The sequence below is a fragment of the Gardnerella sp. KA01001 genome, from assembly GCF_049244025.1.
Classification (GTDB): Bacteria; Actinomycetota; Actinomycetes; order Actinomycetales; family Bifidobacteriaceae; genus Bifidobacterium; species Bifidobacterium swidsinskii.
Genome location: NZ_CP058366.1, coordinates 115343 through 230685, shown reverse-complemented (window position 1 = coordinate 230685; position 115343 = coordinate 115343). Strand labels below are relative to the sequence as shown.

The following is a 115343-nucleotide window of genomic DNA, read 5'->3' as shown; positions in this document are numbered from 1 at the left end:
ATCATGTAGCATTTGAAAGAAGGATTGATAGTAGATAGATTCAAAGCTACACTCGGATCTTCAACGCTGTTTGCAATGTTTACTATCATCGCTTCTTCAAGCCAGCGTATTGGATCCCTATACTCTTTAATGCGCGCGTTGGAATCTACGTGAGATAGCATGTAACGTTTGTCATGTTTGGAAAGCTCTGCTGGAATTCTATCGAAAAAATTAGTTACGTAACTAGGGTTTTCTTCTTCCTGGTCTTGCATATCTTGCTTATAAAGATTGATTATTTGTTGTTTAGCAAAGTCAACCTTCGCAAAATCTTTTGTATCAACATATGCTTGAACAGCTTGTGGCATTCCTCCAACCAACATGTACTCTCTAAAAGACTTCATTATGCTCTGGTGCATACTGCCCATAGGTTTAAGTGATTCAAAGTGATCTTTAATAGTAGGGAAAATCATGTTGTTATTGTTCGCTAATAAATACTCTTCATAGTCAAGTGGAAGTACTTCTAGCGTGTACTCTTCTGAGGGTATGAGAATATCCTTGCTTTTCTTTGTAATAGAAGCAAGTGAGCCTGTTTCAATGTAATCATAGCGAGCGTCTTCAAGCAGAGTTTTTATTGCTTGCCGAGCTTGCGGAAATAGTTGTATTTCGTCAAGTATTATAAGAGATTCTCGCTTATAAAGTCTGGTATTATAAGCTAACTGTATTGTGTTAAATAGAGTATCTAAATCTCTTAGACTGTTTATAAAAAGTTGCTTAATGTCTTCTTCGGTTTGATCGAAACGAATAAGAATATAAGACTTATACTCTTCTTTGCCAAGTTTTTCAGCTAATGTTGTTTTGCCAACTCGTCTTGCTCCTTTAAGAAAAAGCGCATAATTTGGCGCATATTCATGCTTCCATTTCAGCATTTCTTTGTATATTTTTCTATCAAACATGCGATTTTTGTGCTCTTTCTTTTATTACAAATTTGTGCTTGATTTGTTCAAGTGTTGCCGAGTGCGGTTTTCCTTGTAATTTCAACGGTTTTATAAAGATTTTCCCAAATGCGACATATTTTGTCAAGCAGATTTTCCCAAATGCGCCATGTTTTTAGGGGTCGATTTTCCCAAATGCGCCATGTTTTGAACACGCTATTTTCGCATTTGCGCCAATTTGTGTAGCGCATTTAATCTTTGACTTGCTGAATATTATGCATATTGCTAGAAAACTATGCAGTTATTCAATAGCAGCTTGCAAAGTTTCTGCGGTGGTTAGCCAAGAGATTTCGTCTGTTCCGTTTGCAAAAGACGCAGGATATTCAGGATTATTAGCTCCCGAAAGTGAATTCATTAAAGCAGCGCCCTTTTCTGCTCCGGCAGTCAAAAACCAAGTGCAGTGACTGTGAGCTAATACAGGAACAGTAAGAGTTAAGCGCATAGGCGGCAACTTAGGGGAGTGATTTACTCCAACAACAATGCGATCGCGATTATTAACCTGCGGTAATCCTGGGAAAAGTGAAGCCATATGCGCATCCGGCCCCATACCGAGAATTGCTAAATCAAACACTGGCTCTTTGCCAAGTATGCTCACAATTTCTTCCTCATAGTCGCGCGCTGCAGCATCTAAAATAGCGTCATTTTCAGCGTCGCTGGCTGCTGCAATTTCCTCCGCATTACGCTCATCTGCAGGCATTTCGTGAATATGAGATTCTGCCAAAGCTTTGTTAGAAGTAAGTAAGTTAAGAAACATTTCGCGAGCCTTGCGTGCATTGCGATCCTCGCTATCATAAGCTACGAAACGCTCATCTGCCCACCAAATATGCACTAAATTCCAATTAATTGCTGGTAAAAGTGGATTGCTAGCAAGCATTTGGAACATGCGTATTGAATCTGTGCCACCAGTAAGAAGTAAATGGAATGGTTTATTGAGATTTTGCACATCATTCTGTGATTCCATAATAAGAGTCACCAAGCGTTGGGCTGCAACAGCTGCAAGCACATCGCGATTATCGTATCCGTAAATACTTGCGTTATGCGCAAAAGTAACTTCATTATTTGTCATAGTTGTTCCTTTTATGCCATTGAAAATGTTTCACGAATTGTTTCACGTAATGATTCACGCATTTTCTGCAGGATTATCTCGCACCAACTGCGCGTAAATTTCGTCAGGATCAATGCGTCGCAATTCTTCGCTTAAGCAATCATCCAGAGTGCGAATAGGAAGCGCAATAGGTTGTGCAGCCTGTCCAGGCAGACTAATCAAAGCTTGATCTCCGCCAGCAGGGCGAGTGAGTGACAATGTGCCATCCTCGCGTTCTAAAGTTACGGAAGTAATAGCTTGAGCTTCAGGATTTTCAACTATTTCTACAGGAACATGCAAGCTACTCTTAAGCCAAGCTGCCAGTAAGTGCAAAGATACGTAATGAGTAGGACCCACAATCTTCGCGCTAAGAATAGGCAAATGTGGAGGTTGATCGAGCATAGAAGCAAGTAACGCGCGCCAAGGAGTTAAACGCGTCCAAGACAAATCTGCATCTTGCGGAGACCAGTTTTTGCGCAAGTTTTGCACAGTTTTAAGAGTATCGTCTGCTCGCTGTGCGTCAGTAATTCTGCTACTTGCCATAGCTCCAAGCAAATCGTGAGCAGGATCTTCAGGAGCGTTTGTTGGCCACCATGCAACAATCGGCGCATCTGGCACGAGTAGTGGAATAACAAGCGTATCCGGATGACGAACTAAACCGTTGTGCGGATACAAAATAATAATTTCACCAGCTCCAGCATCTGCGCCAAAACGCACTTGAGCATCAAGATTTGGCACAACTTCACCGCGCTCAGCAGCGTGTTCGCTAGACCAATCTCGAACCATTGCAATAACTCGGCAAGGATGCTCGCGACTAGCTGCGTTTGCTGCATCAAGTGCATGCTCTAATTCTTTAAGAGTTGTATCAATAAGCAAAGTGAGCACTCGACCAGTAGCGGATTCGCCGCGCTCTTCGTGCAATTCGTCGATTTTTGCTGCAATTTTGCTTGTATTGGTATCAGGAAGGTTGATAATCATGGCAATCTCCAATGGCGATTATCTCGAGCAAGCATAGCATCAGCTTCTGCTGGACCCCACGTTCCAGCGCGATACGGTTGCGGTTGTGTGCCAAGCGAACTCCAGAATTCCTCAATAGGGTCAAGAATTTTCCAACTTAAATCTACTTCTTGCGTAGTTGGGAATAGCGGTGGTTCGCCAAGAAGTACGTCAAGAATTAATCGCTCGTAAGCTTCAGGGGAACTTTCAGTAAAAGAGCGTCCGTAACTAAAGTCCATAGAAACGTCTCGAACTTCCATAGCTGTGCCGCCAGGAACTTTTGCGCCGAAACGCATAGTAACGCCCTCATCCGGCTGAACTCGAATCACAATAGCGTTACTGCCAAGTTCGCGCACAGCAGTAGACTCAAACGGCAAATGCGGAGCGCGCTTAAAAATAACAGCAATTTCCGTAACGCGCTTGCCTAAACGTTTTCCGGTTCGCAAGTAGAACGGAACTCCAGCCCAACGGCGAGTATCAACGTCAAGTCGCACTGCAGCGTACGTTTCAGTAGTGCTTTGAGGATCAATGCCTTGTTCTTCCAAGTATCCAACAGCTTTGTAAGAGCCCTGCCATCCTGCTGCATACTGTCCTCGAGCAGTGTTGGCAGCCAAGTCTTGAGGTAGTCGGATTGCAGATAATACTTTTGTTTTTTCAGCAGTCAAATCGCTAGCGCGGAAGCTTACAGGCTCTTCCATAGCAGTAAGAGCCATAAGTTGAAGCAAATGGTTCTGAATCACGTCACGAGCAGCACCGATTCCGTCGTAGTATCCGGCTCTTCCGCCAATGCCAATATCTTCAGCCATCGTAATTTGCACGTGATCGACGTAATTTGCGTTCCAGATCGGCTCGTACATTGCGTTAGCAAAGCGGAAAGCCAGCAAGTTTTGCACAGTTTCCTTGCCTAAATAATGGTCAATTCGGAATACAGAATTAGGATCAAAAACTTCAGAAACGACGCGATCCAATTCTCGTGCGCTTGCTAAATCGTGGCCAAAAGGTTTTTCAATAATTACGCGTCGCCAAGCATGCTCAGAAGAGTGCGAAAGACCTGATGCTGCAAGCTGTTGGGCAACAACTGGGAAGCTGGAAGGCGGAATAGACATGTAAAAAGCGTGATTTCCGCGAGTACCTCTGTCTCGATCAAGTTCGTTCACTGTTTTGCTTAAACGCTCAAACGCGGACGCATCGTCAAAGGTGCCGCGTACGAAACGTATGCCTTTAGCGAGATTAATCCAAGTTGACTCACGAAATGGCGTTCTGCAATGCTGCTCAATATTTTCGCGCACAAAGTTTACGAAATGTTCATCCGTCCAATCGCGTCTCGCAAAACCAGTTAAACCAAATCCTGGAGGCAAAAGCCCGCGATTAGCTAAATCATATACTGCTGGCATAAGTTTTTTGCGTGCTAAATCGCCAGTAATGCCAAAAATTACTAGGCTGCACGGACCCGCAATGCGAGCTAAACGCAAATCACGCGGATCGCGCAAAGGATTCGTCCAAGTAGATACGCTTTCCCCAGCGTCTTGCGAATCACGTAGTGTCCTCAACTCAGTCATAGATACTATCGTAATATTTCGTAGCTATTTTCACCACGCAAAACGCAATTTATTATGCTTAATAACAGTATTAAAAAGTTTTAGCGCGTTATAACTCTAATTTTCAGCCGCCGCATACAGCTAAACGAATCATCTTCGCGTATTGTGGACCGCCGATTGGAGTTAAGTGAACTCCATCGTCAGTCAAATATTCCGAGTGACCATTACTCAAACCATGCCAGTCTATAATGCCAACATTATGATGAGTTGCTGCGAACTTGCGTAAGCTATCGTTCGTTGCATCCTGCCAAGGTTGCGGAACTCGTGTGGTAACGAAATAAACAGGTCTACCTTTTGCGACATCAACCATGTGTTGAAGCACGCTATCGTCATGAGGAGGACCGTTGGTTCCAAGAGCGAAAATCACCACATCTCCAGCGTGTTTTACCGAAATATCTTTCTCGTATTCATCAGCTCCGTGGAAAATTTGTCTACTCACTTTTCCATCTATATAAGCGTTAGGCATAACTTGCATCAAATATGGTTTAGCGCCTTCAGTAATAGAATCTCCAACCATAGTCAAGTTTACGGAACAAGTATTGCGTCGTTTGTCGATCCGCGTATGAGTAGTAACAAGATTTCGTGGAACTTTTTCCGCAATAGGGAAGAGAATGCGATACTTCGATGGTGTAGGTGGAAGAGACTGTTTTACTACATTCTTTTGCACACCTTTTGGAACTGCTTTTTCTTTTGTTTCTTGCTTAGAATTAGTTTTGTCAAAAGCAGTAGGTTTTTTATTTGACGATGAAGATTGCTCTACTTGTGCTGTCAATTCTGGGCGAAGCTGCATTGACCTATGCTTAGCTATATCTTGCCAATTTACTGGCAAGATAATTAACGACACAATAATTATGCAGCACAAAGTTAGTGAGACAGAGCGAATAAGCTTAAATAATTGTTGATCTTGTATTGGCTTTTCAAATAATTGATACAAGCATTCTGCAAGTGCAACTATTACTAGTGCTTGCAAGACTTGCTCTCCTGTAGATACAGCAGTTGTTCTATTTGCTGGGTTGAATAATTCAAGAACAGGGAAGTGAACTAAATAAATTGCAAAAGAGCGTCTGCCGATATAAGCGAGCGGAGCCCATGCAAATATTCTCGAGCAAATATTATCAGTTTGCGTGCACGACCACAGTATTAGTGTGCAAGCGGCTGCTGTTATTGTGTATCCGCCAAAAACAAATACTGAAGATGTGCCTTCTGCATACACGAAGCAGTAGCACAACACAATTGTTGCCAACAGTCCAATGCAAGATCTCTGCCATGCATGGAGTGGATTATAAAAAACAGTTTTTGGCTTATTGAATGCGTTATTTGGAAGTTCTTGTATATCTGGAGCTACGCTATTATCTGATAAATCAATTTGTAATCCTTCGCGCAAGTCAGCAGGTATTCCATCTTCAGCAAATACTTTTTCGTTATTTGCGTAGGCTTTATCTGATTTTTTCGTTAGTGCTGAATTATCTACACTACTATCTGCATTACTATCTAACTTAACTGATGAAGCTAAGCTGACCGATATGTTCTTTTTGCCCATCAGCAAATGTAATGCATGAATAAGCCACGCGTGGAATGAATGTTTGGCAAACCAAGCACCGTACATTGCTAGCATTGCACCCATTAAGAATTCTGATGCTCTCGTATCTAGAGAATAGTAGACGCGAGCTGGAGTTGTGTAATTGTTAAATAAGTAGGCAAAAGTAAAAGTAAGAATAGAAGAAAGTATGGCTAAGCCTGCTGTGATATACATGCGTATTAGCTTGCTACGCACGAATTTAATAAGTGCAGCAAGGATAATAGGCCATATAACAAAAGCCTGCATTAAAAGTCCGAGATACCAAAGATGTTTGATAGGAGAAGGTAGTCCGGACTGTTCAAAATATGAAAGCTTACGAGCAACATACATTATATTGCTAAAGAATCCGGAGCCTGAAAGAGCATCCGCTTGTAACTTTGGTAGTAGACTTGGCGAAAAAAGCCACATAATTGGTGCTGTTATAGCGATAATTCCAAGTGTTGGCGGCCAAATTCTTTTTACGCGCTTTAGTAAATACTCCCAGTAATGCCTGATTCCTTGAGTATTTTTATTATTATCTTCGATATTTTTTGCATTTTTTGCGTTTTCATCTGCGTTTAAATAGCGCAGAACTGATCTCGTGCAAAAATATCCTGCCAATACCAAAAACAGTGTTACTCCAAGGAATCCTCCCATAAGAAGGCTTGGACGCATATGAAAGCATACAATACCAATAATTGCTAGAGCTCTTAAACCGTCTATTGCTTTATTTCGCTTCGAAACAGTATTTGTAGGTAAAGTAGATGATTGTTTATTTTCAGCTTTTGCGCTATTAATAGTTTTTTCTACGGTATTATTTGAGTTTGTTGAAAGATTAGTTGAGGTCGTTTTACTAGCATTTTTTTCTGCAGGAACCTTCTTTGTTTTGAAGGATTGACCTGCTTGTGAAGCAGTGGAAGTGTTCACGCATCTCTTTTTTGTCATCTTGCCTACGCTTCGGTAACCATACTGGTATGTATGCAACATATCGTGTGTAAAACGTAGCAATAGTAACTGTGCATTGAGACACTTTTATAGCTTAAAGCGTGTCTTGTTGCTATGCCTAGGATGTGCTAGAAATAGGTGATTTTATGCTACTTCTGTAAGTGATACAAAACGTTTATTATTTAACGAAATTTGTTAACAAAATTTTGTTTTATATGCTCTATTGCTGTCGTTCGTCGGTGCGCGCTAAAGTGAGATAGAACAGTTATATGAATTGTTATTAAAGTTATCAAAGGAGCCAATATGGCAGAAACTTTTAACGTTGTGGTAGAGATTCCACGCGGTTCTAAGAACAAGTATGAAGTGGATCACGAAACTGGTCGCGTATTCTTGGATCGCACCCTTTTCACAGCTATGGGTTATCCAGATGATTACGGTTATATTGATGGCACTTTGGGCGAAGATGGCGATCCACTCGACGCTCTTGTTATGATTCCAAATTCTGTGTTCCCAGGATGCGTTGTTGAGTGCCGCGCTGTTGGCTTGTATCACATGGTTGACGAAGCCGGTGGAGACGACAAGGTTTTGTGTGTTCCAGCGGACGTTCGTTTCGACGACATCAAGGATATCGATGACGTGAACGAGTATCACAAGGCTGAAATCAAGCACTTCTTCGAGCAGTACAAGGCTTTGGAACCAGGTAAGGAAGTTCTTCCTGGTGACTTCTGGGCTGGCGTTGAGCAGGCTGAGAAGGAGATCGTTGCAGCTCGCAAGCGCTTGGAAGAAAGCGAAAAATAAGTTTCGCTTTTAATGAGTAAAACAATAAAAATTAAAAGTTAATAAATAAAACGTCGAAGACACATACTGTGTTTTCGACGTTTTTATGTAAGTGCGTGCTGCTTTCAGAAGTAAATTAAAACGTAACGTTGCATACGCTTTTAATAATTTTAAGCAGCTACTAGCATTCCAAGGCCTGCAATATACACGAGTATCCCTGAAAGCATTATTGGCAATATAGAAATAGCGATATCGTGTGAAACTATTCCAGTTTCGTATTCTTCATAATTGTTGCGAACCCATAAATATGAAAGTCCTGATAGCGCGATTAGCATAAATATGCACAGTACTATAACGAGTATTCCACCGTCTAAATTGCGAAGCGATGGCATAAAGCTAATAATTGACGGCAAAAATAGCCAACCCGGAAGTGCTGCACAAGCAATACTTGCAGTAAGCGTGTGCGAAAGATTTCGTACTAAATTTGTGCGATTCTCGCGCAGCATTTGCCTCAAGAATGTTACAAATGTTGCTGCTACAAGAATTAGAGCAAAAGATACAGCCCAGCGTTCGTAAGGGTGAATTGCAGCAATGAACTTACTCATTGACACAGTTTCGTTATCAATAATGACGCTTTTTGGTAGCCATCCCTTTAATACTCCGGTTGCAAACCATGTAGAAGCAATTCCTGCGCATAATGCAATAGCTCGGTCAATTACATTTCCGTGCAGTGGCCACAACGCTATAAATGTAAGCATTATGATAAGGCATAATATAAGTGTTATTTTTGCTGTTGCGATTGGCAATATTGCTGCAATTGCGAGAAGTACTACAACAAAAATTTGGCTTACAAACATCGCTAATGCGTTCATGCTAGGTATACGGGTATGTTTTTGAACATTTACGCAAGAATTATCATTTTTCTGCATCTTGTCATTGCAGATACGTGTTTCATTGCTCATACACACTCCCTAGTGCCGTAATTTTATATTTATAAAGCGTAATATGTCCGTAAAACATTAACAAATTACTTTGTTTATTTACTAATGTAGCCTATAACCTGCACTGCGCTTTATTGTGTTGATATTTTTTATCTTTGGAAAATGCAAGTGTTGCGCTTATCGCTATTTTTCGCAGTATGGTTTACAATTCCTGTAAAGGCTGAATTTGCTACTACATCAATTGTTTGTTGGAGGCATCATATGACTGATATCACATTGATGACTTCGTGTGCTTCTCCCTCTTCAGTTTTACCTTCACTTACTTTGTTATCTCATAAAGTGCGTTTACTTTCTTTGGATACGTCAAGTTTGGCAAAACTGCCCGCACAAACCATTCTTTTGCTTGATGCGCGTGAGGATTTAGCTCTCGCTAAATCAATGTGTTCTTCTCTGCGTGTTGCAAATATTACGGTTCCTGTCATATTAGTTATAACTGAGGGTGGTTTTACTGTAGTAAATCCTTCGTGGAACATTTCTGATGTTGTGCTGACTAATGCTTCTCCTGCAGAAGTAGAAGGTCGTTTGCGTTTGGCTTCTTTGCAACACGGATCTTCTGATGATTTATTTGTGCATTCGCAAGGCTCTGAAATTGATGATTCTTTCAATTCAGACAATGGAACTATGCGTTCTGGAGATCTCGTTGTAGATATGCGTAGCTACACAGTGAGTTTGCATGGTCATCCTGTTGATTTAGCTTATAAAGAATTTGAATTGCTGAAATACTTTGTGCAGCATCCGCGCAGGGTGTTTACTCGCACTCATTTGTTGCAAGAAGTATGGGGCTACGACTACTACGGTGGCACTCGTACTGTAGATGTCCATATTCGTAGGCTCCGTGCAAAACTTGGTGTTGAATATGAACATTTGATTGGCACAGTGCGTAATGTTGGCTATCGCTTCGATCCTTCGGAATCAGATGAGAATAGCGAGATTTCCGAAAGCAGCATTGAAGATGATTCTGAAAATGATGCAGATAAGCAGTCTGCGCAATAATGATTTATCAAAGTTCTAATATGCGAGAATCAAAACAAGCGAAATTAGCTCGTATTTATGCAGAGTACGATTTATTGTGCAAAGAAATACCGGAACCTAAGTGTGCATTAAATTTCAAAAATCCATTTGAGCTACTAATTGCTACTGTATTAAGCGCGCAAACTACAGATAAGCGTGTGAATATCGTGACGCCTGAACTCTTTTCTATTTTCCCCAACGCGAGTTCTTTAGCTGCTGCTCCTGTATCTCAAGTTGAGTCAATTATTTACCCTCTCGGATTTTATAGAGTAAAAGCACAGAACATTATTTCATTATCTGCATGTTTGCTTAATAATTTTTCTGGTATAGTGCCATCAAATATGGAAGCTTTAATATCGTTGCCAGGTGTTGGTCGTAAAACTGCCAATGTCGTTCTTGGCAACGCATTTGGATTACCGGGGTTTCCCGTAGATACTCACGTAATACGTGTTACAGGTCGTCTTGGTTGGCGTAAGGTTCAGAATCGTCCAAATCCTGTTGCTATTGAGCGCGAAATAACTGCTTATTTTGCTCCTAAAGAGTGGACTAATCTCTCTCATAGACTTATTTTGCATGGCAGAAAAATTTGCACTGCTCGGAATCCAAAATGTGTTTCATGCCCTTTAAATACAACATGTCCGTCGGCAATTATTTAAAGCGTGTTGTTCCCAATTCAGATATTGATATAGACTGTAGGTTATGTCAAGAACAGGCAAATATGCGTGTCACGCTTCCAGGTCATATCATACTCGTACTAGTGCAGACTGGATACCATGGGTTGTGTTTGTGGTTGTGTCTGTAATAATGAGCGGCATTTTGTGGTGTGGATGGCAAATGTACCAGGGTCATTCGCCTTTTGCTGCAATAATGCATCCAGCTAGTAACTCAGTGCTAAAAGTTGGTCTACGTACTGCTCCTGAATCTCTTGATATTAGAAACGACGACAGTGACGCTTTACAGCAAGCTTTAATTGGTAATGTTTACGAAACTCTTGTTAAACGTGGCGATGATAATAGTTTGCAACCAGGTCTCGCGAAGTCATGGGATATTTCGAAAGACGGCTTAACATATCGTTTTAATTTGCGTCAAGGTGTGCATTTCTCTAACGGTAGTGAGATGACTTCAAATTCCGTATTACAATCTTTGAAACAAGGCATCACAAATAATTATCCTGGTTATAGTGCACTTACAAATATTAAAACTGTTAATAATCCGGATGATTACACTTTAGTAATTACACTTAATAATCCAGATGCTTTACTTCTACGTCGTCTTGCTGGACGTGTTGGCATTGTCTATGACACAAAATCGATGATTGACTATGCAAGTGCTGCTCTTGGCACAGGTCCTTTCACTGTAAGTGACTACAATAAAGGCAATTCTTTAGTATTACTTCGCAACGATAAATATTGGGGAACCCCTGCTTCTTGTGCAAGTATTACTTTGCAATATTTCAATAGCGATACTGCTCTAGCTGAGGCAATGGAAAAGGGCAATATTCAAATGGCAGTTCCGCTTGAAGGTAACGAAAATAAGCGTCTTGCTGCTGTTGCTAATACGCAAATGGTAGAGGGTCAGAGCACAAGAGTGCGATTTATTGCAATAAATACAACAGTTTCGTCGATTTTCTGCGATGAGCAGGCTCGTAAAGCTGCGAGATACGCTTTGAATGCGCAAACTGTACTTGCAGCTGATGGCAATGGTGGTGTTCCAGTAGGAGGACCTATTGATCCTCTTTCAACTGGTTATGAAGATTTAAATGGATTGTATCCTTATAATCCAGGCAAAGCTGCTCCTTTGTTCCATTACTTTAGCGCAAGCTATTTAGGAACTATTAATTTTCTTGTTCCACAGGGCGAAGGTGGAGTTGGGGGCGAGCTTTCAAAACAGATTAGTTCCGTGAGCGGTTTTAAGGTCAATCTTGAAGAAGTTGATCAACAAACTATGCGTAAGCGTATTAGTGAAGGTAAGTATGATCTTGCGCTTACTACGAGCAATCGTACTTTAGATGAAGGCATGTTTGCAGAAAGCGGTTCTCCGTTCGTTTTGCAAGACGCGCGTGCTCAACAAGCTTGGACCGATGCGGTTCATTCTAAGAATGCAAACGAATATGAGGCAAATGCTCGTGCATATGCGCGCGAAGTAAGCAATAATGCTGCAGCTCACTGGTTATATGCTCGAAAGAGCATTATGGCTGTAAAGTCTAATGTAAGCGGCTATACGAAAAATATGACGGATCAGCTTCTGCCATTGCAGAGCATAGTGGTGAAATAGAAAAGCGTAAGATTTGCGTTGTCGCGCTGAGTTTCTAATATTCAGTTCATGAGTGAACAGGATAATAACGCAGTAAAACACGCACATTTAACACCATTGCCTAACAAGGTTGGTGTTGATGGTCTTGAAGACAAGTGGCGTAGTAATTGGGACGAAGCTAAGACTTACGCATTCCATAATTCTCGCGACCGTAAGGCCGTATATTCTATCGATACTCCACCTCCAACCGTTAGTGGTCACTTGCACGTAGGTCACGTATTCTCTTACACGCATACGGATGTCATTGCGCGATATAAGCGCATGCAAGGCTTTGACGTGTTCTACCCAATGGGTTGGGACGATAACGGCTTGCCAACAGAGCGCCGAGTACAAAATTATTACGGCGTTAGAGTGGATACTTCGTTGAAGTATGACCCTGATTTTAAGCCGCCTTTTGAAGGTACTGAAGGTAAGAAGATTGAGGCAAAAGATCAGGTTCCTGTAAGCCGACAGAACTTTATTGAACTTTGCGAACGCTTAACTTCTCAGGACGAGAAGCTTTTTGAAGCTTTGTGGCGTAGGCTTGGTCTTTCTGTGGACTGGTCGCAAACTTACCACACTATTGGTGAGCAGCCTCGCCGAGTTGCACAAAAAGCATTCTTGCGCAATCTTGCTCGCGGAGAAGCGTATCAGAAAGATGCTCCAGGTTTGTGGGATGTTACATTCCAGACTGCTGTTGCTCAGGCTGAGCTTGAATCGCGCGAATATCCTGGTTTCTACCATAAGATTGCGTTCCGTTTTGAAGATGGTACGCCAATTTATATTGAAACTACGCGCCCAGAATTGCTTGCTGCATGCACCTCTTTGATTGCAAATCCAGAAGATGAGCGTTATAAGAAGTACTTTGGTCAGGAAGTTTATTCTCCACTGTTTAAGGTGAAAGTTCCAATTTTGGCGCATTCTGCTGCTCAAATGGACAAGGGTGCAGGCATTGCAATGTGCTGCACTTTCGGTGATGTAACCGACGTTGAGTGGTGGCGTGACTTGAATCTTCCAACTCGACCAATCATTCAGCGCAACGGCCGCATTGTGATGACCACTCCTGATTGGATTACGGACGAGTCCGGCCGCGAAATGTTCGAGAAAATTGCCGGTAAAACCACGTTCTCCGCTCGCAAGGAAGTTGTTGAAGCTTTGCAAGCAGCTGGAGATATGGAAGGCGATCCAAAGCCAACAAAGCGTATGACGAACTTCTACGAAAAGGGTGATAAGCCTTTGGAAATCGTCACTTCTCGTCAGTGGTACTTAAAGAACGGTGGCACGGACGAAAAGTTGAATGCTGAGCTTATTGAGCGCGGCAAGGAACTTAATTTCCATCCGGACTTTATGCGCGTGCGCTATGAGAATTGGGTTCACGGCTTGAATGGTGACTGGCTTATTTCTCGCCAGCGTTTCTTTGGTGTGCCATTCCCACTTTGGTATCCAGTAAACGAAAATGGGGAAGTGGATTACGAGCATCCTTTGACTCCTAGCGAAGACCGTTTGCCAATCGATCCAACTATCGATGTTCCAGAAGGATTCGACGAATCTCAGCGCGACCAGCCAAACGGCTTTACTGCTGAGCAAGACATTATGGACACTTGGGCAACATCTTCCTTAACTCCGCAAATTGTGACCCGTTGGGAAGAGCCTGGTGAGGAAAATCAAGCTTTGTTTAAGGCTACTTTCCCAATGGATTTGCGTCCACAAGGCCAGGATATTATTCGTACTTGGCTGTTTAGTACGGTTGATCGTGCGCATCTTGAAAATGGCTGCTTGCCTTGGAAGCATGCTGCGCTTTCTGGTTGGATTCTTGATCCTGACCATAAGAAGATGTCTAAATCTAAGGGCAATGTGGTTGTGCCAAATAAACCAATCGAAGAGTTTGGCGCGGATGCTGTGCGCTACTGGGCAACTTCTGCAAAACTTGGCTTGGATGCAACTTACGACGAAGGTCAAATGAAGATTGGTCGACGTTTAGCGATTAAGCTTTTGAATGCTACGAAGTTTGCGCTCGCAATTGGTCGCGAAGATGATGAGCATCAGGTTCTTGAGTCTGCTAGCGCGGATTGGGATTTTGCAGACGTTACGGAAGTTTTGGATCGCTCTGTTATGGCAAAGCTTGCATCCGTTATTCGTACTGCGACTGATGCGCTTGAATCTTACGAGCATTCTAAGGCTTTGGAAGCAATCGAAACATTCTTCTGGGAGTTCTGTGACGATTACATTGAGCTTGCAAAGAATCGTGCTTACGGTACTGCAGAATCCACTGGACGCACTCCAAGTGAAGCTGCTGTGAAGTCTGCTCGCACAACTCTTGGTCTTGCACTCGATGCTTTGGCTCGCTTGCTTGCTCCTTACTTGCCTTACGCTACTGAAGAAGTGTGGAGCTGGATGCATGACGGCGAAGGATCCGTGCATCGTGCTAGCTGGCCATGCGCTAAGGCGTATGAGTCTGCTGCAAACGGAGTTTCTGCAGACACTTTGGCTTACGCGGGTGAAGCTTTGGCTACTTTGCGCAAGATTAAGTCTGAAGCAAAAGTTTCTATGAAGACTCCTATTTTGCAAGTAACTTTGAACGTTGCAGAAAACGCTTACAAGGCTGTTGAGGAGACTTTGGATGACGTTGCTGAAGCTGGTCGCGTTACTGGAGAAGTAAAACTTAACGCTGTTAAGGCTGCAGTTGCTGGAGATTCTTCTGCTTCTGCTTCTGAATCTGAATCTGCTTCTGATTCTGCAGAATCTGATGCAGCTAACGTAAACGTTTCAGTTGCTCAAAGCGAACTCGGCGAAGCTCCTGCAAAAAAGAAGTAGTTGCAAGTAATCGAAAATAATGAATCGCAAAACAAAAGCGCTGGAAGTCAATCTTCGACTCCAGCGCTTTTTGTGTATTTAAGAACTAAGCATAATCACTTATTATAAATCCTGCTGCGATGGTCAATATCCACAACAAAAACGGTCAGTACATTATTTTCAATTGCACAAATTATTCTGTAATCCCTTACTCTATATCTCCAAAATCCCGAATAGTTGCCAGTTAGTGCCTTGCCTCTGATTCGAGGATTGTCGAGATTGCTAATTTCGCGAAGCTCCTTAACGATTTGCTTGGCAATCGTTTTGTCAATTTTCCCTAGCTGTTTTTCAGCTCTTTTAGATAAATTAATCTTCCAAATCAAGGCGCTTCACCACGTCGTCGAGTGGGGATGTTTCTAATTCTCCACGTTTGTATGCTTCAATATCTGCCATTAGACCATATTCATGTTCAAGTTCATCAATTTGAGCTTCTAGTGCTTGATTCATGTAAAATGAACGGGTGCGGTGAGTGGTTTTAGCGAGCTGATCATAACGATCTAAAACGTTAGAGGGTACTCTTAATCCTGTAATTGTTGCGACCATTTTTAATCTCCAATGTAAAACATGTAAAACATATATTACCTTACACTCAGAATAATGCAATCCAATGGGTTGTAATCGCGAAGCATCGCGCGGTAACGCTAGACTGTAAACCATGAATCCAGAAAGCTTAAGTGAATTAATTGAAAAAATTGCTAAAGATTTAGTAGCAAGCGGTAAAGCTGGCAATCTAACAGAAGATTTGATTCCTGCTGCCGAAAAACTTGCAGTTATGAGGCCAAAAGATCGCGCACACGGCGATTGGGCTACGAATGTTGCTATGCAACTCGCTAAAAAAGCTGGTATGAAGCCTCGCGATTTAGCTGAACTTTTTGCCGAGCCTTTGCAAGAAGCAGAAGGTATTGCGTCTGTAGAAGTTGCAGGTCCTGGCTTTATTAACATAACGCTTGATTCTGCTTCTGCGGCGGCGGTCGTAGACGAAGTCTTAAAGCAGGGTGCGGCTTTTGGCAAGAATACGCATTTGAGCGGCAAAACTTTGAATCTTGAGTTTGTATCCGCAAACCCGACTGGTCCAATCCACATTGGTGGAACTCGCTGGGCTGCAGTTGGTGATTCCATGGCTCGAGTTTTGGAAGCGAACGGCGCAAAAGTTGTGCGTGAATACTACTTCAACGATCATGGCGAGCAAATCAACCGTTTTGCAAAGTCTTTAGTTGCTGCAGCTCACGGCGAAGAAACGCCTGCAGATGGTTACAAAGGTGCGTATATTAACGAAATTGCGGACGCTGTTATAAAAGAAGCAAATGCGGATGGTGTTGACGTTCTCTCATTGCCACGAATTGATCTTGGAAAAGACGAAGAAGGTTTGCCTCTTGGCGAAGGCGATTCCGAGCAGCGCGAAGAGTTCCGCAAGCGCGCAGTGCCAATGATGTTTGCTGAAATTCGCAAATCAATGCGCGATTTTCGTGTTAGTTTCGACGTGTGGTTCCACGAAAACAGCCTGTACGAGGATGGTGAAGTTGAGCGCGCTATTGCAGACTTGCGTGAGCGTGGAGATATTTTCGAAAAAGACGGCGCAACTTGGTTTGAATCCACTAAGCATGGCGACGACAAGGATCGCGTAATTATTAAGTCCGACGGAAACTACGCTTACTTTGCTGCTGATATTGCGTACTATCGCAACAAGCGTCACCGCGAGCAGAATCCTGCAGACGTAGCAATCTACATGCTCGGCGCGGATCATCACGGATATATTGGCCGAATGATGGCAATGTGCGCGGCTTTTGGCGACAAGCCGGGCGAAAACATGCAGATTCTTATTGGTCAGCTTGTAAACGTTATGAAGGACGGAAAACCTGTGCGCATGAGCAAGCGTGCTGGAAACGTTATTACGATTGACGATTTAGTTGATGCAATTGGCGTTGACGCTTCGCGCTACTCGCTTGCTCGCACCGACTACAACACAAGCGTTGATATTGATTTGGATTTGCTTGCTTCTCACAGCAACGATAATCCTGTGTACTACGTGCAATACGCTCACGCACGCAGCTGCAATGTGGCTCGCAATGCGGCTGACGCTGGAATTACGCAAGATGGCGCTGATTTAAGCTTGCTTAATACCGAGGCTGACGGCGAAGTGTTGGCTGCTTTGGCTCAATGGCCTGCTGCTTTGGCTCAAGCTGGCGATTTGCGCGCTCCTCACAGAGTTGCGCATTACCTTGAGGATTTGGCAGCAAGTTACCACAAGTGGTACAACCTTGAGCGTGTTGTACCAATGGAGTTAACTGACCCTGAAAATCGTTTGCCAGAAGCCGAGCGTGAAGCTCAGCGCATTGCAAAGTGCCCAGAGCCAGCTCGTGCTGCAGCTCGCTTAAAGCTTAACGCTGCTGTGCGCACAGTTATTGCAACTGGTCTTGATTTGCTTGGAGTTTCTGCTCCAGAAAAGATGTGATTTTGCTTATTTTATATAAGATTTAGAGCAAAGCTATAGAGCATTTTTGATTACATAGGACGTTGGTAGCTTGCCAGCGTCCTTTTTTATTTTTTATTAGAGACACGCACGAATTATAAGTTTCTATCGATTAAGTACATGCAATTTATTAATATACCCTCTAATATTATTTTTGCTTTAAATCCACAAAATTACAAGGTAAGAGATTTAGCTGAATAGTATGTAAATACAAATTTATCCTTATGGGAGGTGTAAGCATGAGCGTCACAACACAAAGTGTCAGCACAGATAGTGCCCCGAAAAAAAGGAACTTGACCATTATTGAGTCCGCGTACGTGGCGGTCATGTTGTTTGGTATGTTCTTTGGCGCAGGAAACCTGATTTTCCCTGTGTTCCTTGGAGCTAATGCAGGAACTAATTTCGTGCCTGCAACAATTGGCTTTATTGTTACTGGCGTTGGTTTGCCATTGCTTGGTGTTACGGCTCTTGCAATGAGTCGCGCAAACGGTCTTTTTGAACTTTCTAGTAAGCCGAGCAAAAAATACGGCATGTTCTTTACTTGTGTGCTGTATTTAACAATCGGACCATTCTTTGCAATTCCTCGCTGCGCAACAACTTCGTACACTGTTGGTTTGGAGCGCGTTATTCCGCAAGACGGAAACGGTCAATTGTATTTGTTCTTGTTCTCTGTGGTTTTCTTCGCGTTAGCATTCTTCTTTGCTATGAAGCCTAGCGGAATACTTACATGGGTTGGTAAAGTTCTTACGCCGATATTCTTGGTTTTCTTAGGTATTCTGGTATTTACTGCACTGTTTTCTCCTGTAAGCGGCGCTTCTGCGGATGCTGCTCCTATAGGGAAGTATGTTAATGAATCATTCTTTACAGGATTCTTAGATGGCTACAATACAATGGATGCTTTAGCTAGCTTGGCTTTTGGCATTATAGTTGTTAGTACTATTCGATCCTTTGGCGTAAAAGACCCTAAAGATGTGGCAGTGAATACTGTGCGATCTGGATTCTTTAGCTGCTTGCTTATGGCGTTGATTTACGTCGCAATTGTTGTTGTCGGTGTGCGTAGCCGTGCACTGTTTAAGCCTGCTGAAAACGGTGGCGTAACTTTGGCGCAAGTTGCACGCTACCATCTTGGAAACGTTGGTTTGCTTGTTCTTGCTGCAACTGTTACTCTTGCATGCTTAAAGACGGCAGTTGGTTTAATTGTAAGCTGCTCGGAAACTTTCTCTAAGTTATTCCCTAAGGGTCCTAGCTATCGCGTTTGGTCTGTGTTGATTACGCTTGTTTCGTTTGGCCTTGCAAACTTTGGTTTGAGCACAATCATCGAATATGCAGTTCCAGTATTGATGTTCTTGTATCCACTGTCAATCGTATTGATTCTTTTGGCTTTGTGCGGTCGACTTTTTGGAAATTCCAAAGTCGTGTACGCTTGGACGCTTGGTTTTACTGGTGTTGCAGCGGTATATGATTTTTTGAATAGTTTGCCACAAGCTTTACGCAGTGCATTGCATATGAACGATATGTTGGTGGTTGTTCAAAACTGGCTACCGTTCTCAGAATTTGGCATGGCTTGGGTTTGCCCTGCTGTTGTTGGATTTGTTGTTGGTTATGTCCGCATGGTTTTATTTGAAAACAAGGACATGGAAGAGGTGGCTCGTCTAGCTGCTGGTCCAGATCTTGAAGGCAGTGTTGCTAGCGACGATTATTATTCTTCAAGCGATGCTGAGTTTAAGGAGCCTGCTGACTTCGCTGTATCCGCTAAGTCTACTGTTGACGAACCTAATTTTAGTGAGCAATCCTAAAGTTTTGTAGCGTCGCGTAGACGTCATAATAATCGCCATATTTTGATGCGTATTTTACGTAACAAGATATGGCGATTTTATGCGACTTGCTAATTGAGGCTTGCGACTTGCGCCTAGAAGTTGCCGCCGTTCCAACCCCAGTCAGTAGTTGCAGTGTAACGAATATAAGTGCGATCCTGTGGAATCCCAAGCTCTCGCTCTAAAGCTGCCATAATCTGCTCAGTTAACTTTTCCCAAGCAGACCCTGGCACGCTGGAACCAAACACGTTCACCTCAACGTAAGCTGCAGGCTTAGCATTGTCTCCTGCAAAATAAATCGGCATATTGTCCTCGAATGGGCACATGAGCCAATGCTCGCTTTTTCCTGGAACTGCGCTAATTGCTTTGCCATAAGCAGCTTTTAATGCGTCGCGCTGGGTAGGTGTTGTGCTTACAGAAACATGAGTATGAATAACTGGCATAATCGCTCCTTTGCTAAATTTAGTAAGCTTTATTACGTAACAATTATATGTTATTTGTTAGCAGCCGCGTGTTTAATGGATATTATGAAAAAGCTTATTGAACAGGTTGTAAAGTTTGGAATTGTGGGCGTTATTGCCCTTATTATTGACGTTGCGCTACTCAATTTATTAATGCTTGCGCACTTAAATAATGTGGTTGCGGGTACGATTTCTTTCGTAATTTCACTTATCTTCAACTATATTGCCAGTATGAAATACGTCTTTAAACATCGTGAAGATATGGCAAAGTGGATGGAGCTTCTGATTTTTGTTATTTCCGCAGTCATAGGTTTGCTTATAAATGATTTGATTATTTGGGCTAGTACGTTAGGAATGGTTGAAAGCTTACGCGGATCTGCAGTATACGTTTTGCGCACAAATATAGGAAAACTTGTAGCTACTGTTGTTGTTGCTGTGTGGAATTTTGTTATACGAAAGTGGCTGCTCGATGATACTAAATCTCAGCAGCCTGGGTATGTTGCGCAAGAAGATACGAGTTTTGCTCACCGTTTGGGAATGTGGTCGCTTAATCATACAAAAAATCGCAAGTAATTGATTTAATCTTTTAAACAGAAAGTAGAACGCAATGCCAGCTACGACAATTCATTTTGTGCGTCATGGAGAAGTTGATAATCCAAATCACGTGTTGTATGAGCGTCTTTCTGGATTTCATCTTTCGGCTCGCGGAGTGAGAATGGCGCAAGCTACAGCAAAATATATTGCCACTGTTCCGCAAATGCGCGGAATTACTGCAATTTATTCGTCTCCTCTTGAGCGAACACGTGAAACAGCGCGTGAAATCGAAAATGCTTTGCGCAATATTGCAGATTCTGCCTATGTAAAAGCGCACTATGACGAAGATTCTGCGCAATCTCAAGAAAGCGACATTATTTTAGATAAACGCTTAATTGAAGCTGGAAATAATTTCCGCGGGAAACGCATAGGTTACGGTGAAGGCGCACTGTGGAAAAACAACAATTGGAAGCTTGTTGCGAATTTGTGGAAGCCAAGTTGGGGAGAAAGCTACAGAAGTATTGCCACTAGAGTTGGCGATTTTGTGCGCGAGCAGGTTCGTAAGCATCCGGGTGAGCAAATCGTTGCAGTTACTCATGAGTCGCCAATCTGGTCTTATAGACACCTACTGGAAACCGGCCACGCTGAACATAATATGCTTCTTCGTCACACGGCTTTAGCTTCGATTACTTCTATTACTTACGATTGCGAGACTTTGCGTGTGCTTTCAATTACGTATGTTGATCCTGCTGGGCGAGTGAAGTAAGTAACATATAATGCGAAGGAGCATTGAAATGGTTAGTTCTGTTGATTCTGTCAAAGATTCTGAAGATATTAAAAATAATGAAAAAAGTATGCTAATGCTGAATGATGCAGCGCAATCTGCCGCAAAACTAACGGAATTATGGCCATTGACGGAAGCGCGACACTTAGATAACGACGCAAAATATGCGGAAAATCTTGAGGTGCGCTCAATGCGAGCAATAGCACGAATACTCACGAATCTTGATGTTACTGTGCCGGATGCTGAATTTGTGTATGAAGGTGCGGATGAAATTCCTGGACGTCCGCAAGAAATAGTAGACGCGCTACTTGCTGCCGCCGATGCTTACGACAATATGGATTCATGCTATGAGCCTAACTATGATGAAGCAGAAGAAGCAATACTAGAAAATAGTAATAATATAAATTCTATTTTTAGTAAGATTGCATCTCATTCTGCCGAAGATTCTAATGCAATAAATGCAGCAGCCGATACGTTAAATGTTGAAGGTAATTGGAGTATTAACGATATTGACTTTGCAATTAATTATGCGAAACAAATGGTTTCTTGTTATGAAAATAAATCATTGGAAATGCAAAAAATTATTGTAGTTTTAAGCTTATTAACAAATCTAATTAAAAAAACTAACGAGATTTGCGAAACTTTACCAATCTTCTTATATATTAACGAAATATGTGAGTGTGCTGGTTTGCCGCGAATGATGTTCAAGGATGCTCAATGGCGTGAGATTGTTGATTGTGTGCGCAATTCTAGCGATAAGTGTAATTGTGATATAAGTGGCGATATAAGTGCGTTGGTCAATTTTATTTCGCCGCTGCTTATTTCAGAGTGGGGAAAGCATCGTGAAGACGTGCTGTGGGATCCTGAAGTTGCGAAGAAGCTCGCAAAAGAAGAGGATGATAGAAAGTCCCGCGAGGCTCTTGCTGCGAAGTTTGCGCACGTTGAGGGTAATAAAGAATCTACGCAGGCACTTGATTAGTTTTTAGGTTGACTTATGTTTGATGCGAATGCTGCACGTCCGTAACGCGCGGCACAATGGAACCTATGACTGATATCGAGGAAACTCAAGAAGTTGCTAATAATGCAACAAAATCCGCAAAGCCTGAACTTCCAAAGAATGTTCGCGTGCGTTTTTGCCCTTCGCCAACCGGTACACCTCACGTAGGTATGGTTCGTACCGCGCTATTTAACTGGGCGGAGGCTCGCCATACTCACGGCAAATTGCTTTTCCGTATTGAAGATACCGATAATGAGCGCGATAGTGAGGAAAGCTACCAGCAGATTATTGAGGCTCTTCGTTGGCTCAATATTGATTGGGACGAGGGCATTGATGTTGGCGGAGATAACGGACCGTATCGCCAGTCCCAGCGCATGGAAATTTATAAAGACGTAGCACAAAAGCTTTTTGAAGCAGGATACGCTTATGAATCCTTCTCTACTCCAGAAGAGATTAAAGAGCGCAATATTGCTGCTGGCCGTCCTGCTGAATTTGGCTATGATGGTTACGATCGCAATCTTACGGAAGAACAGAAGCAAGCTTTCCGCGATGAAGGCAGAAAGCCTGCACTTCGCTTAAAGATGCCAAATGAAGACATTACTTTTAACGATTTGATTCGTGGCGAAATCACTTTTAAGGCGGGTTCTGTTCCAGATTATGTGATTGTGCGCCCGAATGGCGATCCGCTTTACACGCTTACGAACCCTGTTGATGACGCGTTAATGGATGTAAACGTGGTTTTGCGCGGTGAGGATATTCTTAGCTCCACACCTCGTCAGATTGTGCTTTACCGTTACCTTATGGAAATGGGTATTGCTAAGGAAACTCCGCTTTACGGCCACATGCCTTATGTTATGGGCGAAGGTAAGAAGAAGCTTTCTAAGAGAGACCCTGAGTCCAACTTGTTCTTGCATAGGGATAACGGATTTATTCCAGAAGGCTTGCTGAATTACTTGGCTTTGCTTGGATGGTCTATTGCGCCTGATCGCGATGTGTTCTCTATGGACGAGATGATTGAAAAGTTCGATGTGCGAGACGTTAAAGCAAACCCTGCACACTTCGACTTAGACAAAGCAATTTCCATTAACGCTGAGCATATTCGCATGCTTGAGTCTCAAGATTTTTTGAACCGTTCTGTGCCTTACTTGCATAAGGATGGCGTAGTTAGTGCGGATAATTGGGATGCGTTAACTGACCGCGAGCGTGAAGTACTCACCGCTGCTGCACCTCTTGTACAGCCTCGCGTGCGTTTGCTTGGCGAGGTCGCTGGAATGGTTGGCAGCCTGTTAAGTGAAGATGGTTACATTGCTCCAGATGACGACGCTCGTAAGCAGTTGAAGGAATCTGCAGGAGAGGTTCTTGACGCTGCGCTCGCTGCCTTGAAGGACGTTGATGCTGCTGATTGGCATACTGATTCCTTGCACGAGCTTTTGAACAAGAAGCTTGTTGAGGAAGCTGGCTACAAGCCGCGCTTGGCGTTTGGCCCTGTGCGAGTTGCACTTTCTGGTCGTCGCGTTTCGCCTCCACTGTTTGAGTCCATGGAAATCGTGGGCAAAGACGTGACTTTGGCGCGTTTGGCTGGTTTACGCGAGCATTTGTAAATCACCAATAATTTATAAGCGCAAATAAAATTTGAATAAGGCGGGAGTGTGGCACTATTGCTGTATTTCCGCCTTTTTATTTGTTTTATGCTTAATATATTTTCGACACGCCGCGGTTGCAAGTATTTGCTTTATGTTGTAAAGTCGCTATTTGTTGCGTCAAGAGGCGTAGCTGATAAATGAAAGCCCCCGTCGTCTAGCGGTCTAGGACTACGCCCTCTCACGGCGCCAACACCGGTTCAAATCCGGTCGGGGGTACGAAGACGGAACGGTTCCAAGAGCCGCGAAGCTTGTCAATTGGGGTATGGTGTAATTGGCAACACAGGTGATTCTGGTTCATCCATTCTTGGTTCGAGTCCAGGTACCCCAGCGAATAGCTCTCGTAGAACGAGGGCTTTTTTGTTATCTATCTGTATTACTGCGATTTGTCTCAGCGCGCGACCTTTTCTTTACGCGGCTGTAAAGTTTCTGCCGCTTGTTGGCGTGAAAGCGGCAGTTTCTTTACATACATGCTCAGTTTTTGCCGTTTACTCCCGTTTACCACGCTTGCCGCACGCTTCTTATGTAGCCTTAAAATCAAAAACCCCAGTGCGTGACCGGGGTTAGAGAAAGAAGAGAAGAAGAGAGGTTAAGTTATTAAAGTCAAATTCAACTACTTGCTTGTAGTTTATTTCCTTTTGATGTATATATAATAACCACCTTATGCTGAGTGCAGTAATGCGATTACCTGTGAATTGTCTGTGAATTTGTAACTATTTTACTGAAATTGCACGTTTTTATCGCCTTTAGGTTATTTATTATCAGTATTTGCTTAATTTAGTATTTTTGAATGTAAATAATTTATGTAAACTTGCGCACAAAATTGAGTGAGTCGCGGCATATCTGCCGTATGCTTAAAGTATGACTGATTCTGCACAATCTGAAGCTCATGTATCTGCGGCACTTCCTTTATCTGTTTCGGCGCGTTTAGGACGTTTGCAGTTCCATCTTTCTGGTAAATTCCGGGTGCTTCAGTGTGCAGATGTTCAAGATGGGTTACGTATTTCACAAGATACTATTCGACTTATTGCTTCTGCTTGCGATGCTGTGCGACCAGATCTTGTAGTTTTTACTGGAAACCAGATTGCAGGTTATGAAAGAGTATTTGCAAAAACTTTTCAGCGTAGACGCTGGCAGGAATCTTCCAATATTTCAGCTTCTGATAAGAAGCAATTGGTTGATAAGGTGCACGAATTTGTTGCTAAGTTAATGAAGCCACTAGAAGATCGCAGTATTCCGTGGGTTGTTACTTATGGGAATCATGATTTCCAGTGCGGTCTGAGTAATGAAGAGCTTGATAAGATATATCAAGATTTTCCATGTTGCATGAATCGCAGTGCTTCTAATGTATCTTCTGCAAGTGCTATGCAATCGACAAAATGTGTGTTGCCAAAGCAGATTATTTTTACATGTGAGCCTGGTACTTTTGCCTTGCCTGTTATGGATGAAAAGCATGAAAAGGTTGTTTTTTCAATAGTTTTAGTTGATTCTGGAGATTATGCTAAATCCGGCGGATATGGTAGCCCTTCTAAAAAAACTATTGAGTTTATTTCTGGTCTTCCTTCTTATTTGCCTGAGCATATTTGCGTTTTTCAGCATTTTCCATTGCCGCAATATTATCGTGTTCTTCGTGAAGTTCCGCAAGAACTTGCTGCGCGCGAACATGCTATTGAAGGGTATCGTACTTTTGCTGGTCGCTATTATGCTCTTGACGAAAAACATGTTCTGCCCGATGGGTATTTAGGTGAAGGAATCAGCTGCCCTGACGTCGATAGTGGTGAATACGCTGCTTTGCTTGATGCAGGAGCTTTTGCGCTAATTGCCGGTCACGATCACCGCAATTCTTTCGCAGCTAAAGATCACGAGAGTAATATGCTATTTGTTGCCACTCCTACATGTGGTTTTGGATCTTACGGCCCTGAACCTGCTAAAAGAGGCGTGCGCTTGCTCGAATTTGATATTCGTCACCCGTTTGAACCGCGTACGCAAATGCTTGAATTTGGGAATCTTGTTGGCAAACCTTCTTCCAAAAAAGCCTATACTTATGCTCTTACAGCTGAATCTGAGCATGAATTGCCAGAAGTGGATTTATTACGTAAACCATCATTACTTACTAGATTGATTCGTCGATGGCGTCAACGATCTACGCGCTAATTTAATCAGTTTTAATAGATTGCATGAGCGCGTTGGCAAATATGCCGGTATTATAGTGAATAGTGTTTTAGCGCGAACGAAAGAGGTAAATGTGTCCGCACACAATACGGCTGAACAGAACAACAATAGTGGCATTGACGCTGCAGATGTGTTGCATGTAGAAGGTGGTAAGCCGCTTAATGGCACTATTAAAGTGCGTGGCGCAAAAAACTTTGTTAGCAAGGCTATGGTTGCAGCTTTGTTGGCACCTGGCAAGTCTGTTCTAAAAAACGTTCCTGAAATTCGCGATGTTCATGTAGTTTCTGATTTGTTGCGTTTGCATGGTGTTGACGTTGAAGTTAATGGACCTGAAGGCATTGTGACAATTGATGCCACAAAAGTGCAGCTCGCAGATGTAGCTGACGTCGACACTCTTTCTGGTTCGTCTCGTATTCCAATTCTTTTCTCTGGTCCTCTTCTTCATCGTCTTGGAGAAGCGTTTATTCCTGCGCTTGGAGGATGCAATATTGGTGGCCGTCCAATTGATTTTCATCTTGAGACGTTGCGTAAACTTGGTGCAAATGTAGATAAAGATCACGAAGATGGTATTCATATTACTGCACCTAATGGCTTACATGGCACTAAAATTCATTTGCCTTATCCTTCTGTCGGCGCAACCGAACAGACTTTGCTTGCAGCGGTTCTTGCAGAAGGTCGTACAGAGCTTTCCGGAGCTGCAATTGAGCCAGAAATTATGGATTTGGTAGCCGTTTTGCAAAAGATGGGTGCGATTATTTCTGTAGATGTTGACCGTACTTTCCGTATTGAGGGAGTAAAAGAGCTTCAAGGATACACTCATACGTCATTAACTGATCGCATCGAAGCAGCTTCTTGGGCTTCTGCTGCTCTTGCAACACACGGAGATGTGTTTATTAAGGGCGCAACTCAGCCAGAAATGATGACTTTCTTAAATGTGTTCCGTAAAGTTGGCGGACAATTTGATGTTACAGATAAAGGAATTCGTTTCTGGCATCCGGGTGGGGATTTGCATCCGGTTGCTATTGAAACCGATGTACATCCTGGTTTTATGACTGATTGGCAGCAACCTCTTGTCGTTGCGCTTACTCAAGCGAAGGGCTTGAGTATTGTGCATGAAACTGTTTATGAAAATCGTTTTGGTTTCACGAAGCCACTTGTGCAAATGGGAGCTATGATTCAGCTTTATCGTGAATGCTTAGGTTCGCTTCCTTGCAGATTCCAGCAGCGCAATTACAAGCATTCTGCAGTGATTTTCGGACCTACTCCGTTGACAGGTCAAGATATTGATGTACCTGATTTGCGCGGAGGCTTTAGCCATTTGATTGCAGCTCTTACTGCTCAAGGTCCGTCGAATGTGCGTGGAATTTCGCTAATTGATCGAGGATATGCAGATTTTAGAGGCAAACTTTTAGCATTGGGTGCTAATATCGACTGATATATTCTTCTACTTCTTCTACAAAACGTGAATTTTGTAGGTTTATAAGCTTTTATCCACAATGCTATAAAAAGCTTTTTTACGCATAAATTTATCGGTACAGTAGTCGCAACTGTAATTCAATTACTCAAAAAATTAACTGAAATATTTGATGAGTAGTTGGAGTTTTCAATATTGCGGAGGCGTAACGATGGTTTGTGTAGGCGGACGCTATCAGCTGCTTGGTGAGCTGGGGCGTGGTGGCACTTCAACAGTGTTTCTTGCTGTTGACACCGTTTTGCACAAGCAATGGGCTGTTAAAGAAACGCTTCTGCAAGGAGACGAAGAGTATCAACGGCGTATTATTCAATCCTTACGTGCTGAAGCGAATGTTTTAAAGGAATGCGATCATCCAGCTATTCCGCGAATTGTTGATTTTTTTGAAGAAAATGGTAGAGCTTATGCTGTTCGCGATTATGTAAAGGGACGTTCTTTAAAATCTATTGTAGAAGAATCTGGATTGCAAAATGTTGAAACTGTTCTTGATTTAGGTATGCAACTTTGCTCAATACTTTCTTATTTACATTCGCATTATCCGCCAATTATATACGGTGATCTTAAGCCTTCTCAGGTTATGATTTCAGAAGATGGCACAGTCCGTTTGATTGATTTTGGTGCTGCAACGCAATTATATGCAAACGGGGGAGTGCTTGATTTGCGCACAATAGACCAGTGCGACGCGCGATTTGCTACTAATATTTTTACCGCTCCTGAAATTTTGAACGAAAACTCTGCAGCAACTACTTCAAGCGATGTGTATTCGATTGGAATGACATTGCGTTACGCATTATTACCAACTGAAGTGCCTAAAACAAACGTGCAATCTGCTGTACTATTGTCTCATGAGAATCGTGAAGTAGTAGAACAATTAGTGTCTGTGCTCGCAATAGCTACAGCTACTAAACCATCTCATAGATATAAAGATTGCGACGAAATGTTTTCTGCACTGGAAGCGTGTGAGCATACAGAAAAGCATTCGCAACAATGCGACACCTCTACGAATGTATTGCGACGCAAACAATGCAAAAATAGTTTTAAGCCTAGAAAAAAGCGCTATGCAATTACGGCATTAATTGTTGTAGTACTAGTTTTTATAGTAATTTTATTCAACTGCTTAGGTTTATTTGTTGGGAATGCTTTTGTAAATCGAAATAAGCAATCTTTTGATGGTGAGCCAAGTAGTAAAAGAATTGAGGAAATACGCAAAAATAATAAAAGCTACGATTCTTACATGCAATTAGCTGAGCGCGAAAGCAATTCGGATATTGCGTGTCGCTATATTTCTCATGCAATGCAAGTGCAAAATAGTATGATCAAGAAGAAATATATAAGCAAAATATCATTTAAACCTCTCCAAATTTTATTGCAAATTCAACTTGCAGATCAGCAATGGAGTGCCAACGAAGAGCAATGTTTTGTTGGTTTGATTAATAAATACGAGCAAAACTTGCGTCCTGTAAATAAAGATTGGTTGAATATTTCTATAGAAATAGGCAAAGCGTATTGGTACTATTTTGCAGGATTTTCTGGAAAAGTTTCACAAACAGAACGATTATCTCGTATGCGAGTAGCAAAAGTATGGTTCCAAGAGGCTCAAAAATATGAAAAAGATGCGAATAAAGCGTCTTCGCAAGCTGTAGAAACTAATTCTGATGGCATATCGCATACTGCTTCAAATCAAAAAATGTTAAGCGCGTACATCGCTATTTCTGACGCTTATGCGCAACTTGTTGATGTTTCTAAAGATTGTGCAAGCGTAGAAACGTATAAAAATTATGTGAATCAATTACAGCAGCTAATGCAAATTGTTGAGAAAGATCACGGAGACGTTTTATTTGTGGATACTGGAGAACTAGTTTTGCAATCAATTCATTCGTGGTTGCCGATGTTCCTAGAAAGCGGAGCCAGTAAACAAGAGATTCAGCAAATGTGCGACAAGGCAGAATATCTTCTTAAACAAGCGCATGCGTCAAATGATGAGGCTGTAAGTAGAAAGAAAAACGCAATCGATAGCGTCAAAAAAGTTCAAGACGAAATTAATCTAGCTTTTTTGCAAAAGAAATAAAAGAAATAAAAGGAATAATAAAAAGGAGGGAATAAATGTGTAAACAAAGAAATTTGGGGGATATGTGGTTTTTCAAGCGATTTAAATGCGGCTGCGCTCGCATTGGCGTTTATATTGGGATTATTGTATTTATTAGTGCTGCTATAGTTGTTGCATTATTGCCACTTAATTCTATTGCGTATGCAAAAAGCAGCTATAACGCAGCCAAAGGATTGCATATAGCAAATGTTTCTGTTATGACAAAACAGAAAACTGTTCGCACTCAAGGCGAGTACATGTTTACTAAACGTGCTGCTTCGCTACTTATAACTTTTGATGGATTGGACGCTTCGGAAATTAGGAACGCGCATAAAGCTACTGTTAGCGTTGGAAGATATCAAATAGTGAGTGCCAAAGTTGATTTAGCTAAGATTGAGGCGGTGTCGTCGCTAGTTAATATTCGTTATAAGATCCGACCTCGAGTATTAGGAATAGTAAGAGTTGAATTGCAAAAAGAAGGAATATACGATTTGCAAGATATCTCTATAAGACTTGCTGCTGTAACAATGCATCCTAAACGCATATGGGGAGGAGTTGACTCTAATTCTCATGTTTCAAAGCAAACTAACTATATTTCTAATGAAAGTAAACTTTCTGGCAACAAATTGCGCTCTCGTAAGCCAATATTAAGTATTCCTGATTCAGTTTTGAATGCTTCAGATTTAACAAAAGATAATTCTTATAGCAAGCGTCCAAGATATATTGTTATTGACAAAACTGCTCCTCGCTTGAGTGTTAGTTATGACAACAACGCATCGTATGAAGGCAAATATTTTCGTAATAATCGAGCTTCAAGAATATTAATACAGGATGATTCGTTCGTTTTCTCGTATTTGCTTCACGATTCTTATCCTATTGCGAAAGTTTTTGCTGATGGTAAGCAGGTTATGGTACTTACAGCTAAAAGCTTTAAAAACGATGGTGTGCATACAAACGTGTGGTATGCTGATGTTTCTTTTTCGGGGGATGCTTCTTGGGATGTTCGCTATTGTGTTGAAGATTTATCGGGTAATGCGAGTTCTTCTATCAGTAATAAATTCATTATTGATACGCTTTCGCCAACTGTTTCTATTACTGGAGTGCAACAAGGCGGAGCGTATTCTCATGCTGTAGTTCCAACATTAGTTATAAAAGATCGTTGGCTAAAACCTGCAAGCGTAACGTATTCGCTGAGAAGAATGCGATATGCTAAGGAATTGCGTTCTTTTGTGTCTAGAAAAGCTGATTCGCAAAGCGTAAGTGTGCAATACGTAGGTTTTTATAATGGAATTCAAGACGATGACGTATATCAGCTTCAGTGGAGTGCTAAAGATTTAGTAGATCATGTTATTTCTGGTAAGTTGCAATTTTCTATAAATAGAAGCGGTTCCTCATTTAGTATAGATAGTTCCACTAAAGCAATGAATCGTAAACAATTGCAAAATGCTAAAGATATTCATATTGAAGAACTCAATCCTAGCGGACTGGCAAGTCCTGCAAAAATTAGTGTTATGCAAGACGGTGTAGAGAAGATTTTATCAAAACAGGATTTTTCTGTAAACAGTCGCACAGATCGTGGCTGGCAACGATTGACTTACACTATTTTTAAACGGAATTTTGCCGATAACGCTCATTATCGTGTGCGCATTATGTCAGTAGACAAGGCAGGCAATCATTCTTGTAGCGAAAGTGCAGTTAGCAAAAAGGAAGGAATGTTGCAATTTGCACCAGCTTCCGTGCAATTTACAGTAGATAATCTTGCTCCAATCACAACAGTGTTTGATATGCAAAATAATTCTACTTATCGCACTAATAAAGAAGGAAAAATTTTACGTATTAGTGCAAAAGATAACATAGCATTGCAATATGTAACAATCGATGTTGATGGTAAAACAAATCGTATTTGGAGCGGTAAAGATGTGAATAAATCAGTTTTATCTACAAAACTAAAACCAGACGGTTTTACTCACGACGTATTAGTAAAAGCTGCAGATTATGCGGGAAATATAACAACTTTGCAATATAAAAATGTAAAAATTGTTTCTATTGCAAATAAGCTTGTAAAAAAATCTGAAGCAGATAAAAAATCTAAAAATAGCGAGAGTAAAGATGCTGATAGTTCTGATGATGGTTTAGATGATGATTCCGACAATAGCTCCGATAACGATGATTGGATAGCTCGTTCGCAAGTGAAAAAATCGGAAAAATCTTTTGAAAATGCTGATTCCTTTAAGCGAAAATCGGTAAATTATATAGAAATTGTGGCTTATATTGGCACTGGAATTATAGCAATTCTTTGTGCTGCATTAGGAATTAGCATTATTTTTAAAAAGAAAATTAACAATCAGTAAACTATTCTAATTAGTTTTGCTAGATTTGACAGGCATTGTGCGAGAAAAATAAAAAGCCCACTGCGGTGGAATGAATGCAGTGGGCTCAGTGGAGCTAATGGTAATCGAAACCACGACCTCTTCGATGCGAACGAAGCGCTCTACCAACTGAGCTATAGCCCCAATGTCTAAGACAAATCATCTTACGACAACTCTGCACACTGTACTACAAAGCTTGTATAAAAACAACATTTCTTGTAGTGCAGCGTGCTTGAGTGTCGTAAGTTAAAATACTAGTTTATTTGTTTTCTTTATTAAGTTTTGCTGCTTTCTTTGCTTTGTGCGCTTTGTATAAACCAATAAAAGTTGGCACAAGCGAGATAAGCAAAATTGCAACAATTACTAATTCAAAATTCTTCTGTACGAAATCAATCTTGCCGAAGAAATATCCAAGAAATGTGAAAAGCGACGACCAAACGAGACCGCCTAGTACAGAAAATGGTGTGAAGCGTATCCAACGCATTCCAGAAATTCCGGAGATGAACGGCATAAAAGTGCGTATGAATGGGAAGAATCTACCCAAGAATACTGCCAGCGGACCCCATTTATCAATCATTTTTTCGGTTTTTGCAACTCGTTCTGGAGTGAGCGCTTTTACTTTCCCGGATTCTACAATCTTTCGTCCGAAGAAATGACCAATAAAGTAATTGCACTGATCGCCAATAATTGGGGCTAGCCACACTACGGCAAGTAATAGTGGAAGTGGAAGCGCGCTATGACCTGTTTGAGCGTCAGGAGCTGCAAAAAACCCTGCTGCGAAAAGAAGTGAATCTCCTGGAAGGAATGGGAAGAATACTACGCCTGTTTCAATAAAAACAATGAGAAAAATAAGGCCTAATGCTGGAGCTGTGCCCATTGCAATCCAACTTGCAATAGCTGAGCGTGGATCCTTGAGTAGGTTAACAATAAAATGAATAAATCCCATAATGTCCTGTCATAAATTTTGCGTATTTAGTGACGCTTGTTAATTAAAAATCAAGCGAAACAACTGTTATTTTGAGCCTAGCAGTCGCCATAAACGGTTGACACTTTTTGTGCACACGCTATCAGTTAATTGCGTTATAACATACAATAATAGTTAGTAATGTAATGTTGCATGGTTAAAACTTGAGAAATTGCTTGGCAATTAAAGATGGGCAGGAGAAGTAACGTATGAAGTTAAATGATGAGCATGATGGTGAATATCCACAAAGTTTTGCTCCGCTAAAGCCTAGGAAACGTTCTGCTCGTGTAATCAATGCTAATGAAGTTTTAAAAAAGAATGATGATTCGAAAAGCAAAATTCCTGACGAATATGTAAACATTGGTTTGCCGGAAACAGACTTGTCGATTGCTGATTTTTCTCGTAAGCATTCTAATCCAAAGAATTGGTGGATTTATTTTGGCGTTCTGCTTGTCGCTATTGTTATTCCGTATTGGATTGGTCGCACTATGGCAGCTCGTCATACTTCGTGGGTTATTTCGCATTGCTCTGGATTATCTTCGCAAGGTGTTGTTTTTATTTCGTGGGTAATCACAGTGTCTGCTTTTACAAGTCTTGCTATGGCGTTGATTGACACTCATCGTTGGATTTGGCGGATAATGTTTGCTGTTTTTCTGGCTTTAGAACAACTTATTGCCGGATTATGCATGCTAAACATGAGCTTCTGGTATTCGACGTATGTGGTCTATGGTCATGCTTCAGGTTTAGCGAATGCGGCAAATCTTGGCATTATTTCTGCAGGTATTGGAGTAGCTGTATTTGCTGTCATTTTTGTTGGTTTGCTTGTCATTGTTCCTAAAACCTCGGCTTTGAATGTTCTTACGCGTAGTTGGGCGTCGTTCATAATGTTTTATGCAATTGAGGTTTTGGCAATTCTAGTTGTGTTATTTGGTGGCTTTATGACCGCAATGTAATATTTGGATTTTGCGAAAATAAGTTGTTTGCAAGTGGTTGTATGATAGAGACTTGGCGTGTAACGCCCGCGGATTGAGAGCGCTACAGCAGAAGGTTGTGGCACCGCGCAGTGATATTAAGGAGGACGCCGTGGCATTAACGGCTGAAGATAAGAAGAACATTATCAACGAATACGCGACGCACGAGGGTGACACGGGTTCCCCAGAAGTGCAGGTCGCTTTGCTTAGCAAGCGTATTGCTGACCTTACTGAGCACTTGAAGGAGCACAAGCACGATCATCATTCTCGTCGTGGCTTGTTGCTCATGGTTGGTGATCGTCGTCGTCTTCTCGATTACTTGAAGCGTGTTGACATCAACCGTTATCGTTCTTTGATTGAACGACTTGGCTTGCGTCGATAGTCTTGTAGCCCGGGCTTAGCTCGGGCTTTTGTATTCTTTGTGCTGTACGCAGGTACGTGTACGCATAAAAATTGTTCACATATTCACAGATTTGGGGTAAGTGTTGTGAACAATATTTAAAATTTATAACTAAAAAGAATTAACGAATAATTCAAAAAATAATTAAAGATTGATGTATAACTGAATACGGATGATTGAAGTAACCGAAACAAAAAACACTACGAAATATTGACGTAACGCAAGTGTTGCAAAGAGTGCAAATATTCGCATATAAGTAATAATGCGAAGTCGTCAATGTTATTACGCATGTTGGTTGATTAGGTAAGTTAAGAAAAGGAGGAACCCGTGGAGGGTCCCGAAATTAAGGCTGTAGAAGCCGTTATTGATAATGGTTCATTTGGTAAGCGTACGCTACGCTTTGAAACTGGTCGACTTGCTCAGCAAGCAGATGGTGCTGTTGCCGCATATTTGGATGACGATTCCATGATTTTGTCGACGACGACTGCAGGATCTAGTCCGAAGGAAAATTACGACTTCTTCCCATTAACTGTTGATGTGGAAGAAAAAATGTATGCTGCTGGAAAGATTCCAGGTTCGTTCTTCCGCCGTGAAGGTCGTCCTTCTAACGAAGCAACGTTGGCATGCCGTATTATTGATCGCCCGTTGCGTCCGTTGTTCCCACACACTTTACGTAACGAAGTGCAAGTTGTTGAAACAATTTTGGCAATTAATCCAGATGATGCTTACGATGTTATTGCTTTGAATGCGGCGTCTGCATCTACTATGATTTCTGGTTTGCCATTTGAGGGCCCAGTTTCTGGCGTTCGTTTGGCTTTGATTGATGGCCAGTGGGTTGCTTTCCCACGTTGGAGTGAGCGCGAGCGTGCAGTATTTGAGATTGTTGTGGCTGGTCGTGTGATTGAAAACGGCGATGTTGCTATTGCAATGATTGAGGCTGGTGCTGGTAAGAATGCTTGGAATTTGATTTACAATGATGGTCAAACCAAGCCAGATGAGCAAGTCGTAGCCGGAGGTTTGGAAGCTGCAAAGCCATTTATTAAGGTTATTTGCGATGCTCAAAATGAGTTGAAGCGTATTGCAGCTAAGGAAACTAAGGAATTCCAACTCTTCCCAGAATATACTGACGAACTTTATGCTCGTATTGACGAGATTGCTCATGCTGATTTGAATGAAGCTCTTTCTATTGCTGAAAAGCTTCCTCGTCAAGATCGCATCGCTGAAATTAAGGAAGGCGTGCGTGCTGCAATCGCTGAAGAATTCACTGATATGGACGAAGCCGAAAAGGAAAAGGAACTCGGCAATGCGTTTAAAGAATTGCAGCGTCAAATTGTTCGTCGTCGTATTTTGACTGAAGATTATCGTATTGATGGTCGTGGTTTGCGCGATATTCGTACGCTTTCTGCAGAAGTTGATGTTGTGCCTCGCGTACACGGTTCTGCACTTTTCCAGCGTGGTGAAACTCAGATTTTGGGTGTGACTACTTTGAATATGCTTAAGATGGAGCAGCAGGTTGATGCGCTTTCTGGTCCACAGACTAAGCGTTATATGCACAATTACGAAATGCCTCCATACTCCACTGGTGAAACTGGTCGCGTTGGTTCTCCAAAGCGTCGTGAAATTGGTCACGGTGCTTTAGCTGAGAAGGCTTTGGTTCCAGTTTTGCCAGGTCGCGAAGAGTTCCCATACGCTATTCGTCAGGTGTCTGAAGCTATTGGTTCTAACGGTTCTACTTCTATGGGTTCCGTTTGTGCTTCTACGCTTTCTTTGCTTGCTGCTGGCGTGCCTTTGAAGGCTCCAGTTGCTGGTATTGCTATGGGCTTAGTTTCTGGTGATGTTGATGGAAAGCATATCTTCAAGACTTTGACTGATATTCTCGGTGCAGAAGATGCATTTGGTGATATGGACTTCAAGGTTGCTGGTACTTCTGAATTCATCACTGCTTTGCAGCTCGATACGAAGCTTGATGGTATTCCAGCTGATATTTTAGCTGCCGCTTTGCAGCAGGCACATGAAGCTCGTGCAACGATTCTTGAAGTTATTAACGAATGCATTGATTGCCCAGCTGAGATGAGTCCATTCGCTCCACGCATTATTACAACCACAATTCCTGTAGACAAGATTGGTGAGGTAATTGGGCCTAAGGGCAAGATGATTAACCAAATTCAGGAAGAAACTGGTGCTGAAATCGCTATTGAAGATGACGGTACTGTTTACATTTCTTCTGAAGGCGGAGAAGCTGCTGAGAAAGCTAAGGGAATCATCGATTCTATTGCAAATCCTCGTGTGCCAAAAGCTGGTGAAACTTTCACAGGCAAGGTTGTTAAGACCACAAGCTTTGGAGCTTTTGTGAATTTGACTCCTGGAACTGACGGTTTGCTTCACATTTCACAGATTCGCAATTTAGCAAATGGTGAGCGCATTGACACTGTTGAAGATGTGCTGAAGGAAGGCGATAATGTTGAAGTTATCGTACAAAGCGTAGATGAGCGTGGCAAGATTTCTTTGGCTATTCCAGGTTTTGAAGATCAAGAATCTTCTGCTCCAGCAGTGCGTGAAAATCGTTCCCGCAGTTCTCGCGACGATCGCGATTCTCGTGACTCTCGTGGCGATTACCGTCGTTCTCGCCGTGACGATCGCGATAATCATGACCGTGCGGATCGTGCAGATCGCGATGAGCGTCCTCGTCGCCGCATGCGCGATGACCGTGACGATCGAGATCGCATGGATCGAAATGACCGATACATGGATCGCGATAACCGTTATGATGACCGCAACACTCGTCGAGACGACCGTCGTGCAGATCGTGCAGATCGCGATAACCGTTACAGCGATAACGATTTTGATGAGCGTCCTCGTCGCCGCGTGCGCGATGACCGTGACGATCGTTACGAAAATCGCGATGACCGTGACGATCGTGCAGATCGTGACGACCGTGAAGATCGCTCAAATCGTCGAGATTCAGAAAATCGTCGCGTATCTGATAGAAAGCCGCGTTATGCAGCTGATGACGATCACTATGACGAGTATCGTTCGGCTCGCGAAGAGCGCGCAGAGCGTCCTCGTCGCCGCGTGCGTCGCGATTTTGATCCATTTGAGGAAGATTAATTGCGCAAATAGTATTAAAGCAAAATTATTGCTAGATACTAAATAAAAATAAATATTCGTAGAAATGCCTTCAAGCTGCGTTTGCGTTTGGAGGCATTTCTTTTAGATAGCTATTTAAATGTTTTATGCAATCTGTGCAATAAAATAAAATATAAAAAGTAGTAAAATATTGTGACCGCGTAAAGTAGCGTAATGCAATAATAAATACTCACGAAAAATATAAAACTTACAAAATAGGGGTGAAATATGGTTATGCATCGCGCATTAGGTTCGTTTGATACAACCGCTATTGGTTTTGGCGAAATGCCATTGACAATAGAAAACAATCTTGGTCACGATATGGGAATTGAAACAATTCACGCAGCTCTTGATGCAGGTTGTACGCATATTGACACAGCTTGGGCATATTACTGCTCTGGTGGTGAAGAACAAACTGGCGAAAAGCTTGTTCGTGAGGCTTTAGAAAGCTGGAAAGGCGACAAATCTTCTATTTTGGTTGCTACTAAAGTCGGTCACTTCCGTAACTTTACTGACGGGCGACCAACGTGGGGTAAGGATGGTAAGCCAGAGCATTTGATTGCGCATGCCAAAGAGTCTGCAATGGCTCTAGGCGTTGACACTATTGACTTGCTTTACTTCCACAGGCCAGATCCAGAAGTTCCATACAATGAGTCTATTGAAGCAATGCAAGAGTTGCTTGATGAAGGTGTGGCTCGAGAAATCGGTATTTCTAACGCTTCTGTGGAGCAAATCGATATTGCGCGCAACATTTTAGGAGAAAAGCTAGTAGCAGTACAAAATCAATATTCTCCAGTTCATTTAGAGAATGAAGATACGTTGCAATATTGCGAAAAGCTTGGAATTGCTTTTGTTTGCTGGAGTCCATTAGGTGGATTCCGTCATCCTTATGACGAGCATCTTTTCGATCCATTCCGCAAAGTTGCCGAAAATCATAGCGTAAGCTATCAGCAAGTAGTTTTGGCTTGGGAGCTCGCTAAAGGCGATCACATATTTGTCATTCCTGGAGCTCACAGACCAGCTACAATTTTAGATAGTTTGAAAGCTTCCGATTTGCAATTAAGCAATGAAGAATTGGCTTATTTAGGCTGAAAGAAAACAATAAAATGCAAGAAACAAGCGTAACTGGTATGCCATTGCCTCACGAAGATGAGGACGGTACGCCAATTCCTGTAACCATTCCAGTGCCGTTAGGGTCTCGCACTCATGCAGTTTTTACTACTAGACTGGGTGGAATTTCTGAAGGTTCATTTGCTTCACTTAATTTAGGCGGACGCGCAGGAGATAGTGAGGAGGCTGTAGCAAGCAATCGCGCAGCTTTACAGAAAGCTTTGCAAGCAGACTTGTCGCTTGTTGCTCAAGTTCATAGCAGAGAAGTATTTGACGCAGATAGTGTAGTAGATTCATGGAATACTTCTTACGGCTTTGATGCAACAGGTTTTGCAGATTCGCAATTGAGAATTGAGGCGGATGCGCAAGTTTCAACTGCGTGCTCGCTTGCTTTAGGAATGTTTGCGGCAGATTGTTTGCCAGTTTTACTTGCGGACGACGAAGCTGGAGTAATCGCTGCAGCGCATTGTGGGCGAAAAGGATTGATGGCTGGCGTACTCGATGCTGTCATCGAAGCAATGTGCGAAAAGGGAGCTGAGCGTTCTCGTATAGAAGCAGTGCTCGGTCCGTGTATTTGTGGAGATTGCTACGAAGTTGGTGAGAGTATTGCGCGCGATTTTGAAAAACGTTATCCGCAAACTGTAACAAAAACGCGTTTCGGTGGAATTGGTATTGATATTGCTGAAGCTGCACGCATTGATTTAGCGATCGCAGGAGTTGCGAATATTGTTGACGCTTTGCCAAGAGTTACTGCAGCTACGCAATATTTGCAGGAAGATGAGGAATTGCGCACGATTTGCGAAGTAGATGGGGAAGGCGAGTCTTTGCCGGAACGTTTGCAAAATTTGCAAAACCCAATGTGCACTTTGGAAAATCCGCTATGGTATTCTCATCGACGTGCTAGTTTAGCTGGAAAATCGCATGAAGGTAGACTTCTTGCTTTAGTAATTCGCGACAAATAATCGCATATGCTATATAAACATTACTGTATTTGAGCTAGGTAGTAAGTGCAGTTGTGTGAGCTTAGCAAAAACGTGCGCAACACACGAGTGTTTTTTGCTTGTAAGTGATAGCGTTGATTCTGATGGTGTAGCACAGCGTTTTGTGCAGCTGTGTGGGGGCTTGTGAAAGGAATATTATGGTGGCTGATTTATTCCCAACCGCGTTGCGTGGGTACGATAAAGACAAGGTAAATGAAGCATTTGCAAACTATGAGCGTACTATTTCTCGTCTGCGTGAACAAGTGCGTTCAAGCGATGAATCAATTTTGCAATTACAAGCGCAATTGCAAGAAGAAAAAAATAATGTAAAACGTGCAAAAAGCGGAAATACTTTTGCATCCTTAGGTGCAAATGCGCAGCAATTGCTGGCATCTGCAGAGCAGACTAGTTCTCAATTGCTTGAGCGCGCTAAGCAAGATGCTGCATCAATTAAAAAGAATGCACAAGCACAAGCTGGAACTTTGCTGAACAATGCAAAACTGGATGCTGCACATTTAATGCAAGAAGCACAAACTAAAGCAGACACAATGCTTTCCAATGCCACGCAAAAGTCGACACAACTTATGCAAGCTGCACAAGAAGATTCTGCACGTTTGCGCGATACTACTGCTAAAGATGTGCAAGCTCAAAAAGACGCTGCAGAATTAGCTTTACAAAACACTCAAGAAGAACATACGAAGCGCATGGCTTCTGAGCGCGCTCAGCAAGAAAGCAGCATTTCGCAACTTAAGTCGGAAGCTGCGCAAAAAATTGCTGAGCAGCGTGCGGCTGCAAACGAAGAGATTGCACGTGCTAAAGCTGAAACAAACGATCAGATTGAATCTGCTCTTGCAGAAGCAAATAAAAAGCTTGCTGATATGCGCGAACACGCTTCGAAGATGATGGCTGACGCACAGCGCAAAGCTGGCGAAATTACGGATGCTGCTGCTGCTAAAGCTCAAGAAATTGCAGATGATGCTCAAGTTGAACGCACGCGTACGTTAAGCCAAGTTAGTGCAGAAGTTGAGCAGATTCGAGCAGATATTGCTGCTCAACAGGAGGAAGCTACAAAGAAAGTCAATGCCTTGCTTTCTGGTTTGAAAGAGAAAGAAAGAGCAGCTCAGGAAGAAGCAGATGCTTTGGTTGCTCGCGCAAAAACTGTTCATCAAGAAGCTGACGAATATGCAGCGCAAACGCATCAGGCTGCGGATAGTCAGGCTGCTGATATTGTGCGCAAAGCTATGCAGGAAGCAACTGCTCAGGTTGAAGAGCGTAGAGCTGCAGCGCAGCAAGAGCTTGATGGCATGACGACTCGATTAACCCAATTGCAGCATCGTGAGGCAACTATTACGCAGCGCGTTACGGAATTGCGTTCGCTGTTTGCGAATGCTTTCTCTGGATTTGATTTTGGGGATGCTCAACAAAACCAACAAGTTGCGCAAGCTTCTGACGATAATGAGGATTCGTCGGATGCTCAATCTTCTGCAGATGCGAAGCAGGCTCAGCGAGATGTTCAAGCTGCGTTGGCTGAATCTGAAGAAGCTAACGAGTCTCAAGAAGACCAAGACACAGATAATCAATAAAGAAAATATTGTAAAATTTGTAGATTGGCTTAAACATCGTACGCTAGAATGTGCTGGTATTTGAATAAATATTTGAAATAAATATTGATAATTAATAGGAAAGGTAGCATTGTGACTGAAATCACTGCTCTAACTGATGAAAAATTACAAGGTTTGCGTGAGGATTTTGACGCAAATCCTTTAAACCGTTTAGCTATGAATGGTGTGACTGCTGCTGGTATTGACAAAGTCGCGCGTAATTATGATCGTGCGCGCTTATTGCAGCGTCGTTTTTCTACCATTGTTGACAACGGAGATGCAACACATCAGGATCGTTCTGGCCGTTGCTGGCTGTTTAGCTCGTTGAACGTGGCTCGTTTCATTGCGAAGAAATCCCTTGGATTGAAGGAATTTGAGTTTTCTCAAAACTACGCAATGTACTACGACAAGCTTGAGCGAATTAACTACTTCTTGAAGGATGTTGCTGCTTTGGTGCGTGCAGGTGAGCCTTCAGATTCTCGCTTGATTCAGCATTTGTTGCATGACGTTATGGGCGATGGCGGCCAGTGGACCATGGCTATGAACGTTTACAAGAAGTATGGTGCTGTTCCTAAGGATTTGTTCCCAGAAACTGCTTCTTCTAAGAATACTGGTGCTATGAATACGCAGTTGCGTGCGCTTTTGCATACTGCTGTTGCTCATATGTATGCGAATGCCACTGAAATTGATGAGATTATTGCGGATGCTACTGCTGCAGGTCACAGGATTTTGACAATTCACTTGGGTGAGCCACCTAAGAGCTTCGATTGGGAGTGGACTGATAGCGACGGCAAGTTCCATCGCGATGGTGAGATTACGCCAGTTGAGTTCTGGAAGAAATACGTGAATGCTGGTCTTGAGGATTATGTGTGCTTGGTTGACGATCCTCGCGCTGAACATCCTAAGGGCAAGAAGATTGCTATTGAGCACTTGGGTAATGTTGCTGGCGGAGACGCAACCGAGTATTTGAACGTGCCAAACCAGTTTATGAAGGATTGCGTGCGTAAGATTTTGGTTGAGAAGGGCATTCCAGTGTGGTTTGGTGCCGATTGCCATCCTATGATGGATCGCGAGAATGGCGCTTGGGCTCCTGATTTGTTCGAGTATGGTCGCGTTTATGGCGTTGATTTTGATTTGGATAAGGAAGCGCGTGTGCGTTTTGCTGATTCTGCAATGAATCACGCTATGGCTTTTGCTGGTGTGGATGTTGCTGATGATGGTACGACTACTCGTCGTTGGCGCGTAGAGAACTCTTGGGGCACTGATATTGCAGATAAGGGTTACTTTACGATGAGTGACGATTGGTTCACTGAGTACGTGTATGAAGTTGCAGTGCCGAAGAATCTGCTTCCGGAAGAATATCGCAAAGCCCTAGAAGAACCAGCAATCGTATTACCGGCATGGGATCCAATGGGCGCTTTGGCTTAGCTTAAGCGCATTGGGCGCTTAAGCTAAGCCAAAGCGCCGCGCTCACTATTGCGAAAAGCACAGTGTGCTCTTCGCGTGAGCGCGGCGGTGCTTGCATCTTTATTCAAGATGCGTACACCGACCCCACCAAGTTATGTTGGACTCTCTGCGCGAGTTCGGCGGTGTTCTCGTCTTTATCTTAAGATGAGAACACCGACCCCACAGTTAGGTTAACTCTTTGCGCAAGCGCGGCGGTGCGCGTTTTGTTTTATAGGATGGTGACAGATGGCTTCTGCAGCTGAGCAGCGTACTTCTCGCGCGGTAAAGAAGGAAGTTGAGGAGGGGCGCAACCCTCTTAACTCTGCGAAGTTCCAGCGCTGGGAGGACCAGGTTGGTGTGGATCGCATTATTAACCGTCGCGTGCTTGAGCTGGAGCCGCTGCCGACTCCTGCTCAGGTGCTTGGCGAGTTGCCATTGTCGCCGTATGCGCAGGATATTGTTGCGCAGTCGCGTGATGAGATTCGTGGCTGTTTGAATGGCGACGACGATCGCCTTCTTGTTATTGTGGGCCCGTGTTCTGTGCATGATCCTAAGGCTGCTCTTGATTATGCGAGTCGTTTAGCTAAGTTGCGTTCGGAGCTCGAAGATGAGCTTCTTATTGTTATGCGCGTGTATTTTGAAAAGCCGCGCACAGCTCTTGGCTGGAAGGGTTTGATTAACGACCCGGATATTGACGGAACGCATGATATTCATAAGGGTTTGTTGCTTGCGCGTAAGACTTTGCTTGGCGTGTTGGATGCTGGTTTGGCTGCTGCTACTGAATTTTTGGAGCCGACTAGCCCTCAGTTTATTGCGGATGCTGTGAGCTGGGGTGCGATTGGTGCGCGTAATACTGAGTCTCAGATTCATCGTCAGCTTGCTAGTGGTCTTTCTATGCCGGTTGGTTTTAAGAATGCTACGGATGGTTCCGTTTCTGCGGCTGTAAATGGCTGCTTAGCTGCGAGCCAGCATCATACGTTCTTTGGTATTGATCATCTTGGTCGCGCTTGTGCTGTGCAGACTCTTGGCAACCCTGATTGCCATGTGGTTTTGCGCGGTTCTAGTAAGGGTCCTAATTATGATGCTGCGTCGGTTGCTTCTGCTGTTGCTTCGATTCGTTTGCGCTTGGGCACTGGTTGTATGGCTTCTAACGGCGTGGTTGTGGATTGTTCGCATGGTAATTCTGGCAAGGATGAGCGTCGCCAGATTGAGGTTGTGCGTGAGATTGCAGATCGTTTGGCTGATGGCGAGCAGGGTATTAAGGGCGTTATGATGGAGAGCTTCTTGCAGGGCGGCAATCAAGATCCTGCTCCTCTTAGCGAGCTTGAATACGGCAAGTCTATTACGGATCGTTGCATTTCTTGGGAAGATACTGCCAATTTGCTAAGAATTTTAGCTAAATCTGTAGCAACTCGCCGTAGAGCTTAGAGATTAGAGATTGTAGTAAGATAATCTCAATTAATTTCTACTTGGCTTATATTCCTTACTGTATTTGCCGCCTATTTTTGCATTATATTTTGCGTACAAGGGAGTGTGTTGAAATGTATAACAAAGACTTGAATAAAGCTAATAAAGCGAATAAAGGTTTTATGTGTAAAGCATTACCGGTGGTGCGTTATATATTGTTAGCTTTGATTTACAACGGTGTGCTTTTGTTGGCTTTTGCATGGTATCGTGGCACGCATAGCGCTGGGTATACGCTTGTTACGTTTTCTGCTTTGTGGTTTAGCGTTTTTATACCGTTTGTAACTGGGATTGCTTTAATTGTTTTTGCTAGCGGATGGCGTCGCATTGTTGGTACTTTAGTTTGTGTGCTTCTTATAGCTGGATTTTTTGCTTTTCTTGCTTTGCAGGATCAAATTATTGCGTTTTTCAATGTTCCTGTTGTGAATCCTTGGTTTGATTTTACGTGCGGAGCATTGCTGAAAATTGCGACTTTGACTTTTGTTATTATGACTTTAGTATGCGTGTTTTTGGTTAAGAATAACGATAAATGCGTAAGTAGCGAAGTAAAAAAGGATGATTCTGCTAATGCCTAGTACTGAGAAAATTACGAAAGTCGCTGTTGTTGGTGCTTTAGAGGAAGAAGTTGCGCATATTGCCAGTGCGCTTGAAAACGTGACTCACGATCACTCTGCAAGTCTTGATGTATCTTGCGGCACTCTTGACTCGGCGAATGGCAGTAAAATCGAAGTCGCGGCTACTGTTGGCGGAATGGGTCTGGTTAATGCTGCTGCAACTGTGCAATATCTTATTGACGCATATAACCCTCAAGTCGTAATTTTTTCTGGTATTGCAGGAAATCTTAATAAAAATTTGCATACGAACGATGTTGTTCTTGGAAAAACTGTAAAATATCTCGATACCGATATGCGCTTAATCGGTCAATGGAAGCCATTTGCAAGCGAATTTAATTCGGATGATTATCTTCTTAAAGTAGCTAGTAAAGTGCTTACCGATATGAAAATCACGCATATCGCTGGCACTATTGCATCCGGCGGATATTTTGTTGATTCGCCAGAAAAAGTAGCGGAGGTAATTGCAGCTACTCAAGCGGATGCTGTGGAAATGGAAGGCGCAGCAGTCTTGCATGTGGCTGCTCGTAACGACGTTCCTGCACTTGTTGTGCGCGCAATGAGCGATAATGCGGATACAAAATACGAGGATTTTCACACTTTTGATATTTCCGAGTATGCGGACACTGCTGCAAAAATTACGGTAAATATTCTTCGCAATTTGTAGCATTTCGACACGCTGATGTGGTCGCCGACCTTCATTTTGCTTAAGTCGCGTTAAATATAGCGCCAAATACCGCCATTTTTGGTACCCACTTTATTTTTGCCGGTGAGGTTTTACCCACCTGTTTACGATGGTTGCGTTAATAAAAAAAGATAGGGATTAATTAAGAAAATGCGCCCAATTCGCAATACGGCTATAGGAACGCGAAAATGTGGTGGGGCGCAAGGCAATTCTTCGCGAAAGGAAAGAAGAATATGCGTAACGATATGAATAAGTCAAATATGAATAAATTTAATACGACTAAAAGCGCACTTAAGTTCCGCAGTATTGCTGCGGCGGCGCTAACTTTCGGCTTGTGTGCAACCTGCTCTGCTTGCGGAGACAATGTTCCTGCTGATAATTCCAATGCGTCAGGTTCGCAAAACACTAAGATCTCCGGCAATTTCCAAGGCTCGGGTGCTTCTTCCCAGCAGGTTGCAATGGAAGCGTGGATTGCAGGATTCCAATCTAAAAATCCGGGTGCAAAAATTGCTTACAATCCTACTGGTTCTGGTGCTGGCGTTACCACTTTTATGACTGGTGCCACGGCTTGGGCTGGTTCAGACAAAGCATTGAGTAACGACGAAGTTGAAAAGTCTAAGTCGGTTTGTGCTCATGGAACTACGGCTTTCGATGTGCCTGTGTATGTTTCACCAATTGCGATTATTTTCAACCTTAAAGGTGTTTCGGATGCTGGCAAGCATATTAATTTGGACGCTTCGACGATTGCTAAAATTTTCGACGGAAAAATTACGCGCTGGAATGATGAGGATATCAAGAAACAGAATCCTAAGCTAAAGCTTCCAGACACCCCGATTACTGTTGTTCACCGCTCCGATAAGTCCGGTACAACGCAGAATTTCTTAAGCTACGTGAAGGATGCAGCTCCGGACGATTGGAAATATGATCTTTCTGAAAACTGGCCGAATAGTGTCGGTCAAGGTGCAAAGGGCACTTCGGGCGTTGTATCTACTATTCGCATGGCAAATGGTGCGATTGGTTACGCTGATTTTTCACAGGTCGGTAAGCTCGGTACTGTTGCAGTGAAGGTGGGGGATACTTACAATGAGATTTCTCCGGAAGCTGCTTCTAAAACTTTAGCTGATTCTGAAATTGACGCAGACGCTTCTGCAAAATATCCTAATCGCGTTGTTATGAAAATTAATCACAATACGCAATCTAAGGGTGCTTATCCAATTGTGTTAGTTTCTTACGATATTGCTTGCCCGGTTTATAAAGATGCTGGAACTGCTCGATTTGTGAAGTCTTGGCTTAGCTACGTAACTAGCGCGGAAGGGCAGAATGCTGCTTCTTCTGCTGCTGGAACGGCTCCACTTCCACAAAATTTGGTAAGCAAAATTAACGCATCGATTAAGTCTGTTAAAACAGGAAAGTAAAAACTTTACAAACTGATATTATGAACGTATCGGTTATAAAGGAGAATGATTGAGTTCTACGAAAAATGCGAAAGCAGTTGCGAATAGTGCAAACGAAACTGCTCAAATTTCTGAGAGCAATAGCAAAAATTATGTTGGCACTCATCTTGTAGACCGTCTTTTTAAAGGCGTGGCTGCAGGCTGTGGCATGCTAATTTTGCTTGTTCTTACAGCAGTTGCAGTATTTCTGCTGTTTCGTGCTTTGCCGTTATTAAGTGGAAATCACAATCAAGTAAGTCATGTGTTTGCTGATTTTACTGGTGGTAAAGCGCATGATTTTATAAGCTATGTGGCTCCGCTTATTTTTGGCACAGTGCTTATGTCTGCGCTCGCGCTGCTGTTCGCATTTTTTGTGGCAATTGGTATTGCTCTGTTTATTTCGTATTATGCGCCTAAAAAAATTGTTCCGCTTTTGAGTGGAGTAATTGATTTGCTTGCTGCGATTCCGTCCGTAATCTATGGTTTGTGGGGTGGATTGGTTTTGGTTCCAGCTATGTATCCTTTCTGGGATTGGGTTTCTAAACTTTTTGGCTGGATTCCGCTATTTTCTGGTCCGGCGGCTAATCCTTCTCGTTCTGCTGCTACGGTTGCATTAGTTTTGGCTGTGATGATTTTGCCGATTATTACTTCTATGGCTCGCGATATTTTCCAGCAGGCTCCTCGCTTGCAGCAGGAAGGTGCGCTTGCGCTCGGCGCTACGAAGTGGGAGATGATTAAGTTAGCTGTTTTGCCGTTTGCAAAGTCTGGTATTGTGTCGGCTTCTATGCTTGGGCTGGGCCGTGCTTTGGGTGAAACGATGGCAGTTTTGATGATTTTGTCTCCTGGATTTACTTTTGGTATCAATATTTTCAAGGCTTCTCAAAATCAAACTATTGCCGCAAATATTGCAGCGCAGTATCCGGAAGCGAACGGACTTGGCGTAAGTGCGCTTATTGCAACCGGCTTAGTTTTGTTCGTTATTTCTTTTGCAGTCAACTTTATTGCTCGCAAAATTACCGGAAAGGCGGGCGCATAAATGGAGCATCAAATTAATAAATCTAACGAAGGTGCTGAAGTCTTCGCAGAAAATTGCGTAGAAAATCGCGCAGAAAATTCTGCGGCTCCGGTTATTGACTTCAACAAATTCCGCCCAACTCGCTCACACATAGCTGCGCGCAAACGTAAAGACATGCTTATGCGCGTGCTGATTTTCTTGTCTTTTGTTGTGGCACTTATTCCGCTTATTTCTTTGCTTTTAACAACCATTATCAATGGTATTAAGCGTTTAAATTTTGATTTTCTCACTCATAACATGACTTACGTTGTGGGCGGAAATGCTACTGGAACTGGCGGTTACGGCGGAATTTTGCACGCGATTATTGGAACTCTTGAAATAACGCTAGGAGCTATGGTTATTTCAATTCCGATTGGTTTAATGTGTGCTGTTTATTTGGTTGAGTATGCTCGCGGAAACAAAATTTCGCGCATAATTAATCTGCTTGTTGACGTTATGAGTGGTATTCCGTCTATTGTTGCTGGATTGTTTGCATTTTCTATGTTTGCTCTTCTTGCTGGTCCTGGCACAATCAATGGTTTTGAAGGATCTGTGGCTCTTTCACTTCTTATGATTCCAACAGTTGTGAAGTCTTCTCAAGAAATGCTAAAAATCGTGCCTAACGATTTGCGCGAGGCGTCTCTTGCTTTGGGAGTTACTCAGCAGCGCACAATTACAAAAATCGTTTTGCGCACTGCTCTTCCGGGAATTGTGTCTGGCTGTATTCTTGCGGTTGCGCGCGTTATTGGCGAAACTGCACCACTTCTTATGGCTTCAGGCTTTATTGCTTCCACGAATCTCAATTTATTTGATGGGCAAATGACGACTTTGCCGGTGTACGTTTACCAAGAATATTCCAAACTTTCTGCGAATTGTCCAGCTAATGCGCCGGCTTCTTGTGTAACGTCAATTCCGATGGAGCGCTCGTGGGCTGCAGCTTTAACGCTTATTGTGTTGGTGTTGTTGCTAAATATTTTGGGGCGAGTTGTAGCTCGAGTGTTTTCTGTAAAGACGAAATAAAGCGAAGTAAATCTTAAATAAAGTGAGTTAAAGCAAAGCAAAATAAAACAAAGCAAAGCGAATTAAATTTTTAGAAAGTGAGCATAAAATGGGTCAGCGAATTGATGTGAAGCACTTAAATATTTACTATGGTGATTTTCTTGCTGTAGAAGATGTAAATATTAATATTGAGCCAAATAAAGTGACGGCTTTTATCGGACCTTCCGGATGCGGAAAATCAACAGTTTTGCGCACTTTAGACCGCATGCACGAAATCACTCCTGGCGCGCGAGTAGAAGGTCAAGTGCTTCTTGAAGGCCGCGATTTATACGGTAAAGACGTGGACCCTGTGGCTGTCCGCCGCGATGTTGGCATGGTTTTCCAGCGTCCAAATCCTTTCCCAACAATGTCTATTCGAGAAAACGTGCTCGCTGGAGTTCGTTTGAATAATCGCAAAATTGCTAAGAGTGATGCTGACGATTTAGTTGAGTGGGCTTTACGAGGCGCGAACTTGTGGAATGAAGTTAAGGATCGCTTAGATAAGCCGGGTATTGGTCTTTCTGGCGGTCAGCAGCAGCGACTTTGCATTGCTAGGGCTGTGGCTGTGCATCCGCAAGTTTTACTTATGGACGAGCCTTGCTCAGCTCTTGACCCTATTTCTACGTTGGCTGTAGAAGATTTGATTAATGAGCTTAAGCGTGACTACACGATTGTGATCGTGACGCATAATATGCAACAGGCTGCGCGTGTTGCGGATTACACGGCATTCTTTAATTTGAAAGCTGTAGGTCAACCTGGTCATCTGGAATACTTTGCAGACACAACTACTATGTTCAACAATCCGCGCAATGCTGAAGCTGAGCGTTATATTTCCGGTCGTTTTGGCTGAGTTGTTATATACTTCTTTGATTTCGGTGTATTTCCTTGGTCAGCACGTGCGCGTAAGGTCAGAGCTGTTCGGTTGTTCAAAGGTTTCGCAATTTTCATAATTTTATGTGAGATTTTGTGATGCCTTCGTTCATTCGACGAGTCGCAGTAACCTCTGCGTGAATGCCCAAATGTAATTGCGTACGCGATTGCTCAAGTGCTTTCGCCGCGCTTTTCTGGTCTTTTGCGCTTGTAAACCAAGGAACAGAGAGTATATGGAAAAGTTCTTCCATCTCAAAGAAAACGGCACGAATGTATCAACGGAGATCACTGCAGGTCTCACTACATTCTTCGCAATGTCGTATATTATCGTCGTAAATCCAATGATTTTAAGCCAAACTGGCATGCCTAAAGGTGGCGTTTTCCTCGCTACAATCATCGCAGCAATCATTGGTACCCTTGTTATGGGCTTGTTTGCTAACGTACCTTACGCACAGGCTGCTGGCATGGGTCTTAACGCATTCTTTACTTACACAGTTTGCTTCGGCCTGCATTTTACTTGGCAAGAGGCCATGTGCATGGTGTTCTTGTGCGGTTTAATTAACATTATTATTACCGTTACCAAGATTCGTAAAATGATTATTCGTGCCATCCCGACTTCGCTTCAACAAGCAATCGGCGGTGGCATTGGTTTATTTGTGGCCTATGTGGGCATGATGAGTGTTGGCTTGATTACTTTTACTTCCAAGGATCCTGCCGCCGCTGCAAAGAGTAAACCAACTGCTGCTATTCCAGGTCTTGCTGTTATGAATAACCCTGTGCTTTGGTTATTCCTTATTGGACTTCTTTTTGCTATTGTTCTTACAGTTCTTAAAGTTCGCGCAAGCTTGCTTATTACAATTATTGCAACTTCTTTAATTGGTATTCCTTTGGGATTGACTTCTTTGAACAATGCAGTGTCTGTTACTGACGCTTTTGCTCAGCTTCCAACTACTTTCGGTGCTATTTTTAGCGATAAGGGTTTTGCATCTTTGTTTGCTGATCCTGCTCGTTTGCCGCTTGTGTTGGTAACTATTTTCGCATTCTCAATGTCGGATACTTTTGACACTCTCGGCACCTTTATTGGTACTGGCCGTCGTACAGGTATCTTCTCTGAAGCTGACGAAAAGGCTCTTGAAAACGGCTCCGGATTTAGCTCCAAGATGGATCGTGCATTGTTTGCTGATTCTATTGCTACTTCTGTTGGCGCAATTTGCGGTACTTCTAACACCACTACTTATGTAGAATCTGCTGCTGGTATTGGTGCCGGTGGTCGCACTGGTTTGACTTCCGTAGTTGTGTCTATTTGCTTCGCGCTTTCTATTGTTCTTGCGCCTTTTGCTTCTGCAGTTCCTGCTGCAGCAACTGCAGGCGTGCTTGTTGTTGTTGGTTGCATGATGGCAAGCTCCTTGAAGGAAATTGCTTGGGATGATATTTCCGAAGCAATTCCTGCATTCTTTGCTGCCGTATTCATGGCGTTCTCTTACTCCATTTCTTACGGCATCGCTGCAGGCTTCATCATGTACTGCTTAGTTATGACTTGCAAGAAGCGTGCTAAGGAAGTTCATCCAATGCTTTGGATTGTTTCCTTGCTGTTCCTGCTTGATTTCGTTGCTAATGCTGTGCTGTAAATGTGCATTTAATGTAAGGGTGCATTTTGCAAGTAGTGAACTTGTGAAACATAAAATATAAAAGTAAAAATTAAAAAATTCGAGGGTATGTAAATTACATGCCCTCTTTTTTATTTTTATAGTATTTCTCTTGACATTGTCCTAACGGCGTATTAAACTTACCCAACGTAAACCACAGACCGTTGGCGGAATTAAAAATTCCTGAAATTGATGTGTCAGGCCAGCACAGGTTGAGCGATGATTTATAGCGAATTTCGTTATGAGTCGAAAATTTAAGCACGCCTTAGTGCTTCTTATGTTGCTCTGCCAGTGCGCAGGGCTTTTTTTATTGCTCTGTTTAATTAAGCTTGATGCGTTTCTTTCACCTACGGCCAATTTAGGAAGGAACGCCATGAAGAGGCCCGAAAAGGAAGCGGTAGTTGCCGAGCTTACGGAACTTTTCCGTAACGCAGACGCTATCTACCTCACCGAGTACCGCGGGCTTACCGTTCCGCAGATTTCTACTCTGCGCGAAAAGCTAGGCCGCGATACTTCCTACTCTGTGGCTAAGAACACGCTTGCTCGTATTGCTGCTAAGGAAGCGGGCATTGAAGGTCTCGACGAGCTTCTCGCCGGTCCAACTGCAGTCACCTTCGTTAAGGGTGATTTCATTGAGGCTGCTAAGACCTTGCGTGATTTTGCCAAAGAGAATAAAGCCCTCGTAATCAAGGGCGGTTTCGCAGATGGAACCGTTTACGATGCCGAAGGTGCAAAGCAGCTCGCCGACTTGAAGTCGCGTCCACAGTTGCTTTCCGAAATGGCCGGCGCGCTCAAGGGCACCATGTCCAAGGCCGCTTACCTGTTCAACGCATTGCCAACCAAGGCAGTTCGTACAATCGACGCTTTGCGCGAGAAGCAGGAAAAGGCCGCTTGATTCCCTTGCAGCTTGCTGCATGAGACCAACCAAATGTAAAAATGTTATGGTCGTAAGGCATAAGGTATGCCCGGCCAAGTAAGAAAGGAAGCCAATTATGGCTAAGCTCACTAACGAAGAGCTTCTTGAAGCTTTCGGTGAAATGACCCTCGTTGAGCTCTCTGAGTTCGTCAAGGCATTCGAAGATAAGTTTGATGTCGAAGCTGCTGCTCCTGTAGCCGCTGTTGCCGCTGCTCCAGCTGCTGCTGGTGCTGCTGAGGAAGAGAAGGACGAGTTTGACGTCGTTCTCACCGCTGCTGGCGATAAGAAGATTGCAGTCATCAAGGCTGTGCGTGCTTTGACCAGCCTCGGCTTGGCTGAAGCTAAGGCTCTCGTGGACGGCGCTCCAAAGGCTGTTCTCGAGAAGGCTAAGAAGGAAGACGCTGAGAAGGCTAAGGCTGCCCTCGAAGAGGCTGGCGCTTCCGTTGAACTTAAGTAGTTCTAACTTTTTGTTGCTTTGCGTGTAACGCAGTTTTATGCGTGTGTGCATAGTGAAAATTAGGCGGTAGGATTATTCCTGCCGCCTTTTTTGTTGCGCTGCGACCTTTTCTTTACTTGCGCGTAAAGTTTCTGCCGCGCGTGTTATGCGAAGGTTGATGACAAGGCTGCCGCAAAGAAGTCTGATAAGAAGTCTGAAGCTAAGAAGTCTTCCGAGAAGAAGGCTGCTCCATTGGCTAAGACCGGTGCTGCTGTAGCTTTGGCTGCTGTTGCTGCTTCTGTGCTTGCTGGCATGGGTGCTGCTCTTCGCAAGATCCGTCACTAAGCTGAAATCTGATTCAGTGATGAATCATTTGGGCTTTAGCTTATTGGTTGATCGTTGAGTCGGTTTTACTGTGAATTACTTAGTCTAGTGTGCTGAAAGGTGCGCTAGACTAAGTGCTTTTGTAAAAAATTTTGTGCTCTGCACGCTGTGTAGATCTTTTAGTTTTATACAGCAATTAATTGGTTTGCGTTTGCTTGTTGATATGGTTTGCCAAATTTCCTTTTTTACTATTGATTCAGGCTTCGTTAACCGATTAATGCTGAGCACTTTGCGTTGTTGCTTTCCGCTAGGGACGGTTGGTAATATCGCAAGTTTCGAGGCTCGGAAGTTTCTTCCGAGCCTTTTGTTATTTCCATTTGCATAAAGATTTTAAAAATTATTGCAAATAAAATTCTTTGCAAAAGTTCTAGTAAAATTCCTTATAAATTTTCTTGTAAAATCTTCAAATATGAATATGTGATATTTTTATGCTTAAAATCAACAAATACTAGCGCAATATACACAAAGCATGACACAATAGTAAGTAGTGTGTTTTTTGAAGGGAGCAGATCACGTGAGTGAGCGACAAACCGTGCAGCGCTGGATGATTACAGTTGGTGGTGTCGAGCAGGCACGTGTGGGTGCAGGTCAGTCTGTAGAGATTGGTCGAAAGCCTATACGCCCGTTGCGTGAAGATGGTTTCGCGCGCGTCGACATAGTGGATAATAAACGTTCTATGTCAAAGAGGCATGCGCTGCTAATTGTAGACATGCGAGGCGTGGCAACAATACGAGATTTGCATTCAACTAACGGTACATATTTAGTCAGCGCAAATGGTGATTTGCTGCGTCTAGAGCCTGATGTTGATTTTCAGCTTCCAGATAACTTAATGCGCATGCAATTCGGTGATGTTCCTGTTGATTTTGTGCGTGTAGAAGAAGAATCTGCTGAAGTTGAAAAAGATAACGCAGTGCGTAATCTGTTCTCTTATGCTACAGATGAATCGCATGATGAGCCTGCAGCTTCAGATTTATCAGTAGATCAAATTCTTGATTTGCGCGCTGGTGAGCCAACAGGTGTTTTCCATGCTCAATCAGTTTCGCATCCTGGATTGTCTTGGAAACAAGGCATGCAGAATCATACTCAGCTCAATGATGATTCGCAAACAGATGTTGCTCCAATCAATCATGATGTAACTTTGCCTGTTATGCGAGAACAGCAGGAGGTTCCTGTAGAGCCGCGTAATTTATTTGCAGATGCGCAAGCGATTCAGCAAGAAAGTTCAACTAAAGAAGAACCTTCACAACAAGATTCTGTGATTTCTTCGGTTTCTGCAGTTGATCAAGCTGATTCAGTTGCTCAGGTTTCTCCGGTTACGCCAGTTAATTCGGAAACAGATGTATTGCAAAACGAAAGTTCTCAAGAATTTCCAGTATCTCCATTAAATTCAACTGAAACTTTTGCTGAAAATATTGCCAATACTTCAGCTTTTAATAGTGTAAATACAGGTTCTAATAATCTCGATATTAACAGTTTTGGCTCTACAAATCTCGACTCTAATAATCTCGATATTAACAATTCTGATGCGGAGTACACACCTGCATTTGAGCCAGGCTCCGTGTTTGAAAAAGTGTCAAAAGGCGAATTTGACTCTCAAGAAAATGTAGTGGAAGCCGGCGGATTTACGTCAAAAGAAGCTGAAGAAAGTAGTGATTTTTCAAAGCAATTTGAGATGGCGCAATATTCGCAGTTGCTTCCGTTTTTGGCTGCAAACACTGGGTTATATGATGACTTATACGCGTGGCTCGCAGCTCAAGGTAATTCTGAAGTAGATGCTGCACTAGCTAGAAACAGCGGTTATAGTGCATATCGCAAAGCTATTGAACAGTAAGCAAGTAGGGTGGGAATATGAGTGATACAAACAACGTGGAGCAGGATTCGTCAGAGCAAGTTTTTACTGATACAGTAGTTGAAAATACTACGTCAGAAGATGATTCTTTAGAAAAATCTGGCTCTAACAATACCAACAGCGCTCGTACTAACGCTTTACAACATATAGTTGGGTGGAAGCAGCAATATCAGGCTCAGCTATCTCCTTCTCCACTAGAAGATATAACGCAACTTGCTGCACAATTAGAGTTGACGCATGCTCATCCTTCCGGAATTGCGCAACTTTTTGCAAGCGGAAAAGTAACGTTAAAATCTTTATTCCGAGACGCTGGAATGTTGCGGGCTGCTGGGCGAAGGCTAGATCGAGTTTTTGAAGATAGAGACGCAAAAGCACACGAAAGTGGCGTTTCCGAACTTTCTTTAATAGTTGGTGTTGCATCGTGGAATGGCAACCATGTGCCTGTTCTTACGTATCCTGTGAAAGTTGTTCGTGACACTAATCAAGATGAGACCTCCGCCACTATTTATTTCTCTGGAAGTGTTGGGCTGAACAATTCGCTTGTGTCGCGTTTAAGTGAGCGTGGTGTTCAACTTAGGGAAGATGTTTTATTCGACGGATCTCAATATGAAAGTGGAACGCCAGAAACTTCTGTAGTGTTTGATGCTATTTGTAAGCAAGCTCGCTCAGCTTTTACAGATTTTGATATTGAGCGCGATATTATACTTGGCTGCTTTACAGATGCTGGTTCGCGTTTTGTAGCAGAAAGTGAACAAATTATTAACGCTTTGCAATCTGGCAATGTTGGGAATGCGATGATTGACGCTATGGCTGGCGATGATCGAGCTATTCATAAGCTTCAGTCTGCAAATAAGCTAGAATATAGTCCTTTCGACGCAGATCCTCATAGCGAATGCGAAGTTGGTGAAGTAGATAACGTTGTGCGTTATGCAGCGGAGCTTGTTGCTTCTGGAAATTCTCTGTTCGTGGATATTGATTCGGGCTCAGATTCAGCTGCGATTGCTGCTGCGATTGCTTCTCGTTCTGTGATTGCAGGACATTCTGTGTTGTATGTGCCTAATGTTGTTGAGCAGCAGAGGCGTTTCCGTTACACGTTGAATACGCATGAAATTTCCTCATTAGCATTAGACGTTGCGGATGGTCATATTGCTAAGCATGTCGATGCGCAGTTGATTGCAGCAGTTGGTGCTAGACATAGTATTGCGACTTCACGATTTGAGCAGGTTGCAGATGAGTTGGTTGGAGTGCGTTCTCGCCTTACTCGTTATTTAGGCGATCTTCATGGTATCAACGAAACTTGGGGAGTATCTGCATATCAAACAGTCCAGAATCTTGCAGCAATTGCAATGTTTCCAACCCATCCGTCTACGCATGTGCGTTTGGATGTTTCCGCAGCGCACGCCATGACCGGTCATATTGAAGAGTGGTCGAAAAAATTCCACCAAGCCGATGAGCTTGGAGAGTTTAGGATAAATCCTGAAGATACTCCTTGGTTTGGCGCGTCGATATTTGACGAAAATGAAGCTATATCTGTATATCAGCGTGTTGTAGACGTGCTTCTTAAGCTTCTTCCAGCAACTCGAGAACAAGTTAAAAGCACTGTGCAAAGCTGTGGTTTCCCTGTGCCAACAACAGCTCGTGAGTGGAGTCGTCAAGTTACAGTTCTCAAAAATTTGCGACGTGTACTTGACGTATTCCAGCCTGAAATTTTTGAGCGCGATTTAGATGCAATGATTGAAGCGAGTAAGCCGAAAGTTCAGCGTAAAGCCGAAGGCACAATTATGGGCTTCTGGGAACGTAGACATCATGTTCGAGAAGCGCGCAGCTTGCTAAGAGTTGGAGCTAAAGTCGATGATTTGCATGAGGCATTAAAGATTGTTGCGCAGCAAGCAGCTCAGTGGCGTACTTTCGTGCCTCACGGCGGATGGCCTGTTTTGCCGCCAAAATTGGATGATATTGTAAATACTCAAGAATTATTAGCAAGGCATTTAGTTGCTCTTGATGCAGTGTTAGCAACAACTCTTAAGGGCGCAGATCTTGAAAATATTGAATTTGCGCAGCTTGAAGCTCGTTTGCAAGATTTGCATGACGACAGAGCATCTCTAGATACTCTCCCTGGTCGTTGCAATTTGGAGCGTGAGTTCAGCAAAGCGGGCTTATCTGATTTAGTTAGCGATTTGCGTCGTCGCAACGTTACAGGTAATGCAATTGACGGTGAGTTGCAATTGGCTTGGTGGACTACTGTTTTTGAAGATATCGTTAATTCTTCTGCAATTATTTCTCACCAAGATGGCTCCGCAATGCAAGATGTCTCTGATCGATTCGTGCAAGTTGATACAGAACATGTGCGTTCAATCGGTCCAATGGTTCAGCAAGAAGCTATGAGGCATTTGTGCGATTTATTGTTCTCGCACACGCAAGAAGCTAATCAGTTACATACTATGCTTGCAGGAAACCGTTCTGGAATTACTTTTAATAAATTATTGCGCAATTATGCGGAACTTGTGTTGGCTGCGAAACCAATACTTGTAGCTATGCCATCTACTCTTACTATGATGACTCCGTTGAGACCTATTGCAGATACTGTAATAATTGATTCGGCATCTCATATATCAAATATTGAGTTGCTATCTATTTTGTCTCGTGCTCGTCAAGTAGTAGTTTTAGCGCATAAGCAAACAGTAAGTTCTGAAAGTTTGCGTTCGCTTATTTCATTACTACCATCTGTAACAGTAGTTTCTAGAGCAACAAGGCGCTCGCTTCGTTTAGCGCGATTCTTGGAAGAACATGGTTACGGAAAGTTGCGTCATGACGTTCCTGTTGAACGTTTGCAAGGTAAAGTTCGTTTGCATCAAATTGAAGCAACTGGAGTTCCAGTAATGTCTTCTGGGCTTATTGAAAGCAGCCAGCGTGAAATTGATGAAGTAGTTGAGCTTATTCGTCAGCGTGCGAATACGTTTACGGTTGTTCCTTCAAGCTATGTGCTTGTCGTAGTTACGTTGACAAACGTGTTCCGCAGTCGTTTAGGAGCAGAGTTGAAGTCTTTGTCTATTAAAGACGAAAACATGGCTAGATTCTTGCGACATGTGAGACTTTTGGGCGTTAATGAAGCTTCTGGAGCAATAGCAACAGATGTAATTATGTCGCTTTGCTATGCAAAAACATCTCATGGCAGACTTCTTCAGCAGTTTGGATTGCTTGAAGAAGAAGGTGGAAGCAGTATGCTTCTTGACGCTTTGGCTCTAGCTCGTCGTCATCTAGATATTGTTAGTGCGTTTACGTCTAAAGATATGGAAGATGAGCGTTTGCACCAAGATGGTCCAAAGCTTTTGAAGAATCTTTTGCAATGGGCTGAGAAGTTAAGTGATAAGCCGCTTCGTCCAGAAGATGCTAACGATGTTGAAGCGCAAATTGCTGCAGAAGCTGCACAAAGAAATGTGCTATTTACTGATTTAGCTGAGCGTATTCGCTCGCGTGGATTAAAAGTTGCAGTCAACTATGGCTTCGATAATGGCGTTAGAATTCCTCTAGTAGTTGGACTTGCGGACAAGTCATTTGCTGTTGCTGTGCTTACGGATGATGCGCAATTTATGAGCGTGCAATCAACTCGTGAACGTCATCGCATGATTATTCAGGATTTGGAATCCTTGGGCTGGTCAGTTATGACAGTGTGGAGCGTTGGAGCTTTTGTCAATCCTGAAAAAGAGGTTGACCGTGTTGTTTCTCGTCTCGGGGAATTGTATGGTGACAACGAATGAGTAAATACGATCCCAATAGAAGATCTCCCCGTAGGTCGGTTAGGGTTGTTCGTGAAGGCTCGGAGCTTTTTGATGCAGATGGCGTTAAACTCGAGCCTTCTGACGAGCTTACTTTGCAACAGCGTAATCAAGACGACGATAATCGTATTTTAAGCGAATTGCCGCCTCACTGGGCGGTGTTTTCCGAGCGTATTAGTTGAGCTTGAAATACGCGAGAAGTAGCAGAATGATTTATTCTTGTTGCTGCTTGTTGCTGACTGGTCATTATCGCTAATTGCTAATAATTACCGCTGATTTCTACTAATCGTGTACGTATTCCATGACGGCAATCTCATTGTGACAATTTCATGGCAACAATTGCCAAAGAGGGGTTTGCAGACTGAGCTTGTAATAATCGCAACGCATCTGCAGCAGGCATAGCAAGAGTGGTAGTATTTTGCTGATTTTGTGAAACTTGGGTGCTTTGAGTTATTTGCATTACCGTAACATTATGAACTACGCTAACATAGCGTTCGTCAATTTCTGCAATATTGTTTTCTTCAATATCGTGGTTTTTGTTTTTATCGTTATTTTCTATAGTGCTGCTTTTAGATTTTTCGTTGTTGTGACTTTCTGCATTTTTAGAGTTAGAAATTTCTTCATCTTGTACCGGCTTGCTAAAAGCTAGATCAATTTTTTCGCCAGGAAGCAGTGTGTGATCTGCACTAGCTAAATGAATGGTAATAGAAGTGAATCCTTCTGGAATGCGCGGAATTTTACTCAATAGTGTTTGCAAAATTGGCATGCCTTTACGTATTTCGCATGTTGCAATAATAGAAGCATTCGCACTTATATTATTAGATAGCGCTTGATTAAATACTTTATGTTTAGGCACTCGAACGTATGCAATATCGTTTACGCTAACGCGTGAACCTTGCTGAATATTGTGTTTAGCTACTGCTATAACTTGAGTTTCTTGTGAGTCAATAATAGTTGACACAACGAGTAAAGCCATCATTCCAGCACATAGCACAATAATGATTTTCCGCATGAAAGCGCGTTGCCTTCGCTGCAATAACGCACTATTTTTTGCGTTATTTTGAGATTTAAATAAAGAAAAATTTATGCTCATACCTGTATTTTGAAATATAAAAAATGCAAGAGCAAGAAAAATTGCGCGCTGTGGATAAAACCTATTAGCGCGCAATATTTAAACAATAATTAATATTTATAATTTTACAAAATCATTTATCGGTTCGATAAAAGCCTTTGCCTTTAAAGTTGATTGGAGGAGCAGAGTACACTTTGTGCACTGCATCTTTTCCGCACTGAGGGCAAATGGTAATAGGGTCATCTGAAAATGATTGATGTTCTGAAAAATCGTATCCGCATTGCTTGCAACGATAATGATAAGTAGGCAAAAGTCCCTCCGAAGTTACACGAGCACGTAAGTAGAAACTTACTGTTCCTTCACATATCCTAGTACATACTATGACAGTTATTATAAGTGTTAAATTTGCTTAGTAAATGATTGTGGCACAGCATATTGTGTGATGGCGCGCGCAATAATCCCACATTTTGGCGACACGCCGAAATGTTTATGTTGCTACACATCCTATGACTTCTTTATATTAATAGTTATGGGTTATGAATCGGTGAGTGCGGTACTCGTATTAGTCATCCTCGTAGCCTTATGGTTCGGGTGGTTGCCTAAACGCACGGTTAACGGCATGAAGTCTATGCTTGAACATCGCGAGGATAGGTTTTCACCAACACTTCATCTTGTAGGTGAGTGGAGTACTGCGCGCATTTGCGACGGTACTAGTATGTTGGCAAAAGGGGCTTGTATGCAACCGACACAACAAAAACGAACATTAACTCCTGAATATATTGCGCGCATTCGCGCTGCTAGGCGTGCTGCAATACGCCGTCGTTGTGTGTTGGTAGTTGCGCTTGCTGCCTTGACTTTTGTCGTATTCTTAGCAGGATGCTCTGGTATATTTTCTCCAGTTTTTGCTCTTATTCCTGGAGCTATGTTGGCAGTAGTGCTTTATTTTGGAGCTCGTGCTTCTAAGCATGCTCGTGCTTGGGAGGCGCGTATTGCAACAATGCGCGCTGCTTCGAAATGCAAAGCTGAGGATGAGCTGTGCGAACGCCATAATAGTGCTGTTATACGCCAGTTGAAAGATTATTCTTCTGCATCTGATTCTGATTTTAATGGAGAAATCAACAGTAGTGATGCGATTTCTCAAAACGACAGTGCTGAATATTCTGTATCTCAGACTGTAGTGCCTGTTCGAAATGATGCGTCTCGTGACAATACTGAAACTTCGGTTATGGAGCAGAGCGAAATTCGTGTTGCGTTACATCGTGCGGAGCAAGAGCGCAATGCAGCGTTGCGTGAGCGTTTGTATAAAGAAGAATCTGAATCTAAAGAGTCTAATATCGTTGAGGCGGAAAATAAAGACGCATACGATTCTTCTAACGCTTTTGTGGCTTCGGAGCAAAACTATCAGTCTAATCAAGATTTAATTTCGTTCTCGCTTGATTCACAAACTAAGTCTGATTCAGGTAATGCTAATTTAGCATCTCGTACTCCAGAAAGTTTGGAAATTAAGTCAACTAAGCAAGTAGTTAAAGCTGTACCAGTTGCTAATGTTGATAATGCCAATGACGCTGCTAATTTTGCTGCTACAAACTCTTCTCAGTTCCACGAAAAAGAAAAAGTGAGCGAAGTGGATGCTCCAGAGAGTTCTGAAGACTCACTCGGCGTGGCAAATTTGCATGATGTTCTTGCTCGTCGAAATGCATGATTTAAGAGTTTTCTAAAAATTTTCTTAAAAGATTAGCACTCGAGTTGTTAGAGTGCTAAATTCGCGGTATTATGAGGCATAGAACGTAAGTGCGGTTGCGGACGTGATCGTCAGCCTCGTCGGATTGTTTCTTGCGTACGAAATAGTATCTCTTATGAAAGGGGTGGCAACAGTGTCGATTAAGCTCACACCGTTGGAGGATAAGATTATTGTTAAGCAAGCTCAAGCGGAAACTCAGACTGCTTCTGGCTTGTATATTCCAGATAATGCCAAGGAAAAGCCACAGCAGGGTGAAGTTCTTGCCGTAGGTCCTGGTCGTCGCGACGATAAGGGCGAGCGCATTCCTATGGATGTTAAGGTTGGAGACAAGGTCCTTTATTCCAAGTACGGCGGAACTGAAGTGCATTATGAAGGTGAGGACTACTTAATCGTGTCTTCTCGTGATGTGCTTGCAATTCTTGGCTAGTATTTAGCCGGTTGAAACAATAAAACTTACGCTGGAAATGACGGAAACGTTGTTCCCAGCGTTTTTTATTGCGGTACGTAAGAATGTCTGTGGAATATTTGGATAGGCGGCAGAAACTTTACGCGGTTGTAAGGTTTTGGTCGGATTTTTGCTATTGCACAGTTAAGGCATGTGTGGAGTATGATGGAGAAGTATGACATACAAACACCGCAATATTGTAGATACAATTCCTAGCTACAAGCAGGGTAAGCCAGCTCCTAAATTAGACGGCATTCGTGCGTATAAGATTTCTAGTAACGAAAATCCTTATGAGCCTTTGCAAAGCGTAAAAGAAGCGATTTCAAATCGCGCTCTTAATGTAATAAACCGTTATCCTAATATGCGTGGCACAGAAGTTGTTGAAGAACTTGCCAAGCGTTTTGGTGTGACTGCAGACGAAGTCGTGCTTGGTTGCGGCTCTACGGAAGTTATTACGCAGCTTGTTGACTTGGTTGCAGGTCCGGGAGATGAGGTCATATATCCTTGGAGAAGCTTTGAAGCTTATCCGATTATTGTTACGGGTGCTGGAGCTACAAGCGTTAAAATCCCTAATCGTGCAGATGGGTCGCACGATGTGGACGCTATGATTGCGGCTATTAGTGATCGCACGCGTTTGGTTATTTTGAATAATCCTAATAATCCAACTTCTGCTTCACTTAGCGAGGAGGAAGCTCGCAAGGTATTAGATGCTGTGCCAAGCGACGTTCTTGTACTTATTGACGAAGCTTATGTGCAGTTTAACACAGCAAAAGGCACTGCAAATGGCATAAAACTGTACCATGAGTATCCAAATGTAGTTGTTGCTCAAACGTTCTCCAAGGCTTATGGATTGGCAGGTTTGCGCATTGGTTATGGTATTGCTCCGGCTGAAGTCGTAGATGGTATGCGTAAAGTTGCTGTGCCATTTGGAGTGTCTCAAATAGCGCAGGTCGCAGCTTTGGCTTCTTTGGAAGATGACGCAAGCAAGGAGATGAGTACTCGTGTTGCATCTCTTGTTGCTGAGCGTGAGCGCATTCTTGAAGCTTTGCGCGAGCAAGGTTGGAATATTGAAGATGCGTATGCAAACTTCTTCTGGATGCCATTTGGGGCAGATACCGAGCGGGCAACAGAACATTTTATTGCTGCAGGATTGTCTGTTCGCGCTTTTGCTGGTGAAGGTATTCGCATTAGTATCGGCGAGCGCGAGGCTAATGACAGGGTTTTGACAGTTTGCGAAAATTTAAAAAACGAAGGTTTTTCGCTAAATAACTAGCTTTTTGCATAAAAGTTTTGCTTTCGGCGTGTCTTAATCTTGCATTAGTCGCGATTTCGTGGCAAAATAACAAAGTTGCCGTTTGAAGTTCACTTCTTACGGAGACTGCTGGCGGGTTTCCCAAGTGGTCAAAGGGAGCTGACTGTAAATCAGCCGCTTCGTGCTTCAGTGGTTCGAATCCACTACCCGCCACGCCTCGATAGCTCAGTGGTAGAGCACTTCCTTGGTAAGGAAGAGGTCGTGAGTCCGATTCTCACTCGAGGCTCTCTGGCGGGGTAGCTCAGCTGGCTAGAGCGTACGACTCATAATCGTAAGGTCAAGAGTTCGAGTCTCTTCCTCGCTACAACGGCCAGTAGGAGACTGGCTGGCCAATAATGAATTGTAGAGGTGAACGAAATGGCAAGCAAGAGCGCCGACATCCGTCCGGGCATTACGATGGCATGCACGGAGTGCAAAGAGCGTAATTACATCACGACGAAGAATCGTCGCAATACGCCTGATCGTCTTGAGTTGAACAAGTTCTGCCCACGCTGCGGCAAGCATACGCTTCATCGCGAGACTCGCTGAATCTTTAGCTTACTGCGCTCACGATTTTGGCTTGTTCAAGCTTATTGCTAGTTGCGCAGATTTTATGCTTATTACCCCGCTTAATGCGGGGTTTTTGTTATTTATTGCTGTTAATATTTAAACCATGAGTATGCAAGCATCTTTAGTAAATAATCCATCCTTTGCAGATATAACAACTGTTGGCGTAGGTGGCAAAATTGCGCGTTTTATAGAGCCAAAAAGTCGCGTTGCTGTTATTGAAGCGGTAGAAGATGCTGATGAGCTTGGTCTGCCTTTATGCGTTATCGGTGGCGGCTCTAATATGCTTGTTAGCGATGAGAACTTCAATGGTGTTGTTGTGCGAGATGCTAGACGTGATATTCATGTGCTTGATGAAGCAGCACCTTCAGAAGATGGCATTGATTTGCAAAGTGGTGCTCATTTAGTGCATATCAATGCTGAAGCTGGTTGTAATTGGGATGATTTTGTTTCCCATACGATTTCTCTTGGCTTAGAGGGTGTAGAAGGTCTTTCTGGCATACCTGGCACTGTTGGGGCTTCTGTTGTGCAAAATATTGGCGCTTATGGTCAAGAAGTATCTCAAAGTGTTACTTCCGTAGAAGTCTGGGACCGCAAAACAAAATCAACTATGGAGTTGCAGAAGGATGCTTTAAATTTTGGGTATCGCACTTCATTGCTTAAAAAAAGCATGTACTCTTCAGTAGGAGTTCCTGCGGACTCGTATTTTCCTACTCCTCGTTACGTTGTGCTGTCTGTTACTTTTTGTTTGAAACATAATTCAACCGGCATTGTCTCTCATTCGCAATTAGCTAATGCTTTGCACGTAGAATTGGGTGAGCGCATGCAAACAGCAGCAATACGTCGTGAAGTTTTGCGCGTTCGTGCCTCTAAAGGCATGCTTGAGGATGCTTCTCGTTACGATAAGCTGTGGATGCGTGGTACAAAGTGTGCTGAAGGTGTTGAATTTGCTTTGCGATTGCAAAGTGAAGACTATGTTACTGGCGAATTTTTAGAGGGCGATAATATTTACAGTGATCGTCATAGTTGCGGTAGTTTCTTTATGAATCCAATACTTAGTACTAGTGAAGCCGATACTTTGCCAGAAGATGCTCCTAAATTTGATGCAATTATGCAAGATGGATCGCATGGTATAAAAACTTCTGCAGCTTGGCTTATTGACCATGCTGGATTCCATAAGGGTTTTAGGCTTATAGAAAATGGGAAACCTTCGCCTGCGGGGCTTTCTTCATTGCATACTTTGGCACTTACCAATCGTAATAATGCTTCTTGTGACGATATTGCAAATTTGGCAAAAACTATTATCCGTGGTGTGCAAAGTAAGTTTGGTGTAACGCTTATTCCTGAACCTGTTGTAATAAATATTTCTATAAACTGAAAATTTTACGAATATGATGCGTTTTATGCAGTAATATATAAGTTTATTATTTAAATTTTCACAAATAATAAAGGAACACACGGTAAAACTACCGTGTAAGCAATGTTTTGTGTAATATTTACCTACATTATCTATATAAATTTTTTATTTAATTACATTTACAGGAATAAATAAAGAAAAGTAAGTAGAAATTTTATATAGGTGAAGTCGCAACTGTTTCGCAAATTTGTTGATGCGCTTCTGATTGCGGCATACCTTTATACCTATACCTCAACGAAAGTGCGTTTATTATGCAAATATGGAGAAAAAAGTCTGTTGAACAGACTATCGCTGAGACTATGGATGGTGAACGCCATCTTAAACGTACATTAAATGCTTGGGATTTGGCAGTTATGGGTGTTGCTGTCGCTGTTGGTGCCGGTATTTTCTCTGTCGGCGCTCAGGCTGCAGCATTCCATGCTGGTCCTGCTGTAATTATTAGCTTTATTATTGCAGGCATTGTATGCGGTTCTGCTGCAATGTGCTATGCGGAATTTGCATCTATGATTCCAGTTGCTGGATCTGCTTATACGTTTACATATACTACAGTTGGTGAGCTTATTGCTTGGATTATTGGCTGGGATATGATCCTAGAAATGCTGATGGCTGGCTCAGTAATTTCAAAGTATTGGGGCGTTTATCTTAACGATTTAATGAAGCTTTTCGGTTTGAATATGACCACAAGTTTTAACTTAGGTGGTTTCACTATTGATGTTGCTCCGATTATAATCGTTGCATTCTTTACAACTATGCTTGTCCTTGGAACTAAGCTTTCTGCACGCTTCGACGGCGCTTTAACAATCTTGAAGATTGGTATCGTTCTATTCGTGGTTGTTGTGGGCTTCTTCTACATTAAAGCTTCCAACTTTACGCCATTTGTGCCACCTGCAACCGACGCTGCAAGTGTAAAGGGAATAGAAGTCTCTGGGGTTATGGCACAGCCTTTGTGGCAGTGGGTAACAGGCATGCAGCCAGCTGTTTATGGCGTTCCAGGTATTCTTTCCGGCGCGGCTCTCGTGTTCTTCGCATTCATCGGTTTTGATGTTGTTGCAACAACAGCAGAAGAAACTAAGGATCCGCACAAGAACATTCCACGAGGTATTGGTCTTGGATTGTTTATTGTTACTGTTCTTTACATCCTCGTCGCAGTTGTAACAACTGGTATGGTTTCCTACAAGGATTTGGCAAAGCAAGCCGCTCCTTCGCTTTCTACAAGTTTCGAACTTGTGGGTGCTACTTGGGCTGCAAAGATTATTTCCCTCGGTATTGTTATTGGTTTAACAACCGTTGTGATGGTGCTTTTGCTCGGTCTTACGCGCATTATCTTCGCTGTGAGCCGCGATGGCTTGCTTCCACGTAGCTTCTCTAAGGTAAGCAAGCGTGGTATTCCTGCAAGACTTCAGATTGTTGCTGGTATTGTTGTGGCAGTCGTTGCTTCCACTCTCGATATTGGCATTCTTTCCGACATGGTGAACATTGGTACGCTTTCTGCATTCCTGCTTGTTTCTGCTGGTGTGCCGATTATGCGTATGCGCAGACCAGATTTGCACCGTTCATTTAGCGTTCCTGGCAATCCATGGCTTCCGCTGTTTGCAGCGCTTTCTACATTCTGGCTCATGCTTAACTTGTCTGTATTGACTTGGATTCGTTTTGCAGTGTGGCTGGCAATAGGCTTTGCGGTATACTTCGGCTACTCTTACCGCAATTCTTTGCTTGGCAGGCAGTTGCGTAAAGCTAAGCAGCTCGGTGTTCCGGTTGAAACTTTGTTTGCTCAAGATGCTGCTGCTGCAGAGAAGGTAGCTGAAGGAGAAACAGAGGAGCAGGCTCGTGCAGAAGCTCAAGCTGAGGCGACTGCTGCGGCCTCGCAAGATAGTCAAAATTAATAAATTATTTATTTAGCAAGAAGTCGGCATACGGTTATATCGCATGCCGACTTTTTGTGTCATAGACTTTTCAAAAATGTTCTATAATAGAAAAGTTGCATAAAAGCAGAAAGGAGGGCGTTATGCCATATGTAATCGCAGAGCCTTGCGTTGATGTAAAAGATAAAGCGTGTGTAGATGAATGCCCTGTAGACTGCATTTATGAAGGCGATCGAACGCTTTATATTAACCCAAACGAGTGTGTGGATTGTGGAGCTTGTGAACCGGCTTGCCCAGTAGAAGCTATTTTTTATGAAGATGATTTGCCAGAAGACTGGGAGTGGTATCGCGATGCTGCGGTTGATTATTTCGACAAGCTCGGAGATTTGGGAGGAGCTACAGATGCTGGAGCTTCCGGATGGGATGAAGCTCGCGTTGCAGCCTTGCCTCCGCGTTCAGATAAAGCAAGTAATTAATTATTTGCAAAGTATTATTTAATGTGGCGCGAGTTTACAATCCAATGTGGGCAGCGTTGTTGCCGTATTTTTTGCGAACGGCATCTAAAGCGTGTTCTGCGTGACGCAATCTAGTATTTTTATTCATTGTGGACATGATGTTTTGTGTAGGATTTTTAGATTCGCGAGTATTTTCCTCCAGAATATCGTTTAGAGAAGGCTGAAGTGAAACTTTGTTTGCTGGCACAAGATTATTCGCTGTAACACCAGCTAAACGAACTGGGCTTAAAAGCTTTGTGTTATTGCCTCCAAGAATGTAATTATGCACAGTTGGATTAGCTTTAGAAAGCAAAACAACGACATGCTCGTAAAACTCGTGTGTTGAATCAGTTGCGTTTTGCAAAGTAGAAGATCTAGTAACATAATGCAAGTCGCCAAAGCGTAGTTTTAACGTTATAGTGCGTGCCATAAGTTTTCTGTTTCGCAACTGTTGAGTTACTTCGCTGCAGCATTGCTGTAGTAATTGTTTAACAGCATTCTCGTTCGTGGTATCTGTATCAAGAGTTCGCTCAGTTCCAATGGATTTTTCAGGGGCATGTGCAGTCACAGTGCGCTCGTCTATGCCCCTAACTGATTGATATATCATTCTTGCTAAGATTTGCGAACCCGTTATGCGAGTAAGCGTTGCTTCGTCAACATTTTTAAGCGACGCAACAGTAGATAAGCCCCAATCCTCAAGCTTATGTATTAAAGATGAGCCAATTCCTGGTATTGCGCGCAATGGCATTATTGACACAAAATCTTCATTACATTTTTGCGGAATAAGAAGCATTCCGTTAGGTTTTGCGTTAGTTGAAGCCATCTTTGCAATAAGTTTATTGCTGGCAATGCCAACCGAGCATGTAATATGATACTTTTCAAATACTTCTTTTCGTACCCAAGTTCCAATATTTACAGGCGATTTCCACTGTAATAAAGCCGATTTAACATTCATATAGCATTCGTCAACAGAAACTTTTTCAACTTGATTAGTAATATGCAAAAAAATATTTTCAAAAATACTTTTGGAAACGCTTGAATAGTAAGGAATGTCAACTGGCAAGAAAACTCCTTGTGGACAAAGATTTCTAGCTTTAACAACGGGCATAGCGGAATTAACGCCGTAAGCGCGCGCTTCGTAGCTTGCTGCAGAAACAACAGCGCGATTGCCTGTGCCGATAATAAGCGGCTTTCCTTTAAGCTCCGGGTGTCTTGCAACTTCTAAAGAAGCATAAAATGCATCCATGTCGACATGAAGTATGTTACAACCTGAGGTGTCGTGCCCCCAATCACGTTTCGCTGCTTGTACTCTCGGTGCTGTACTCATAAGTTTATAATAGAACAAACGTTCGATTTTATGGAAAAAATTTGTGGATTAAACTAATGTTTTTGTAAAAAAGCGTATGTCGAATCAATATTCATGTAGGGTTGTTGCTATGAAGCAATTTGTCGTCAATCTTTTACATCGCATGCCTGTGCTGCTTATTATCGTCATTGAGGCTTCAATGGTGTATACAGCAACTTCTGTTGCAAAAGTAGCTTTTAGCCAATTGGATCCTCTGTATGCAGTGTGGTATCGCGTAGGATTTATGACATTGTTGCTTTTGGCTTGGAGAAGACCATTTTCTCGCAGCAAACGTAGTCTTTTGCCAAAAACGCTACGAGAATGGGGGATTGTTGCAGCTGTTGGCGTGTCGTTAGTTGCTATGAACACTATGTTCTATGTTGCTATTAGTTGCATGGCTGTTGGTGTTGCGGTAACTATAGAATTCATAGGTCCCTTGCTTGTAGCTGTTATTACAGGTCATGAATGGCGAGAGCGTGTGGGAATTGTGATTGCTGTTTGTGGCATTATGCTGTTAGCTAGCGCTTCTATACATAGTTCAGTAAGCCCGCATTTTCTAATTGGGTTATTCGCCATTCTTGTTGGCGGTTCAATGTGGGGCCTATATATTGTTTCAGGTCGCATGTTGGCAAAAAGTTCGCACGCTATTGATCGTGTAAGTGTTGCAGCTCTTATTGGTTGGCTGTTGCAATCTGTTGTTCTTGCTGTTCCTGCAGTGCAGCATGTTATTTCGCCTAAACCAGAAGCTACTTGGGCTGCTCGCCCTGGTGGTTCTTTTGCTTTACTTGCGTTAATGTTGGTTATTGCAATATGTGCTTCTTTCTTCCCAACTTTGCTTGATCAGGTTTTATTGAAACGTGTTACTTCTGCAAAATACTCTGTTATGCAAGCGTTGTATCCTGCAATCGCGGTTATTATTGGAATGGGATTTGGTGAAATTCCAACATTGACTGATATTGCAGGAATAATTCTTGTTATGTTTGCTGTAGTTGTAACGTTTTCTGGAGATCACAATCCTGTGTAGCACTGGATATTGTTATATTAAATGTTATCTTAAAGTGTGTCGCCAAGCTTGTTTACAGTCCTTAAGAGGTGCTATAGTGTCAATCTGTTGCTGTTATGTACAGTAAACAAGTGGAGTCATGCCTGAGTGGCCGATAGGGGCACCCTGCTAAGGTGTTAGTCGTGTAAGCGGCTCGAGAGTTCGAATCTCTCTGACTCCGCGGATTACTCCGGATTGCTTTTTGCAGTCCGGAGTTTTTGTTTTTTAAAAATCTCCACATGAAAAAATTGGGTAAGCGGCGGGTAAGCGGCAAAAATTTAGGCAAGAGATTTAAGCAAAATTGTGGATTTGTGCATAACTTTTATCCAAATACTACCTTTTAACCACAATACTAAAAAAATATTTACGCAAATCTTTTCTAAAGTCATAGTTGATGCCATGAGCGCTTACTCTAGTGCTCAATGCAAATAGAAAATTATTCTCATAATTCGCTATTGCATTAAGGGTTGGGTTAAAGGAGATTTTTATGGAAACATATTTTGGGAAGCATACTAGTTTTAGTTGTGCGAATAAATTGCGAAACCTCATGAAACAAAAAAATATTCGCAAAATGTTGGCATTGTTTACTTCCGCAGTACTAGTTCCTTCGGTGCTTTGTTCGCAAATTGCTATGGGATCTGTCGATAAATTAACGGGTTATTATTACAAAAAGTCGAATACTGTTGAATGGCTAAGTGAAAAGATTGCAAGGCTAAGGCTCGGTCCTGTTACGGATAAGTGGGAGGGTAGAAAGAATTCTATTTTTTGCATGGAATCTTCCGTGTTTATAGATTACAAAGGCAATATTAAGCAGATGAATGGTGAAGATTATCGTATTGCTGCAAATATTATTAAAACGCACAACAACAATGACGATGATTTAACTCAGGCTGCTTTGGCGTTTATGATTCATAATCATTTTGATATTAATCAAGATAGATGGAAGGAGGCTGTTGAAAACGGATTTGTAGACGTTGAAACAGAAACTTTAAGGAATAAGGCAGATAAGTTGTGGCAGCAGGGTGTTAAAGAAACTCCGGTTAAGGCTGTGCTAAAAAATGATTACACTAAGGGCAAGCGCGTTGGCGTAATGCATATTAGTCTGCAAAATTCTAATGGAGATTCTTTAGGAGGAGTACCTATTAAAGTAAAATCCTCAAATAATCTTATTAAATTTGCTAACGGATCTGAGTCTTTTGAAGGAAAATCTAAAAAAGAAGGTTTAGATATTACTTGGAACGCACTTGATGCTGGAAACGCTCGAATTGAAGTTTCTTTTAACGCTCCAAAAGCTGAACGTTTATTCTCTCCAGATGGTCAAGATGTGATTAGATCTTTTGAAAATACATGGTATCCGCAAGATTTTTCTTTTGGTGTAGAAAAAACTTTCCAGCCGTTACTTAAGTCGAAAATATCAAAGCATGAGCTGCGTGCAGGAGAGCAGGTAGATAGTACTGTAACTAGCAGTGTTGCAGGAAATGATTCTTGGCCAGAAAATGTTCGTCTTCGCGCGCAAGGCTACTATTTTGTAGGTTCAGCTGAAGATATTTTGCATATTCAACAGCGAAATAGTGGTGAATCTGCTAAAGAGTACTTGAATCGCATGCGTTCTATGCCTAATTTGCGCCAAGTTGCTGCGGCTAAAGCTAATTTCTCTAATTCTGGCGAAACTATAACTGCAGTAGCAAAACGCGCTAATGGCGATATTACAGCATCTGATCTTGATAAAGCAGAAGCTTATAAAGTAAATGATTTAGAAGCAGGTTTGTTTGGCACATGGGTTTGGATTATTTCTCGCGATTCTCAGAATAAATCTGACCGAGAGTTTCTGAAAGATGATGTTGTGCAGCTATTTGGTTCTACAGACACTACGGCTGTTCATCAAGCAACTGTGAGCTCAGATATTGCTGCTAAGCAGCAAACTGTTGGGCTTAATACGGAAATTGTTAATGAGATTACTGTAAGAGGTCTTCCTGAAACTTACGGATCTTTTAAGGGAAATAACAGTTACGGCTTTAATGAAGATAAAAAAGCGCATATTCGCGTTTGGTGGGCTGGTGCAGGTAGCGAAAATCCTACTAAAAAAGACAACGAAAATTATATGCCGGGATCTAAAGGCGAGCCGTCTTATCAAGAGCCAAAAGAAGATAATCATCATCGTTTGATTGCTAAGTGGGATGTTCCTGCAGTTAATGGCGTGTACAAGATTGGCAACGGAAATATTACGCTTAGACCTATTGCTGGAACTGATAGGTCTACTACTGAGCCGAAAGTTTTGGAAAATAATGTGCATATTCGCGCTAATAAAAATAGTGAGTCAGGATGGTATGTGTTTGTTTATGATTTTCCTGGTTCTTCACGCGCTTTAGCTCATAAATCCGCGTATGACGGATTGTGGAGTCGTGCCTTAGTTGAACCGGATGTTTTAACTACCCCTGTATCTGTTACAACTAGAGTAAGCGATGAAAAAGTTAAGGCTGGTGAAAAGTTCCACGATAATGCTCGTATTACTGGCACGTTGCCAAAAGGAAGTTACGTAGTGTTTAGTGCATACGAGTATGAAGATGGTAAGGGGAATAAGAGTGATTCTAGTGGAGCTAAATGTAGCGATGCTAAGAATGGTGACGCTAAGAATGGCGATGCTAAGAATGGCAGTGATTCTGAAACTAAGGAGATTAAGAAAGCTAAGGAAGCTAAGGAAACTAAAGAGACTAAGGAAACTGTAATATCTGCTGAAATTGAGAAAAAAATGCCTCAATCTCGCGTAAATATTACAAATAAACAAGCTGAAGAAAGTAAAAAGTCTTCTATTTCTGTAAGTTCTGCAGATATTACATTAGATCATGAAGGAACTGTTTATTGGAAAGCTGAAGTTTACGATGCTCAGGGTAATCCTTTAGCAACTCACGCATTGGGTGTAGAAGGAGAGACTGTGCAAGTTTCCGGCGGTGAGGATCGTTCTAAGAATGATGAAAATGAGGAGAATAATAAAGAAAACAAAGAAAATGTAGAAGAAAATCATAGTAAAACTGGCAGTGATGATTCAACTGATTCGAAAAATGATGTGAATGATAATGCTTCCAATCAACACGACAGCACAAATAGCAACGAAAATGCTAATAAGAATTATGTTAATCGAAGTAATACAATTCCAACATCGCTTGCTGTTACTGGTGCTTCTTCAATAACTGTGATACTTCTGGCTGTTATTACGTTAACCTTTGCTTCAGGTTTATCGTTAGGTCGTTTTTCATCTATAGTTCCTAAGCATGGGAGAATGTCTGGTGGAGCGCGACATGGCGGGATTCCTCCAATGAGGCGTCGGTTAGTGAAATAGCGCATTTTTAATGTAGAATATTTGGCGCGTTAGTCTATTGAGATTTTTTTTGAAGTAGATTAACGCGTCATTTTGCAATAAATAATACGATGATGCATAATATAGATACAACGATTTATTGTACTAATTTATATATGATGTTATAACCTTTATGTGGTTGTGTAATTGATAAATCGGAGTAACGATGAAAAATTATGATATTGATAAAGAAAAACTGATAGTACGCATGCATCGAGTACAAGGTCAGCTTGCAGCAGTCAATACTATGATTGAAAACGATGCGAAGTGTCAAGATGTTCTTATGCAGCTTTCCGCTGCAACTGCTGCTTTACATTCTTTAGCAGTGATAGTGGCAAGGGAACATGTCAATAAAGAAATACATGAATCTGTAAAAATTGGTACCGAAGAAGGTGCCGATGCAGCAATGGAAGATATTTCTGGTATCATTGACAGGTTATTGCGTTACGAAAAAGCGTAGTATTGGTAGTATCTAGTGACTAATTCGCATAATATTCTGCACACTGTTCGTCAATTGCAATCACAGCCTTTCGAGGCTTCTTTCGTAGAGAAAAAATCAGAGTTTATTGGATGCATTTGTCATATTGATAATCTTGACGATGCTGCGGAATTTATGCAATCAGTGCGTTTTAAGAATCCTAAAGCTCGCCATGTTGCGTATGCTGCAATTTGTGGCTCGTCGAAAGCTCAATTGCATGAGCGCATGAGTGACGATGGTGAGCCAACTGGAACAGCAGGAAAACCAATATTAGATGTACTCAGATCGTCAAATTTAACAGATTGTGTAGTAACAGTAACGCGATATTTTGGTGGTATTTTGCTTGGAGCTGGTGGCCTAACCAGAGCTTATGTGCGTGCAGCAAGTATGGCAGTAGAATCTGCGCAAATAGTTGATATTATTACGTGCACTCGTTTTACTTGCAAGTTGCAATATCAACAATTGCGAATGTTGCAGCATATTGTAAGCCAAATGGAAGGCATAATTGACAACGAAATTTATGGTGCTGAAATTTCTCTTAATATTGCTATTCCAACTTTAAAATCACAAGAATTTCTTGATATGGTTCAGAATGCTTTTTCTGGAAACGTTGTGCCGAAAGCAGATGGTACTCTAAGTAATAAGCTGATAGATACTAAGCGTTAAAGGTGATTTCATGGAAAAGACTAATGAAAAAACAAACACTATTGACGATTCATCTTATGAACCTTTAACTGCTGTATATGAGCATTTACGACATAGCGAAGATTCAGCTGAGCTTCATGAATTTGCTAGGAGAGAATTACCGGATCGATCAGACCAAGCGGCATTTTCTAGAGCCACCTCCTTGCTTGAAGCAGTTGCAGGTAATATCAATACTCCAGAAGAAGACCGTATTTATTTAGCTACAGAAATGCCTTTCCCAAACATATTAGTGAAACTTTCTGAAGATTCTGCTGATAAAGTACGTTTGGCTGTTGCTGAAAATAAAAATGCTAAAAATTGGTTAGTTGGAAGACTTACTAAAGATTCATGTAACGCAGTTCGAAATGCTGCATTATGCAATCCAAAAGCTTCTTGGAAAATGCGTTTAGAGGGTGCGCAATCGGATGGCATAAGTGCTGAAACATTGAAATATCTCGCCTCCCTTGGTGTTAGTGCAGAAGAAAACGCTCCAATTGTATTAGCTTCCATGGTACGAAGAGCTGTTGCGCTAAATCCTGGTGTTCCACAAAATGTGCTGCAAGAACTATGCAACGATAAATCTGAAGATGTATCATCAGCGGCGCGCAGTCGTTGCTAACGCGAATAATGGAGCGTATGGATAATACAACAGATGAAGAAGTAGCAATGAAGCCATTACACCGTCTTGCTGAATTAATGGGCGTTGGCGTGAGTTTTATTGGTTCGGATAATCAAAAACACGAGATTCAAGATAACGTATTAGTTTCTGTCTTAAGCGCATTAGGCGTAGATGCTTCCACAAATGAGACAATAGAAAAATCTACAAACGACGTTTTAGCGTATCGACACGGTCGTATTGTTGCTCCAACAGTTTTGCACACTGTTGGCAAATGTGATGAAGTTACAGTTAATACGGGAATATTAGAATACCCAGTTGCAACATTGACATTGGAAAATGGTGAACAATATAAAGGCGATTTAACTATTGTTCCTAACGAAAATGATGTTGCATACCCTGTAAATGGAAAATTTGTTGCAACATCTCTTATAAAAATTCCTGAAGATGTGCCAATGGGTTATCACACATTGCGTGTGACAGTTGGTGAGAGACAAGAAGAAGCAACACTTATTAGTGCTCCAGAAAGCATTGATACGCTGAATTCCTTAGAGCCCAATGGAGAACAGCTTTGGGGATGGATGGCACAACTTTACTCAATCCGTTCTTCAAAGTCTTGGGGTGTTGGTGATTTTGCTGATTTGGCGACTCTTCTTACTGAAGCTAAGCAAAAAACTGGCGCTGACTTTGTGTTAATAAACCCAATGCATGCAGGTGAGCCTATAACTCCGCTTACTCCATCCCCATACCTGCCGGTTGCTCGAGGAATGGTAAACGTAACGTATATTAGCCCAGAAAGTATTCCTGAGTACGAAACGTTAAACGATAAAACTCGCAAAGAAATTGAAAAGCTTCATGGACAGGTTGAGCCGCTTAACAATGACGCGCAAATAATAGACCGTGATTCCATGTGGCGTGTAAAAATGCGTGCATTGTGGCTGATTTTCAAGGCTGGTATGTCTGAAGATCGCGCTCGCATTTTTAATGAGTTTAAGCATGAGATGGGTGACAGGCTTGAATCTTATGCCACTTGGTGCTTGTGCTACGACAAGTGGGGTGCTCCAAAGGGTGACGATTGCTGGGAGAGGACTCTTACTAAGGATTCTGATCAAGTTCGCGAATTAGCTAATCGTTTCCCAGATACTCTTGAGTTTTATCGTTGGCTTGAGTGGGTTGCTTTTACGCAATTGCATGATGCTCAAGTTGCTGCACGTAAAGCTGGTATGAAAATCGGCATTATGTCTGATATGGCTGTTGGCGTGCATCCTGCAGGATCTGAAGTTTGGTGGAATCCGGAGAGATTTGCTAACGGAGCTACTGTTGGCGCTCCACCTGATTACTTCAATCAGCAAGGTCAAGATTGGTCTCAGCCACCTTTGCACCCATTTGAGCTTGAGCGGACTGGTTTTAAAACATACCGAGATATGGTTCATGGAATGTTTGCTTCGGCAGGTGCTGTTCGCATTGACCATATTCTTGGACTTTTCCGCTTATGGTGGATTCCAGAAGGTTCAGCTCCAAGTGGCGGTGCTTATGTTTACTACGATGCTGATATTATGCTTGGCATTTTGGCAATTGAAGCCGCTCGTGCTCACGGTGTAGTTGTTGGCGAAGATTTGGGTGTTTTGCCCGCAAATGCTTTGGAAGTGTTGCGCAAGAAGGCTGTGCTTGGTTGCACGGTTGAATGGTTCGAAGAGCGTGACGGCGAATTCCGTACTCCAGACAAGTGGCGCGAAATGACGCTTGCATCTGTAAATACGCATGATTTGCCTCCTGCTGCCGGCTATTTGCGCTATGAGCAAGTTAATATTCGTGAGCGCTTGCACTTGCTTACTGGTTCTGTTGAAGAATTCCGCGCTGGAGCTGAGGCAGAGCATCGCGCTATGATGCGAATGTTGGTCAAAGGTGGTTATTTGGATGCTCAGTTGCTTGAGGATGAGGATGCTCATACTCAGGAGATTGTTGAAGCATTGTACCGCGCTTTGAAGGCTGCTCCTTCCAGATTGTTGGCTGCTTCTTTGGTCGATGCAGTTGGAGAGTGTCGTGTGCAAAATCAGCCTGGAACGAATGACGAGTATCCGAATTGGCGTATTCCATTAGCTGATGGTGAAGGCAATCCTGTGTCCTTGGATAATATGTTTGATTTGCCTCGAGTGCAGTCGCTTTCTGCGATTATGAATGCATAACATTTTGTGATTTATTTTGTTTGACAATTTGTTTAGCAATTTGTTTTGTATTCGTCTCAGCCTTATATAAAATAGACACTTGCAAGTAGTCGCCACTTGGCGATATACTTGCAGATTGTTGTGTTTCCCTAAGGGGTCCTTCAAAGCGCTTTTCCCACTCGCCATCGAGGACTTTCAGGGAGCCCACGGATTATGAGTAAAATATTTTCTATAAACCAAGAAGATATACGCTCGAAACACAATAGAGAAAAGGTACGATTGTGAAGACTTTCACACCGAAACCAGCAGATTTAACTCATGACTGGTACATCATCGATGCCACTGACGTGGTACTTGGTCGTTTGGCCTCTCAGGTAGCAATCTTGCTGCGTGGTAAGAATAAGCCAACGTTTGCTCCTCATGCTGATTCTGGCAATCACGTTATTATTATTAACGCTGAAAAGATTGCTTTGACTGGCAATAAGTTGAGCAAGGAACTGTATTCCCACTCTGGTCGTCCGGGCGGCCTTCGTCGTGATAGCTATGCAGAGCTTTTGGAAAGGAATCCAAAGCGTATTATCATGGCTGCCGTTAAGGGTATGCTTCCAAAGAATCGTCTTGCTAAGGTGCAGCTTGACCGTCTTCGTGTGTTCACCGGAGCTGAGCATCCGCACACTTCGCAGAAGCCACAGGTCTTCGAGATCGCTCAGGTCTCTCAGCAGGCTAAGTGAGATCAAGGAGAATAGATATGGCAGAAAATAACAACTCCGCGGTTCTTGAGAACGAAGAAGAACTGACTAGCTACACCACTGAAACCAATGCTGGTGCAGGCACTGGTACTTCCGCCATCGAGCCAGGCTACGGCACTGGTCGTCGTAAGGAAGCTGTTGCTCGCGTGCGTTTGGTTCCTGGCTCCGGTAAGTGGACTATCAATGGTCGCACTTTGGAGGAGTACTTCCCATCTCGTTTGTTGCAACGCGAAGTGAATTCACCAATCGTGTTGCTCAAGCTTGAAGGCAAGTTTGATGTTGTAGTCCTCGTTGACGGTGGTGGTACCACTGGTCAAGCTGGTGCTATTCGTTTGGGTGTTGCTCGTGCATTGAATGCTATCGATCGCGATGCAAACCGTGTTGCTTTGAAGAAGGCTGGCTTCTTGACTCGTGACGCTCGCGTTGTGGAACGCAAGAAGGCTGGTTTGCACAAGGCACGTCGTGCACCTCAGTTCTCGAAGCGTTAAGTTTCGCGAATTTATATTTACAAATGGCTCCTGGTTTTGCTGGGAGCCATTTTTGTATTTTTTATTATTTATTAAATTTGTTGAGTAAATGTTATAAATAGTGTGTAATTATCTGTCAAAATTGACATTCTAGAAAAATTTATCTATTAATCGAACATAAATCATTACAAAAAAGAACAAATAACGAACAATAGAGGATAAAGCTCGCTCATAAATAGCGCAACTCGCTTCAAAGATGCGAAAGTACAGCAAAGAGACTAAATTGTGACTTGTATCACATATTTAGCGGTGAATACTAAATTAGTTTGTTCATAAGTCTATTGATACCGCTGGTGGAACTATCGAGGAGGATACTCATGGTTGAGGCACAACACCAAGCCGAAACTGGCAAAACTGCTAGTGCTGATGACATTGCGTTAGCTGCTCAAAATGAAGTTGATAAACTTGTTGAAAAAGCAACTGTCGCTTTGAATGAGTTTGAGAAGCTTAATCAGCAGCAAATTGATCATATTGTTGCTAAAGCTTCAGTGGCAGCGTTGAATAAACATTTGGTTCTTGCAAAGATGGCTGTTGATGAAACAGGTCGTGGTTTAGTAGAAGATAAAGCTACAAAAAATATCTTTGCATGCGAACATATTACGCATTATCTAGCAGGTCAAAAAACAGTTGGTATTATTCGCGAGGACGATGTTCTCGGAATTGACGAAATAGCTGAACCGGTTGGTATTGTTGCAGGCGTCACTCCAGTTACAAACCCAACTTCTACAGCTATTTTTAAGTCGCTTATTGCACTTAAGACTCGTTGCCCAATTATTTTTGGATTCCATCCTTTCGCGCAAAAGTGCTCTTCTGAAGCAGCTCGAATTGTTCGCGATGCTGCTGTGGCTGCAGGCGCGCCAAAAGATTGCATTCAGTGGATTGAGCATCCTTCAATTGAAGCTACTGGTGCATTGATGAAACATCCAAAGATCGCAACTATTCTTGCAACAGGCGGTCCTGGAATGGTTAAGGCGGCGTATTCTTCAGGAAAACCTGCTCTTGGTGTTGGTGCTGGAAATGCTCCTGCATATGTCGATAGTGATGTTGATATTGTGCGTGCTGTAAACGATTTGATTCTTTCAAAGCATTTTGATTACGGAATGATTTGTGCAACAGAGCAAGCAATTATTGCGCATAAGGATGTATATGAGCCATTGCTTCGCGAATTGAAGCACAGGAAAGCATATTTTGTTAACGCTGACGAAAAAGCTAAGCTTGAACAATATATGTTTGGATGCACTGCATATTCTGGAAATACGCCAAAACTTAATTCTGTTGTTCCTGGTAAGTCTCCGCAATATATTGCGCACGAAGCTGGATTTGAAATTCCAGAAGATGCTGTGATTTTGGTTGCAGAGTGCAAAGAAGTTGGCGAAATGGAGCCGCTTACTATGGAAAAGCTCGCTCCTGTACACGCAATGCTTCGCGCAGAAAATAAGGAACAAGGCTTCAAGATGTGTGAACAGATGCTTGTGCATGGAGCTGGTCACACTGCTGTAATTCACACAAATAATCAAGATCTTGTGCGCGAATATGGTGTTCGTATGCATGCTTGCAGAATTGTTTGGAATTCTCCTGGATCTCTTGGTGGCGTTGGAGACATTTACAACGCGATTGCTCCTTCGCTTACTCTTGGATGCGGATCTTATGGTGGAAATTCCGTTTCTGGCAACGTACAAGCTATAAATCTTCTTAATATTAAGCGTATTGCACGAAGGAATAATAATATGCAATGGTTCAAGATTCCGGCTAAAACTTATTTTGAGCCGAATGCTATTCGTTATTTGAGGGATATGTATGGCGTTGAGCGCGCAGTTATTGTGTGCGATAAGGTTATGGAGCAACTTGGCGTAGTCGATAAGATTGTTGATCAGCTTCGTGCTCGAGATAATCGCGTTAGCTTCCGTATTATTGATTACGTTGAGCCTGAGCCAAGCGTTGAAACAGTTGAGCGTGGCGCCGCAATGATGCGTGACGAATTCCAGCCAGACACAATTATTGCTGTTGGTGGCGGTTCTCCAATGGATGCTTCTAAGATTATGTGGCTTATGTATGAGCATCCGGAGATTTCTTTCGCTGATTTGCGAGAAAAGTTCTTCGATATTCGTAAGCGCGCATTTAAGATTCCGCCTCTTGGTAGCAAAGCTAAGCTTATTTGCATACCAACTTCTTCCGGAACTGGTTCTGAAGTTACGCCTTACGCTGTTATTACAGATCACAAGACTGGATACAAGTATCCTATTACGGATTACGCTTTGACTCCAACGGTCGCAATAGTCGATCCTGTTTTGGCTCGTACTCAGCCGCGTCGATTGGCGTGCGATTCTGGTTTTGATGCTTTAACTCATGCTATGGAAGCTTATGTTTCTGTTTACGCAAATGATTTTACGGATGCTATGGCTTTGCACGCTTCGAAACTTATTTGGGAAAATCTCAACGATTCTGTGAATTGTGAAGATTCTCAGCGCAAGATTGAAGCAAAAGAAAAAATGCATAATGCAGCTACTATGGCTGGAATGGCGTTTGGTTCTGCATTCTTAGGAATGTGCCACGCTATGGCTCATACTATTGGTGCTTTGTGCCACGTTGTACACGGTCATACGAACGCAATTTTGCTGCCTTACGTTATTCGCTATAACGGTCAAATTCCGCAAGAGCCAACTAGCTGGCCAAAGTACAACCGCTATATTGCTCTTGAGAGGTATCAGGAGATCGCTAAGAATCTTGGTGTAGATCCTGGTAAAACTCCTGAAGAAGGCGTTGAAAATCTTGCTCGTGCTGTTGAAGAGTATCGAAATGAAAAGCTTGGCATGGACGCTTCGTTTAAGGCTTGTGGCGTAGACGAAGCGTACTACTGGTCGATACTTGACAATATTGGCATGCGTGCTTACGAAGATCAGTGTGCGCCTGCAAATCCTCGTATTCCGCAAATTGAGGATATGAAGGATATTGCTATTGCCGCATATTATGGTGTTTCTCAAGAAGAAGGTCATCGCATGCGTTTGGAGCGTGAAGCGGCGTAATTATTTGCATATCTAGTTAATAATGGCAGAAGCTCAACTAATTGTAGTTTCTGCCATTTTTTGTTGGAAAATAGCCGACACGCCCGGTTTTTAATAATCGAAGGTTGATGGTTTAATTACTTAGTTGCCTGTTTTAAGGCTCGCATATTGTAATTAAAAAAAGCGAGCGCGGAAGCAAAAACTTTGAATCGAAATTTTTTTTGTATGAATAGGTTTCTGATGCCGCGCACTGATGTGGAATTACCCTAGGGGTTTATTCTCGCCGGTGCCCTTGAATTCAGGTTGGTAAACAGTAAACGAATCGCTAGAAAGGGCGGACGGCAATGGCGGGACAGAAAATCCGCATCAGGCTTAAGTCCTATGACCATGAGGTCATCGACCAATCGGCGAAGAAAATCGTCGAGACGGTGACGAACGCGGGCGCCACAGTGGTGGGTCCGGTTCCTCTGCCGACCGAGAAGAACGTGTTTGTTGTTATCCGTTCTCCTCATAAATACAAGGATTCTCGCGAGCATTTCGAGATGCGCACTCATAAGCGTCTCATTGACATCGTAGATCCAACGCCAAAGGCTGTGGATTCTTTGATGCACATTGACCTGCCTGCGGATGTAAACATCGAGATCAAGCTGTAGGAAGGGGGAGAAAGTAATGTCGCAGAATAAGAATCGCACTGCATTGCTCGGCCGCAAGCTGGGTATGTCGCAGGTTTGGGATGAAAACGGCTTCTTCGTCCCCGTAACTCTGGTTGAAGTTGCTACTAACGTAGTTACCGCTGTAAAGACTGTAGAGTCTGACGGTTATTGCGCAGTACAGCTCGGTTACGGCCAGATTGATCCTACCAAGGTGACTAAGCCATTGGCTGGTCATTTTGCAAAGGCTGGTGTAACTCCTCGTCGTCACCTCGCTGAGGTGCGCACCGAGAACGCGGCAGATTATCAGCCAGGTCAGGAATTGACTGCTGAATTGTTCGCTGAGGGTTCTGAAGTAGATGTCACTGGCACTACCAAGGGTAAGGGTTTTGCTGGCACTATCAAGCGTTGGGGCTTCAAGTCCTATCGTCGTACTCACGGCTCGCACAAGAACGAACGTCGCCCAGGTTCTGTGGGCGCTTGCGCAACTCCAAGCCGCATTTTGAAGGGCAAGCGTATGGCTGGTCGCATGGGTCATGTGACTTCCACCGCGCTTAACCTCACCATCGTTTCTTCGGATGTCGAGAACGGCATTCTCGCTATTAAGGGCGCTGTTCCAGGTCCTAAGGGCGCAATCGTTCTCGTCCGTTCGGCAGTGAAGGGAGCCTGATAATTATGGCAAACGTAACTCTGAACGTCACTGATACTAAGGGCAATGCAAACGGAACCGTTGAAGCTCCTGCTGAAATTTTCGGCATCTCCAACGAAGACGTTTTAGCTCACGGTCCACTGGTTCATCAGGTCGTAATCGCTCAGCTTGCTGCTGCTCGTCAGGGCACCCATGCTGTGAAGAATCGTGCTAATGTTTCCGGCGGCGGTAAGAAGCCATGGAAGCAGAAGGGCACCGGTCGTGCTCGCCAGGGTTCCATTCGTGCTCCTCAGTGGGTACATGGTGGCGTTGTTCACGGTCCAGTTCCTCGTAAGTACGATCAGCGCACCCCGAAGAAGATGAAGGCAGCTGCTCTTCGCTACGTTCTTTCGGATCGTGCAAATGCTGGACGTATTGCTGTAGTTGACTTTGGTATTAAGGATGTTCCATCCACCAAGACAGCTGTTGCAGCACTTACTCCTGTGACCAATAACCAATTCACTACTGTTGTTCTTTCTCGTGAGAACATCAATGAGTGGATGTCTGTACGCAACATTCCAACTGTTCACGTGATCTTCGCTGATCAGCTCAACACTTACGATGTTGTTACAGCTCAGTACGTCGTCTTCTCCAAGGAAGGCTTCGAAGCCTTCGTTGCTGCTAAGACCGAGCCTGTCGTTAAGGAGGCCTGATTTAAATGGTCGCAGTCCATAACCCAGCACATGACGTAATTCTTAAGCCAGTTGTTTCTGAAAAAAGTTACGCAGCTTCTGATCGTGGTCAGTACACTTTCGTAGTGGCTCCAGATGCTAACAAGGTTCAGATCAAGCAGGCTATCGAAGAAATCTTCAAGGTCAAGGTGACAAACGTTAACACTTTGAACCGCGCTGGCAAGTTGAAGCGCTCTCGCACCGGTTTCGGCCGTCGTGTGAACCAGAAGCGTGCTATTGTCACCGTGGCTGAAGGTCAAACGATTGACATCTTTGGTAACTGAAGGCTAGCCGAGAAAAGTAAAGGAATACTATATTATGGCTATCCGCGTTTATAAGCCGACGACTGCAGGCCGTCGCAACGCTTCGGTTTCGGATTTTGCCGAGATCACGCGTTCTACGCCTGAAAAGTCGCTGGTACGCAAACTCAGCAAGACTGGTGGTCGTAACTCTTACGGCCGCATGACTTCTCGCCATCGCGGCGGTGGTCACAAGCGTCAGTATCGTCTCATCGACTTCAAGCGTTGGGACAAGGATGGCGTGCCAGCAAAGGTCGCTCATATTGAGTATGACCCTAACCGTTCCGCTCGCATCGCTTTGTTGCATTACGCAGACGGTGAGAAGCGTTACATTATCGCTCCTGAAGGCGTTGCCCAGGGTGATGTTATTGAGACCGGCGCTCAGGCTGATATTAAGCCAGGCAACAACCTGCCTCTGAAGAATATCCCAACTGGTACCGTGGTTCACGCAATTGAGCTTCGTCCACTTGGTGGTGCGAAGATTGCTCGTTCCGCTGGTGCTGCTGTTCAGCTCGTCGCTAAGGATGGTGCTTATGCGCAGTTGCGTATGCCATCTGGCGAAATTCGTAACGTGGACGCTCGTTGCCGCGCTACTGTTGGCGAAGTAGGTAATTCCGATCACGCCAATATCGAGCTTGGTAAGGCAGGTCGCGCACGTTGGCTTGGTCGTAGACCAATCACCCGAGGCGAATCCATGAACCCTGTGGACCATCCACATGGTGGTCGCACCCGTGGTGGTAAGCCACCAGTTTCTCCATGGGGCAAGGGCGAGGTTCGTACACGTCGTCCAAAGAAGGCTTCGAACAAGATGATTGTTCGTCGTCGCCCGAATGGTAAGAACCGCAAGTAAGGGAGTGTCGAATAGATGACTCGTAGCATCAAGAAGGGCCCTTTCGTCGACGCCCACTTGCAGAAGAAAGTCGACGAGCAAAACGACAAGGGTACGCACAATGTCATTAAGACTTGGTCGCGTCGTTCGATGATCACTCCTGATTTCATTGGACACACCTTTGCCGTACATGATGGCCGCAAGCATGTGCCGGTATTCGTTACCGAAGCCATGGTTGGTCATAAGCTCGGTGAGTTCGCCCCGACCAAGACCTTTAAGGGTCATGTGAAGGACGACAAAAAGGCACGCCGCTAAAGGAGAGTTAGGACACATGGAAGCTAAAGCAATCGCTCGTCACGTTCGCGTGACGCCGCGCAAGGCTCGCCGCATGGTCGACCTCATCCGAGGCAAGCGTGCAAGCGAAGCTATTACCATTTTGAAGTTTGCTCCTCAGGACGCATCATTGCCGGTGCGCAAGGTTCTTGAAAGCGCGATTGCTAACGCTCGCGTTAAGGCTGAAAAAGCCGGTGAACCATTCCGTGAGCAGGACTTGGTCATCAAGGAAACCTATGTGGACGAGGGTGTAACGCTTAAGCGTTTCCGTGCTCGTGCACAGGGTCGCGCTGCGCGCATTAACAAGCGCACAAGCCATATCACTGTTATCGTCTCGCTTAAGGAAGGAGCCCGCTAAAGATGGGTCAGAAGATCAATCCTTTCGGCTATCGCCTGGGCATCACCGAGAATCATCGCTCTAAGTGGTTCTCTGACTCCAACAAAGCTGGCGAGCGTTATCGTGACTTCGTCCTTGAGGATGACAAGATTCGCAAGGAAATGAGCCATGACCTCGAGCGTGCTGGCGTATCTCGTATCGTTATCGAGCGCACTCGTGATCGCGTTCGTGTAGATATTCACACTGCTCGTCCGGGTATTATCATCGGTCGTCGTGGCGCTGAAGCTGAGCGTGTTCGCGCAAAGCTCGAGAAGCTCACAGGCAAGCAAGTACAGCTCAACATCTTCGAAGTGAAGAACGCTGCACTTGACGCTCAGTTGGTTGCTCAGGGAATTGCGGAGCAGTTGACAAACCGTGTTACATTCCGTCGTGCTATGCGTAAGGCACAGCAAGATGCAATGCGTGCAGGTGCCAAGGGTATCCGTATCAAGCTCTCCGGTCGCCTTGGTGGTGCCGAAATGAGCCGCTCTGAGTTCTATCGCGAGGGTCGCGTTCCACTGCAGACCCTTCGTGCCTTGATTGATTACGGCTTCTTTGAAGCTAAGACCACATACGGTCGTATCGGCGTAAAGGTCTGGATCTACAAGGGTGATATGACCGAGCGTGAGTTCGAAGAGCAGCAGGCTCAGCAGGGTAAGCGTGAAGGTCGTCGTGGTGGCGATCGTCGTCCACGTCGTGGCGCACGTCCTGCTAACCAGCAGAAGGCTGCTGAAGCACAGGCTGAAAAGCCAGCTGAAGCTGCAGCTGCTGAAGCTCCTGCCGCAACGGAAACGAAGGAGTGAGCAGATGCTTATCCCAAAGAGGACTAAATATCGTAAGCAGCACCGTCCTACCCGTAGCGGCATGTCTAAGGGTGGCACCGAGATCGCTTTCGGCGATTTTGGTATTCAGGCGCTGGCTCCGGCTTACATCACTAACCGACAGATCGAGGCAGCTCGTATCGCAATGACTCGCTACATTAAGCGTGGCGGTCGTGTGTGGATTACGATCTTCCCAGATCGTCCATTAACCAAGCACCCGCTTGGTGCGCGAATGGGTTCCGGTAAGGGTGCTCCAGAATTCTGGATTGCCAACATCCACCCAGGACGCGTAATGTTCGAGATCGGTGGTGTTTCTGAGGACATCGCTCGCGAGGCTTTGCGCCGCGCTATCGATAAGCTCCCAATGAAATGCCGTGTTATTGCGCGTGAAGGCGGTGACATCTGATGCCAGTCGGAACTGCAGACTACACCATCAAGAATTTGAACGAGAAGACAAATGCTGAGATTGAAGGCTTCTTGAAGAAGTCTAAGGAAGAGCTATTTAACTTGCGCTTCCAGGCAGCAACTGGTCAACTCGAAAACAGCGCTCGCCTCAAGGCGGTCAAGCACGACATTGCCAGGATGTATACTATCCTGCGTGAGCGTGAACTCGGCATCAGCCAAGAGCCTGGCGCCACTGAGGTCAAGGAGAAGTAAGCATGGCTGAGAACCAAGAGCGCAACTTCCGCAAGGTTCGTCGCGGCTACGTCGTGTCCGAGGCCATGGACAAGACAATCGCCGTTGAGCTGGAGCAGCGTTCGACACACCCGCTTTACGGTAAAGTCGTTCGCTCCACCCGCAAGGTCAAAGCCCATGATGAACACAATGAGGCACATATTGGCGACCTCGTGAGTATTATGGAAACTCGGCCACTGAGCAAGACCAAGCGTTGGCGTCTCGACTCGATTATCGAGCGCGCCAAGTAAACAAGTTCGGCAAGGCTCCGCGCTTCACCTGTGTCTGCTAATGTGTAGACACAGGTGAGTGGGGAGAACCAGCTCGGCTAAGGAGAATCAATGATTCAGCAGGAAACGCGGCTTCATGTCGCCGACAACACGGGTGCTAAGGAGTTACTTGCCATCCGCGTGCTCGGTGGATCGAAGCGACGCTATGCCGGCATCGGCGACATCATCGTCGCCTCCGTCAAGGACGCGATCCCTGGCGGGTCGGTCAAGAAAGGCGACGTAGTTAAGGCTGTCGTCGTCCGTACTGTCAAGGAGCATCGCCGTGTCGATGGTTCCTATATTAAGTTCGATGAGAACGCCGCCGTAATTCTCGGCTCCGGTCGTGAACCAAAAGGCACTCGTATCTTCGGACCAGTCGGTCGTGAATTGCGTGATCAGCGCTTCATGAAGATTGTGTCCCTTGCTCCGGAGGTGATCTGATATGGTAGCCAAGATTAAGTCCGGCGACCAGGTGAAGGTCATTCGCGGCAAGGATCGCGGTAAGGAAGGCAAAGTAGTTCGTGTACTAGCCGATGACCGTTTGATTGTAGAAGGCGTTCAGATCGTTAAGAAGCACGTTCGCGCCACCCAGCAGGGTCAGCAGGCGGGCATTGTTTCGGTTGAGGCTCCAATCCATCGCTCTAATGTGATGGTTATTGATCCAGAGACCAAGCAGCCTACACGCGTTGGCGTGATTGTTAAGCAAGAGGCTCGTGACGGCAAGGTTAAGACCGTGCGCGTGCGTGTCGCCAAGAAGTCCGGAAAGGAGCTGGCATGACCGATACTACAGTTGAGTTGCCGGCAACTCCGCGCTTAAAGCAACAATACAAGGATGAAATCGTACCAGCCTTGGAGAAAGAATTCGGCCACACTAATCCTATGCAGGTGGCTCGCGTGCAGAAGGTTGTCGTCTCTATGGGTGTCGGCGCTGCAGCTCGTGATTCTAAGCTCATTGAAGGTGCGATTAAGGATCTCACTTTGATTGCCGGCCAGAAGCCAAAGGTAACTAAGGCAAAGAAGTCTGTCGCTCAGTTCCATTTGCGCGAAGGTCAGGCTATCGGTGCTTACGTAACTCTTCGTGGCGATCGTATGTGGGAATTCTTGGATCGTTTGCTCACTCTGGCTTTGCCTCGTATCCGCGATTTCCGTGGTATCAATGGCAACCAGTTTGACGGTCAGGGTAATTACAACTTTGGTCTTACGGAACAGTCTATGTTCCATGAGATTGATCCTGACTCGATTGATCATCAGCGTGGTATGGACATCACCGTGGTGACTACCACCAAGGACGATGTGGAGGCCAAGTCTTTGCTTAAGCACCTCGGTTTCCCATTCAAGGAGAACTGAAATGGCAAAAACCGCTCTGAAAAACAAGGCGGCCGCCAAGCCGAAGTTCAAGGTACGCGCTTATACGCGTTGCCAGGTTTGTGGTCGTCCTCACTCCGTGTATCGCAAGTTCGGTCTGTGCCGCATCTGCCTTCGTGAGAAGGCTCATCGCGGTGAGTTGCCGGGTGTTACGAAGTCCAGTTGGTAAATATCGACGCTGAAGGTCCACTGCTTGAAGACAAAGTTCTCATATAGAGGCGGTGGAAACCACGGCGAGAAAGGGCGTTAGCCCACATGACAATGACAGATCCAATCGCAGACATGTTGACACGTCTGCGTAATGCGAGCGCGGCAAAGCACGATACCGTGGAAATGCCGTACTCCAAATTCAAGGCGAATATCGCCGAGATTCTGAAGCACGAAGGCTATATTAAGGACTTCGCTGCTAAGGAAGCTAAGGTTGGACAGACGTTGGAAATTACGTTGAAGTATGGCTCCAATGGCCAGCGTTCTATCCAAGGCATCAAGCGCATTTCTAAGCCAGGCTTGCGTCGTTACGCAAAGTCTGATGCTTTGCCAATGCCTCTTGGTGGCCTCGGTATTGCTATTATCTCGACCAGCTCGGGATTGTTGACTCAGAAGGAATGCCTCGATCGAGGCATTGGCGGCGAAATCGTCGCCTACGTATGGTGAGAAAGGAGAGCTGAAGATGGCATCGCATATTGGTAAGCTCCCCGTCGACATTCCTGCAGGCGTGGAAGTAAAGATTGAAGGTCAGTCCTTCAGCGTCAAAGGCGCTAAGGGTTCTGATTCTTATGAAATTCCAGAGGGAATCACCGCAGCAGTCGCTGACAATCAGATTGTTCTGACTCCAGTTGACGATTTGCGTCCAACTCGTGCAAAGCATGGTTTGGCTCGCGCAATTGTTGCTTCTATGGTGAAGGGTGTACATGAAGGCTACACCAAGACTTTGGATATTGTCGGTACCGGTTATCGTGCAGTGATGAAGGGCAAGGGCATTGAGTTCTCGCTCGGTTATTCTCACACTATTACCGTTCAACCACCGGCAGGTATTGAGTTCGAGTTGCCAAATCCTAACCAGGTAATCGTAAAGGGCACCGATAAGCAGACTGTTGGTCAGGTTGCTGCTAACATTCGTAAGCTTCGTGCTCCAGAACCTTACAAGGGTAAGGGTATTAAGTACACCGATGAACGTATCCTGCGCAAGGCTGGAAAGGCTGGTAAGTGATATGAGCGTTAAGATTTTCGGTAAGGGTACCAAAGTCGCACGTTTGCGTCGTCACGCCCGTCTTCGTAAGCACATTGCCGGCACATCTGAACGTCCTCGTTTAGTTGTTTCCCGTTCTAACCGTCATATGGTTGCTCAGATTGTGGATGATACCAAGGGAATTACTTTGGTAAGTGCTTCCACTTTGACTGCTGACTTCGCTGGTTTCACTGGCACGAAGACTGAAGCTGCAACCAAGGTTGGCGAATTAGTAGCGGCTAAGGCGAAGGAAGCGGGTATCACCGCTGTAGTCTTCGACCGTGGCGGTAACAAATATCATGGTCGCGTCGCAGCAGTGGCTGAAGGCGCCCGTCAGGGAGGTCTGGCACTGTGAGCGACAACGAAAAGGAAACCCAAGTGGCTGAAGAAACTCAGAACACTCAGGCATCCGCTGAGGAGCGTAACGATGATCGTCGTTCTCGCCGTAACAAGGGCGAGGGTAAACGCGGCGAACGTCGTAATCGTCGTGAAGAAAACCGTGGCGAAGAGCTTCTGGATCGCGTAGTTACTATTAACCGTGTTTCCAAGACCCACAAGGGTGGTCGTACCTTTAGCTTTGCAGCACTTGTTGTTGTTGGCGACGGTAAGGGCACTGTTGGTGTTGGTTACGGCAAGTCTCGCGAAGTTCCAGCTGCTATTGCTAAGGGTCAGCTTGACGCTAAGAAGCATATGTTCACTGTTCCACGCATTCGTGGCACCGTCACTCATCCAGTGCTCGGTCACGATGCTGCTGGTACTGTGTTGCTCCGTCCAGCTGCTCCAGGTACTGGTGTAATTGCTGGTGGTGCTGTACGCGCTGTTATGGAATGCGCCGGCATCACGGACATCCTCACCAAGTCCATGGGCTCTGCAACTGCTGTAAACGTAGTGCGTGCTACTGTGGACGCTTTGAAGAAGCTCGAAGAGCCAGAAGAGATTTCTGCTCGTCGTGGTCTTTCTCTTGAGGAAGTCGCTCCTGATGCTTTGCTCCGTGAGCGTGCTGCTGGCATTGCCGAAGCTCGCAAGGCTCGCGAAGAAGCTCAGGCCGCCAAGGCATCTGAAGCAAAGGATGGTGAGTGATGTCAAATTTGAAGATCACTCTGGTGCATGGTTTAGTTCATACAACTGAGCGCCAGCGCGCGAATGTTCATACGCTCGGCCTTCATAAGATTGGTCACAGCGTAGTTCGCGAGGACACCCCCGTCAATCGTGGCTTGGTTATGGCCGTTCGTCACTTGGTGAGCGTCGAGGAGGTCGACTGATTATGGCTAACGAAGAACCAATGCTGCATATGCACACGTTGCGTCCAGCTCCAGGAGCTAAGAAGGATCGCATCCGTGTAGGTCGTGGTGAAGGCTCTAAGGGTAAGACCTCAGGTCGTGGTGATAAGGGCACAAAGAAGCGTTATCAGGTTCGTCCTGGCTTCGAAGGTGGTCAGCTCCCACTGTACATGCGCTTGCCTAAGTTGCGTGGCTTCAAGAGTCCTTTCAAGAAGGAATTCCAAGTCGTCAACGTTGCAGATCTTGCTGACCTTTTCCCAAAGGGTGGCGAGGTTACTGTAGCTGACCTTATTACTAAGGGCGCTGTACGTGATGGCTATCCTGTAAAGGTTCTTGGCGATGGTGAATTGACTGTTGCTTTGACTCTTAAGGGTATGAAGGCTTCTGCTTCTGCTAAGGCAAAGGTTGAGGCTGCCGGCGGCTCCATCAGCGAAGAGTAGTTAAAGGCTACTTAAAGCTTGATGCAGTTATAAATCTGTGATAGTCCCTCTAGCATTGTCTAGAGGGACTATTTTTATCACCAAAACTCACAATAACCTATTTCAGTAGGTACCGTGGGTTAAACTATCGTCTCAGAGTTTGTTTTTTGCACTGTTGCGCCTAGGAGTGCGCGAAAAAAGGGAGGAAGACCCAGGTGAAAACGTTAATCCAGGCCTTCAGGACGAAGGAGTTGAGGAACAAGATCCTCTTCGTCTTCGCTATGATAATTATTTATCGTATTGGTTCATTTATTCCGATTCCGGGTGTGGACTATAAAGTTGTGCACGCTTGCACTGTTAAATTAGCTTCATCGAGCGAGAACTTTATTGGGTTAGTTAACTTGTTCTCAGGTGGCTCGCTGTTGCAGCTTTCTATTTTTGCTTTGGGTGTTATGCCTTACATCACTGCTTCCATTGTGATTCAGCTTTTGCGCGTGGTTATTCCTCGCTTCGAAGCTCTTCATAAGGAAGGTCAGTCTGGAGAAACAAAGCTTACGCAGTACACGCGTTACCTAACTATTGGATTGGCAATTTTGCAATCTACTACGATTTTGGTAACAGCACGTACGGGTGCTTTGTTTAATTATCAGTGCGGAAATAATATTATTCCAGACGGAAGCATGTGGAGCCTTATTGTCATGGTTTTGATCATGACTGGCGGCACTGGTCTTATTATGTGGATGGCAGAACTCATTACCGATAAGGGTATCGGTCAAGGCATGTCTGTCTTAATCTTTATGTCTATTTGCTCTGGCTTCTTACCAAAGCTTTGGGAGATTGGTTGGGGAACCAACGGTTCTAATGGCGATTGGAATAAGTTCGCTATTGTTGGTGGCGTTTTGATTGTTATCCTCATATTTGTTGACTTTGTTGAGCTTGCTCAGCGTCGTATTCCTGTGCAGTATACGCGTCGCATGATTGGCCGAAAAATGTATGGCGGCTCTTCGACTTATTTGCCATTAAAGGTAAATATGAGTGGTGTTATTCCACCAATCTTTGCTTCGTCAATTCTTGCTGTTCCTACCCTTATTGCTCAGTTTGGAGATAAGAGCAAGGCTTGGGTGAATTGGATTGAAGCTAATTTGGCTAATTCCACTTCTGCTTGGTATATTGCGTTTTACACAGTAATGATTGTGTTCTTCTGCTTCTTCTACACAGAGATTACTTTTAATCCTGATGAGACTGCAGATAACATGAAAGAGTATGGTGGCTTCATACCAGGCATTCGCGCTGGTAGTGCTACAAGTCATTATCTTAGCTATGTTATGAATAGGTTGAATACTGTCGGTGCTATTTATTTGCTCTTTGTTGCATTGATTCCTACCGTTTTGATTATGGCTTTGCATTTGAATACAAAATTGCCATTTGGTGGTACAACAATTTTGATTATTGCTGGCGTTGGTTTGGATACGTTGCGTCAAGCAAAGGCTCAGACTGAACAATTCCAGTATGCTGGTTTCTTGTTCAAGCATGATGAGCAAAAGCAAGTATCTAAGTAACTACAGTTAGTGAGCTAAGGAGATGAATATGCGATTACTAATTATGGGTCCACAGGGCGTTGGAAAAGGCACTCAGGCCGCTTTGTTAAGTGAGCATTATGGCATTCCAGCGATTTCTACTGGTGATATTTTCCGCTATAACCTTAAGAATCATACTGAGCTTGGAAAACAGGTTCAGGGATATCTTGACAAGGGCGAGTTGGTTCCAGATGAGCTGACTAACAGCATTGTTAAGGATCGTCTTGCTCAGGACGATGCAAAGAGCGGCTGGATTCTCGACGGTTATCCTCGCAACGCTTCTCAGGTTCAAGCTTTGGATCGTATGTTGGAAGAGCTTGGCACTCCTCTCGATCACGTTGTGGCTCTCGAGGCTGAGCGCGATGTTTTGCTCGAACGCATGCAAAAGCGTGCAGTGGAGCAAGGTCGTTCTGACGATACTCCAGAAGTAATTGCTAAGCGTTTAGAAACGTATGAGAAGGAAACAGCTCCATTGCTTGATATCTATGATAGCCGCGGTCAGTTGGTTGAAGTAGATGGCGTTGGAGATATTAAGGAAATCAATAATCGCATTGTTGAATCACTTAATTAAGTAGTGCGTTTTTAAATTTAAAAAGTAAAATGCGTTCTGTTCGACACGCCGAGTGTTGAATGGGACGCATTTACTGTATTATAAAAGATTGGCGTGTCTTCGGATGCGCAAAGTAGTATGCCCAAGGAACGGAACGAGGCTCATGGCAAAAGACGGTGTGATTGAAGTCGAAGGCACGGTAGTAGAAGCACTACCAAATGCGATGTTTCGCGTTCAGCTTGAGAATGAGCACATTGTTTTAGCTACGATTTCTGGTAAGATGCGTAAAAATTATATTCGCATTCTTCCTCAAGATCGTGTAGTGCTAGAAATGAGCCCTTACGATCTAAATCGTGGGCGTATTACGTACCGTTATAAGTAAGGTACAAGCAAAGGAAAACCATGAAGGTCAGCCCTAGCGTGAAGAGGATCTGCGAAAACTGCCGCGTGATCCGCCGTCACGGCCGCGTCATGGTGATCTGCATTAACCCACGTCATAAGCAGCGTCAGGGCTGAGCAGATTTCCATCGCGGAATACAAAGAATAAGGCGCTAAGTCACAGCCTAAGCTGAACCCTGGGTGCGCAGGCCCAGGCCGCACTTAATTTCTATTAGTGCGGAAGACTTGGTGCACGACCTGCGTAACAGTAAAGGAATTACAATGGCACGTCTTGCCGGAGTAGATATTCCCAATGAGAAGCGCATTGAGATTGCCCTCACCTACATTTTTGGTGTTGGTCGTACTCGCGCTAAGGAAACGCTTGCCGCGACCGGTGTTAATCCGGACACTCGCGTCAAGGATCTTACGGATGAACAGCTGATCACCTTGCGTGATTATCTTGAGGCCAATTACAAGATTGAAGGCGATTTGCGTCGTGAGATTGACGCTGACATCCGTCGTAAGATTCAGATCAACTGCTATCAAGGCCAGCGTCATCGCAAGGGTCTTCCTGTGCGTGGTCAGCGTACTAAGACTAATGCTCGTACTCGCAAGGGTCCGAAGCGTACTGTCGCCGGGAAGAAGAAGGCCACCCGATAGTAGTCGGTGGTCGGCTCTAGGCCACGGATATATTTCCATCGTCTAGACATACCAACTCATTCGTCATTAGGAAACGAGGGTCAATGGCAGCTGCAAAGCAAGCCTCGCGCAAGCCGCGTCGCCGGGACCGCAAGTCGGTGCCGGTTGGGCAGGCGCATATTAAATCAACATTCAATAACACGATTATCTCCATTACCGATCCATCCGGTGCAGTCCTTTCTTGGGCTTCCGGCGGTGATGTCGGCTTTAAGGGTTCCCGTAAGTCGACTCCTTACGCTGCAGGTATGGCTGCTGAGTCTGCTGCACGCAAGGCAATGGAGCATGGCCTCAAGAAGGTCGACGTGTTTGTTAAGGGTCCAGGTTCCGGTCGTGAAACCGCTATCCGTTCCCTCCAGTCCGCGGGTCTCGAAGTTGGTTCTATTACCGACGTTACCCCACAAGCGCATAACGGCGTACGCCCACCAAAGCGTCGCCGCGTCTGAGCACTCTTACGAATCCATCCATCCAACCCGCTTATGGGCGGCGAGTGCACCACCGACCAGAAGCTGAAAGGATACCAAAGTGCTTATCGCACAGCGTCCGACACTTACCGAGGAATCACTGAATCCCCAGCGTTCTCGCTTTACTATTGAGCCGCTGGAACCAGGTTTTGGCTACACTCTCGGCAATTCGCTGCGTCGTACCTTGTTAAGCTCTATTCCAGGTGCTGCCGTTACTTCGGTTCGCATCTCTGGAGCTTTGCATGAGTTTACGACTCTGCCAGGTGTTGAAGAAGATGTCACTGAAATTCTGCTGAACATCAAGGGCATCGTGCTCACGAGTGAGTACGACGAGCCTGTAGTGATGTATTTGCGCAAGAATGGTAAAGGTGAGGCCACTGCTGGAGATATTACTCCTCCAGCCGGTGTTACTATTGCTAATCCTGACTTGCATATTGCTACACTCGCAGAAGATGGTGAACTTGAAATTGAGTTTACTGTTGAACGCGGTCGCGGCTACGTGCCAGCTCAGATGAACAAGCAGGAGAACAGCGAAATCGGCCGCATCCCTGTGGATTCGATCTACTCACCAGTTTTGAAGGTGAGCTATAAGGTCGAAGCTACCCGCGTGGAACAGCGCACGGACTTCGATAAGCTCATCCTGGATGTGGAAACCAAGCCAGCTATTACACCGCGTGATGCAGTTGCATCTGCAGGCTCGACTTTAGTTGAGCTTTTCGGTCTTTGCCGTGAGCTTAACGTTGATGCTGAAGGTGTTGAAGTTGGTCCAGCGCCAACTCATGATGAAGCTGATTCTCAGTTGGCTATACCGATTGAAGATATGAATTTTACTCAGCGTAGCTATAATTGCTTGAAACGTGAGGGTATTCATACAGTCGGCGAACTGGTAGTTCACACTGAGCAGGATTTGCTCGATATTCGTAATTTCGGCATGAAATCCATCGATGAAGTTAAAGAGAAGTTGCAGGCAATGGGTCTGTCTTTGAAGGCTTCACCGATTGGCTTCGACGCCAATAATCTCGAAGGTGGCACTTTCTTCTCGCCTGAAGACGAGTAAGTTCCGCCTGCAATCGTCGTAACGTTCGGATGTTCGGGTTGATGCCCACCTGAACGATGCGACAATAAGGAGTAATAATGCCTACACCGAAACAAGGCCCTCGTCTGGCTTCTAGCCCGGCTCATGAGCGCCTGATGCTGGCCAATATGGCGACCAGCCTCTTCCAGCACGGTCGTATCGTAACGACGTTGCCAAAGGCAAAGCGTCTTCGTCCGCTTGCTGAGCGTTTGATTTCGTTCGCTAAGCGTGGCGATTTGCATTCGCGTCGTCGTGTGTTGCGTGTAATTCGCAACAAGTCCGTGGTTCACGTGCTTTTCACTCAGATTGCTGAGCAGATGAAGCAGCGTGAAGGTGGTTACACACGTATCGTGAAGATTGCTCCACGTCGTGGTGATACCGCTCCTCAGGCAATTATTGAGCTCGTAACTGAGCCAGTAAGCCCAAAGAAGGCTGTTGTGAAGGAAGCTGAAGCAGCTACCAAGGTTGCAGCTAAAGAAGAAGCTGCCGAGTAGTTTGCATTCCAGCTTTACGCATCGGTAAAGTGAATCTTAAAGCAAGCGTTTAATCGCTTCTTGAAGAATTGCTAAAACGAGTCGAGGATTTCCTCGGCTCGTTTTTTGTTTGTATTATTATTAAGTTATGCCGAATATTTTGGATCAAGTAAGAAGCGATTTTCGTACTTTTGCTCAAAGAAGTTTTAATTCTGTTGATGCTTTGATTTTGTGTGAGCTTTCATACATAAATATGCCAAAATCTATTCCGCTATATAACAGTGAGTCAAAAGTTATTTCGACTACGCCTATTTACGATCTGCTACGTTTTGAAGATTTTTCGTCGATGTTTTCTTCTGGAGTAGCTAAGGTTGATAAGTTTCGTCAAGAGTTACTTTTTGCAGTTGCAGCTAATCCGCGCTACAGAGGTATTAAAGTAGGGGAAATTCTTGAACGATTTGATAAATCGAATGCTCATGAATCTTGTGAACAGCAGTTTGCTGGTGTTACTTTTGACCTTAGTTCTTGTGAAGGAATTGATAATCCGAATACTATTGTTGTTGCTTTTAGAGGAACTGATAATACGCTTGTTGGGTGGAAAGAAGATTTTAATATGGCCTTTCGCTGCCCAATTCCAGCTCAGGAGTCAGCAGCAGAATATTTAATTTCTGTAACACAAAGATATAGTAAATATATTGCAAAAAAAGCTAGTTTATTACAAAAAATTTCCTCGTTTTTCGCAAAATCAACTAATTCGAAGCGTGACAATTGCGATAACAATAATAAGCGCGATAATAATAACAAGCGCAATAACAGCCCGAATATTATTGTCACAGGTCATTCAAAAGGTGGGAATATGGCGTCCTATGCTACTATGCGATTGGATGCGGAAAATGAAAAACTTGGCAATCTTGTATCTAAAATTTATTCAATGGATGGGCCGGGTTTTGCAAATGATGTAGTAGATACTAGCGTTTTTTCGTGCGTGGCAAGTCGAATAGAGAAAGTTGTGCCGCAATCTTCGATTATTGGGCTTCTTATGGATAATGGATTGCCATATAAAGTAGCTAGGGCTGATTCTGTTGGTTTAATGCAACATTTTGGCATGTATTGGCATGTTGAGGATGGTGATTTTGACTATCGAGATGAAGTTACTGCTCGCGCTGCTGCAATCGCAAAAGCTATGAATTCTTGGATGTTTGATTTGCCTGTTGAGGAACGAAAACGCAGGATTGATAGTGTGTATAACGTTTTGTCGAGTTTAGGTTATCCTACTTTTGATTTATTGGGTTCTCATTGGTCTGAGCTTGTGCCAAAATTACTTGGAATGGCAACGCACTTGGATGCGAAGTCTTATGAGCTTATACGCGGAATTATTGCTGCTGTTGCTGGCGTAGGCGTGAAGTAACTGTGGTGAAGCAAGCTTTATGAGTAACTGTAGATGGAAAGTAATACTAAGCGGAAGCAACTGTAAACGGAATTTAATTGCGGAATTATTTAGTTATGACGAATGGAAGGTTTTTTAAATGCGACTTCGCTTAGATTTAGCGTATGATGGCGGCGGATTTTACGGTTGGGCTAAGCAGCCTACTTTGCGCACCGTGCAGGGTGAAATTGAGGGGGCTTTGCATACAGTATTGCGCGTTCCAGAAGGGGATTCTGCTGAGCCGTTGCGCCTTACTGTGGCTGGACGTACGGATACGGGCGTGCATGCATCGCATCAGGTTTGTCATCTTGATGTTTGTGAAGAAACTTTATTGCGATGCGTAGGTCATACCGGATTGGACGGTGTTTGCGCGCTCGAGTACAGGCTTAAGCATGTTTTGCCACAAGATATTTCGTTGCATAAGGTTAGCGTTGCGCCCATTGGTTTTGATGCACGCTTTTCTGCGTTAGAGCGCACGTATGTGTATCGTATTTGCGACGCTTCTGATTATTGTGATTATGACCCTCGTATGCGCGGTTTTGTTTTGAAACTTGATGATGTTTTGGATGTTGATGCAATGAACCAGGCTGCGAGGCTTATGATTGGCCTTCACGATTTTGGATCTTTTGCGCGCCCTAATCCTGGAGGCACTACTATTCGCGATGTAAAAAGTGCCTGTTGGGAACGCGTGGGAACGCGTGCTAATGACGTGCGCGTTAAGCTTAAAACTGGATGCGTGCCGCCTGTTGAGCAGGGTTTGCTTGAGTTTACTATTGTTGCTGATGCTTTCGCTCACAATATGGTGCGCTCTCTTGTGCAAGCTTGTGTGCAGATTGGGTGTGGTAAGCGCACGCTTGATTGGTTTGTTGAGAAGATTAATACGCCGCTTCGAGAAGGTTCTACTGGTCCTATTGCGCCGCAAGGTTTGACTTTAGAATATGTGGCGTATCCGCCAGATAATGAGCTTGCAGAGCGTGCAGAAAAGATTCGCGCTCGCCGTGATTCTGCTGAGTTATAGCGTTTCAACTCGCCATAAATTTATATTCGCGCCATGGTTTACAATTGAAAAGTTGCGTTTGCGCGCGATTTTGTTGCGCGAATCGTAAGTGGATGAATGTCCGAGCGGTCTAAGGAGCACGCCTCGAAAGCGTGTGAGGGTAAAATCCTCCGCGAGTTCGAATCTCGCTTCATCCGCAGAATAATAAGCTTCAAGCGTATTTCGCGCTTGAAGCTTTTTTATTCTGCCGAGCTTGCTCAGGTTGGAAGCACAGTGTGCTTCCAACGCAAGCGAGGTCTTTCTGCGTCAATAAAGACGCAGAAAGTGTGGGCTAGTGTGTTTAACGTAGTGTGTTAGGTTTGTGTTGCCGTATTTCGCGCTTGAAGCTTTTTAGGGTTATAGGCCAAAAAGTGTGTAAAGCTAAGCTGATGAGTATTCTGTGGCATAAACTAGCCTCAGCACTGTTAAAAACTCAGTCAAGTATCTTAAGAAAGTAACGGTCATATGTTACTCGCGCAGTACGTAATCTGCGTTAGTAACAGCCTTTGACGATTTATTGTTAAATACTCAGCTAATACATGCTTCGAACGCCGCTTAACATAAGAAATAACCTACATTCGATATACTGCGAGCCTTACTGCTATAAGGGTTATGAGCTTATTTTTTACACACTTTTTGTCCAGGTGGCGAATGTGCAGAAAACAGATTCGATTACCGCAAAACCCTTGTATTGCAAGATCTAAGACATGATTTCTTACACACTTTTTGGCCTATAACCCTAATCCGCGCGAACTTTCTCTCGCGTTTGGAGTGTTTGAGGTTGTGTGACCCTCCATCTGTGAGAGAGTCTCCTCGTGTTTGGAGCGTTTTGTTTTGGAAATTGCTCCAAACGTGCGCAACTTATCTCGCGTTTGTGGTTAAGTCCTATTTTGTGTGTAAAAGGGAATGCCCTATAGGCTAAAAGCCCCAAGGTTAAGTTTTACTTCAAAATAAGCTTTGTATCAGTAGGATACCCAAGTTCATAAGCTCTTAACAGTCTAGATGTGATTAATTGCACAATTGCATTTTTAAGAGTTTGTTGGGCGCGCATTACAGAATCGTTATCATCGCTTTTTGCAGTAACGTTATTCTCGGATGCATTATTATTTTTTGACGTAATCGTTATTATTTGATTAAAAGCAGCTAGTTCTTCTCTAGCGCAATCCATGTAAGCTATAGCGGTAATCGGCAGATCTTTTCCGCTTACTGAATCATGTGTTTTTCCGCTTTCTAACGTCTCTTGAGGAATATCGTAAACTTTTTTGCGCAAGTCTGTTCCTTCTCCTGCAACTCGCATAAGAGTTTGAGCGTTTGTCGACGCCATATCGCTGTATTCCAATGTTATATTTTGCTCTTTTCTCGCTGCTAGTGTTTGTAAAATAAAAGCAAGTTTGTCTTCAGCTTCTGCAGCTTGAGCTAAGGGTTGATGTGTCCATTTGAAGTTTTTGTAATGATTTATTACTTCTATAAGATTCGCGTATGAATCGTGCTCCATTTGTTGCGCTGTTGTAGTTTTTGTATTTTCTGAGCTTTCGTTTCCGCTTTTATTGCTTACATTATTTGAATTTTCGTTACTATTTTTCTTCGAAAGCATTTCCCATTGAGCTTGCGTGCTGTATATAATGCTTTCACTTAATCTTCCTGGGCATTGCTGAGCGACAGTTTTCCAATATTTTGCTGCGGTTTCAAAATTCTTAATGGATGTGTTGTTTTGGTTCTTTTTGATTTCGCGCTGCTTTTTTTGCGCAAGTCTGTATGCTTTAGCACATGCATTTTCTGGAGCTGCTGTGTGAACTGTATGCTCGACGTGAATGTTTTGTAATGTTCCACAGGCTGTTAGCAGTGGAGATATTAAAACGCATATAAGAAGCACGAGTGCTCTGGCAATACTGCGTTTTACTTGTTTGCGCATGTCATTTAACAAAACATAAAGTGTCTGCATAATCTACTAAAATAGCCACTGACTGTGACCAATATCGATTTATTAATTTGGTATTTGTTCTAAGTCTGCAACAATTAAAGCTAACTGTCGTTAGAAGAAAAAATAAGTGTGCTTTAATAGTTACAATTAATAATCATAAATTAATGCGTTATAACGAGAGGACGTGCGCGATGGAATTGGATTTGGCGGGAATGCATCAGCTTGCGGCACAGCAGGGGATTAATGCCGAGGAGCTGGACGAGGCGCTCGCCGAGGCCTTGCGTCTTGCGTATATGAAAACCGCTCATCCTGCAAAGCATGTGCGAGTTGAATTGGACGAACGTGCAGGTTCGTTCACTGTGTGGGCTAGGGATGAAATTCCTGGTAAACCTACTGAAGATAACCCGTATCCAGCTCCAACGCTGGGAGAGGAGTATGACGATACTCCTCATGATTTTGGTCGTTTAGCTGCTGCAACGGCTCGTCAAGTTATTAGTCAAATTTTCCGTAAAGCTGAAGATGATCGCGTGTTTGGTGCGTTTTCTGGTCAAAAAGGAAAGCTTATTAACGGCATTATTCAACAAGACGCAAAAGATAGTACTAACATTCACGTTGCTGTTGGAGACGTTGAAGCTATTTTGCCGCGTCGCGAGCAGGTTCCAGGTGAACGTTACCGCCATGGTGAGCGTATTCGCGTATATGTTGTAAATGTTGCTCGTGGTCTGCGTGGTCCGGAAATTGTTGTTTCACGTTCACATCCTGAATTAGTTCGTCGTCTTTTTGAGCGAGAAGTGCCGGAACTTGTTTCTGGAGCAGTTTCTATTATGTCGATTGCACGTGAAGCCGGAGCTCGCACAAAGATTGCTGTTAGAGCTAATACTGAAGGTGTGAATCCAAAGGGTGCTTTAATTGGTCCTGGCGGTTCACGCGTGCGTGCTGTAATGGAAAACTTGGGTCAAGAGAAAATTGATATTGTCGATTGGTCGTCTGATCCAGCAAAGTTTGTTGCTGCTGCTCTTTCGCCTGCTACTGCTACACAAGTGCAAGTAGTGAGTGAAAAGAATCAAACTGCAGTTGCTTTTATTCATGATGCTCAGCTTTCTCTTGCTATTGGTAAAGAAGGTCAGAACGCTCGTTTGGCTGCAAAGTTGACTGGTTGGAAGATTGGTATTGAGTCTGCGGAAGAGCATGCTAAGAAGGTTGCTGCAGCTCAAGCACAAAATGCTCAGCCTGCTTCAGCTGATTTGAATAATAACGCATCTGCTGCTGAATAGATTGTTAATTGAGAAGTGCTAAATATTTTTAGATTGATATTTCCGCAATGTTTAGCACTTCTTGATTGTTTATTTTGTTAGTGGTGTGCAAATAAAGTAGTCTCTCGCGTGGCATTTAGCGACACTCGAGTCAATCCAACGTTTCGAGTATGCTAAAAGCTGGAATCTGGGCGAAAGGCAATCGCCATCGTCCGGCGGGAGACGAGGTATAAGATCATGGTCGCACGATGATATATCGCACGATAATAAATAATAAGCTCGCAATAATGTAAAGTGGTCGCGTGTACTAGCGCTGCCACAGACAGAGGAGAACACTGAGTGGTTAAAAAGCGCGTGTATGAACTGGCCAAAGAATTTGGTGTAGACAGTAAAACCGTGTTGGAGCGTTTGAAGAGCATGGGCGAATTTGTTAAGTCTGCTTCTTCAACAGTTGAGGCTCCAGTAGTTCGTCGTTTGCAAACAGCGTTAGCATCTGACGGAAATAAGTCCGAAAAGGCATCTAGTGCAAGTAAGCCTGCTGCGCCAAAAGCTAAGCCTCAAGCTAAGCCGCAGGCTAAACCTCAAGCTAAAGATTCGTCACACAGTGATTCTGTAGCTGGCTCTTCTGCTAACCAGCCTGTGCACAACACAGCTTCTCATTTTGTTCCAAAGCCGGGTGCAAATCATACTCGTTCAAACAATCCTTCGCGTTCTAATGCTGCTGCCGGCGAAAATAGAAAAAATGATCGTCGCAATGATAATCGTGATAATCGCGGCGAATCGCGACAGCAAGCTCAAGGTCAATCTCACTCAGATCGTTCACAGATGCCTCCTCGCCCTCGTCCGCACCAGAATGCACAAGGTGCAGGCGCATCTGCTCCACGTCCTGGTAATAATCCGTTTAGCCGTAAGCAAGGTATGCGTGCTCCTACACCTGGAGATATTCCACGTCCTCATCCGATGTCTCGTCCTGGTGCTGAAAATGGCCGCGGTGGTCGTCCAGGTCAAGCTGGCTCTGGACCTCAAGGTTCGCGTGGTGAACGTGCAGAACGCGGTGGCCGCTCGCGTGGTGGCCGCTCTGGTCAAGGTGGCGCACGCTCATCGCAGTGGTCGGGTCAGCGTCGTGGTCAAGGTGGCGCAGGTGCTGGCTCTGGTGCATCTTCTCGCCCATCTGCAGAATCTCGTTTTGCATCTCAAGGAGCTAGCTTCCAGGCTGCTGCAGCAGGCGCACCTAATGGTGGTCCATCGCGTGGCGGCGGTCGCGGTCGTGCAGGAGCTGCAGGCGCATTCGGTCGTCAAGGTGGTAAATCTTCTAAGGCTCGTAAGAATCGTTTAGCGAAACGTCGTGAATACGAAGAGCTTAAAGCACCAGTGATTGGCGGCGTGCGTATTCCTTCTGGTAACGGCGCTACGATTCGCTTGCGTCAAGGCGCAACTCTTTCTGATTTGGCGGAAAAGATTGATGTAAATCCAGCAGCTTTGGTAACTGTGCTCTTCCACTTGGGAGAAATGGCAACATCTACACAATCTTTGGATGAATCAACATTCCAAATTTTGGGTGAAGAAATCGGCTGGAATATCAGCATTGTTTCTGCTGAAGAAGAAGATAAAGAGCTTTTGCAGCAGTTTGACATCGATTTGGACGAAGAAGAGCTGCAAGAAGATGACGATTTGCAATCTCGTCCGCCTGTTGTTACTGTTATGGGTCACGTCGATCACGGTAAAACTCGCTTGCTTGATACCATCCGTAAGTCGAATGTTATCGATCGCGAAGCAGGTGGCATTACTCAGCGTATCGGTGCTTATCAAGTAACTGTAAATCTTGAAGGAAAACCTCGTAAGATTACGTTCCTCGATACTCCAGGTCACGAAGCGTTTACTGCTATGCGTGCTCGCGGTGCTGAGCTTACAGACGTTGCAATTCTTGTTGTTGCAGCAGACGACGGCGTAATGCCTCAGACTGTTGAAGCTATTAACCACGCTCAAGCTGCTCATGTGCCAATTGTTGTGGCTGTGAACAAGATTGATGTTGAAGGTGCTAATCCTGAAAAGGTTCGCGGTCAGCTTACAGAATACGGTTTAGTTGCTGAAGAATACGGCGGCGACACCATGTTTGTGGATATTTCTGCAAAGCAGGGCACTAACGTCAATAAGCTTCTTGAAGCTGTGTTGTTGACTGCTGACGCTGAGCTTGATCCTAAGGCAAATCCAAATATGGATGCTCGCGGTGCAACTATCGAAGCTCGACTCGATAAGGGTCGTGGTGCTGTTGCTACTGTTCTTGTGCAGCAAGGTACTCTTCACATTGGTGATTCTATTGTTGCTGGCACTTCTTATGGCCGTGTGCGCGCTATGCTTGACGAGAACGGCAAGCATTTGCAGGATGCGGCTCCTTCCACTCCTGTTCAGGTGCTTGGTTTAACTTCTGTTCCAACCGCTGGCGACTTGTTCTTGGTTACTTCGGACGACCGTTCTGCTCGTCAAATTGCTGAAAAGCGTGCAGCTACAGAGCGTGCAGCTCAGCTTGCTAAGCGCCGCAAGGTTGTGTCTCTTGAAAGCCTTAAGGAACAGTTCGCTAAGTCTGAAGTTGACATGCTGAACATCGTTATTAAGGGCGATTCTTCTGGTTCTGTTGAAGCTTTGGAAGATTCCTTGATGAAGATTGAGGTCTCTGAGGAAGTTGGCATCCAGGTTATTCACCGCGGTGTTGGTGCAATTACTCAGAATGATGTGAACTTGGCAACTGTCGATAAGGCTGTGATTATTGGCTTCAACGTGCGTCCAAACCGTCAAGTTGCTGATTTGGCAGACCGTGAAGGCGTGGAAGTTAAGTACTACTCAGTTATTTACAAGGCAATCGAAGATATCGAAGCTGCTTTGAAGGGTATGCTTAAGCCAGAATTCGAAGAAGTTGTTACTTCGCATTCCGAAATTCGCGAAATCTTCCGTTCTTCCAAGTTCGGCAATATTGCTGGTGTTATGGTTCAAGATGGCGAAGTCAAGCGCGGTACGAAGTGCCGTATTTTGCGCGACGGCGTTGCTACAGTCAACGACCTGGAGATTTCCAGCTTGCGTAGGTTTAAGGATGACGTGCAATCCGTTAGCGAAGGTTACGAAGCTGGTATTAATCTCGGCAGCTTCAATGACATTGAGCTTGGCGATATAATCGAAACCTTTGAAATGAAGCAGATTGAGCGCAAGTAATTATGGCAGGAACGAATCCTAGAGCTGCACGTATTGCAGCATTAATTCAGCGCGTAATCGCTTCTAATATGGAATCGCATTTGCATGATAAGCGTTTGGCGAGTGTGACTATTACGGAAGTGCGCGTTACGAACGATTTGCAAATTGCAAAGGTTTACTGGACGCAACTTGGTCACGAAGGTAAAGAGCAGGGCGAGCGTCAGCGTGCAGCACAAGCTTTGCAGCAGGCTCACGGTCGACTGCGCTCTTTGGTCGGTGCAAAAGCTGGATTGCGTTTGACTCCCCAATTGCAATTTATTTATGACGAAGTGCCATCTGAAGCGCATGAAATTGAGGATATTCTTGTTGCAGCTCGTCATCGTGATGAAGAATTAGCTAAGTTGCGTGAAAATGCTAAGTATGCTGGCGATGTCGATCCGTATAAGAAGCCGCGCGAAGTTGAAGAATCTGACGATGACTTTGACGATGATAATTTCGACGACGACGATTTTGACGACGACGATGACTTTGAAAGCGACGACTTTGAAGGCACGTCTGAATCGTCTGACAACAATTAAATCTCAAAGCAAACTCAATGTGAATCGTATAGTAGCTAGATTTAACTTATGTGCATACCAGATTCAGGATTACTGCTTGTAGATAAGCCGCAAGGTGTTACAAGTCACGATATTGTTGCATGCGCTCGTCATTTGTTGCATACAAAGCGAGTTGGGCACGCAGGAACGCTTGATCCTATGGCAACAGGATTGTTAATCATAGGTTTTGGCAATGCAACGCGACTTTTAAATTACATGTTGGGGCACAATAAAACCTATGAAGCAGTAATCCGCTTAGGAGAAGCAACTACTACTGATGATGCAGAAGGTGAAATTCTTCCGAATGACGCATTAAATATAGGTCCGGGGGTTCACGTCGCTAATAAAGACATGTCTTTTGAAAAGTCACTGTCTTTTGAGCGAATTAAGCAAGTTGTTAGCGAAAATTTAGTAGGCAAAATTATGCAAGCTCCTACTGCTTTTTCTGCTATTAAAATTAATGGTCAACGCGCTTATGATTTAGCGCGCGAAGGAAAATCAGTAGAGATTGCTCCTAGAGAGATATTTGTTAGTGATTTTTCAGTGAGCAATCCTCGAATTACTAGGGGAGTGAGTGGGAAACTCGTATGCGATATATCTGCAAAAGTTTCTTGCAGTAGTGGAACATATATTCGCGCTTTAGCTCGTGATTTAGGTCGCTTACTAGGAGTTGGTGGACATCTTACTCAGCTTCGTCGCACTAGCGTTGGTGATTTTTCGGTTACTGATTCGCGAGTTCTTAAACTTCGCTCGCAAATGCGAGAATTTACTGATCGCAATGGAGTATTGCAGCATCGCTCAAAAGCAGTTCCTAGTGACGATTTTGACGCAAATAATATGCTTCCTAAAATTTGCTTAAATATGATGGATGCAGCTTCGCATTCGCTTCCAACTTTAAGCATTGATGAGAATCAAGCTAAAGACTTACGTTTTGGGCGCTGGATTGAGCTTAAATCTGGCATAAATTACGAAAATTATCCTGCAATAGCGTACGTTTCAAACGCAAATACTGAGGAATGTGACGTTGTTGCAGTAGTTGAATTGACAAAAAATATAAAAAGTAATCAAATCAAACCAATTGTGGTATTTCCGGCAAGCGAGAAGACTGGTAAACTAGATAAGTATTTAAAATAACGAATTGCGTATTTTGCGTAGTTTGCTTGAGTAATGCTTGAACGCGGATAGTAAGGATATCATGAAGGTCATCGACATTCGACCAGATGCCAACGGCATGATTAATTGGCCAACGTTAAGTGCGGAGCGTAAAGCGGTTGTTACCATTGGCGTATTCGACGGTATGCACAAAGGTCATCGCGAGGTTATTCGTCGTACTGTGGATCTTGCGCATCGTCATGGAGCGTTTTCAGTAGTGATTATGTTTGATCCGCGTCCAAGCGTAGTGCATGCTAATCCTGATTTATACGATGATTTTGGCGACGTTAATTCTAAACTCCCGGACGATCCGGATGCTCTTACAAGCGTGCGTCAACGTTTGCGTGTGATGTCACAGTTGGATGTTGATCATGTTGTGATTGTGCGCTACAGCCTTGCTTTTGCTGCAAAATCGTACCGTTTCTTCTTAGGTCAGCTCGTTGGAAAGCTTGGTATGCGAGCATTAGTTCTTGGCTCTGATGCTGCGCTTGGTGCTCGTCGTGCTGGTGATATTAAAGCAATTCGTGAGTTGTCTCAAGCAACTGGAGTTTTTGAGCTTATTGAAGTAGAGGATTTGGGTCCAGATGACGTTCGCGTGCCTGATCCTATTGTTCGTGAAGTTCCACAGGAACCTGGAGATCCTAAAGATCCTTCTGAGGGCATGAATAAAGCTGAATATCGTGCTTGGAGCAAGAGCATGCCAAATAAGAAAGTGCGTGCTTGGAGTTCTACAAATGTGCGCTGGATGTTGGCTACTGGTCGAGTCAAAGAAGCGCGTGAAATTTTGGATCAGCCGCATCGCGTTGAAGGAACAGTAGTTCATGGAGACGAGCGTGGGCGCGAGATTGGATTCCCAACAGTAAATCTTGGCGAAAAAATTGAAGGCTATGTGCCAGTTGATGGCGTGTATGCAGGCTGGGTTGTTGATTTAGATGCTGACAATAAGAACGATGTCAGACCATCGAAAAATGCTGTTCCAGATGTGAGTGTTTTGCGTCGTGATGAGCTTCATTTAGGCGTTCATTCTCCGTGGCGTTGGCCTGCTGCGATTTCTATTGGAACTAAGCCAACATTTAATAAAGATGGCGAAGAAGATGCAGAGCGCACTGTTGAAGCTTACGGATTGTTCGACGATTGGAAAGACTTGTACGGGCATCGTGTTTGCATTGAGTTTGCTAGTTTCTTGCGCCCGCAGCAGACTTTTGATTCGGTTGATGCGCTAAAAGATATGCTCAAAGCTAATGTTGAGCAAGTGCGCGAGATTACAGATGCTGAGTCTGAAATCTGATTTTGATATTTGTTTAGCTGCGTTTAATTGCGTTTAGCTTATAGCCCAAGTGCTTTTAAAATTGTGTTTGCTAAAGCATAAAATATACTTATGATAAACGCATCAATCAATCTTGAGCAAAGTGAAACATATAATCGCGCGTTTGGAGCTATTGTTGGTCTTGCTATAGGCGATGCGCTTGGAATGCCAACTCAAAGCATGAGTGCTCAAAGCATACGCCGTTTTTATGGCGGTCCAATTACAAGGTTAATGGATGCTGTAAGTCAGCAGCCAATCGCGCCAAATATGAAAGCAGGTTCCGTAACTGATGATACGGAGCAAGCTTTTTTACTTGCTGAACGCATAATCGCAGATAATGGCAATATTGACAACAACAAGTATGCGCAAAATCTTTTAGATTGGGAAGATGCAATGCGCGAAAAAGGTTCCTTGGATTTGCTAGGACCGTCAACTAAGTCAGCTTTAAAAGCGCTTGTAAATGGAGTAAGTCCTGAAGAAACAGGCAAATTTGGCACAACTAATGGTGGTGCAATGCGTGCGACGCCAATTGGCATTGCTTTCAAACCAGGTGAATCGCTTGCTAAGGCAGCCAGAAAATCATGCTTAATTACTCACAATACGACTCAAGGAATTGAATCTACAACTCTTATTGCTGCGGCAGTAAGTTTAGGTATTGAAGGTTGTGAGAATCCGCTTAAAGAAGCAATAAAATTCGTAAAATCGCTTCCAAAGTATGGCAATTGGAGCGCAAAAGCAAGCGTTATAAGTAGGGTCGAATTTTTCACTAAAAAAGCTGAAGAGTTGAGTTTCGCATCTGTTAGTGACGAAGAATTTGCGGAAATACTCCAAAATGATTGTGGTACAAGTGTTGAAGCTAATGAATCCGTAGCTGCAGCTTTCGCAATTGCAACTCGCTTTGCGAATGAACCAACCAAAGCTGCGTGTTTTGCAGCATCGATTGGCGGAGATACTGATACGATTGCTGCAATGTGCTCTGCGATGTTGGGCTCACAGTATGGGTTGCAAGTATTCGATGAAAAAATACGAGAACGCGTTTTAGAGAATTTGCGAATTGAACACTGCTATGACGTAGAAAAGACAGTGTATGATTTGTGCTTAATTAGAAAAAATTAGAAGATTGAGAAAAGTGGAGAATATGCTGCATAGTAGCTTTCAGAGGCGATTGCAATGTACGAATCAAACATAAGCTTGAATGAAAAAGCAAGTTTGGTAGTGCCGCAGGTAATCTCACTTGGCCAAATTATCGTAGATGTAACTATGAAAGTTAGCTCTGTTCCTAAGCCTGGTGAAGACATATTTGCAAACTCTTATAGTATGAGCGCTGGTGCAAGTTACAACATGCTATTTGCTGCAAGTCAAATGGGAGCTAAAGCGCAATGGGCTGGCGTTTTGGGTGAAGGCTATTTTGCAAATATTATTTCTAAAGCTTTAAACGAAGCGCATATTTCGCATATTGGCACAAAAAATTCCATGCTTGATTCAGGATTTTGCATAGCTCTTACGGATAAAAGCGCAGAGCGAACTTTTATATCTACTAAAGGTGCAGAAACTAGTGGTGACGAGCATGCTTTTGACTTAGTAAACCCAAATCCGCAAGATGTTGTGTACATTAGTGGATACACATTTGTGAGTCCTATAAAGCGCGCGCTTTTGCGGTTTATGTTAAGAACATGCGGTTCAATTAGTAGTGCTTCAAGTAGTGCTTTAGAGAGTTCTTTTGATAAACACAAGCGCCGGTTTACAGCGATTTTTGATGCGTCTCCAATGATTGCAAATATTTTAGATGAAGATTTAAAAGCTTTGATTGACTACGCGCCAATTTGGTTGTGTAATGCTAGAGAAGCTGAGATTTTAGCAAAAAGGCTTAACGCTTGGGGAAATGACGAAATCGAAGATGATTGCAGCGAAGATGCTGACGAAAGCAAAGTTGCTGATAGCAAAAACTTTAATGACAAAATAAATAATCAACTTACAAAACGAAAGATTGAGCGTTTACAGCGTGCGTTAAAAGCTCCGCTCATCGTTCATGCAGGATCTCACGGAGCTTGGGTGTGTGATTTAGGTAAAGAAGCCGAGCATATTAAAGGATTTCAAGTAAAAGCAGTAGATACGAATGGAGCTGGCGATGCTCATACTGGCGTACTTGCGGCTTGTATAGGCTACAAAATGACACTTAAGCAGGCTGTTTTATGCGCGAATGCTGCAGCTGCTATTGCTGTCACAAAATATGGGCCTGCAACGTGTCCTACAAAAAAGGAGATAGAAGATTTTATTAAAACAAATGTTTATTAACACCAACATTTAATGGATTTTCTTAAATTATCCACAAATCTATAAAACAAAATCAATATAAAAAGAAGCTAGGTGAAAAATGAGTAAATCTCAAGTAGGAGAATCTAAAACTCAACAAGCCACAGACTCGTCGAGTCAACATTCCTTAAGCATTGAGGAACAAGGCATAGACACAATAAGTGAAAGTGAGCGTAAAGGAACGCCATCAAGCCTATTCTGGCCGTGGTTTGCATCAAATATTTCAGTATTTGCAATGTCGTACGGAGCGTGGGCGCTTGGTTTTGCAATATCCTTCTGGCAGGCAACGCTGATGACAATAATCGGCGTAATTGTGTCATTCCTGCTGGTTGGAGTGATTTCAATAGCCGGCAAACGTGGAAACGCGCCAACAATGGTATTGACTCGCGCAACGTTCGGTGTACGTGGAGCAAACATTCCAGCAGCACTAAGTTGGATTGCAACGCTCGGATGGGAGATTTCTCTAGCAATAACTGCCGTTCTTGCAATGGCAACAGCCGCAGAAAAGATCGGCTGGGGTAGTGGTATGAGTGTTAAAATCGTGAGCACAATCATCGTAGTTGGATTAATTGTAATTGTTGGAATTTACGGCTACGACTTAATTATGAAGTGCCAGCAAGTTATAACAATTGTAACGGGAATAATCACTCTTGGATTCTTCGTACTAGGCTGGGGACACATAAACTTTGCTGCGATTGGTCAAATTCCAAACGGATCTCTTCCTGCAATGCTCGGTTGCTGCTTCTTCGTTATGACTGGCTTCGGCATAGGATGGGTTAATGTTGCTGCTGATTACTCAAGATACTTGCCTAGAAAATCTTCAAATAGCGGAATCGTTTTTTGGACTACTTTTGGAGCGTCAATTGCAAACGTGTTCCTAATTTTCTACGGTCTTCTACTCGCAGCTTCTAATATGAAATTAGCTCAAAACGTTGGAAACGACCCGATTGGAGCAATTGCGGCAATCTTGCCAGCGTGGTATTTGATTCCGTACACGATTGTAGCGGTTCTAGGACTTATGTCTGGAGCAATTATGGACAATTATTCAAACGGTCTTGCGTTGCTATCTTTTGGAATACGTATTCCTAGAACTGTTGCAGCAATTATTACTGCAATTCTAACTACTCTTGGTGTTGTTTATGTCACGTTCTTCTCCGACACATTTATTGGACCATTCCAAGGCTTCTTAACAACTTTGGGAGTGCCAATGGCTGTTTGGGCTGGAATGTTTACTACGGATGTGCTTGTTCGCAAAAAAGATTATTGCACTGAGGACTTGTATAAGCCGGAAGGTCGCTATGGCGCTTGGAATGTTAAAGCTTTTACAATTCTTTGCGTTGGAACGATTGTTGGATGGGGTTTGGTCGTAAACTCTGCAGCGAAATGGCTTACATGGCAAGGTTATTTGCTTTGGTTTGTTGGCGGAAAATCAAGTAGCTGGGCAGGCGCAAATCTTGGCGTAATAATTGCGCTACTAATTGGCTTGGCTGGTTCTTTAATTTTCCAGCGCAAAGATATTGCTAAGCAGGAAGCGGATTTGCCAACAAGTGAAGTAGATTTGTCGACAAGCGAAATTGCAGAATAAAAATAAAAATAAAAAAGGATATTCGTATGAAAGGATATTCAAATGATTCAAGAAGACGAATGGTTAGTTGTAATCGACAGGCAGCGCGTTTTTTGCGAAAGTGACTGGTCGACTTGGGCATGCGCAGATCACACCTACGATTCAACAACCGAAGCTTTTACAAAACTTGCAAAAGCCTACGGTAATCGAGTAATTTACACGCGCTATGTAGCACCGCTTAAGCCAGAAAACGCTTGGGTTGACTATTTTAAAGATTGGCCACAATTCCTCGTAAAACCTGACGACCCAATGTATGACTTCACTCCAGAAACAGCAGAACTTGCGGAAGGTCACACTGTAGTTACTTGCGAAACTTTTGGCAAGTGGGGTACGAAACTTAAAGCCGCATTAGGTGAATGTCACAAAATAACAATTTGCGGAGTCGCAACAGATTGTTGCGTACTGACAACCGCTTTAGCTGCAGCAGATAATGGCGTTGCTGTGCGTATCGCAGAAGATGCTTGTGCAGGAAGCACGCCAGAAAATCATAAGCTAGCTCTTAAAACTATGGAGCTTTTTACGCCGCTTATAACAGTGTGCAGCACAAGCGAAATTCTTTAAAGTAGTAGCACTTGGGCATTTGCTTAGCTTATAGCCCAAGTGCTTTTAACGCTTCTCGCACTGTGCTAACTTCAATAATTTCTAATCCTGGAATACTAACGCTTTTCCGCATATGGCAAACTATTGCGCGCTTATATCCTATTCGCGCAGCCTCGCGCAATCGCGGCTCTATTCTTGGCACTGGGCGAACTTGACCGGTTAAGCTCATCTCGCCAATTGCGCAAGTTTTAGGAGTTACTGCTTTCCCGGCAGCAGCGCTAGCTAAAGCTGCTACGATTGCCAAGTCGCAAGACGGCTCCTTTGCCAACGCTCCTGCAATAGTAGATACGTACAAATCTTTTGCAAGCAAATTAACGCGTCCGTGACGATACAAAACTGCTGTAAGCATTGCAAGACGGTTAGAATCAACACCAGAAACTGCACGGCGAGGAGTGGGCAGAGCCGATTGTGTTACAAGTGCTTGTATTTCAATCGGCAGGCTTCTGTGTCCTTCAAGTGTAAAAGTGACGCAAGTTCCGTCGTTTGTGCCATCTTGCGCATTTTTACCTTGATTATTGTTTTCTGTAGAAGACAAAAACAGTCCGGAAGGATCCGGCACTTCCTCAATTCCTTCACCGCTCATATCGAAGCAGCCAACTTCGTCTGTAGGTCCAAAGCGATTCTTTACAGCTCTTAGCATGCGTAGTGCTGTTTGTGTATCGCCCTCAAATTGACATACTGTGTCGACTAAATGCTCAAGCGTACGCGGCCCTGCTATTGAACCATCTTTTGTAACGTGCCCAACTAAAAGTATCGGAATATTGTTAGTTTTAGCAACGTCTATAAGTGCGCTCGCAACTTCTCTAACTTGTGTAGAGCCGCCTGTAATGCCATCTACTTCTTGTGCGGAAATCGTTTGTGCAGAATCGACAATAGCAAGCGTAGGATGATGCGTTTCAATAAGATCTAGTACAGTGTCAAGATCGCCTGTTGTTGCAAGTAATAAATAATCGTTTACAGCGTTAATTCTAGACGCGCGCAATTTAACTTGTGCTGCTGATTCCTCGCCGGAAATATACAATACAGGGGGAGTGTTGCTTTCTTTTGATTGTTTAGATACGTAAGCTGCAGTTTTTAGAAGTAGTGTTGATTTTCCGATACCTGGCTCTCCTGCTATAAGAGTTACGGAGCCTGGCACAAGTCCTCCGCCTAATACGCGATCGAATTCGCTAAAACCAGTGTGAATGCGCATTGCGTCGTCTGCTTGAATTTCATTAATTGGTTGCGCAGATGTTGCTGAATCGAGAGTTGAATGTGCGATATTGCGATTAGAAGTAGTTATGCCATCCGGTGAATAGGTGCGCGATGCTGTTGTTGCGCGTGATGCACGTGTTGTACGAGATAATCCGCTAACTCGCGCCTCTCTAAACTCGTTCACTGTGCCCCATTCGCCACATTCAGGGCAGCGACCGTACCATTTTGAGCCGCTCCAACCGCATTCGGAGCATAAATAGTGAAGAGTAGATTTACTAGCCATATCTCGACGCTATATGCTTTATTAGACAATCATATTTTGTATTTGTTTTTGATTGTAAAGCGCTTTTGCGTACTAAAAGCGTCATCGCGATGTGACATAATGCAAGTATGTCGAAATCGAATGCTTCAAGTATGAATGCTTCAAAGATGGGTGCGTTGAATATGAATTCCTCAAGTGTCAATAATTCATCACACAGCAAATTATTAGTTGTGTTGACTTCAGCTGCAGTAATTGTGGTTTTGGCTCTAATTTCAGCATTTATGTGGCCAGGTTGGGCATTGAATCACGAAAATGTTGCGAGCAAAAATCATATGGTAATGCCTAAAACGCCTTCTATACCATCGAAACCTTTGCCAGCATCTTCTACGGCATTGCTTAAGGCTATGCCTGATAGCGTACTTGATTTCGCTCGTGTTGACGCTATACCTAGTGCAACTTGGACTGAATCGTCGCCTTTGGAGGAATATTCTGTTAAGTACTCAACTGGTCAGCCAGATGGGGAAGTGTCTGTAACTGTTGCTCAATGGTCGAATCGCGATTCTGCGAACAAGCAGTATGAAGCGTTAGTTGATGGACTTAAGGGTTCTGATATCGCAAGTGGAAAAATTCAAGTTTCTGGTAAGACTTCCGGTAGCTATGTGTTGCGAAATGATGAAAATGATAAATCACAGGCTAGTGCATTGTGGCAGAACGATACCGCTGTTTTTGAAGTGAACGGCGCAAAGCAAGCAGTAGAGCGTTTTTATCACAGATTCCCAATGTAAATGTTGTAAAAAATGATGTTCTTTGTAATATCACTCCACAAAGTCGTTAAAACGGTGTAACATTAGGCAAGTTGCACACT

General features: G+C 43.7%; 106 protein-coding genes, 8 tRNA genes and 3 pseudogenes (1 of these 117 cut by a window edge). 101 read left to right on the top strand and 16 right to left on the bottom strand.

The features are described from left to right. From HXT59_RS01080 to HXT59_RS01060, 5 genes are all read right to left on the bottom strand, one after another. Positions 1 to 932, bottom strand: partial view of an ATP-binding protein gene (locus tag HXT59_RS01080; protein WP_004109838.1) — the 5' portion only. It extends 406 nt beyond the left edge of the window; the window shows 932 of its 1338 coding nt (coding positions 1-932); its start codon is at positions 930 to 932; the stop codon falls past the left edge of the window. A gap of 280 nt (positions 933 to 1212) precedes the next feature. After that, positions 1213 to 2037 (bottom strand): 6-phosphogluconolactonase, encoded by an 825-nt coding sequence (pgl, locus tag HXT59_RS01075; RefSeq protein ID WP_004109833.1) that lies wholly within the window; start codon positions 2035 to 2037, stop codon positions 1213 to 1215. A 54-nt stretch (positions 2038 to 2091) separates the two neighbouring features. Then, positions 2092 to 3033, bottom strand: a complete 942-nt coding sequence (locus tag HXT59_RS01070; protein WP_004109831.1) for a glucose-6-phosphate dehydrogenase assembly protein OpcA — start codon at positions 3031 to 3033, stop codon at positions 2092 to 2094. Beyond that, positions 3030 to 4610, bottom strand: coding sequence for a glucose-6-phosphate dehydrogenase (zwf, locus tag HXT59_RS01065; RefSeq protein ID WP_012913784.1), 1581 nt, complete (start codon positions 4608 to 4610; stop codon positions 3030 to 3032). The genes HXT59_RS01070 and zwf overlap by 4 nt, the downstream gene beginning before the upstream one ends. Positions 4611 to 4713: 103 nt before the next feature. Further along, complete coding sequence (locus HXT59_RS01060; protein ID WP_012913785.1) at positions 4714 to 7134, bottom strand: acyltransferase family protein; 2421 nt, start codon at positions 7132 to 7134, stop codon at positions 4714 to 4716. A 321-nt stretch (positions 7135 to 7455) separates the two neighbouring features. Between HXT59_RS01060 and HXT59_RS01055 the strand changes: the two genes are divergently transcribed. Then, positions 7456 to 7950 carry an inorganic diphosphatase gene (locus HXT59_RS01055; RefSeq protein WP_004105658.1) on the top strand — a complete coding sequence of 165 codons (495 nt, stop codon included), beginning with the start codon at positions 7456 to 7458 and terminating at the stop codon, positions 7948 to 7950. A 149-nt stretch (positions 7951 to 8099) separates the two neighbouring features. Here the strand turns inward: HXT59_RS01055 and HXT59_RS01050 are convergent, their stop codons facing one another. Further along, on the bottom strand, positions 8100 to 8891 hold the full coding sequence (locus tag HXT59_RS01050) for a hypothetical protein (RefSeq protein ID WP_004109821.1): 792 nt from the start codon (positions 8889 to 8891) through the stop codon (positions 8100 to 8102). A gap of 240 nt (positions 8892 to 9131) precedes the next feature. On the opposite strand from HXT59_RS01050, the gene HXT59_RS01045 reads away from it, so the two are divergent. From HXT59_RS01045 to valS, 4 genes are all read left to right on the top strand, one after another. Continuing rightward, entirely contained in the window at positions 9132 to 9923 is a 792-nt protein-coding gene (locus HXT59_RS01045; protein ID WP_033888627.1) for a response regulator transcription factor, read from the top strand. Then, positions 9923 to 10597 carry an endonuclease III gene (gene nth / locus HXT59_RS01040; RefSeq protein ID WP_004109815.1) on the top strand — a complete coding sequence of 225 codons (675 nt, stop codon included), beginning with the start codon at positions 9923 to 9925 and terminating at the stop codon, positions 10595 to 10597. The genes HXT59_RS01045 and nth overlap by 1 nt, the downstream gene beginning before the upstream one ends. 130 nt (positions 10598 to 10727) lie before the next feature. After that, positions 10728 to 12215, top strand: a complete 1488-nt coding sequence (locus tag HXT59_RS01035; protein ID WP_102703325.1) for an ABC transporter substrate-binding protein — start codon at positions 10728 to 10730, stop codon at positions 12213 to 12215. A gap of 48 nt (positions 12216 to 12263) precedes the next feature. Beyond that, positions 12264 to 15047, top strand: coding sequence for a valine--tRNA ligase (valS, locus tag HXT59_RS01030; protein WP_415685049.1), 2784 nt, complete (start codon positions 12264 to 12266; stop codon positions 15045 to 15047). Positions 15048 to 15142: 95 nt separating this feature from the next. Here the strand turns inward: valS and HXT59_RS01025 are convergent, their stop codons facing one another. Together HXT59_RS01025 and relB are read right to left on the bottom strand one after the other, a co-directional pair. Further along, positions 15143 to 15409, bottom strand: coding sequence for a type II toxin-antitoxin system RelE family toxin (locus HXT59_RS01025; protein ID WP_012913788.1), 267 nt, complete (start codon positions 15407 to 15409; stop codon positions 15143 to 15145). Next, positions 15393 to 15629 carry a type II toxin-antitoxin system RelB family antitoxin gene (gene relB / locus HXT59_RS01020; RefSeq protein WP_041160461.1) on the bottom strand — a complete coding sequence of 79 codons (237 nt, stop codon included), beginning with the start codon at positions 15627 to 15629 and terminating at the stop codon, positions 15393 to 15395. The genes HXT59_RS01025 and relB overlap by 17 nt, the downstream gene beginning before the upstream one ends. A gap of 112 nt (positions 15630 to 15741) precedes the next feature. Here relB and argS point away from each other — a divergent pair, with 112 nt between their 5' ends. Both argS and brnQ read left to right on the top strand, forming a co-directional pair. Further along, on the top strand, positions 15742 to 17538 hold the full coding sequence (gene argS, locus HXT59_RS01015) for an arginine--tRNA ligase (RefSeq protein ID WP_415685051.1): 1797 nt from the start codon (positions 15742 to 15744) through the stop codon (positions 17536 to 17538). 257 nt (positions 17539 to 17795) lie between these two features. Beyond that, a complete protein-coding gene (gene brnQ, locus HXT59_RS01010) occupies positions 17796 to 19352 on the top strand; it encodes a branched-chain amino acid transport system II carrier protein (protein ID WP_102704518.1) in 1557 nt (518 codons plus the stop codon). Between the two features lie 113 nt (positions 19353 to 19465). Here the strand turns inward: brnQ and HXT59_RS01005 are convergent, their stop codons facing one another. Continuing rightward, positions 19466 to 19813 carry a phenylpyruvate tautomerase MIF-related protein gene (locus HXT59_RS01005; RefSeq protein ID WP_064622123.1) on the bottom strand — a complete coding sequence of 116 codons (348 nt, stop codon included), beginning with the start codon at positions 19811 to 19813 and terminating at the stop codon, positions 19466 to 19468. A gap of 84 nt (positions 19814 to 19897) precedes the next feature. Between HXT59_RS01005 and HXT59_RS01000 the strand changes: the two genes are divergently transcribed. The 10 genes from HXT59_RS01000 (at position 19898) to HXT59_RS00955 (ending at position 31866) form a co-directional block, all read left to right on the top strand. Next, on the top strand, positions 19898 to 20404 hold the full coding sequence (locus tag HXT59_RS01000; RefSeq protein ID WP_064622127.1) for a GtrA family protein: 507 nt from the start codon (positions 19898 to 19900) through the stop codon (positions 20402 to 20404). Positions 20405 to 20438: 34 nt separating this feature from the next. After that, positions 20439 to 21131 (top strand): histidine phosphatase family protein, encoded by a 693-nt coding sequence (locus HXT59_RS00995; RefSeq protein ID WP_064622125.1) that lies wholly within the window; start codon positions 20439 to 20441, stop codon positions 21129 to 21131. A gap of 28 nt (positions 21132 to 21159) precedes the next feature. Continuing rightward, positions 21160 to 22128: a hypothetical protein gene (locus HXT59_RS00990; protein WP_102704517.1), complete on the top strand. Its 969-nt coding sequence runs from the start codon at positions 21160 to 21162 to the stop codon at positions 22126 to 22128. A 56-nt stretch (positions 22129 to 22184) separates the two neighbouring features. Then, on the top strand, positions 22185 to 23747 hold the full coding sequence (gltX, locus tag HXT59_RS00985) for a glutamate--tRNA ligase (protein ID WP_421783923.1): 1563 nt from the start codon (positions 22185 to 22187) through the stop codon (positions 23745 to 23747). Between the two features lie 185 nt (positions 23748 to 23932). Beyond that, positions 23933 to 24005: transfer RNA gene (locus HXT59_RS00980), tRNA-Glu, on the top strand. A 40-nt stretch (positions 24006 to 24045) separates the two neighbouring features. After that, positions 24046 to 24117: transfer RNA gene (locus HXT59_RS00975), tRNA-Gln, on the top strand. A 530-nt stretch (positions 24118 to 24647) separates the two neighbouring features. After that, entirely contained in the window at positions 24648 to 25940 is a 1293-nt protein-coding gene (locus tag HXT59_RS00970; protein WP_102155474.1) for a metallophosphoesterase, read from the top strand. 91 nt (positions 25941 to 26031) lie between these two features. Continuing rightward, positions 26032 to 27393 (top strand): UDP-N-acetylglucosamine 1-carboxyvinyltransferase, encoded by a 1362-nt coding sequence (gene murA / locus HXT59_RS00965; protein WP_004109784.1) that lies wholly within the window; start codon positions 26032 to 26034, stop codon positions 27391 to 27393. Positions 27394 to 27583: 190 nt separating this feature from the next. After that, positions 27584 to 29497 carry a serine/threonine protein kinase gene (locus HXT59_RS00960; RefSeq protein ID WP_012913797.1) on the top strand — a complete coding sequence of 638 codons (1914 nt, stop codon included), beginning with the start codon at positions 27584 to 27586 and terminating at the stop codon, positions 29495 to 29497. 35 nt (positions 29498 to 29532) lie between these two features. Further along, the gene (locus HXT59_RS00955; RefSeq protein ID WP_103013782.1) at positions 29533 to 31866 is read left to right on the top strand and encodes a hypothetical protein; all 2334 of its coding nucleotides are present in this window, start codon (positions 29533 to 29535) and stop codon (positions 31864 to 31866) included. Positions 31867 to 31955: 89 nt separating this feature from the next. On the opposite strand, the gene HXT59_RS00950 is transcribed toward HXT59_RS00955, so the two are convergent. Next, positions 31956 to 32028: transfer RNA gene (locus tag HXT59_RS00950), tRNA-Ala, on the bottom strand. 115 nt (positions 32029 to 32143) lie between these two features. Continuing rightward, entirely contained in the window at positions 32144 to 32830 is a 687-nt protein-coding gene (locus tag HXT59_RS00945; protein ID WP_004109778.1) for a DedA family protein, read from the bottom strand. 227 nt (positions 32831 to 33057) lie between these two features. Between HXT59_RS00945 and HXT59_RS00940 the strand changes: the two genes are divergently transcribed. From HXT59_RS00940 to HXT59_RS00840, 21 genes and pseudogenes are all read left to right on the top strand, one after another. Further along, positions 33058 to 33801: a hypothetical protein gene (locus HXT59_RS00940; protein ID WP_004109776.1), complete on the top strand. Its 744-nt coding sequence runs from the start codon at positions 33058 to 33060 to the stop codon at positions 33799 to 33801. Positions 33802 to 33931: 130 nt separating this feature from the next. Continuing rightward, positions 33932 to 34201 carry a 30S ribosomal protein S15 gene (gene rpsO, locus HXT59_RS00935; RefSeq protein WP_004109774.1) on the top strand — a complete coding sequence of 90 codons (270 nt, stop codon included), beginning with the start codon at positions 33932 to 33934 and terminating at the stop codon, positions 34199 to 34201. 345 nt (positions 34202 to 34546) lie between these two features. Continuing rightward, positions 34547 to 37327 (top strand): polyribonucleotide nucleotidyltransferase, encoded by a 2781-nt coding sequence (locus tag HXT59_RS00930; RefSeq protein ID WP_004109771.1) that lies wholly within the window; start codon positions 34547 to 34549, stop codon positions 37325 to 37327. A gap of 246 nt (positions 37328 to 37573) precedes the next feature. Continuing rightward, on the top strand, positions 37574 to 38437 hold the full coding sequence (locus tag HXT59_RS00925) for an aldo/keto reductase (protein ID WP_248893102.1): 864 nt from the start codon (positions 37574 to 37576) through the stop codon (positions 38435 to 38437). Positions 38438 to 38451: 14 nt separating this feature from the next. Further along, positions 38452 to 39417 carry a polyphenol oxidase family protein gene (locus tag HXT59_RS00920; RefSeq protein ID WP_012913800.1) on the top strand — a complete coding sequence of 322 codons (966 nt, stop codon included), beginning with the start codon at positions 38452 to 38454 and terminating at the stop codon, positions 39415 to 39417. Between the two features lie 176 nt (positions 39418 to 39593). Next, entirely contained in the window at positions 39594 to 41018 is a 1425-nt protein-coding gene (locus HXT59_RS00915; protein ID WP_033888563.1) for a cell division protein, read from the top strand. 111 nt (positions 41019 to 41129) lie between these two features. Further along, a complete protein-coding gene (locus HXT59_RS00910; protein WP_102155465.1) occupies positions 41130 to 42464 on the top strand; it encodes a C1 family peptidase in 1335 nt (444 codons plus the stop codon). 264 nt (positions 42465 to 42728) lie between these two features. Then, a complete protein-coding gene (locus HXT59_RS00905) occupies positions 42729 to 43910 on the top strand; it encodes a 3-deoxy-7-phosphoheptulonate synthase (RefSeq protein WP_102155462.1) in 1182 nt (393 codons plus the stop codon). 113 nt (positions 43911 to 44023) lie between these two features. Continuing rightward, a complete protein-coding gene (locus tag HXT59_RS00900; protein WP_012913803.1) occupies positions 44024 to 44521 on the top strand; it encodes a hypothetical protein in 498 nt (165 codons plus the stop codon). Next, complete coding sequence (mtnN, locus tag HXT59_RS00895) at positions 44514 to 45224, top strand: 5'-methylthioadenosine/S-adenosylhomocysteine nucleosidase (RefSeq protein ID WP_012913804.1); 711 nt, start codon at positions 44514 to 44516, stop codon at positions 45222 to 45224. Before HXT59_RS00900 ends, mtnN begins: the two co-directional genes overlap by 8 nt. Positions 45225 to 45430: 206 nt before the next feature. Further along, a complete protein-coding gene (gene pstS, locus HXT59_RS00890; RefSeq protein ID WP_012913805.1) occupies positions 45431 to 46657 on the top strand; it encodes a phosphate ABC transporter substrate-binding protein PstS in 1227 nt (408 codons plus the stop codon). Between the two features lie 106 nt (positions 46658 to 46763). Next, a complete protein-coding gene (gene pstC / locus HXT59_RS00885; protein WP_064621725.1) occupies positions 46764 to 47711 on the top strand; it encodes a phosphate ABC transporter permease subunit PstC in 948 nt (315 codons plus the stop codon). After that, positions 47712 to 48749, top strand: a complete 1038-nt coding sequence (gene pstA / locus HXT59_RS00880; RefSeq protein WP_004109758.1) for a phosphate ABC transporter permease PstA — start codon at positions 47712 to 47714, stop codon at positions 48747 to 48749. Positions 48750 to 48837: 88 nt separating this feature from the next. Further along, on the top strand, positions 48838 to 49617 hold the full coding sequence (pstB, locus tag HXT59_RS00875) for a phosphate ABC transporter ATP-binding protein PstB (protein ID WP_004109757.1): 780 nt from the start codon (positions 48838 to 48840) through the stop codon (positions 49615 to 49617). 253 nt (positions 49618 to 49870) lie between these two features. Next, positions 49871 to 51265, top strand: coding sequence for an NCS2 family permease (locus HXT59_RS00870; protein ID WP_012913808.1), 1395 nt, complete (start codon positions 49871 to 49873; stop codon positions 51263 to 51265). Between the two features lie 391 nt (positions 51266 to 51656). Continuing rightward, positions 51657 to 52178, top strand: a complete 522-nt coding sequence (gene rplJ, locus HXT59_RS00865; protein ID WP_012913809.1) for a 50S ribosomal protein L10 — start codon at positions 51657 to 51659, stop codon at positions 52176 to 52178. A 97-nt stretch (positions 52179 to 52275) separates the two neighbouring features. Next, on the top strand, positions 52276 to 52656 hold the full coding sequence (gene rplL / locus HXT59_RS00860; RefSeq protein ID WP_004105575.1) for a 50S ribosomal protein L7/L12: 381 nt from the start codon (positions 52276 to 52278) through the stop codon (positions 52654 to 52656). Positions 52657 to 52806: 150 nt separating this feature from the next. After that, positions 52807 to 52980, top strand: a pseudogene (locus HXT59_RS00855) (peptidase); the annotation flags it as partial. Between the two features lie 553 nt (positions 52981 to 53533). Beyond that, positions 53534 to 54850: an FHA domain-containing protein gene (locus HXT59_RS00850; protein ID WP_288231015.1), complete on the top strand. Its 1317-nt coding sequence runs from the start codon at positions 53534 to 53536 to the stop codon at positions 54848 to 54850. Between the two features lie 17 nt (positions 54851 to 54867). Further along, the gene (locus HXT59_RS00845) at positions 54868 to 58626 is read left to right on the top strand and encodes a helicase (RefSeq protein ID WP_421783917.1); all 3759 of its coding nucleotides are present in this window, start codon (positions 54868 to 54870) and stop codon (positions 58624 to 58626) included. Then, entirely contained in the window at positions 58623 to 58826 is a 204-nt protein-coding gene (locus HXT59_RS00840) for a hypothetical protein (RefSeq protein ID WP_004109746.1), read from the top strand. Before HXT59_RS00845 ends, HXT59_RS00840 begins: the two co-directional genes overlap by 4 nt. 131 nt (positions 58827 to 58957) lie before the next feature. Here the strand turns inward: HXT59_RS00840 and HXT59_RS00835 are convergent, their stop codons facing one another. Together HXT59_RS00835 and HXT59_RS00830 are read right to left on the bottom strand one after the other, a co-directional pair. Then, on the bottom strand, positions 58958 to 59737 hold the full coding sequence (locus HXT59_RS00835) for a hypothetical protein (RefSeq protein ID WP_353885018.1): 780 nt from the start codon (positions 59735 to 59737) through the stop codon (positions 58958 to 58960). A 112-nt stretch (positions 59738 to 59849) separates the two neighbouring features. Continuing rightward, positions 59850 to 60026 carry an FmdB family zinc ribbon protein gene (locus tag HXT59_RS00830; RefSeq protein ID WP_004574103.1) on the bottom strand — a complete coding sequence of 59 codons (177 nt, stop codon included), beginning with the start codon at positions 60024 to 60026 and terminating at the stop codon, positions 59850 to 59852. Between the two features lie 309 nt (positions 60027 to 60335). On the opposite strand from HXT59_RS00830, the gene HXT59_RS00825 reads away from it, so the two are divergent. From HXT59_RS00825 to fdxA, 10 genes are all read left to right on the top strand, one after another. Further along, positions 60336 to 61418 (top strand): hypothetical protein, encoded by a 1083-nt coding sequence (locus HXT59_RS00825; protein WP_064622061.1) that lies wholly within the window; start codon positions 60336 to 60338, stop codon positions 61416 to 61418. A gap of 172 nt (positions 61419 to 61590) precedes the next feature. Next, positions 61591 to 61884, top strand: coding sequence for a co-chaperone GroES (gene groES / locus HXT59_RS00820; protein ID WP_004114319.1), 294 nt, complete (start codon positions 61591 to 61593; stop codon positions 61882 to 61884). Between the two features lie 193 nt (positions 61885 to 62077). Then, complete coding sequence (gene hisC / locus HXT59_RS00815) at positions 62078 to 63175, top strand: histidinol-phosphate transaminase (RefSeq protein ID WP_012913814.1); 1098 nt, start codon at positions 62078 to 62080, stop codon at positions 63173 to 63175. Between the two features lie 110 nt (positions 63176 to 63285). Beyond that, positions 63286 to 63367: transfer RNA gene (locus HXT59_RS00810), tRNA-Tyr, on the top strand. 1 nt (position 63368) lies between these two features. Beyond that, a tRNA-Thr gene (locus HXT59_RS00805) sits at positions 63369 to 63440 on the top strand. A 4-nt stretch (positions 63441 to 63444) separates the two neighbouring features. Beyond that, a tRNA-Met gene (locus HXT59_RS00800) sits at positions 63445 to 63518 on the top strand. A 53-nt stretch (positions 63519 to 63571) separates the two neighbouring features. Further along, positions 63572 to 63742, top strand: a complete 171-nt coding sequence (gene rpmG / locus HXT59_RS00795) for a 50S ribosomal protein L33 (RefSeq protein WP_004105548.1) — start codon at positions 63572 to 63574, stop codon at positions 63740 to 63742. A 124-nt stretch (positions 63743 to 63866) separates the two neighbouring features. After that, positions 63867 to 65138 carry an FAD-binding protein gene (locus tag HXT59_RS00790; protein WP_012913815.1) on the top strand — a complete coding sequence of 424 codons (1272 nt, stop codon included), beginning with the start codon at positions 63867 to 63869 and terminating at the stop codon, positions 65136 to 65138. Positions 65139 to 65428: 290 nt separating this feature from the next. Beyond that, on the top strand, positions 65429 to 67060 hold the full coding sequence (locus tag HXT59_RS00785) for an APC family permease (RefSeq protein WP_064621619.1): 1632 nt from the start codon (positions 65429 to 65431) through the stop codon (positions 67058 to 67060). Between the two features lie 122 nt (positions 67061 to 67182). Continuing rightward, positions 67183 to 67515: a ferredoxin gene (gene fdxA, locus HXT59_RS00780; RefSeq protein ID WP_004109733.1), complete on the top strand. Its 333-nt coding sequence runs from the start codon at positions 67183 to 67185 to the stop codon at positions 67513 to 67515. A gap of 34 nt (positions 67516 to 67549) precedes the next feature. Here the strand turns inward: fdxA and dinB are convergent, their stop codons facing one another. Beyond that, complete coding sequence (gene dinB / locus HXT59_RS00775; protein ID WP_064621618.1) at positions 67550 to 68860, bottom strand: DNA polymerase IV; 1311 nt, start codon at positions 68858 to 68860, stop codon at positions 67550 to 67552. A gap of 109 nt (positions 68861 to 68969) precedes the next feature. Here dinB and HXT59_RS00770 point away from each other — a divergent pair, with 109 nt between their 5' ends. The 42 genes from HXT59_RS00770 (at position 68970) to HXT59_RS00565 (ending at position 99232) form a co-directional block, all read left to right on the top strand. Beyond that, positions 68970 to 69902, top strand: coding sequence for an EamA family transporter (locus tag HXT59_RS00770; RefSeq protein ID WP_004105538.1), 933 nt, complete (start codon positions 68970 to 68972; stop codon positions 69900 to 69902). 112 nt (positions 69903 to 70014) lie between these two features. Continuing rightward, positions 70015 to 70101, top strand: a tRNA-Ser gene (locus HXT59_RS00765). Positions 70102 to 70407: 306 nt separating this feature from the next. After that, positions 70408 to 73257, top strand: a complete 2850-nt coding sequence (locus HXT59_RS00760; protein ID WP_415685055.1) for a peptidase — start codon at positions 70408 to 70410, stop codon at positions 73255 to 73257. A gap of 184 nt (positions 73258 to 73441) precedes the next feature. Next, positions 73442 to 73735: a metal-sensitive transcriptional regulator gene (locus HXT59_RS00755; protein WP_004109707.1), complete on the top strand. Its 294-nt coding sequence runs from the start codon at positions 73442 to 73444 to the stop codon at positions 73733 to 73735. Positions 73736 to 73750: 15 nt separating this feature from the next. Then, the gene (locus tag HXT59_RS00750; protein ID WP_288231018.1) at positions 73751 to 74419 is read left to right on the top strand and encodes a YigZ family protein; all 669 of its coding nucleotides are present in this window, start codon (positions 73751 to 73753) and stop codon (positions 74417 to 74419) included. Between the two features lie 10 nt (positions 74420 to 74429). Then, positions 74430 to 75056 (top strand): hypothetical protein, encoded by a 627-nt coding sequence (locus tag HXT59_RS00745; protein ID WP_004109701.1) that lies wholly within the window; start codon positions 74430 to 74432, stop codon positions 75054 to 75056. An 8-nt stretch (positions 75057 to 75064) separates the two neighbouring features. Then, entirely contained in the window at positions 75065 to 77239 is a 2175-nt protein-coding gene (gene malQ / locus HXT59_RS00740; protein ID WP_421783913.1) for a 4-alpha-glucanotransferase, read from the top strand. Between the two features lie 260 nt (positions 77240 to 77499). Next, positions 77500 to 77949: a 50S ribosomal protein L13 gene (rplM, locus tag HXT59_RS00735; RefSeq protein WP_012913824.1), complete on the top strand. Its 450-nt coding sequence runs from the start codon at positions 77500 to 77502 to the stop codon at positions 77947 to 77949. Positions 77950 to 77966: 17 nt separating this feature from the next. Then, a complete protein-coding gene (rpsI, locus tag HXT59_RS00730) occupies positions 77967 to 78455 on the top strand; it encodes a 30S ribosomal protein S9 (RefSeq protein WP_004105525.1) in 489 nt (162 codons plus the stop codon). Positions 78456 to 78811: 356 nt separating this feature from the next. Then, positions 78812 to 81517, top strand: a complete 2706-nt coding sequence (gene adhE / locus HXT59_RS00725) for a bifunctional acetaldehyde-CoA/alcohol dehydrogenase (protein WP_421783911.1) — start codon at positions 78812 to 78814, stop codon at positions 81515 to 81517. 323 nt (positions 81518 to 81840) lie between these two features. Then, positions 81841 to 82149 (top strand): 30S ribosomal protein S10, encoded by a 309-nt coding sequence (gene rpsJ, locus HXT59_RS00720; RefSeq protein ID WP_003808013.1) that lies wholly within the window; start codon positions 81841 to 81843, stop codon positions 82147 to 82149. A 16-nt stretch (positions 82150 to 82165) separates the two neighbouring features. After that, complete coding sequence (rplC, locus tag HXT59_RS00715) at positions 82166 to 82816, top strand: 50S ribosomal protein L3 (RefSeq protein WP_004105519.1); 651 nt, start codon at positions 82166 to 82168, stop codon at positions 82814 to 82816. A gap of 5 nt (positions 82817 to 82821) precedes the next feature. Then, complete coding sequence (rplD, locus tag HXT59_RS00710; protein WP_012913826.1) at positions 82822 to 83487, top strand: 50S ribosomal protein L4; 666 nt, start codon at positions 82822 to 82824, stop codon at positions 83485 to 83487. A gap of 5 nt (positions 83488 to 83492) precedes the next feature. Continuing rightward, positions 83493 to 83789 carry a 50S ribosomal protein L23 gene (rplW, locus tag HXT59_RS00705; RefSeq protein WP_004105515.1) on the top strand — a complete coding sequence of 99 codons (297 nt, stop codon included), beginning with the start codon at positions 83493 to 83495 and terminating at the stop codon, positions 83787 to 83789. 34 nt (positions 83790 to 83823) lie between these two features. Beyond that, entirely contained in the window at positions 83824 to 84654 is an 831-nt protein-coding gene (rplB, locus tag HXT59_RS00700; protein WP_004574091.1) for a 50S ribosomal protein L2, read from the top strand. Positions 84655 to 84669: 15 nt separating this feature from the next. Next, positions 84670 to 84948 carry a 30S ribosomal protein S19 gene (gene rpsS / locus HXT59_RS00695; RefSeq protein WP_004114357.1) on the top strand — a complete coding sequence of 93 codons (279 nt, stop codon included), beginning with the start codon at positions 84670 to 84672 and terminating at the stop codon, positions 84946 to 84948. 16 nt (positions 84949 to 84964) lie between these two features. Continuing rightward, a complete protein-coding gene (gene rplV / locus HXT59_RS00690) occupies positions 84965 to 85324 on the top strand; it encodes a 50S ribosomal protein L22 (protein ID WP_004105510.1) in 360 nt (119 codons plus the stop codon). 2 nt (positions 85325 to 85326) lie between these two features. Beyond that, the gene (rpsC, locus tag HXT59_RS00685) at positions 85327 to 86145 is read left to right on the top strand and encodes a 30S ribosomal protein S3 (protein ID WP_004574090.1); all 819 of its coding nucleotides are present in this window, start codon (positions 85327 to 85329) and stop codon (positions 86143 to 86145) included. A gap of 4 nt (positions 86146 to 86149) precedes the next feature. Beyond that, positions 86150 to 86569: a 50S ribosomal protein L16 gene (gene rplP, locus HXT59_RS00680; RefSeq protein WP_004109684.1), complete on the top strand. Its 420-nt coding sequence runs from the start codon at positions 86150 to 86152 to the stop codon at positions 86567 to 86569. Then, positions 86569 to 86820 carry a 50S ribosomal protein L29 gene (gene rpmC / locus HXT59_RS00675; RefSeq protein ID WP_004105502.1) on the top strand — a complete coding sequence of 84 codons (252 nt, stop codon included), beginning with the start codon at positions 86569 to 86571 and terminating at the stop codon, positions 86818 to 86820. The genes rplP and rpmC overlap by 1 nt, the downstream gene beginning before the upstream one ends. A 2-nt stretch (positions 86821 to 86822) precedes the next feature. Then, positions 86823 to 87089: a 30S ribosomal protein S17 gene (rpsQ, locus tag HXT59_RS00670; RefSeq protein WP_004114365.1), complete on the top strand. Its 267-nt coding sequence runs from the start codon at positions 86823 to 86825 to the stop codon at positions 87087 to 87089. Positions 87090 to 87179: 90 nt separating this feature from the next. Continuing rightward, entirely contained in the window at positions 87180 to 87548 is a 369-nt protein-coding gene (gene rplN, locus HXT59_RS00665; protein WP_004574089.1) for a 50S ribosomal protein L14, read from the top strand. A 1-nt stretch (position 87549) separates the two neighbouring features. Further along, positions 87550 to 87885 (top strand): 50S ribosomal protein L24, encoded by a 336-nt coding sequence (gene rplX, locus HXT59_RS00660; protein ID WP_012913827.1) that lies wholly within the window; start codon positions 87550 to 87552, stop codon positions 87883 to 87885. Continuing rightward, positions 87882 to 88454: a 50S ribosomal protein L5 gene (gene rplE, locus HXT59_RS00655; RefSeq protein ID WP_004109679.1), complete on the top strand. Its 573-nt coding sequence runs from the start codon at positions 87882 to 87884 to the stop codon at positions 88452 to 88454. Before rplX ends, rplE begins: the two co-directional genes overlap by 4 nt. 1 nt (position 88455) lies before the next feature. Beyond that, positions 88456 to 88641 (top strand): type Z 30S ribosomal protein S14, encoded by a 186-nt coding sequence (locus tag HXT59_RS00650; protein WP_003808046.1) that lies wholly within the window; start codon positions 88456 to 88458, stop codon positions 88639 to 88641. A gap of 86 nt (positions 88642 to 88727) precedes the next feature. Further along, positions 88728 to 89126: a 30S ribosomal protein S8 gene (gene rpsH / locus HXT59_RS00645; protein ID WP_004105495.1), complete on the top strand. Its 399-nt coding sequence runs from the start codon at positions 88728 to 88730 to the stop codon at positions 89124 to 89126. Positions 89127 to 89142: 16 nt separating this feature from the next. Further along, positions 89143 to 89682 (top strand): 50S ribosomal protein L6, encoded by a 540-nt coding sequence (gene rplF / locus HXT59_RS00640; RefSeq protein WP_004109673.1) that lies wholly within the window; start codon positions 89143 to 89145, stop codon positions 89680 to 89682. Between the two features lies 1 nt (position 89683). After that, complete coding sequence (rplR, locus tag HXT59_RS00635; RefSeq protein ID WP_004109670.1) at positions 89684 to 90055, top strand: 50S ribosomal protein L18; 372 nt, start codon at positions 89684 to 89686, stop codon at positions 90053 to 90055. After that, the gene (gene rpsE, locus HXT59_RS00630) at positions 90052 to 90780 is read left to right on the top strand and encodes a 30S ribosomal protein S5 (RefSeq protein ID WP_004574087.1); all 729 of its coding nucleotides are present in this window, start codon (positions 90052 to 90054) and stop codon (positions 90778 to 90780) included. The genes rplR and rpsE overlap by 4 nt, the downstream gene beginning before the upstream one ends. Beyond that, positions 90780 to 90962 carry a 50S ribosomal protein L30 gene (rpmD, locus tag HXT59_RS00625; protein ID WP_004105491.1) on the top strand — a complete coding sequence of 61 codons (183 nt, stop codon included), beginning with the start codon at positions 90780 to 90782 and terminating at the stop codon, positions 90960 to 90962. Before rpsE ends, rpmD begins: the two co-directional genes overlap by 1 nt. 2 nt (positions 90963 to 90964) lie before the next feature. Next, on the top strand, positions 90965 to 91420 hold the full coding sequence (gene rplO / locus HXT59_RS00620) for a 50S ribosomal protein L15 (RefSeq protein ID WP_004109667.1): 456 nt from the start codon (positions 90965 to 90967) through the stop codon (positions 91418 to 91420). A gap of 194 nt (positions 91421 to 91614) precedes the next feature. Next, positions 91615 to 92958, top strand: a complete 1344-nt coding sequence (gene secY / locus HXT59_RS00615; RefSeq protein ID WP_004574086.1) for a preprotein translocase subunit SecY — start codon at positions 91615 to 91617, stop codon at positions 92956 to 92958. Between the two features lie 28 nt (positions 92959 to 92986). Continuing rightward, positions 92987 to 93547 (top strand): adenylate kinase, encoded by a 561-nt coding sequence (locus HXT59_RS00610; RefSeq protein ID WP_012913828.1) that lies wholly within the window; start codon positions 92987 to 92989, stop codon positions 93545 to 93547. A 142-nt stretch (positions 93548 to 93689) separates the two neighbouring features. Beyond that, positions 93690 to 93908 (top strand): translation initiation factor IF-1, encoded by a 219-nt coding sequence (gene infA / locus HXT59_RS00605; RefSeq protein ID WP_004105485.1) that lies wholly within the window; start codon positions 93690 to 93692, stop codon positions 93906 to 93908. Positions 93909 to 93928: 20 nt separating this feature from the next. Next, positions 93929 to 94042, top strand: coding sequence for a 50S ribosomal protein L36 (gene rpmJ / locus HXT59_RS00600; RefSeq protein WP_003842636.1), 114 nt, complete (start codon positions 93929 to 93931; stop codon positions 94040 to 94042). A 144-nt stretch (positions 94043 to 94186) separates the two neighbouring features. Further along, positions 94187 to 94564, top strand: a complete 378-nt coding sequence (rpsM, locus tag HXT59_RS00595; RefSeq protein WP_004105472.1) for a 30S ribosomal protein S13 — start codon at positions 94187 to 94189, stop codon at positions 94562 to 94564. Between the two features lie 83 nt (positions 94565 to 94647). Then, the gene (gene rpsK, locus HXT59_RS00590; RefSeq protein WP_004105468.1) at positions 94648 to 95046 is read left to right on the top strand and encodes a 30S ribosomal protein S11; all 399 of its coding nucleotides are present in this window, start codon (positions 94648 to 94650) and stop codon (positions 95044 to 95046) included. 79 nt (positions 95047 to 95125) lie between these two features. Next, positions 95126 to 96121: a DNA-directed RNA polymerase subunit alpha gene (locus tag HXT59_RS00585; protein WP_004574084.1), complete on the top strand. Its 996-nt coding sequence runs from the start codon at positions 95126 to 95128 to the stop codon at positions 96119 to 96121. Between the two features lie 77 nt (positions 96122 to 96198). After that, entirely contained in the window at positions 96199 to 96633 is a 435-nt protein-coding gene (gene rplQ / locus HXT59_RS00580) for a 50S ribosomal protein L17 (protein WP_004129014.1), read from the top strand. 127 nt (positions 96634 to 96760) lie between these two features. Next, positions 96761 to 98020, top strand: coding sequence for an Mbeg1-like protein (locus tag HXT59_RS00575; RefSeq protein WP_004109646.1), 1260 nt, complete (start codon positions 96761 to 96763; stop codon positions 98018 to 98020). 118 nt (positions 98021 to 98138) lie between these two features. Continuing rightward, complete coding sequence (locus HXT59_RS00570) at positions 98139 to 99056, top strand: tRNA pseudouridine synthase A (protein ID WP_012913829.1); 918 nt, start codon at positions 98139 to 98141, stop codon at positions 99054 to 99056. Positions 99057 to 99146: 90 nt separating this feature from the next. After that, positions 99147 to 99232 (top strand) — tRNA-Ser (locus tag HXT59_RS00565). 782 nt (positions 99233 to 100014) lie between these two features. Here the strand turns inward: HXT59_RS00565 and HXT59_RS00560 are convergent. Beyond that, a complete protein-coding gene (locus tag HXT59_RS00560) occupies positions 100015 to 101016 on the bottom strand; it encodes a hypothetical protein (RefSeq protein WP_415685056.1) in 1002 nt (333 codons plus the stop codon). Between the two features lie 170 nt (positions 101017 to 101186). Between HXT59_RS00560 and nusA the strand changes: the two genes are divergently transcribed. From nusA to HXT59_RS00510, 10 genes and pseudogenes are all read left to right on the top strand, one after another. Then, positions 101187 to 102269 (top strand): transcription termination factor NusA, encoded by a 1083-nt coding sequence (gene nusA, locus HXT59_RS00555; protein WP_116440348.1) that lies wholly within the window; start codon positions 101187 to 101189, stop codon positions 102267 to 102269. A 318-nt stretch (positions 102270 to 102587) separates the two neighbouring features. After that, positions 102588 to 102735: pseudogene (locus HXT59_RS00550) on the top strand (translation initiation factor IF-2 N-terminal domain-containing protein); the annotation flags it as partial. A gap of 176 nt (positions 102736 to 102911) precedes the next feature. Further along, positions 102912 to 105452: pseudogene (infB, locus tag HXT59_RS00545) on the top strand (translation initiation factor IF-2); the annotation flags it as partial. Positions 105453 to 105454: 2 nt separating this feature from the next. Then, positions 105455 to 106009 (top strand): 30S ribosome-binding factor RbfA, encoded by a 555-nt coding sequence (rbfA, locus tag HXT59_RS00540; RefSeq protein WP_004109626.1) that lies wholly within the window; start codon positions 105455 to 105457, stop codon positions 106007 to 106009. 48 nt (positions 106010 to 106057) lie between these two features. After that, positions 106058 to 107161 carry a tRNA pseudouridine(55) synthase TruB gene (gene truB, locus HXT59_RS00535; protein ID WP_004105445.1) on the top strand — a complete coding sequence of 368 codons (1104 nt, stop codon included), beginning with the start codon at positions 106058 to 106060 and terminating at the stop codon, positions 107159 to 107161. Positions 107162 to 107222: 61 nt separating this feature from the next. After that, positions 107223 to 108467 carry a bifunctional riboflavin kinase/FMN adenylyltransferase gene (ribF, locus tag HXT59_RS00530; RefSeq protein ID WP_421783908.1) on the top strand — a complete coding sequence of 415 codons (1245 nt, stop codon included), beginning with the start codon at positions 107223 to 107225 and terminating at the stop codon, positions 108465 to 108467. Between the two features lie 90 nt (positions 108468 to 108557). After that, positions 108558 to 109601 (top strand): ADP-ribosylglycohydrolase family protein, encoded by a 1044-nt coding sequence (locus HXT59_RS00525; RefSeq protein WP_421783906.1) that lies wholly within the window; start codon positions 108558 to 108560, stop codon positions 109599 to 109601. A 54-nt stretch (positions 109602 to 109655) separates the two neighbouring features. After that, positions 109656 to 110780, top strand: coding sequence for a PfkB family carbohydrate kinase (locus HXT59_RS00520; protein ID WP_076002624.1), 1125 nt, complete (start codon positions 109656 to 109658; stop codon positions 110778 to 110780). Positions 110781 to 110859: 79 nt separating this feature from the next. Then, the gene (locus HXT59_RS00515) at positions 110860 to 112383 is read left to right on the top strand and encodes a purine-cytosine permease family protein (RefSeq protein ID WP_076002625.1); all 1524 of its coding nucleotides are present in this window, start codon (positions 110860 to 110862) and stop codon (positions 112381 to 112383) included. 42 nt (positions 112384 to 112425) lie between these two features. Continuing rightward, on the top strand, positions 112426 to 112983 hold the full coding sequence (locus tag HXT59_RS00510; RefSeq protein WP_116971300.1) for a cysteine hydrolase: 558 nt from the start codon (positions 112426 to 112428) through the stop codon (positions 112981 to 112983). 28 nt (positions 112984 to 113011) lie between these two features. Here HXT59_RS00510 and radA read toward each other — a convergent pair whose 3' ends face one another. Next, on the bottom strand, positions 113012 to 114499 hold the full coding sequence (radA, locus tag HXT59_RS00505; protein WP_076002627.1) for a DNA repair protein RadA: 1488 nt from the start codon (positions 114497 to 114499) through the stop codon (positions 113012 to 113014). Positions 114500 to 114606: 107 nt separating this feature from the next. On the opposite strand from radA, the gene HXT59_RS00500 reads away from it, so the two are divergent. Further along, positions 114607 to 115263 carry a hypothetical protein gene (locus tag HXT59_RS00500; RefSeq protein ID WP_004109607.1) on the top strand — a complete coding sequence of 219 codons (657 nt, stop codon included), beginning with the start codon at positions 114607 to 114609 and terminating at the stop codon, positions 115261 to 115263. Positions 115264 to 115343: the final 80 nt, after the last annotated feature.

Bases quoted from the DNA above. Each gene is read 5' to 3' on its own strand.
- pgl (WP_004109833.1), bottom strand. From the start codon at position 2,037: ATGACAAATAATGAAGTTACTTTTGCGCATAACGCAAGTATTTACGGA.
- HXT59_RS01070 (WP_004109831.1), bottom strand. From the start codon at position 3,033: ATGATTATCAACCTTCCTGATACCAATACAAGCAAAATTGCAGCAAAA.
- zwf (WP_012913784.1), bottom strand. From the start codon at position 4,610: ATGACTGAGTTGAGGACACTACGTGATTCGCAAGACGCTGGGGAAAGC.
- HXT59_RS01055 (WP_004105658.1), top strand. From the start codon at position 7,456: ATGGCAGAAACTTTTAACGTTGTGGTAGAGATTCCACGCGGTTCTAAG.
- HXT59_RS01050 (WP_004109821.1), bottom strand. From the start codon at position 8,891: ATGAGCAATGAAACACGTATCTGCAATGACAAGATGCAGAAAAATGAT.
- HXT59_RS01045 (WP_033888627.1), top strand. From the start codon at position 9,132: ATGACTGATATCACATTGATGACTTCGTGTGCTTCTCCCTCTTCAGTT.
- nth (WP_004109815.1), top strand. From the start codon at position 9,923: ATGATTTATCAAAGTTCTAATATGCGAGAATCAAAACAAGCGAAATTA.
- valS (WP_415685049.1), top strand. From the start codon at position 12,264: ATGAGTGAACAGGATAATAACGCAGTAAAACACGCACATTTAACACCA.
- relB (WP_041160461.1), bottom strand. From the start codon at position 15,629: ATGGTCGCAACAATTACAGGATTAAGAGTACCCTCTAACGTTTTAGAT.
- argS (WP_415685051.1), top strand. From the start codon at position 15,742: ATGAATCCAGAAAGCTTAAGTGAATTAATTGAAAAAATTGCTAAAGAT.
- brnQ (WP_102704518.1), top strand. From the start codon at position 17,796: ATGAGCGTCACAACACAAAGTGTCAGCACAGATAGTGCCCCGAAAAAA.
- HXT59_RS01005 (WP_064622123.1), bottom strand. From the start codon at position 19,813: ATGCCAGTTATTCATACTCATGTTTCTGTAAGCACAACACCTACCCAG.
- HXT59_RS01000 (WP_064622127.1), top strand. From the start codon at position 19,898: ATGAAAAAGCTTATTGAACAGGTTGTAAAGTTTGGAATTGTGGGCGTT.
- HXT59_RS00995 (WP_064622125.1), top strand. From the start codon at position 20,439: ATGCCAGCTACGACAATTCATTTTGTGCGTCATGGAGAAGTTGATAAT.
- HXT59_RS00990 (WP_102704517.1), top strand. From the start codon at position 21,160: ATGGTTAGTTCTGTTGATTCTGTCAAAGATTCTGAAGATATTAAAAAT.
- gltX (WP_421783923.1), top strand. From the start codon at position 22,185: ATGGAACCTATGACTGATATCGAGGAAACTCAAGAAGTTGCTAATAAT.
- HXT59_RS00970 (WP_102155474.1), top strand. From the start codon at position 24,648: ATGACTGATTCTGCACAATCTGAAGCTCATGTATCTGCGGCACTTCCT.
- HXT59_RS00960 (WP_012913797.1), top strand. From the start codon at position 27,584: ATGGTTTGTGTAGGCGGACGCTATCAGCTGCTTGGTGAGCTGGGGCGT.
- HXT59_RS00955 (WP_103013782.1), top strand. From the start codon at position 29,533: ATGTGTAAACAAAGAAATTTGGGGGATATGTGGTTTTTCAAGCGATTT.
- HXT59_RS00945 (WP_004109778.1), bottom strand. From the start codon at position 32,830: ATGGGATTTATTCATTTTATTGTTAACCTACTCAAGGATCCACGCTCA.
- HXT59_RS00940 (WP_004109776.1), top strand. From the start codon at position 33,058: ATGAAGTTAAATGATGAGCATGATGGTGAATATCCACAAAGTTTTGCT.
- HXT59_RS00925 (WP_248893102.1), top strand. From the start codon at position 37,574: ATGGTTATGCATCGCGCATTAGGTTCGTTTGATACAACCGCTATTGGT.
- HXT59_RS00920 (WP_012913800.1), top strand. From the start codon at position 38,452: ATGCAAGAAACAAGCGTAACTGGTATGCCATTGCCTCACGAAGATGAG.
- HXT59_RS00915 (WP_033888563.1), top strand. From the start codon at position 39,594: ATGGTGGCTGATTTATTCCCAACCGCGTTGCGTGGGTACGATAAAGAC.
- HXT59_RS00905 (WP_102155462.1), top strand. From the start codon at position 42,729: ATGGCTTCTGCAGCTGAGCAGCGTACTTCTCGCGCGGTAAAGAAGGAA.
- HXT59_RS00900 (WP_012913803.1), top strand. From the start codon at position 44,024: ATGTATAACAAAGACTTGAATAAAGCTAATAAAGCGAATAAAGGTTTT.
- mtnN (WP_012913804.1), top strand. From the start codon at position 44,514: ATGCCTAGTACTGAGAAAATTACGAAAGTCGCTGTTGTTGGTGCTTTA.
- pstS (WP_012913805.1), top strand. From the start codon at position 45,431: ATGTGGTGGGGCGCAAGGCAATTCTTCGCGAAAGGAAAGAAGAATATG.
- pstA (WP_004109758.1), top strand. From the start codon at position 47,712: ATGGAGCATCAAATTAATAAATCTAACGAAGGTGCTGAAGTCTTCGCA.
- pstB (WP_004109757.1), top strand. From the start codon at position 48,838: ATGGGTCAGCGAATTGATGTGAAGCACTTAAATATTTACTATGGTGAT.
- HXT59_RS00870 (WP_012913808.1), top strand. From the start codon at position 49,871: ATGGAAAAGTTCTTCCATCTCAAAGAAAACGGCACGAATGTATCAACG.
- rplJ (WP_012913809.1), top strand. From the start codon at position 51,657: ATGAAGAGGCCCGAAAAGGAAGCGGTAGTTGCCGAGCTTACGGAACTT.
- rplL (WP_004105575.1), top strand. From the start codon at position 52,276: ATGGCTAAGCTCACTAACGAAGAGCTTCTTGAAGCTTTCGGTGAAATG.
- HXT59_RS00845 (WP_421783917.1), top strand. From the start codon at position 54,868: ATGAGTGATACAAACAACGTGGAGCAGGATTCGTCAGAGCAAGTTTTT.
- HXT59_RS00840 (WP_004109746.1), top strand. From the start codon at position 58,623: ATGAGTAAATACGATCCCAATAGAAGATCTCCCCGTAGGTCGGTTAGG.
- HXT59_RS00835 (WP_353885018.1), bottom strand. From the start codon at position 59,737: ATGAGCATAAATTTTTCTTTATTTAAATCTCAAAATAACGCAAAAAAT.
- HXT59_RS00825 (WP_064622061.1), top strand. From the start codon at position 60,336: ATGAAGTCTATGCTTGAACATCGCGAGGATAGGTTTTCACCAACACTT.
- hisC (WP_012913814.1), top strand. From the start codon at position 62,078: ATGACATACAAACACCGCAATATTGTAGATACAATTCCTAGCTACAAG.
- rpmG (WP_004105548.1), top strand. From the start codon at position 63,572: ATGGCAAGCAAGAGCGCCGACATCCGTCCGGGCATTACGATGGCATGC.
- HXT59_RS00790 (WP_012913815.1), top strand. From the start codon at position 63,867: ATGAGTATGCAAGCATCTTTAGTAAATAATCCATCCTTTGCAGATATA.
- HXT59_RS00785 (WP_064621619.1), top strand. From the start codon at position 65,429: ATGCAAATATGGAGAAAAAAGTCTGTTGAACAGACTATCGCTGAGACT.
- fdxA (WP_004109733.1), top strand. From the start codon at position 67,183: ATGCCATATGTAATCGCAGAGCCTTGCGTTGATGTAAAAGATAAAGCG.
- dinB (WP_064621618.1), bottom strand. From the start codon at position 68,860: ATGAGTACAGCACCGAGAGTACAAGCAGCGAAACGTGATTGGGGGCAC.
- HXT59_RS00770 (WP_004105538.1), top strand. From the start codon at position 68,970: ATGAAGCAATTTGTCGTCAATCTTTTACATCGCATGCCTGTGCTGCTT.
- HXT59_RS00760 (WP_415685055.1), top strand. From the start codon at position 70,408: ATGGAAACATATTTTGGGAAGCATACTAGTTTTAGTTGTGCGAATAAA.
- HXT59_RS00755 (WP_004109707.1), top strand. From the start codon at position 73,442: ATGAAAAATTATGATATTGATAAAGAAAAACTGATAGTACGCATGCAT.
- HXT59_RS00745 (WP_004109701.1), top strand. From the start codon at position 74,430: ATGGAAAAGACTAATGAAAAAACAAACACTATTGACGATTCATCTTAT.
- malQ (WP_421783913.1), top strand. From the start codon at position 75,065: ATGGAGCGTATGGATAATACAACAGATGAAGAAGTAGCAATGAAGCCA.
- rpsI (WP_004105525.1), top strand. From the start codon at position 77,967: ATGGCAGAAAATAACAACTCCGCGGTTCTTGAGAACGAAGAAGAACTG.
- adhE (WP_421783911.1), top strand. From the start codon at position 78,812: ATGGTTGAGGCACAACACCAAGCCGAAACTGGCAAAACTGCTAGTGCT.
- rpsJ (WP_003808013.1), top strand. From the start codon at position 81,841: ATGGCGGGACAGAAAATCCGCATCAGGCTTAAGTCCTATGACCATGAG.
- rplC (WP_004105519.1), top strand. From the start codon at position 82,166: ATGTCGCAGAATAAGAATCGCACTGCATTGCTCGGCCGCAAGCTGGGT.
- rplD (WP_012913826.1), top strand. From the start codon at position 82,822: ATGGCAAACGTAACTCTGAACGTCACTGATACTAAGGGCAATGCAAAC.
- rplW (WP_004105515.1), top strand. From the start codon at position 83,493: ATGGTCGCAGTCCATAACCCAGCACATGACGTAATTCTTAAGCCAGTT.
- rplB (WP_004574091.1), top strand. From the start codon at position 83,824: ATGGCTATCCGCGTTTATAAGCCGACGACTGCAGGCCGTCGCAACGCT.
- rpsS (WP_004114357.1), top strand. From the start codon at position 84,670: ATGACTCGTAGCATCAAGAAGGGCCCTTTCGTCGACGCCCACTTGCAG.
- rplV (WP_004105510.1), top strand. From the start codon at position 84,965: ATGGAAGCTAAAGCAATCGCTCGTCACGTTCGCGTGACGCCGCGCAAG.
- rpsC (WP_004574090.1), top strand. From the start codon at position 85,327: ATGGGTCAGAAGATCAATCCTTTCGGCTATCGCCTGGGCATCACCGAG.
- rplP (WP_004109684.1), top strand. From the start codon at position 86,150: ATGCTTATCCCAAAGAGGACTAAATATCGTAAGCAGCACCGTCCTACC.
- rpmC (WP_004105502.1), top strand. From the start codon at position 86,569: ATGCCAGTCGGAACTGCAGACTACACCATCAAGAATTTGAACGAGAAG.
- rpsQ (WP_004114365.1), top strand. From the start codon at position 86,823: ATGGCTGAGAACCAAGAGCGCAACTTCCGCAAGGTTCGTCGCGGCTAC.
- rplN (WP_004574089.1), top strand. From the start codon at position 87,180: ATGATTCAGCAGGAAACGCGGCTTCATGTCGCCGACAACACGGGTGCT.
- rplX (WP_012913827.1), top strand. From the start codon at position 87,550: ATGGTAGCCAAGATTAAGTCCGGCGACCAGGTGAAGGTCATTCGCGGC.
- rplE (WP_004109679.1), top strand. From the start codon at position 87,882: ATGACCGATACTACAGTTGAGTTGCCGGCAACTCCGCGCTTAAAGCAA.
- HXT59_RS00650 (WP_003808046.1), top strand. From the start codon at position 88,456: ATGGCAAAAACCGCTCTGAAAAACAAGGCGGCCGCCAAGCCGAAGTTC.
- rpsH (WP_004105495.1), top strand. From the start codon at position 88,728: ATGACAATGACAGATCCAATCGCAGACATGTTGACACGTCTGCGTAAT.
- rplF (WP_004109673.1), top strand. From the start codon at position 89,143: ATGGCATCGCATATTGGTAAGCTCCCCGTCGACATTCCTGCAGGCGTG.
- rplR (WP_004109670.1), top strand. From the start codon at position 89,684: ATGAGCGTTAAGATTTTCGGTAAGGGTACCAAAGTCGCACGTTTGCGT.
- rpmD (WP_004105491.1), top strand. From the start codon at position 90,780: ATGTCAAATTTGAAGATCACTCTGGTGCATGGTTTAGTTCATACAACT.
- rplO (WP_004109667.1), top strand. From the start codon at position 90,965: ATGGCTAACGAAGAACCAATGCTGCATATGCACACGTTGCGTCCAGCT.
- HXT59_RS00610 (WP_012913828.1), top strand. From the start codon at position 92,987: ATGCGATTACTAATTATGGGTCCACAGGGCGTTGGAAAAGGCACTCAG.
- infA (WP_004105485.1), top strand. From the start codon at position 93,690: ATGGCAAAAGACGGTGTGATTGAAGTCGAAGGCACGGTAGTAGAAGCA.
- rpmJ (WP_003842636.1), top strand. From the start codon at position 93,929: ATGAAGGTCAGCCCTAGCGTGAAGAGGATCTGCGAAAACTGCCGCGTG.
- rpsM (WP_004105472.1), top strand. From the start codon at position 94,187: ATGGCACGTCTTGCCGGAGTAGATATTCCCAATGAGAAGCGCATTGAG.
- rpsK (WP_004105468.1), top strand. From the start codon at position 94,648: ATGGCAGCTGCAAAGCAAGCCTCGCGCAAGCCGCGTCGCCGGGACCGC.
- rplQ (WP_004129014.1), top strand. From the start codon at position 96,199: ATGCCTACACCGAAACAAGGCCCTCGTCTGGCTTCTAGCCCGGCTCAT.
- HXT59_RS00575 (WP_004109646.1), top strand. From the start codon at position 96,761: ATGCCGAATATTTTGGATCAAGTAAGAAGCGATTTTCGTACTTTTGCT.
- HXT59_RS00570 (WP_012913829.1), top strand. From the start codon at position 98,139: ATGCGACTTCGCTTAGATTTAGCGTATGATGGCGGCGGATTTTACGGT.
- HXT59_RS00560 (WP_415685056.1), bottom strand. From the start codon at position 101,016: ATGCAGACACTTTATGTTTTGTTAAATGACATGCGCAAACAAGTAAAA.
- nusA (WP_116440348.1), top strand. From the start codon at position 101,187: ATGGAATTGGATTTGGCGGGAATGCATCAGCTTGCGGCACAGCAGGGG.
- rbfA (WP_004109626.1), top strand. From the start codon at position 105,455: ATGGCAGGAACGAATCCTAGAGCTGCACGTATTGCAGCATTAATTCAG.
- truB (WP_004105445.1), top strand. From the start codon at position 106,058: ATGTGCATACCAGATTCAGGATTACTGCTTGTAGATAAGCCGCAAGGT.
- ribF (WP_421783908.1), top strand. From the start codon at position 107,223: ATGAAGGTCATCGACATTCGACCAGATGCCAACGGCATGATTAATTGG.
- HXT59_RS00525 (WP_421783906.1), top strand. From the start codon at position 108,558: ATGATAAACGCATCAATCAATCTTGAGCAAAGTGAAACATATAATCGC.
- HXT59_RS00520 (WP_076002624.1), top strand. From the start codon at position 109,656: ATGTACGAATCAAACATAAGCTTGAATGAAAAAGCAAGTTTGGTAGTG.
- HXT59_RS00515 (WP_076002625.1), top strand. From the start codon at position 110,860: ATGAGTAAATCTCAAGTAGGAGAATCTAAAACTCAACAAGCCACAGAC.
- HXT59_RS00510 (WP_116971300.1), top strand. From the start codon at position 112,426: ATGATTCAAGAAGACGAATGGTTAGTTGTAATCGACAGGCAGCGCGTT.
- radA (WP_076002627.1), bottom strand. From the start codon at position 114,499: ATGGCTAGTAAATCTACTCTTCACTATTTATGCTCCGAATGCGGTTGG.
- HXT59_RS00500 (WP_004109607.1), top strand. From the start codon at position 114,607: ATGTCGAAATCGAATGCTTCAAGTATGAATGCTTCAAAGATGGGTGCG.